94 protein-coding genes are annotated in these 109,126 nt (G+C 50.5%); 58 read left to right on the top strand and 36 right to left on the bottom strand.

Annotated elements, in window-relative coordinates; translation table 11 throughout:
• Nucleotides 1–203: 203 nt before the first annotated feature.
• The 3 genes from VFS25_RS24685 to VFS25_RS24675 form a co-directional block, all read right to left on the bottom strand.
• Nucleotides 204–668 (bottom strand): DUF4878 domain-containing protein, encoded by a 465-nt coding sequence (locus VFS25_RS24685; RefSeq protein WP_326464859.1) that lies wholly within the window; start codon nucleotides 666–668, stop codon nucleotides 204–206.
• A 225-nt stretch (nucleotides 669–893) separates the two neighbouring features.
• Nucleotides 894–1,853 carry a PhoH family protein gene (locus VFS25_RS24680; RefSeq protein ID WP_326464858.1) on the bottom strand — a complete coding sequence of 320 codons (960 nt, stop codon included), beginning with the start codon at nucleotides 1,851–1,853 and terminating at the stop codon, nucleotides 894–896.
• Between the two features lie 134 nt (nucleotides 1,854–1,987).
• Nucleotides 1,988–2,122, bottom strand: coding sequence for a hypothetical protein (locus tag VFS25_RS24675; protein ID WP_326464857.1), 135 nt, complete (start codon nucleotides 2,120–2,122; stop codon nucleotides 1,988–1,990).
• A 200-nt stretch (nucleotides 2,123–2,322) separates the two neighbouring features.
• On the opposite strand from VFS25_RS24675, the gene VFS25_RS24670 reads away from it, so the two are divergent.
• A complete protein-coding gene (locus tag VFS25_RS24670; protein ID WP_326464856.1) occupies nucleotides 2,323–2,718 on the top strand; it encodes a response regulator in 396 nt (131 codons plus the stop codon).
• A 36-nt stretch (nucleotides 2,719–2,754) separates the two neighbouring features.
• Here the strand turns inward: VFS25_RS24670 and rpe are convergent, their stop codons facing one another.
• From rpe to thrA, 5 genes are all read right to left on the bottom strand, one after another.
• Entirely contained in the window at nucleotides 2,755–3,420 is a 666-nt protein-coding gene (gene rpe, locus VFS25_RS24665) for a ribulose-phosphate 3-epimerase (RefSeq protein WP_326464855.1), read from the bottom strand.
• A gap of 395 nt (nucleotides 3,421–3,815) precedes the next feature.
• Complete coding sequence (locus tag VFS25_RS24660; RefSeq protein ID WP_326464854.1) at nucleotides 3,816–4,925, bottom strand: tetratricopeptide repeat protein; 1,110 nt, start codon at nucleotides 4,923–4,925, stop codon at nucleotides 3,816–3,818.
• Nucleotides 4,926–5,104: 179 nt separating this feature from the next.
• Nucleotides 5,105–6,412, bottom strand: a complete 1,308-nt coding sequence (thrC, locus tag VFS25_RS24655; protein ID WP_326464853.1) for a threonine synthase — start codon at nucleotides 6,410–6,412, stop codon at nucleotides 5,105–5,107.
• Between the two features lie 40 nt (nucleotides 6,413–6,452).
• A complete protein-coding gene (locus VFS25_RS24650) occupies nucleotides 6,453–7,379 on the bottom strand; it encodes a homoserine kinase (protein WP_326464852.1) in 927 nt (308 codons plus the stop codon).
• A gap of 225 nt (nucleotides 7,380–7,604) precedes the next feature.
• Nucleotides 7,605–10,055: a bifunctional aspartate kinase/homoserine dehydrogenase I gene (gene thrA, locus VFS25_RS24645; RefSeq protein WP_326464851.1), complete on the bottom strand. Its 2,451-nt coding sequence runs from the start codon at nucleotides 10,053–10,055 to the stop codon at nucleotides 7,605–7,607.
• 730 nt (nucleotides 10,056–10,785) lie between these two features.
• On the opposite strand from thrA, the gene VFS25_RS24640 reads away from it, so the two are divergent.
• A complete protein-coding gene (locus VFS25_RS24640) occupies nucleotides 10,786–11,943 on the top strand; it encodes a homogentisate 1,2-dioxygenase (protein WP_326464850.1) in 1,158 nt (385 codons plus the stop codon).
• A gap of 75 nt (nucleotides 11,944–12,018) precedes the next feature.
• Here the strand turns inward: VFS25_RS24640 and VFS25_RS24635 are convergent, their stop codons facing one another.
• Nucleotides 12,019–12,582 (bottom strand): HD domain-containing protein, encoded by a 564-nt coding sequence (locus VFS25_RS24635; protein ID WP_326464849.1) that lies wholly within the window; start codon nucleotides 12,580–12,582, stop codon nucleotides 12,019–12,021.
• A gap of 98 nt (nucleotides 12,583–12,680) precedes the next feature.
• On the opposite strand from VFS25_RS24635, the gene VFS25_RS24630 reads away from it, so the two are divergent.
• From VFS25_RS24630 to VFS25_RS24590, 9 genes are all read left to right on the top strand, one after another.
• Nucleotides 12,681–13,673 carry an aldo/keto reductase gene (locus tag VFS25_RS24630; protein WP_326464848.1) on the top strand — a complete coding sequence of 331 codons (993 nt, stop codon included), beginning with the start codon at nucleotides 12,681–12,683 and terminating at the stop codon, nucleotides 13,671–13,673.
• Between the two features lie 142 nt (nucleotides 13,674–13,815).
• Nucleotides 13,816–14,190, top strand: a complete 375-nt coding sequence (locus VFS25_RS24625) for an aspartyl protease family protein (RefSeq protein WP_326464847.1) — start codon at nucleotides 13,816–13,818, stop codon at nucleotides 14,188–14,190.
• A 248-nt stretch (nucleotides 14,191–14,438) separates the two neighbouring features.
• Nucleotides 14,439–15,566: a 4-hydroxyphenylpyruvate dioxygenase gene (gene hppD, locus VFS25_RS24620; protein WP_326464846.1), complete on the top strand. Its 1,128-nt coding sequence runs from the start codon at nucleotides 14,439–14,441 to the stop codon at nucleotides 15,564–15,566.
• Nucleotides 15,567–15,838: 272 nt separating this feature from the next.
• Entirely contained in the window at nucleotides 15,839–16,048 is a 210-nt protein-coding gene (locus VFS25_RS24615) for a hypothetical protein (protein ID WP_326464845.1), read from the top strand.
• Nucleotides 16,049–16,085: 37 nt separating this feature from the next.
• Nucleotides 16,086–16,835 carry a L,D-transpeptidase family protein gene (locus VFS25_RS24610; protein ID WP_326464844.1) on the top strand — a complete coding sequence of 250 codons (750 nt, stop codon included), beginning with the start codon at nucleotides 16,086–16,088 and terminating at the stop codon, nucleotides 16,833–16,835.
• Nucleotides 16,836–17,097: 262 nt separating this feature from the next.
• Complete coding sequence (locus VFS25_RS24605; RefSeq protein WP_326464843.1) at nucleotides 17,098–17,673, top strand: gluconate 2-dehydrogenase subunit 3 family protein; 576 nt, start codon at nucleotides 17,098–17,100, stop codon at nucleotides 17,671–17,673.
• A gap of 41 nt (nucleotides 17,674–17,714) precedes the next feature.
• Nucleotides 17,715–19,412, top strand: coding sequence for a GMC family oxidoreductase (locus VFS25_RS24600; protein WP_326464842.1), 1,698 nt, complete (start codon nucleotides 17,715–17,717; stop codon nucleotides 19,410–19,412).
• A 187-nt stretch (nucleotides 19,413–19,599) separates the two neighbouring features.
• The gene (locus tag VFS25_RS24595) at nucleotides 19,600–21,297 is read left to right on the top strand and encodes a GMC family oxidoreductase (protein WP_326464841.1); all 1,698 of its coding nucleotides are present in this window, start codon (nucleotides 19,600–19,602) and stop codon (nucleotides 21,295–21,297) included.
• 120 nt (nucleotides 21,298–21,417) lie between these two features.
• Nucleotides 21,418–23,226 (top strand): glycoside hydrolase family 35 protein, encoded by a 1,809-nt coding sequence (locus tag VFS25_RS24590; protein WP_326464840.1) that lies wholly within the window; start codon nucleotides 21,418–21,420, stop codon nucleotides 23,224–23,226.
• On the opposite strand, the gene VFS25_RS24585 is transcribed toward VFS25_RS24590, so the two are convergent.
• On the bottom strand, nucleotides 23,194–23,448 hold the full coding sequence (locus VFS25_RS24585; protein WP_326464839.1) for a hypothetical protein: 255 nt from the start codon (nucleotides 23,446–23,448) through the stop codon (nucleotides 23,194–23,196). The two genes, VFS25_RS24590 and VFS25_RS24585, sit on opposite strands and share 33 nt — an antisense overlap.
• A gap of 334 nt (nucleotides 23,449–23,782) precedes the next feature.
• Here VFS25_RS24585 and VFS25_RS24580 point away from each other — a divergent pair, with 334 nt between their 5' ends.
• The 14 genes from VFS25_RS24580 (at nucleotide 23,783) to VFS25_RS24515 (ending at nucleotide 39,725) form a co-directional block, all read left to right on the top strand.
• Entirely contained in the window at nucleotides 23,783–24,226 is a 444-nt protein-coding gene (locus VFS25_RS24580; RefSeq protein ID WP_326464838.1) for a CBS domain-containing protein, read from the top strand.
• 269 nt (nucleotides 24,227–24,495) lie between these two features.
• Nucleotides 24,496–24,966, top strand: a complete 471-nt coding sequence (locus VFS25_RS24575; RefSeq protein WP_326464837.1) for an NADH-quinone oxidoreductase subunit A — start codon at nucleotides 24,496–24,498, stop codon at nucleotides 24,964–24,966.
• Between the two features lie 394 nt (nucleotides 24,967–25,360).
• Complete coding sequence (locus tag VFS25_RS24570; RefSeq protein ID WP_326464836.1) at nucleotides 25,361–25,999, top strand: NADH-quinone oxidoreductase subunit B family protein; 639 nt, start codon at nucleotides 25,361–25,363, stop codon at nucleotides 25,997–25,999.
• Nucleotides 25,996–27,750: an NADH-quinone oxidoreductase subunit C/D gene (nuoC, locus tag VFS25_RS24565; RefSeq protein ID WP_326464835.1), complete on the top strand. Its 1,755-nt coding sequence runs from the start codon at nucleotides 25,996–25,998 to the stop codon at nucleotides 27,748–27,750. Before VFS25_RS24570 ends, nuoC begins: the two co-directional genes overlap by 4 nt.
• Nucleotides 27,751–27,832: 82 nt before the next feature.
• Entirely contained in the window at nucleotides 27,833–28,297 is a 465-nt protein-coding gene (nuoE, locus tag VFS25_RS24560) for an NADH-quinone oxidoreductase subunit NuoE (protein ID WP_326464834.1), read from the top strand.
• Nucleotides 28,298–28,330: 33 nt separating this feature from the next.
• Nucleotides 28,331–29,605 (top strand): NADH-quinone oxidoreductase subunit NuoF, encoded by a 1,275-nt coding sequence (gene nuoF / locus VFS25_RS24555; RefSeq protein ID WP_326464833.1) that lies wholly within the window; start codon nucleotides 28,331–28,333, stop codon nucleotides 29,603–29,605.
• On the top strand, nucleotides 29,586–32,276 hold the full coding sequence (gene nuoG / locus VFS25_RS24550) for an NADH-quinone oxidoreductase subunit NuoG (RefSeq protein ID WP_326464832.1): 2,691 nt from the start codon (nucleotides 29,586–29,588) through the stop codon (nucleotides 32,274–32,276). Before nuoF ends, nuoG begins: the two co-directional genes overlap by 20 nt.
• Entirely contained in the window at nucleotides 32,270–33,247 is a 978-nt protein-coding gene (gene nuoH / locus VFS25_RS24545; RefSeq protein ID WP_414647801.1) for an NADH-quinone oxidoreductase subunit NuoH, read from the top strand. Before nuoG ends, nuoH begins: the two co-directional genes overlap by 7 nt.
• Nucleotides 33,248–33,258: 11 nt before the next feature.
• Entirely contained in the window at nucleotides 33,259–33,774 is a 516-nt protein-coding gene (gene nuoI / locus VFS25_RS24540; protein WP_326464830.1) for an NADH-quinone oxidoreductase subunit NuoI, read from the top strand.
• Nucleotides 33,775–33,794: 20 nt separating this feature from the next.
• On the top strand, nucleotides 33,795–34,322 hold the full coding sequence (nuoJ, locus tag VFS25_RS24535; RefSeq protein ID WP_326464829.1) for an NADH-quinone oxidoreductase subunit J: 528 nt from the start codon (nucleotides 33,795–33,797) through the stop codon (nucleotides 34,320–34,322).
• Nucleotides 34,319–34,627: an NADH-quinone oxidoreductase subunit NuoK gene (nuoK, locus tag VFS25_RS24530; protein ID WP_326464828.1), complete on the top strand. Its 309-nt coding sequence runs from the start codon at nucleotides 34,319–34,321 to the stop codon at nucleotides 34,625–34,627. The genes nuoJ and nuoK overlap by 4 nt, the downstream gene beginning before the upstream one ends.
• 27 nt (nucleotides 34,628–34,654) lie before the next feature.
• On the top strand, nucleotides 34,655–36,544 hold the full coding sequence (gene nuoL, locus VFS25_RS24525; RefSeq protein WP_326464827.1) for an NADH-quinone oxidoreductase subunit L: 1,890 nt from the start codon (nucleotides 34,655–34,657) through the stop codon (nucleotides 36,542–36,544).
• A 28-nt stretch (nucleotides 36,545–36,572) separates the two neighbouring features.
• A complete protein-coding gene (locus VFS25_RS24520; protein ID WP_326464826.1) occupies nucleotides 36,573–38,111 on the top strand; it encodes an NADH-quinone oxidoreductase subunit M in 1,539 nt (512 codons plus the stop codon).
• Nucleotides 38,112–38,285: 174 nt separating this feature from the next.
• Nucleotides 38,286–39,725 (top strand): NADH-quinone oxidoreductase subunit N, encoded by a 1,440-nt coding sequence (locus VFS25_RS24515; protein ID WP_326464825.1) that lies wholly within the window; start codon nucleotides 38,286–38,288, stop codon nucleotides 39,723–39,725.
• A 152-nt stretch (nucleotides 39,726–39,877) separates the two neighbouring features.
• Here VFS25_RS24515 and VFS25_RS24510 read toward each other — a convergent pair whose 3' ends face one another.
• The 12 genes from VFS25_RS24510 to VFS25_RS24455 all read right to left on the bottom strand — a co-directional run bounded on the left by VFS25_RS24510 (nucleotide 39,878) and on the right by VFS25_RS24455 (nucleotide 56,577).
• Nucleotides 39,878–40,339 (bottom strand): hypothetical protein, encoded by a 462-nt coding sequence (locus VFS25_RS24510; RefSeq protein WP_326464824.1) that lies wholly within the window; start codon nucleotides 40,337–40,339, stop codon nucleotides 39,878–39,880.
• 246 nt (nucleotides 40,340–40,585) lie between these two features.
• Nucleotides 40,586–41,290, bottom strand: a complete 705-nt coding sequence (locus VFS25_RS24505) for a response regulator transcription factor (protein ID WP_326464823.1) — start codon at nucleotides 41,288–41,290, stop codon at nucleotides 40,586–40,588.
• Nucleotides 41,277–42,335, bottom strand: a complete 1,059-nt coding sequence (locus VFS25_RS24500; protein WP_326464822.1) for a sensor histidine kinase — start codon at nucleotides 42,333–42,335, stop codon at nucleotides 41,277–41,279. Before VFS25_RS24500 ends, VFS25_RS24505 begins: the two co-directional genes overlap by 14 nt.
• A 280-nt stretch (nucleotides 42,336–42,615) precedes the next feature.
• Entirely contained in the window at nucleotides 42,616–43,776 is a 1,161-nt protein-coding gene (locus VFS25_RS24495) for a glycoside hydrolase family 76 protein (RefSeq protein WP_326464821.1), read from the bottom strand.
• Between the two features lie 31 nt (nucleotides 43,777–43,807).
• Nucleotides 43,808–44,950: a SusE domain-containing protein gene (locus tag VFS25_RS24490; protein ID WP_326464820.1), complete on the bottom strand. Its 1,143-nt coding sequence runs from the start codon at nucleotides 44,948–44,950 to the stop codon at nucleotides 43,808–43,810.
• A gap of 29 nt (nucleotides 44,951–44,979) precedes the next feature.
• Nucleotides 44,980–46,602, bottom strand: a complete 1,623-nt coding sequence (locus VFS25_RS24485; RefSeq protein WP_326464819.1) for a RagB/SusD family nutrient uptake outer membrane protein — start codon at nucleotides 46,600–46,602, stop codon at nucleotides 44,980–44,982.
• A 23-nt stretch (nucleotides 46,603–46,625) separates the two neighbouring features.
• The gene (locus VFS25_RS24480; protein WP_326464818.1) at nucleotides 46,626–50,054 is read right to left on the bottom strand and encodes a TonB-dependent receptor; all 3,429 of its coding nucleotides are present in this window, start codon (nucleotides 50,052–50,054) and stop codon (nucleotides 46,626–46,628) included.
• Between the two features lie 120 nt (nucleotides 50,055–50,174).
• Nucleotides 50,175–51,224, bottom strand: a complete 1,050-nt coding sequence (locus tag VFS25_RS24475; RefSeq protein WP_326464817.1) for a FecR domain-containing protein — start codon at nucleotides 51,222–51,224, stop codon at nucleotides 50,175–50,177.
• A gap of 49 nt (nucleotides 51,225–51,273) precedes the next feature.
• Nucleotides 51,274–51,864, bottom strand: a complete 591-nt coding sequence (locus tag VFS25_RS24470; protein ID WP_326464816.1) for an RNA polymerase sigma-70 factor — start codon at nucleotides 51,862–51,864, stop codon at nucleotides 51,274–51,276.
• Between the two features lie 560 nt (nucleotides 51,865–52,424).
• Nucleotides 52,425–54,830, bottom strand: coding sequence for a TonB-dependent receptor (locus VFS25_RS24465; protein WP_326464815.1), 2,406 nt, complete (start codon nucleotides 54,828–54,830; stop codon nucleotides 52,425–52,427).
• 117 nt (nucleotides 54,831–54,947) lie between these two features.
• Nucleotides 54,948–55,139: a hypothetical protein gene (locus tag VFS25_RS24460; RefSeq protein WP_326464814.1), complete on the bottom strand. Its 192-nt coding sequence runs from the start codon at nucleotides 55,137–55,139 to the stop codon at nucleotides 54,948–54,950.
• A 172-nt stretch (nucleotides 55,140–55,311) separates the two neighbouring features.
• Nucleotides 55,312–56,577 carry an aspartate kinase gene (locus VFS25_RS24455; RefSeq protein WP_326464813.1) on the bottom strand — a complete coding sequence of 422 codons (1,266 nt, stop codon included), beginning with the start codon at nucleotides 56,575–56,577 and terminating at the stop codon, nucleotides 55,312–55,314.
• 149 nt (nucleotides 56,578–56,726) lie between these two features.
• Here VFS25_RS24455 and fbp point away from each other — a divergent pair, with 149 nt between their 5' ends.
• The 5 genes from fbp (at nucleotide 56,727) to VFS25_RS24430 (ending at nucleotide 60,665) form a co-directional block, all read left to right on the top strand.
• Nucleotides 56,727–57,758, top strand: a complete 1,032-nt coding sequence (gene fbp / locus VFS25_RS24450; RefSeq protein ID WP_326464812.1) for a class 1 fructose-bisphosphatase — start codon at nucleotides 56,727–56,729, stop codon at nucleotides 57,756–57,758.
• A gap of 97 nt (nucleotides 57,759–57,855) precedes the next feature.
• Nucleotides 57,856–58,347, top strand: a complete 492-nt coding sequence (locus VFS25_RS24445) for a CAP domain-containing protein (protein WP_326464811.1) — start codon at nucleotides 57,856–57,858, stop codon at nucleotides 58,345–58,347.
• 175 nt (nucleotides 58,348–58,522) lie between these two features.
• A complete protein-coding gene (locus VFS25_RS24440; protein WP_326464810.1) occupies nucleotides 58,523–59,287 on the top strand; it encodes an ABC transporter ATP-binding protein in 765 nt (254 codons plus the stop codon).
• Nucleotides 59,288–59,489: 202 nt separating this feature from the next.
• Nucleotides 59,490–60,026 carry a YfiT family bacillithiol transferase gene (locus tag VFS25_RS24435; protein WP_326464809.1) on the top strand — a complete coding sequence of 179 codons (537 nt, stop codon included), beginning with the start codon at nucleotides 59,490–59,492 and terminating at the stop codon, nucleotides 60,024–60,026.
• Nucleotides 60,027–60,104: 78 nt separating this feature from the next.
• A complete protein-coding gene (locus tag VFS25_RS24430) occupies nucleotides 60,105–60,665 on the top strand; it encodes an NUDIX hydrolase (protein WP_326464808.1) in 561 nt (186 codons plus the stop codon).
• Between the two features lie 3 nt (nucleotides 60,666–60,668).
• Here the strand turns inward: VFS25_RS24430 and VFS25_RS24425 are convergent, their stop codons facing one another.
• The 4 genes from VFS25_RS24425 to VFS25_RS24410 all read right to left on the bottom strand — a co-directional run bounded on the left by VFS25_RS24425 (nucleotide 60,669) and on the right by VFS25_RS24410 (nucleotide 65,301).
• Nucleotides 60,669–61,967 carry a folylpolyglutamate synthase/dihydrofolate synthase family protein gene (locus tag VFS25_RS24425; RefSeq protein WP_326464807.1) on the bottom strand — a complete coding sequence of 433 codons (1,299 nt, stop codon included), beginning with the start codon at nucleotides 61,965–61,967 and terminating at the stop codon, nucleotides 60,669–60,671.
• 74 nt (nucleotides 61,968–62,041) lie between these two features.
• Nucleotides 62,042–63,400 carry a DUF5723 family protein gene (locus tag VFS25_RS24420; protein ID WP_326464806.1) on the bottom strand — a complete coding sequence of 453 codons (1,359 nt, stop codon included), beginning with the start codon at nucleotides 63,398–63,400 and terminating at the stop codon, nucleotides 62,042–62,044.
• A 206-nt stretch (nucleotides 63,401–63,606) separates the two neighbouring features.
• Nucleotides 63,607–64,485: a hypothetical protein gene (locus VFS25_RS24415; RefSeq protein WP_326464805.1), complete on the bottom strand. Its 879-nt coding sequence runs from the start codon at nucleotides 64,483–64,485 to the stop codon at nucleotides 63,607–63,609.
• 51 nt (nucleotides 64,486–64,536) lie between these two features.
• Complete coding sequence (locus VFS25_RS24410; protein WP_326464804.1) at nucleotides 64,537–65,301, bottom strand: sulfite exporter TauE/SafE family protein; 765 nt, start codon at nucleotides 65,299–65,301, stop codon at nucleotides 64,537–64,539.
• Nucleotides 65,302–65,492: 191 nt separating this feature from the next.
• Here VFS25_RS24410 and VFS25_RS24405 point away from each other — a divergent pair, with 191 nt between their 5' ends.
• On the top strand, nucleotides 65,493–66,716 hold the full coding sequence (locus VFS25_RS24405) for an MFS transporter (RefSeq protein WP_326464803.1): 1,224 nt from the start codon (nucleotides 65,493–65,495) through the stop codon (nucleotides 66,714–66,716).
• On the opposite strand, the gene VFS25_RS24400 is transcribed toward VFS25_RS24405, so the two are convergent.
• From VFS25_RS24400 to VFS25_RS24390, 3 genes are all read right to left on the bottom strand, one after another.
• Nucleotides 66,682–67,977, bottom strand: coding sequence for a radical SAM protein (locus VFS25_RS24400; protein WP_326464802.1), 1,296 nt, complete (start codon nucleotides 67,975–67,977; stop codon nucleotides 66,682–66,684). The genes VFS25_RS24405 and VFS25_RS24400 overlap by 35 nt on opposite strands.
• A gap of 157 nt (nucleotides 67,978–68,134) precedes the next feature.
• On the bottom strand, nucleotides 68,135–68,722 hold the full coding sequence (locus tag VFS25_RS24395) for a hypothetical protein (protein WP_326464801.1): 588 nt from the start codon (nucleotides 68,720–68,722) through the stop codon (nucleotides 68,135–68,137).
• A gap of 110 nt (nucleotides 68,723–68,832) precedes the next feature.
• Entirely contained in the window at nucleotides 68,833–69,876 is a 1,044-nt protein-coding gene (locus VFS25_RS24390; protein ID WP_326464800.1) for an agmatinase family protein, read from the bottom strand.
• Between the two features lie 161 nt (nucleotides 69,877–70,037).
• Between VFS25_RS24390 and VFS25_RS24385 the strand changes: the two genes are divergently transcribed.
• The 5 genes from VFS25_RS24385 (at nucleotide 70,038) to VFS25_RS24365 (ending at nucleotide 75,368) form a co-directional block, all read left to right on the top strand.
• A complete protein-coding gene (locus VFS25_RS24385; protein ID WP_326464799.1) occupies nucleotides 70,038–70,436 on the top strand; it encodes a cytochrome c maturation protein CcmE in 399 nt (132 codons plus the stop codon).
• Nucleotides 70,437–70,481: 45 nt separating this feature from the next.
• A complete protein-coding gene (gene ccsA, locus VFS25_RS24380; protein WP_326464798.1) occupies nucleotides 70,482–73,016 on the top strand; it encodes a cytochrome c biogenesis protein CcsA in 2,535 nt (844 codons plus the stop codon).
• Nucleotides 73,017–73,056: 40 nt separating this feature from the next.
• The gene (locus tag VFS25_RS24375) at nucleotides 73,057–74,088 is read left to right on the top strand and encodes an alpha/beta hydrolase (protein ID WP_326464797.1); all 1,032 of its coding nucleotides are present in this window, start codon (nucleotides 73,057–73,059) and stop codon (nucleotides 74,086–74,088) included.
• 71 nt (nucleotides 74,089–74,159) lie between these two features.
• Nucleotides 74,160–74,783, top strand: a complete 624-nt coding sequence (locus VFS25_RS24370) for a DUF4294 domain-containing protein (protein ID WP_326464796.1) — start codon at nucleotides 74,160–74,162, stop codon at nucleotides 74,781–74,783.
• Nucleotides 74,784–74,873: 90 nt separating this feature from the next.
• Nucleotides 74,874–75,368: a hypothetical protein gene (locus VFS25_RS24365; RefSeq protein ID WP_326464795.1), complete on the top strand. Its 495-nt coding sequence runs from the start codon at nucleotides 74,874–74,876 to the stop codon at nucleotides 75,366–75,368.
• Nucleotides 75,369–75,407: 39 nt separating this feature from the next.
• On the opposite strand, the gene VFS25_RS24360 is transcribed toward VFS25_RS24365, so the two are convergent.
• Nucleotides 75,408–76,448 carry an endo-beta-N-acetylglucosaminidase H gene (locus VFS25_RS24360; protein ID WP_326464794.1) on the bottom strand — a complete coding sequence of 347 codons (1,041 nt, stop codon included), beginning with the start codon at nucleotides 76,446–76,448 and terminating at the stop codon, nucleotides 75,408–75,410.
• A 112-nt stretch (nucleotides 76,449–76,560) separates the two neighbouring features.
• Here VFS25_RS24360 and bshB1 point away from each other — a divergent pair, with 112 nt between their 5' ends.
• Together bshB1 and VFS25_RS24350 are read left to right on the top strand one after the other, a co-directional pair.
• The gene (gene bshB1, locus VFS25_RS24355) at nucleotides 76,561–77,289 is read left to right on the top strand and encodes a bacillithiol biosynthesis deacetylase BshB1 (RefSeq protein ID WP_326464793.1); all 729 of its coding nucleotides are present in this window, start codon (nucleotides 76,561–76,563) and stop codon (nucleotides 77,287–77,289) included.
• A gap of 15 nt (nucleotides 77,290–77,304) precedes the next feature.
• Nucleotides 77,305–78,051, top strand: a complete 747-nt coding sequence (locus VFS25_RS24350; RefSeq protein WP_326464792.1) for a sulfite exporter TauE/SafE family protein — start codon at nucleotides 77,305–77,307, stop codon at nucleotides 78,049–78,051.
• Here VFS25_RS24350 and VFS25_RS24345 read toward each other — a convergent pair.
• Nucleotides 78,026–78,499 (bottom strand): DoxX family protein, encoded by a 474-nt coding sequence (locus VFS25_RS24345; RefSeq protein ID WP_326464791.1) that lies wholly within the window; start codon nucleotides 78,497–78,499, stop codon nucleotides 78,026–78,028. The two genes, VFS25_RS24350 and VFS25_RS24345, sit on opposite strands and share 26 nt — an antisense overlap.
• Before the next feature lie 181 nt (nucleotides 78,500–78,680).
• On the opposite strand from VFS25_RS24345, the gene VFS25_RS24340 reads away from it, so the two are divergent.
• From VFS25_RS24340 to VFS25_RS24285, 12 genes are all read left to right on the top strand, one after another.
• Entirely contained in the window at nucleotides 78,681–79,589 is a 909-nt protein-coding gene (locus VFS25_RS24340) for a serine hydrolase (RefSeq protein ID WP_326464790.1), read from the top strand.
• Between the two features lie 471 nt (nucleotides 79,590–80,060).
• The gene (locus VFS25_RS24335; protein WP_326464789.1) at nucleotides 80,061–80,615 is read left to right on the top strand and encodes a peroxiredoxin; all 555 of its coding nucleotides are present in this window, start codon (nucleotides 80,061–80,063) and stop codon (nucleotides 80,613–80,615) included.
• A 118-nt stretch (nucleotides 80,616–80,733) separates the two neighbouring features.
• Nucleotides 80,734–81,321: a carboxymuconolactone decarboxylase family protein gene (locus VFS25_RS24330; protein WP_326464788.1), complete on the top strand. Its 588-nt coding sequence runs from the start codon at nucleotides 80,734–80,736 to the stop codon at nucleotides 81,319–81,321.
• Nucleotides 81,322–81,570: 249 nt separating this feature from the next.
• The gene (rpmB, locus tag VFS25_RS24325) at nucleotides 81,571–81,807 is read left to right on the top strand and encodes a 50S ribosomal protein L28 (protein ID WP_145715343.1); all 237 of its coding nucleotides are present in this window, start codon (nucleotides 81,571–81,573) and stop codon (nucleotides 81,805–81,807) included.
• Between the two features lie 27 nt (nucleotides 81,808–81,834).
• Nucleotides 81,835–82,017 (top strand): 50S ribosomal protein L33, encoded by a 183-nt coding sequence (gene rpmG, locus VFS25_RS24320; RefSeq protein WP_326464787.1) that lies wholly within the window; start codon nucleotides 81,835–81,837, stop codon nucleotides 82,015–82,017.
• 83 nt (nucleotides 82,018–82,100) lie between these two features.
• Nucleotides 82,101–82,271, top strand: a complete 171-nt coding sequence (locus tag VFS25_RS24315; RefSeq protein ID WP_326464786.1) for a DUF4295 family protein — start codon at nucleotides 82,101–82,103, stop codon at nucleotides 82,269–82,271.
• Between the two features lie 176 nt (nucleotides 82,272–82,447).
• Complete coding sequence (gene ftsY, locus VFS25_RS24310) at nucleotides 82,448–83,410, top strand: signal recognition particle-docking protein FtsY (RefSeq protein WP_326464785.1); 963 nt, start codon at nucleotides 82,448–82,450, stop codon at nucleotides 83,408–83,410.
• A gap of 236 nt (nucleotides 83,411–83,646) precedes the next feature.
• Nucleotides 83,647–84,528 carry a cupin-like domain-containing protein gene (locus VFS25_RS24305; RefSeq protein ID WP_326464784.1) on the top strand — a complete coding sequence of 294 codons (882 nt, stop codon included), beginning with the start codon at nucleotides 83,647–83,649 and terminating at the stop codon, nucleotides 84,526–84,528.
• A 203-nt stretch (nucleotides 84,529–84,731) separates the two neighbouring features.
• Nucleotides 84,732–86,048 carry a 30S ribosomal protein S12 methylthiotransferase RimO gene (gene rimO, locus VFS25_RS24300; protein WP_326464783.1) on the top strand — a complete coding sequence of 439 codons (1,317 nt, stop codon included), beginning with the start codon at nucleotides 84,732–84,734 and terminating at the stop codon, nucleotides 86,046–86,048.
• 255 nt (nucleotides 86,049–86,303) lie between these two features.
• Nucleotides 86,304–87,992, top strand: a complete 1,689-nt coding sequence (locus tag VFS25_RS24295) for a DEAD/DEAH box helicase (RefSeq protein ID WP_326464782.1) — start codon at nucleotides 86,304–86,306, stop codon at nucleotides 87,990–87,992.
• A 111-nt stretch (nucleotides 87,993–88,103) separates the two neighbouring features.
• Nucleotides 88,104–90,038, top strand: a complete 1,935-nt coding sequence (glgB, locus tag VFS25_RS24290; RefSeq protein WP_326464781.1) for a 1,4-alpha-glucan branching protein GlgB — start codon at nucleotides 88,104–88,106, stop codon at nucleotides 90,036–90,038.
• Between the two features lie 295 nt (nucleotides 90,039–90,333).
• Nucleotides 90,334–91,227, top strand: a complete 894-nt coding sequence (locus tag VFS25_RS24285) for a DUF4382 domain-containing protein (protein WP_326464780.1) — start codon at nucleotides 90,334–90,336, stop codon at nucleotides 91,225–91,227.
• Nucleotides 91,228–91,672: 445 nt separating this feature from the next.
• Here VFS25_RS24285 and VFS25_RS24280 read toward each other — a convergent pair whose 3' ends face one another.
• The 3 genes from VFS25_RS24280 to VFS25_RS24270 form a co-directional block, all read right to left on the bottom strand.
• Nucleotides 91,673–92,062 (bottom strand): KGG domain-containing protein, encoded by a 390-nt coding sequence (locus VFS25_RS24280; RefSeq protein ID WP_326464779.1) that lies wholly within the window; start codon nucleotides 92,060–92,062, stop codon nucleotides 91,673–91,675.
• A 585-nt stretch (nucleotides 92,063–92,647) separates the two neighbouring features.
• Nucleotides 92,648–95,041, bottom strand: a complete 2,394-nt coding sequence (locus tag VFS25_RS24275) for a glycoside hydrolase family 31 protein (RefSeq protein ID WP_326464778.1) — start codon at nucleotides 95,039–95,041, stop codon at nucleotides 92,648–92,650.
• Nucleotides 95,042–95,336: 295 nt separating this feature from the next.
• The gene (locus VFS25_RS24270; RefSeq protein WP_326464777.1) at nucleotides 95,337–96,365 is read right to left on the bottom strand and encodes a WD40/YVTN/BNR-like repeat-containing protein; all 1,029 of its coding nucleotides are present in this window, start codon (nucleotides 96,363–96,365) and stop codon (nucleotides 95,337–95,339) included.
• A 155-nt stretch (nucleotides 96,366–96,520) separates the two neighbouring features.
• On the opposite strand from VFS25_RS24270, the gene VFS25_RS24265 reads away from it, so the two are divergent.
• Together VFS25_RS24265 and VFS25_RS24260 are read left to right on the top strand one after the other, a co-directional pair.
• Entirely contained in the window at nucleotides 96,521–99,601 is a 3,081-nt protein-coding gene (locus VFS25_RS24265; protein WP_326464776.1) for a ligand-binding sensor domain-containing protein, read from the top strand.
• Nucleotides 99,602–99,692: 91 nt separating this feature from the next.
• A complete protein-coding gene (locus VFS25_RS24260) occupies nucleotides 99,693–100,325 on the top strand; it encodes a response regulator transcription factor (RefSeq protein WP_326464775.1) in 633 nt (210 codons plus the stop codon).
• Nucleotides 100,326–100,642: 317 nt separating this feature from the next.
• Here the strand turns inward: VFS25_RS24260 and VFS25_RS24255 are convergent, their stop codons facing one another.
• Nucleotides 100,643–100,798, bottom strand: coding sequence for a hypothetical protein (locus VFS25_RS24255; protein ID WP_326464774.1), 156 nt, complete (start codon nucleotides 100,796–100,798; stop codon nucleotides 100,643–100,645).
• A 241-nt stretch (nucleotides 100,799–101,039) separates the two neighbouring features.
• On the opposite strand from VFS25_RS24255, the gene VFS25_RS24250 reads away from it, so the two are divergent.
• The 6 genes from VFS25_RS24250 to VFS25_RS24225 all read left to right on the top strand — a co-directional run bounded on the left by VFS25_RS24250 (nucleotide 101,040) and on the right by VFS25_RS24225 (nucleotide 107,797).
• Complete coding sequence (locus VFS25_RS24250; RefSeq protein WP_414647797.1) at nucleotides 101,040–102,941, top strand: DNA topoisomerase IV subunit B; 1,902 nt, start codon at nucleotides 101,040–101,042, stop codon at nucleotides 102,939–102,941.
• Between the two features lie 59 nt (nucleotides 102,942–103,000).
• Nucleotides 103,001–103,396, top strand: a complete 396-nt coding sequence (locus VFS25_RS24245) for a four helix bundle protein (protein WP_326464772.1) — start codon at nucleotides 103,001–103,003, stop codon at nucleotides 103,394–103,396.
• Between the two features lie 17 nt (nucleotides 103,397–103,413).
• Complete coding sequence (locus tag VFS25_RS24240; protein ID WP_326464771.1) at nucleotides 103,414–104,292, top strand: DUF1835 domain-containing protein; 879 nt, start codon at nucleotides 103,414–103,416, stop codon at nucleotides 104,290–104,292.
• Between the two features lie 27 nt (nucleotides 104,293–104,319).
• Nucleotides 104,320–104,709 carry a hypothetical protein gene (locus VFS25_RS24235; RefSeq protein WP_326464770.1) on the top strand — a complete coding sequence of 130 codons (390 nt, stop codon included), beginning with the start codon at nucleotides 104,320–104,322 and terminating at the stop codon, nucleotides 104,707–104,709.
• A gap of 65 nt (nucleotides 104,710–104,774) precedes the next feature.
• Nucleotides 104,775–105,155: a four helix bundle protein gene (locus VFS25_RS24230; RefSeq protein ID WP_326464769.1), complete on the top strand. Its 381-nt coding sequence runs from the start codon at nucleotides 104,775–104,777 to the stop codon at nucleotides 105,153–105,155.
• A 98-nt stretch (nucleotides 105,156–105,253) separates the two neighbouring features.
• Nucleotides 105,254–107,797 (top strand): DNA gyrase/topoisomerase IV subunit A, encoded by a 2,544-nt coding sequence (locus VFS25_RS24225; protein WP_326464768.1) that lies wholly within the window; start codon nucleotides 105,254–105,256, stop codon nucleotides 107,795–107,797.
• A gap of 403 nt (nucleotides 107,798–108,200) precedes the next feature.
• On the opposite strand, the gene VFS25_RS24220 is transcribed toward VFS25_RS24225, so the two are convergent.
• A partial coding sequence (locus VFS25_RS24220; RefSeq protein ID WP_326464767.1) for a pyridine nucleotide-disulfide oxidoreductase occupies nucleotides 108,201–109,126 on the bottom strand: 926 nt, incomplete at its 5' end.

Here is a 109,126-nt window from a genome sequence, read left to right as displayed (position 1 = left end):
GTTACTCCAAAAATTGTTGTATGTGCAATGGCAACCCTGCATGCTGCTTTATTGCTTACGGCATAAAGGCGTATGCTCATTTTCACTGTTAACCGGCTCTGAAAGGTGAACGGTTGAATGGAAGGGCAGTGCCCTTAGGCTGCACGGTTTACGCGCCGCAAAAATAAAGCGCCGGATGTCATATTCCAAATTCCGGGGAAAGGTTATTTTACCGGTACAGGCGGCATTAAGGTATCGGGCTGCATCATGTTGCTGGAGTCAAAGCTGGCAGGTGGTATGTAGTTAGGGATAATACTCTCGAAGGTGAGGGATATTTTCCATTGGCCATGCTCTTTGATCAGCTGCAGCATTTCCTTTTGTTTAGAGGAGGAGTTGAGCACGGTAACCGTGGCTTTATCGCCGTTCTCCTGGCTGTCAACCACCTCTATATGGGCGTTTTTGATCTTTTCCCGTTCTGCTTCGTTACGGCGGGCATCAAAGAAAGAGTAGAGCTGAATTACCTGTTGCGACTCTTTGGTGGCGTAATCCCTGGCCTGTTCAAAGTTGGATTCCTGGATGGCATGCATAAACTCAAGCGCCACCTCCTGGGGTGAAGCCCGTTTTTTACAACCGCTCAGCAAGTATCCTGTTATGAACAGAAGGGTAAGAATTCGCAAAAATTTGGTCATGCAGTTGCTAAATTAAAAATATATCATTAACAAAAATAGGGGGAAAGTCTAAATCTACAAAGAAAGCAATACGTTCAAACGTATCAACTGCAAACCATACGCAAGCGTCCCCGTATTCAGGCGTTGAACTTACTATAAACGCTGTTAAGGAAGTGTTAATTGTGACCTTAGCCGGGAGGGGCTTTGGGCTGGCTGCCAAAGGCTAATTGCCGGTAAGTGATTACATTAATGTTCTTCCCGCTCCTTGGCGCCTTCATAAGCCCGGATAATGGCTTTTACCAGGCGGTGCCTTACCACATCTTCCTCATCCAGCTGCAGGTAGCCGATACCGTCTATATGCCGCAGTATACGGGTGGCTTTTTCCAGCCCCGATTTCTGGTTCTTGGGAAGGTCAATTTGCGTGAGATCGCCGGTAATAATGGCTTTGGCGGAGGCGCCGATACGGGTCAGGAACATTTTCAGCTGCAGGTCCGTAGCGTTTTGCGCCTCATCCAGGATAATGAAGGAGTTGTCCAGCGTACGGCCACGCATATACGCCAGTGGTGCTATTTCTATTACGCGGTTGGTCATAAAATAGCTCAGCTTGTCGGCCGGTATCATATCGTCCAGCGCATCGTACAGCGGGCGCAGGTAAGGATCTATTTTTTCCTTCAGGTCGCCGGGCAGGAAACCCAGGCTTTCGCCGGCTTCCACCGCGGGGCGGGTGAGAATGATCTTACGTACGGCCTTGTTCTTGAGGGCGCGTACGGCCAGGGCAACGGCGGTATAGGTTTTACCGGTACCTGCCGGCCCGATGGCGAATACAATGTCGTTCTTTTCCGCCAGTGACACCATTTTCTGCTGGTTGGCCGTGCGGGCCCTTACGGTACGGCCGTTGGGGCCAAACACCAGCACATCATTCGGATTCCGGTCTGTAAAGTTGTCTACCTTTTCCTCATCACCCAGTATCTGTTCAAAATATCCTTCTGAGAGGTTGCCGTTACGTTCCAGGTACTTCACAATCTGGCCTATCTTATCTTTTGCGGTGGCTACCTCTTCAGGCGCACCGGACAATTTAAGCTGCGTACCGCGGGAAAGTATTTTTAGCAGCGGGAATTTCTTTTTGAGCAGGTCCAGTTTTCCGTTATTAACGCCGAAAAACTCGATAGGGTTAATGCTATCTAAGTTGATAATTGATTCTGTCAAATCTAGTCTGATTTTAGCTGTTCAGCTGTAATATAAATGTTTTCAGTCAAACCGGCCTGGCAGAATTGTTAAGCAATTACTAAATCCGGTAACCGTTTTGCTTAAACGCTTCAGCCCGTTCAGCAACAGCCGGATCACCCGGCGCCGGTATGCGTGCTGCCAGTATAGCTGCGTTGCGGGCGCCTGCCTTGCCTGCCGCCAGGCGTTTGTACAGCCGCCATACCAGCCGCGGCAATGATCACGCCAAAGCCGTTCTTTTGCGCGTTCATAAATAGTTCCCGTAACTTGCCGGGGAGGCCGTAATAATCATTACTTTCATGCTTTCTACTTTTAGTCGCTCAAAGATATTCAACCTTTAATAAATGTTGAAATAGGAAAATCCACAATCGTGGAAAAGTGGCTGGTAATAAACAACGTATAACCATTCAAATAATTATTTCTTACATTTAAGCTTGAATATTCCCCTACTATGAACCGGCTCAATTTGATTTTCATTGTGGATGACGATCCTATTCATCAGCAGATTACACAGATTATGATAGACAGGCAGGGGATCAGCAATGCGATGCAGACGTTCTCCGACGCACAGGAAGTGCTGGATTACCTGCAGGGACACCAGGAGGATTACAATGCTTTGCCGGATGTGATATTACTGGACCTTAACATGCCTGTGATGGACGGGTGGGACTTCCTGGCTGCGTATTCCAGGCTGCACAACGCGCTTTGCAGGAACGTGCTGATCTATGTGCTGACTTCTTCCATTGATGAAAGCGACCGTGAAAGGGTAAGCAGCTATTCTTTTGTGAAAGGATACCTTACCAAGCCTTTATCCAGGGACACGATTTTACAGCTAGGACTGGATTGATAAGTTTTTACAGCACAGCGGCAGCCCTGTACTTATTTAGTTCCCCGATTGTTTCAGCTGCCTGATCACCGCTTCGGGGTCCGGGGCGGAAAATACGGTATTGCCTGCTACCAGCACATCTGCGCCGGCTGCTACTACTGAGGCGGCGTTGGCTACGGTAATGCCCCCATCTACCTCAATCAATGCCTGCGAGCCGTGCTGCTGTATCAACGCCTTCAACTGCCGCAGCTTGGGCAGTGTTTGGGGAATAAATGACTGCCCGCCAAAGCCCGGGTTTACGCTCATCACCAGCACCACGTCAATATCCGCGATTACATTTTCCAGTATCTGCACCGGCGTATGCGGGTTAAGCGCCACGCCGGCTTTCATGCCCAGCGATTTTATTTGCTGTATGTTGCGGTGCAGGTGCACACAGGCTTCGGCATGTACGGTAAGTATATCGGCGCCGGCCTTTTTAAAGGCTTCGGCATACTGTTCGGGATGTTCTATCATCAGGTGCACATCGCATACCTTTTGCGCCCGCTGCGTTACCTGTGCAATTACAGGAAGGCCAAAGCTGATGTTGGGTACAAACTGCCCGTCCATTACATCCAGGTGCAGCCAGTCGGCTTCGCTGCGGTTTACCATATCCACTTCTTTACCTATTTCCAGGAAATTAGCGGCCAGCAGGGAAGGAGCGACGAGCGGAAAGCGAGAATCCATGAGAATTATGAGTTAATTACGAATTGTCAATTACGAAATGCGAATAATTACGAATTGCACAAGTGCCGTTTTTAATTAGCGGTTACCTGGCATGCAATGCATTATACATGCTGCTGAAAATAACTGCACTTACAATTATAAGCACAAATTTATGAAAGCGCATAAATAATCTTAATCCTAATAAGGCAGCTTTAATTACTTTCCTGGTAAAAGCCGCGGTTACAACCGGTATGCTGCATTTGATCCTGTTATCTAATACCTAAGTTGCTCACTAAGGCAGCTGCTCCTGTCGCACATCCATCATTCGTAATTATTCGCATGCATGATAATTTTCAAAGGCACTTTCGGTAAGGAGGAACAGGCAATGCTCCCCTTCGCGGAGTCGTAATTGACCATTACTTCACTCTTTCCAGCGCAGCTTTTGCTTCGGGGTAGCTTTTACGGAAGGTAAGGGCTTTGCTGTAATCATCCCGGGCAGCCTTTTTATTGCCCAGCTGCTCATAGCAAAGGCCGCGGTAGTAGTAGGCTTCCGCATCAGTAGGCTTGGCCCTGGCTGCCAGGGTAAAATAATTAAGGGCGGGCTTCCACTGCTGCTGCTGCGCGTGCAGCCTGCCCAGCGCTATGTAGGCAGCGGCATACCCGGGGTCTGCTTCTATACATCGTTTATACGTAGCTGTTGCTTCCTTTATTTTTTGCTGTTCCTGGTAATACTGCGCCATGTCATACAGGGGATCGGCATTGGTGGGGTCCTGGGCAAACGCCATTTCATAATATTTCACGGCTGCCTGGTTATGGTGCGCCCGCAGCAGGTCGGCCAGCTCCATTACCGCTTCATACTCGCTTTGTTTGCCGGCTTTGGCTACAGCGGTTTCCAGGTGGCCGATGGCCTGGGCAGTGTCGCCATGATCCTCTGCCATGCGGGCTTTCAGGTAAAAGGCCTGTGCAAAGGCATCGGGTTTTTTTTGCATAACGGCGGCCAGGCTGTCGGCGCGCGGGTATTGCTTTGTTTCTATCCAGGCCATGGCCAGGCGGTATTGCAGGTAAGTATTTTCCGGGGCGGTTTGCAGGGCTTTTTCAAAATAGTCGCCCGCAGCTTTGTAATGTCCGGTTATAAGGGCGGCTTCGCCGGCGCCTGCCCAATGATCGGTAACCGTTGGCTGCAGTTGTGCGGCCTTTTCAAAGTCAGCCTGGGCCAGGGCGGGATCCGTATTAAACAGCAACAGCGCCCGGCGGAAGTATAGGTTGGCATTGCCGGGAAACCGCTGGATGGAGTCGGTAAGCGGGAGGATAAGCGGTGAGTAAAGCACGGAGTCTTTTGCGGCTTTTTTGACCGGTGTGGCGGTATTGTTACAGGCAAGGCAGCCGGCAAATAACAGGATCGGCAGATATTTCATGCTGCGAAAATAAGCATGCTGTGCATAAATAGCTATAGCAGCTGCAGCGAGCCTGCTGTAGCGGTTTTCAGCGCGGCCATACCGGCGGAAGCAGGGTAAAAGGGCAGTCATAGTAAAGTTTTTATGCAATTGTAACGCTAGGAACTACCAATAGATTGTGGACTTAATGTGGACTTGATACGGATATGACGCGGGGTAGATGTATAGAAGACGGCAAAAAAGTAGGAGCCGCGAAGGCTCCTTTCCTGAAAAATGATAGTGTTGGATATTGTACATTTAACGTATAGGCATTAGCGCTGCATCATCCATTCCTTTAGCGCGCCGTATTCTGCCGGCAGCAACACCGCCTGCTTTTGCAGCTTGTACAGCGTTTGTACGCGTTCCGGTATTGTGATGGCTGCTTGCAGGCCGGCCGGCGCGGTATCGGCAAACTTAACCGGGTGGGCGGTTTCCAGGAAAATACCGGTAGCCGGGCCGGGGTTGTTTTGCAGGTACTGCTGCAGGCCAAGATAACCCACAGCGCCGTGCGGGTCCAGCATATAGCCGTGCTGCTGCCATACCTGCTCCATAGCAGCCACGGTTTGCGCGTCTGTAAAGCTGTACGACGACATTTTCTGCTGCAGTGACGGCAGGTTGTTGGCAAATAACTGCAATATCCGTACGAAATTGCTGGGATCCGCCACATCCATGGCATTGGAAAGGGTGGGCATGGCCGGCTGCGGCGCATACCGGCCGTTTTGCATAAAGCGCGGCACTGTATCGTTTATATTGGTGCTGGCCACAAAATGTTTTACAGAAAGCCCCATGGCAGCGGCCATAATGCCTGCGCAAATGTTGCCGAAGTTGCCGCTGGGCACCGAAAATATAATACCAGGATCGGCCCCCATCATTTTCACCTGTTTGGCGGCCAGCAGGTAATAGAACATTTGCGGCAGCCAGCGGGCTACGTTAATGGAGTTGGCAGAGGTAAGCAGGGAGTGCTGCTGCAGCTCCTGGTCCAGGAAGGCGGTTTTTACCATGCGCTGGCAATCGTCGAAAGTGCCCTGTATTTCCAGGGCGGTAATGTTGCCGTTGAGCGTAGTGAGCTGCTTTTCCTGCAGCGTGCTTACCTTGCCGCTGGGGTACAGGATTACTACCTGCACGCCGGGCACATGATGGAAACCATAGGCCACGGCGCCGCCGGTATCGCCCGAAGTGGCCACCAGCACGGTTACCGGGCGGGCGTCGTTCCGGCGGAAGTAGCCCAGGCAGCCGGCCATAAAACGGGCGCCTACATCCTTAAACGCCAGGGTAGGGCCATGGAACAGCTCCAGCGCATATACATCCTTTTGCACAGGATGCAGTGGAAAAGGAAAGCTTAATGTGTCCTGTATGATCTGCTGTAATTTAAGGGAGGGGATCTCACTGCCTACAAACGGCTGAATGGCGCGGTAGGCAATATCAAAATCGTCGTAATTATCCAGGAAATCCACCAGGTCTTTTTCCAGCGCAGGAATATGCTCAGGGAAATAAAGCCCTTTATCCGGCGCCAGCCCCTGTACAACGGCTTGTTCAAAAGATACGTGGTGTTGTTTGTTCTGTAAGCTGAAATATTGCATCTCTGTTAAATTATGAAGTAAGCGGTTGGTCTTACTTCGTTCATCCTATTACTTTTACGCCTTCTTTATTAATGGGCGATACGTGTACTTTATAATCCACGCCCAGCGGCGCATACACGCTGTCCATGGTATCGGCCACCTGGCGGGCAACGGCTTCGCCTTTGCTCAGCATGAATACAGACGGGCCGGAGCCGGAAATGCCGCCGCCCAGGGCGCCGGTTTCCTTACACTTCAGCTTCAGCTCATAAAAGGCCGGAATGAGGATAGCGCGTACCGGCTCCACAATCACATCTTCCAGGGCGCGGCTGATAAGACCATAATTTTGCTGGTACAAACCGGCCACCAGCGCGCCAACATTGCCCCACTGGCGAATGGCGTCTGTCATCAATACTTTTTGTTTCAGTATTTCACGGGCATCGGAGGTTTTTACCTCTATCTGCGGATGTATAACGGTTACCCATAAGTCGTCCGGCGTATGCAGGCCGGTGATGTCCAGCGGCTTGTAGCTTCTTACCAGGGTAAAGCCGCCCATAATGGCAGGGGCCACATTATCCGCATGGGCAGCGCCGCTGGCCAGCCGCTCGCCTTCCATGGCAAAGCGCACCAGCTGCTTGGGCGTGAAGGGCTGTCCCAGCAAATGGTTGGCGCCTACCACTGCGCCGGCAGAGCTGGCGGCGCTGGAGCCTATACCGCTGCCGGGTTGTATGTTCTTGAATATCTCTACCTCAAAGCCTATATCCGGGTTGTCATATTTCTGCAACAGGGCCTGCAGGGCAACGCCGGCCACATTTTGCGCGGGGTCGGTAGACAAGCGGGCGCCATGCACTGCGCTGATCTGCACGCCCGGCTGCTCGCTTCTGCGGATGATCATCTCATCGCCCGGGGCATCCATTGCCAGCCCTACCACATCAAAGCCGCAGGCTACATTGGCTACGGTACCGGGTGCGAATACTTTTATTGAGTCCATGAGTTAATTAATTACGGATTATCAATTACTAATTACGAATTGGAATGCAGGTGTTCTTCCATCTGCCAACTCATTATCTGTAATTATCAATAGTATGTTGTGTTATGCTATGTTGTGATGAAAACTATCACCATATAATTATCAATTACACTTGCCAATTACAAATTAAGTCTTTGCTGTTACAGTTAACAACTTTCAGCCACCGCACAAAATTCGTAATTGCCTCTATCTCGCTGTTCTGATAATATCCGCGAAAATGCCGGATGCCGTTACATCTGCTCCTGCGCCGGCGCCTTTTACAATCAGCGGCTGCTGCGCATAGCGGTTGGTGGTGTACAGCACAATATTATCCTTGCCTTCCAGCTGGTAGAACGGGTGTTCCGGGCCTACTGCCTGCAATCCTACGGAAGCTTTGCCGTTGCGGTAGGTGGCCACAAATTTCAGGCGTTTGCCTGCTGCATCGGCATGCTGGCGCAGCTGCCGGAAATGGTTGGCATGCACATCCAGCTGCTCGTAGAAGTCTGGTACAGAGGGCGCTTCCAGCGCGGCTTCGGGCAGGAATGAGTTGTTTACAATATCTGTAAGCTCCATCACAGCGCCGCTTTCGCGGGCCAGTATCAGTATTTTGCGCATTACGTCGGTACCGCTCAGGTCTATACGCGGATCGGGCTCGGTGTAGCCTTCATCCTGCGCAGCCTTTACCACTTCCCGGAAAGAAACGTCGTTCACAAAGTGATTGAACACGTAGTTCAGGCTGCCGGAAAGCACGGCCTCTATGCTGTTCACCTTATCGCCGCTGCGTACCAGGTCGTTCAGGGTATTGATCACCGGCAGGCCTGCGCCTACATTGGTTTCAAACAGGAACAATGCATTATAGCGGCGGGCCAGCTCTTTCAGCTGTTTATAATAGGCGTAGTCGGATGCGCAGGCTATTTTGTTGCAGGTAACCACGGATATGCCGTGCTGCAGGAACTCGCCGTATACCGCCGCCACGTCGCCGCTGGCGGTGTTATCTACAAATACGCTGTTGCGCAGGTTCAGGGATTTTATTTTCTGTACAAAAGTCCAGATGTCGGTGTTTTCGCCTGCTGCCGCCAGCTGCGCTTTCCAATCGGTAATATTAATGGTTTCATGGCCAAACAGCATTTTTTTGCTGTTGGCAATACCGGCTACCCTTATCTGCAGGCCCAGCTCTTTTTCGAGATAGCTGTGCTGCTGCTGCAGCTGCTCCAGCAGCTTGCTGCCTACATTGCCTACGCCGGCAATAAATACGTTCACCTGTTTCAGCGGTGTTTCAAAAAAGGCTTCGTGAATAACGTTCAGGGCCTTTTTAATATCCGGGCGGTTAATTACCGCCGAAATATTTTTTTCCGTAGAGCCCTGCGCGATAGCGCGCACATTCACCCCGTTGCGGCCCAGGGCGCCAAACAGCTTGCCGCTGGTGCCGTGGTGGTTCTTCATTTTGTCGCCTACAACGGCTACAATGCAAAGGTCGCGCTCTACGATCAGCGGCTCTATCTGCTTTTCCTGTATTTCCTGTGCAAACTCGCTGTCAACGATTGTTTTTGCCTTCAGCATATCTGTTTCGTGTATGCCTACTGTTATGGAGTGCTCGGATGAGCTTTGGGTAATGAGTATAACGTTAATGCGCTCCTGCAAAAGGGCGTCGAACAGGCGGCGGGAAAACCCGGGAATGCCTATCATGCCGCTGCCTTCCAGCGTTAGCAGCGCAATGTGCTGTATGCCGGAAATGCCGGTTACCGGGTAGCTGCGGTTATGGCCGTCGTGCACATGAATAAGGGTGCCGTGGTCTTCCGGCGCAAAGGTATTTTTGATCCAGATGGGAATGCGTTTGGTCATTACCGGTTGTATGGTAGGCGGGTAAATCACCTTGGCGCCGAAGTGGGAAAGCTCCATGGCTTCCTCATAGCTGATGTGCGGAATGGGAATGGCCTGCGATACCAGGCGCGGGTCGGCGGTCATCATGCCGCTGACATCTGTCCAGATATCCAGCACTTCCGCATTTACGGCTGCGGCAACAATAGCGGCGGTATAGTCGGACCCGCCGCGGCCCAGGGTAGTGGTTTCCCCTTCGGCGGTGGCGGCTACGAAGCCGGGTAGCACCACGTAGTCGGCCTTCTCTTCCTGGAAGTACTCGGCTACCTGGTGGTTAGTGGCCAGGAAATTAACATGGGCGCTGCCAAAGTAGGCGTCGGTCACAATCAGCTCCCGGCTGTCTTTCCAGGCGGCGGGTGCGCCCAGCTGTTTCAGCTTTTCGGCCAGCATATAGGAAGATACCAGCTCCCCGAAGCTCATGATTTTATCCAGGGAGCGCTTGCTCAGCTCTTCCACCTGGAAAATGCCGTCGCACAGGGTTTCCAGGGTATTCAGCTTTTTCTTTACCTGGCTTATAATGCCGCTTTGGGCGGTAATCGGGAACAGGGTGCGGATGGTGTTGAGATGAAGGGTTTCAATTTCCTGTAATACGGTTTTATACTGGTCCTGGCCTTTGGCAGCAAGCTGTCCGCACCGGATCAGCTTATCTGTAACGCCGCTCATGGCAGAAGCCACAATAGCAAAGCGGCCCTGGGGTTTCAGGTGAAGGATGATATTGCAAACCTGTTCTATAGCCCTGGTACTGCCCATAGACGTACCGCCGAATTTTAATACCTGCATGGTGAAACTTTGAATTGATGGATGCGTAGAAAAAGTGTGTTCCCTTTGCGGGACCTGCCACCGGAGTGGTCGTGGGACGATATGTTTTCATTAACCCCTCACAGGGGTTGTAATGGTGGTTGTGGTAATAGTGCTGATGCCAGCCCCGGAGCCAGGGCCTGCTGTAATAATAAAGTATGTAGATATTGGTAGCACTATGGTAGAAAATTTACTTTCCGGTAACAAAAGTGGAAATTTTAAGTTTAAAAAGCAACTTAATTGTCAAATTTTTGAAATAATTAAAATTACATTGGATTATTAAGAAGAAATACGAAATATCAGGCGGTTGTGGATGGGTTTGTTAATGGGATGGCGGAAGCGGGAGAAGGAATGATTGGAGCTGTTGGGCGGATAATGGCGTAAGCATTGAAAGCAGCAGCGAGGATAATTTGCGTGGGTGAGTGAGGGAAAAGTTGGACGATATTACCGCAATAGGCTATTTTTGATATATAAAGGTGCTTTTATGCCTTACTTCAGGAATTTCACGTATTATATTGATAAACGGAAATGGAAATATTATTTCCTGCTGGCAACACTTGCCATGGACTCGTTTGTGTAAACGAAGCAAAAAGTAAAAGGGAAAAAGCAAAAAGAAAAATATTAGCGGTTGCACATCCGGGCGCTTTATTTCCATATCCTGCTTCTTAATTCAATCATCTTACTTCATTTATCTTACTTCAAAAACGGTCACATGCCTCAATACTATAAGCTGGGACAGATCCCGCATAAACGCCATACCCAGTTCCGTAAACCCAACGGCTCCCTGTATTCGGAGCAGCTTTTTTCTACAGAAGGGTTTTCATCGCATTACTCGCTGTTGTACCACTGCCATCCGCCCACGGAAATCATTAAGGTAGATGAACCTTATGCTGCCGCACCCCGCATAGCAGAAGAAAAAATGCTGAAGCACCGCAGCTTCCAGGGCTTTAATATTAAACCGGTGCCCGATTTCCTGGCCAGCCGCAAAGCCGTGCTGGTAAACAGCGATTGCCAAATTGTGCTGGCCGCGCCGCAGCATGGCATGCAGGACTATTTTTACAAAAATGCCGATGCCGATGAAATGATCTTTGTGCACGAAGGCTCCGGTGTGCTGCACACGCAGTACGGGCAGCTGCCTTTCGATTATGGTGATTACCTGGTAATACCCCGGGGCACCATTTACCAGGTTAGCTTTACAGGCACCAACAACCGCTTGTTCATTGTAGAGTCGTTTAGTCCTATCCGTTTTCCCAAGCGGTACTTAAGCCAGTACGGGCAACTGATGGAGCATGCGCCTTTTTGTGAAAGGGACATCCGGCAGCCGCAAAACCTGCAAACCATTGACGAAGCGGGGGATTTCCTGGTCCGTATAAAAAAGAAGGGCATGATGTACCCCATCCACTACGCGCATCACCCGTTTGATGTGGTGGGCTGGGATGGCTGCGAGTACCCGTTTGCCTTTTCTATTCACGATTTTGAGCCTATTACCGGCCGTGTGCACCAGCCGCCCCCGGTACACCAGACCTTTGAGGGCAAAAACTTTGTAGTGTGCTCTTTTTGTCCCCGCCTGTTCGACTATCATCCCCTTTCCATACCTGCGCCCTACAACCACAGTAATATTGACAGCGATGAGCTGCTGTATTATGTAGACGGGGATTTTATGAGCCGCAAGCACGTAACCCGTGGCATGATTACCTTGCACCCCGGCGGCATACCGCACGGGCCGCACCCAGGCGCTGTAGAAAAGAGCATTGGGGCAAAGGAAACAAAAGAGCTGGCCGTAATGGTAGACACTTTTCATCCGCTGCAGATTACGGAAGATGCGCTGGCAATTGAAGACAAAGGCTATGTAATGAGCTGGGCCGAGTAAGGCTTGGGCAATAACGGGCCGGTTATTGCGGTAACAGGCACATGCTTGCATTAAAACGGCCTCATGTACCGGCTGTTATGGCCGGTTTTGCAGCATTTCCCTGGCCCGTGTTACCGTATCTACCGCCTGCTGCCGCAGCTGCGGGTTGCCTGCGGTCATAACGCGCAGCAGCTGTTGTGCTTCGTGCAGGAACACTTTTGCAAAGGAGGGATCCTGCTGCGCTATTTCTGTTGAGTTGTCGATAATATCCGCGTACTTAATGGTTTGCGCTTCTGTCGGTGTATGAGCCAGCCGCTCTGCCTCCCTGGCTTTGCGGGCCCGCCGGTTCATATGCGGGTAGCTGGCTTTTACGTACACATCTGTGAGGGCCTCTACCAGCTCAATGGTTTTAACTGCATTGCCATCGCCCATGATCGGTAACAGGAAGTTGTAAATGGTTTCTTTGGTAACGGGGGTATCTTCCAGCACATCGTGCAGCAGCGCTGCGGAGAGCACGGTCACATCTGCTGTATAGCTCCGGCAAAGCGCCATTACCCGCACGGGGTGCACAATGTAGCGGTCCGGCGTGTATTTGCGGGTTTGTTCGCCATGGGCACGGTCTGCAAAATCTCTTACCTGTTCCAGTATTGTTTCCATCATGCGCAGCTATTCAAAAAGATATAAAGTAATAGCAAAAAAAATACCTGCTTTGCCTTTTATTTACTTTTATCTTTGGTACCTTCTAAATCAGTCATCATATGGAATACAGGCAACTAGGAGAGAGTAATTTAAAAGTATCGGCCATTACATTTGGCGCATGGGCCATTGGCGGTTGGATGTGGGGCGGCGCAGAGCGGAAAGACGCGGTGGAAGCCATTCATGCGGCTATTGAGCACGGCGTAACGTCTATTGACACCGCGCCTATTTACGGGCAGGGATTGAGTGAGGAGATCGTAGGGGAAGCCATTAAAGGGCAGCAGCGCGACAAGCTGCAGCTGCTCACCAAGTTCGGCATGCGGTGGGACCTGACCAAAGGTACCCTGGCCTTTAAAAGCAAAGACAACAGCGGCAAAGACATTGACATTTATAAGTATGCCGGCAAAGAAAGCATCATAGAAGAATGTGAGAACAGCCTTAAAAGGCTGGGCACAGATTATATTGACCTGCTGCAGATACACTGGCCGGATGTAACCACGCCCATAGAAGAAAGCTATGAGGCCGTACTGCGCCTGAAGGAGCAGGGCAAAATAAGGGAGGCCGGTGTTTGCAACTATAATGTGGAGCAAACGCAGGCAGCAAACAACGTGGTGAAGCTGGCCTCTAACCAGGTACCCTTTAGCATGGTGGAAAGAAGTATTGAAAAAGAGCTGGTGCCGTACTGTATAGAAAACAAGATAGGCATACTGGCTTACAGCCCGCTGCAAAGGGGCATTCTTACGGGCAAAATAAAGCCCGGCCACCAGTTTAATGAAGGCGATACCCGCGAAGGCAACCGCTTTTACCAGCCGGATAACATTAACCGCATTAATGCTTTCCTGGATGAGCTGCGGCCTATGGCGGAAAGTAAAAACGCTACGCTGGCGCAGCTGGTGATCCGCTGGACCATTGAGCGCCCGGGCATTACCGTAGCCCTGGTAGGCGCCCGCGATGCCAACCAGGCCATACAAAATGCCAAAGCCATTAATGTAAAGCTGAGCGCAGAGGAGATTGATTATATTAATGAGCGGCTGTATAAGCTGCAGCTGGCGTAAAGATGTTTATATACGATAGAAGACCCGGGAAGGTAAAGCGCTTTCCCGGGTTTTTTGTGTCAGATGATCAATGCTATAAATCCTTATATTTGTGATTATGGGTTTAGTTTACGCAGAAATAGAACTTATAAATGGCGGAGATTTGGAATTAGTCCGCCGTGGCTATATGGACCAGGATGAAGTAAAACGGATGTGGGTGAATGCGCTGGTAGATACCGGCTCCTATATGCTGGCTATCAATGAAAACATACAGGAACAGCTGCAGCTGCCTGTTGTTGAGAAAGGAAAAGCGCAGCTGGCCAACGGCCACATTGTTGAATGTGATGTGGTAGCGCCGGTGGAGCTGCGTTTCAAGAACCGCCAAACTACCTGCCGCGCCATGGTGTTGCCAGGTAATTCCGAGCCCTTACTGGGCGCCATTCCCCTGGAAGATATGGATGTGCTCATCCATCCGCTGCGGCAGGAGCTGATTGTCAACCCCGATCATCCTTATTTCGCCCAAATGAAAATGAAATAATCCCGCTCAATTCCCAAATACTTCGTATAATTGCGTTAGCAACCATTTCATGCATAACCTGCATTCATATTACTTCTTAATGGCTACTCTGGCCATGGATTCGTTAGCCGCCTGATGCCGGCTGTTACTGCTGACTATTACTCCAACGGTATTGTGTACAAGCCCGCAACGTGTGTTATACACGGTATTCCTCATTGAATGTATTCATAAACCAATCACATACACCAAAACTTTCTAAATCCATAAACATGCATACAGCTACCGCACCTGTAGCAAACACCAATGCACAGGACTTTTTACCGCTGAACGGTACCGATTATGTTGAATTTTATGTAGGCAATGCCAGGCAGGCCGCGCACTTTTATAAAACCGCCTTCGGCTTCCAGTCGGTAGCTTATGCCGGCCCTGAAACCGGCGTAAAGGACCGCGCCTCTTACGTGCTGGTACAAAACAAGCTGCGCTTTGTGCTTACCACGCCATTAAAGCCCGGCAACGACATCTCCCACCACATTGAAAAGCACGGGGATGGCGTAAAAGTGCTGGCGCTGTGGGTGGATGATGCCCGCGCGGCCTTTGAAGAAACCGTGAAAAGAGGCGCCCGCCCCTTTATGCAGCCGGTAGTGGAAAAAGACGAGCATGGCGAAGTGGTGCGCAGCGGCATACACACCTATGGCGATACCGTACACATTTTTGTTGAGCGCCGGAACTACAACGGCCTCTTCCTGCCGGGTTACAGGGAGTGGAAAACCGCCTATAACCCCACGGAAACCGGTTTACAATATGTTGACCATTGCGTGGGCAATGTAGGCTGGAACGAAATGAACACCTGGGTAAACTTTTACGCCGAAGCCATGGGCTTTCACAACCTCATTTCCTTTGACGACAAGGATATTTCCACGGAATACTCCGCTCTCATGAGCAAGGTAATGAGCAATGGCAACGGCCGCGTAAAATTTCCCATCAACGAGCCGGCAGAAGGCAAAAAGAAATCGCAGATCGAGGAGTACCTGGATTTTTACGGCGGCCCCGGCGTACAGCATGTAGCCATTGCCACCAACGACATTATCCATACTGTTAGCGAGCTGCAGCGCAGAGGCGTGGAGTTCCTCACAGTACCGGCCTCTTATTATGATGAGCTGCTGGAGCGGGTGGGCAAAATAGATGAAGACATTGCCCCGCTGCGGGAGCTGGGCATCCTGGTTGACCGCGATGAGGAAGGCTACCTGCTGCAGATATTCACCAAACCCATACAGGACCGTCCTACCGTATTTTTTGAGATCATACAACGCAAAGGCGCCAAATCCTTTGGGAAAGGCAATTTTAAAGCGCTGTTCGAGTCAATAGAAAGAGAGCAGGCGCGCAGGGGTAACCTCTGATCCCATCTGTGAAACAGGACCGGGCTGGGGCGGCCAGAAGGAATGTAAAATCATAAATGTAAAATCTAAAATGTAAAAGTAAAACTCACCTGATACATTACTGTACCTGGTTTTGGGGCATTTTACTTTTACATTTAGTATTTAAAATTTTACATTTATGATTTTACATTCCTTCTGGCCGCCCCGGCCCTTATTGTTTATGCCGCTGCTTGCACATGCGCCCGGCCTGCCGTAATTTTGACAATAATCCACAACTTTAGCACGTTTGTTTTATGAGTACACAAACAATATTCGGTATCTTGTTCCTGCTGGGGGGAATTTTTCAATCCATTACAGCCTACCTCATTTACCAGGGGCATGAGCATTATATAATGAGGTTAACCAACCGCAAAATTGGTATTGTTATATATATTATTTTTGCATTATTATTATTCCTGCTGGCGTATATTAACCTGTTCGGCAGGGGGCACCAGCCGGGATAACGGGACTTATGTGGTATAAAACTTTGTTAAAAAATATATGAAGCGGATCATTGCAGCGGTATTATTAGTGTGCAGCGTGTCAACAGCATGGGCGCAGCAATCATTCCTGGAGAACCAGAAGCTGTTTCCCAAGGTAGGCACCGCCTACCGGGACAAGGAGGAAGCGCTGAAAAAGGAATTTGAGAAAAAAGGGCTTACTTACCCGGCCAAATATATTTTTTTACGTTCCTTTAAGCTGGATAGTGAGCTGGAAGTATGGGTAAAGAACAGCGTGACCGATACCTTCCGCCTGTTCAAAACCTACCGGGTATGTACCCTTTCCGGCAAAATGGGCCCCAAACGTAAGGAAGGCGACCGCCAGGTGCCGGAAGGATTCTATTACATCAACGATTTTAATCCTAACAGCAACTACCACCTGTCACTGGGGTTAAATTATCCCAATTATTCCGATAAGATACTGAGCGACCCTAAAAAACCGGGCGGCGAGATCTATATACACGGCAGCTGCCTTACTGTTGGCTGCATTCCTTTAACCGACGAATACATTGAGGAAGTGTACATACTGGCCGTAAACGCTAAAAATGCCGGGCAGGATTTCATACCCGTGCATGTTTACCCGGTAAAATTCGGTAATACCCGCTCTATGGACTACCTGGGCGGCGTATCCCTTACGGATAACAGCTCCCAGCAGTTTTGGGTAGAGCTGAAAAGCGCCTACGACTATTTTGAAAAGCACCACCGCCTGCCGGTAGTGCTGGTAGATAATAAGGGTAAGTATATAATGTAACGGTACTACATTGTATATAGCGAAGCGGCTGTTCTTTCCCGGGGCAGCCGCTTTTTTATTGCCGCCATCCCTTTTCAGGCGCTGTTTATCTCCCCCCGGGACGTTATAATATTGTTAATCTGCAACCGTTTATGATCATAGCCGGCCGGTTACCGCGTTTTGTAGTACATAATTATCCACTTATTGATTATTTTAGGGACGGTGTTTGTTTTTTGCCATATTTTTCAAAACTTGAGCCGAAAGGTCAAATCAATTTACCATTATGAACAGAAGAGATGCTATTAAGAACGTTGCCCTGCTAATGGGCAGCGCCATTTCTGCTTCCACGTTAGCGGCCCTCGAAGGCTGTACAAGCTCCGCGCCTAAGAACTACGCCCTGAACGCGCCGGAAACCAAATCCGCGTTAGCCGAAATTACGGAAACCATTATCCCGGAAACCGATACGCCAGGTGCAAAGGCGGCCAAGGTTGACGAATTTATTGTGATGATGATGAACGACTGCTATGAGCAGAAAGACCAGCAGGTATTGCTGGACGGCCTGAAGAAGATAGATGAAGCCAGCAACAAGCAGTACAAAAAGCCTTTTGTTAAGCTCACCGCCGATCAAAAGACCGCCCTGCTCACTGAAATAGATAAAGAGCGCGTGGCCTACAATAAACGTGAGAACAAAAAGAAAGAAGACCCTGTGCATTATTTCCAGCTCATTAAAGAGCTTACGCTGTTAGGCTACTTTACCTCCGAACCCGGCGCCACCAAAGCCCTGCGCTATGTGGCCGTACCTGGTAAATATGAAGGCTGCACCCCGTACAAGAAGGGCGAGAAGGCCTGGGCTATGTAAAACCAACAGTAAATGTATTCACTACAAAACGTAAAAATTCCATGAATCTGAATATAAAGGCAAAGGAACAGAACACCTACGATGCAATTGTGATCGGTTCCGGCGTAAGCGGCGGATGGGCCGCTAAAGAGCTTACTGAAAAAGGTTTGAAAGTGCTGATGCTGGACCGTGGTAAAAAGCTGGAGCACGTAAAGGATTATGATACCGCCACCAAAGCGCCCTGGGAATTTCAGCACAGGGGCCGTATTACCAACGAGCAGCGCGAAACGCATCCCAAGCTGAAACGCGACTACCCTTACAGCGAGCATAACGAAAAATTCTGGATAAAAGACAGCGACAGCCCGTATAACGAAGTAAAAAGGTTTGACTGGTACCGCCCGGATATTGTAGGCGGTAAATCCATTATGTGGGGCCGCCAGTCGTACCGCTGGAGCGACCTTGATTTTGAAGCCAACCTGAAAGACGGCATTGCCGTAGACTGGCCTATCCGCTACAAGGATATAGCTCCCTGGTACGATTATGTGGAGCGCTTTGCCGGTATCAGCGGCCAGGCCGAAGGGCTGCCCCAGCTGCCGGACGGACAGTTTATGCCGCCGATGGACATGAACTGCGTGGAAAAGGAAGTGAAGAAAAGGATAGAAGAGAAGTTTAAAGGCCGTACTATGACCATAGGCCGTGTGGCCAACATTACCAAGCCCCTGCCGGGCCGTACCAACTGCCAGTTCCGTAACCTGTGCAGCCGCGGATGCCCGTTTGGCGCTTACTTCAGCACGCAGTCATCTACCCTGCCTGCAGCAATGGCCACCGGTAACCTTACCCTGCGCCCCGACTCTATTGTGAACTCCATCATTTATGATGAAAAGCAAAACAAAGCCACCGGCGTACGCGTAATAGACTCGCATACCAAGGAAATGACCGAGTATTACGCCAAGATCGTTTTTGTGAACGGCTCTACCCTGGGCTCTACTTTTGTGCTGATGAACTCTACGTCGAACCGCTTCCCCAATGGTTTGGGCAACGACAGCGGCGTACTGGGCAAATACCTGATGGACCACCACTTCCGCACCGGCGCATCCGGCACTGTGGAAGGTTTTGACGATCACTACTACTTTGGCCGCCGCGCCAACGGCATTTACATACCCCGCTACCGCAACATTGGCAGCGACAAGCGCGATTACCTGCGCGGCTTCGGCTACCAGGGCGGCGCCAGCCGCAGCGGATGGCAGCGCGGCATTGCCGAAATGGGTGTAGGCAAGGACTTTAAGGATGCCATCTCAGAACCCGGTACCTGGACCATGGGCCTGGGCGGTTTTGGCGAGTGCCTGCCCTACGAGGAAAACAAGGTAACGCTGGATAATTCCGTAAAAGACATCTGGGGACAGCCGGTGCTGAAGTTTGATGCAGAGTTCAAGGAAAATGAAATGAAGATGCGGAAAGATATGATGAACGATGCGGCGGAAATGCTGGAAGCAGCCGGCGCCAAGGATATACGCACCTTTGATAACGGTTCTTACCCCGGTATGGCTATTCATGAAATGGGCACCGCCCGTATGGGACGCGATCCTAAAACCTCCATCCTTAACAGCTGGAACCAGATGCACGCCGTAAAGAACGTGTTTGTAACAGACGGCGCCTGCATGGTATCTACCGCCTGCGTAAACCCGTCGCTTACCTACATGGCGCTTACTGCCCGTGCGGTAGATTACGCGGTAAAGGAAATGAAGAAAGGAAACATATAAGTCAATTACGAATTGGTCAATTACGAATTACGAATTAGCCGCGATGGTGAACAGCATAACATGGTTAACTGTAACGGCGAGGTTTGATTTGTAATTGACCATTTGTAATTTATAGGGATAATTTTTCACCACAACATTAATGTTACGGTTGGTTAATTCGTAATTAACCAATTCGTAATTGAAGCTTATGAATCTTAACATTAAGGCCGTAAAGGACAATACCTATGATGCAATTGTTGTAGGTTCAGGCATCAGCGGGGGATGGGCCGCCAAGGAGCTGTGCGAAAAAGGACTGAAAACACTGGTGCTGGAAAGGGGGAACGACGTACAGCATATTAAAGACTATACCACAGCCATGATGGCCCCCTGGGAGTTTAAGCACCGCCTGCAGCTTAGCAATGAGCTGAGAGAAAATTATCCCATACAAAGCCGCTGCTACGCTTTCGATGAGTCATCCAAACAATATTGGGTAAACGATAAGGAAAATCCTTACAATGAAATAAAGCCCTTTAACTGGCTGCGCGGGTACCATGTAGGCGGCCGGTCCCTTATGTGGGGCCGCCAGTGCTACCGCTGGAGCGACCTGGATTTTGAAGCCAATATGAAAGACGGGCACGGGGTTGACTGGCCCATACGCTATAAAGACATTGCTCCCTGGTACGATTACGTGGAAACCTTTGCCGGCATCAGCGGCCAGGCAGAAGGATTGCCACAGCTGCCGGACGGCAGGTTTTTACCGCCCATGGAAATGAACTGCCTGGAAAAACACGTAGCTGCCCGCATCAAAGAAAAGTATAACGACCGTATTATTACTATAGGCCGCGTAGCGCATGCCACCAAACCCATGCAGCATGGGCGCGCCTGCCAGTTCCGCAACCTGTGCCACAGGGGCTGCCCCTTTACCGGCTACTTCAGCAGCAACGGCGTTACGCTGCCTGCTGCCGCAGCTACCGGCAACATGACCCTGCGGCCGGATAGTATTGTAACGGAAGTAATTTATGATGAGCAAAAAGGCAAAGCCACCGGCGTACGTGTGCTGGATGCGCATACCCTGCAAACCGTGGAGTATTATGCCAATATCATTTTCCTGAACGCGTCTACACTGGGCACTGCCTTTGTGCTGCTGCATTCCACCTCCAACCGTTTTCCCAACGGCCTGGGTAACGACAGCGAACAGGTAGGCCATAACCTGATGGATCACCACTTTGGCGTAGGCGCCGATGGGGAGTTTGACGGTTTTGAAGACCAGTATTACAATGCCGGCCGCCGGCCCAACGGCATTTATATACCCCGGTTCCGTAACGTAAACGAAGCCACGAAAGTGAAAGATTATGTGCGTGGTTTTGGCTACCAGGGCGGCGCGGGGCGCGGCCGCGGCACCGGTGCAGAAGGAGTAGGCGCTGCCTTTAAAGCATCACAAACAGAGCCGGGCAAATGGTCAATGGGCATTGGCTCCTGGGGCGAGTGCCTGCCGTATTATGAGAATAAGGCCACGCTGAACAAAGACAAAAAAGATAAATACGGTTTGCCCACCCTGGATATTGATTGCGAGTTCCGTGAAAACGAGCTGGCCATGCGTAAAGATATGCAGGCAAGCGCCCGCGAAATGCTGGAAGCAGCGGGTTTAACCAACGTGCGGAGCTATGACGATATGCCGCCTCCGGGCCACTGCATTCACGAAATGGGCACCGCGCGTATGGGGCACGATCCCAAAACATCGGTGCTCAACCGCTGGAACCAGGTGCACGCTGTAAAGAACGTGTTTATAACAGACGGTTCGTGCATGGCGTCATCCGCCTGCCAGAACCCATCTGTCACTTATATGGCGCTTACCGCCCGCGCCTGTGATTATGCTGTAAAAGAATTAAAGAAGGGGAACGTTTAACGTTTCCCTTCTTTTCAACTATTTTCGCTCTTGTCTATACGTTTTTAACCATTACATGTTTTACCCTGCTATCCTTTTTTCAGAATGTTAACTTTGACCCTGACTTTTTTAACAAGAGCAATGAGAATACATTTACTGGCCCATTTGTTATTCATCGCCTGCTGCTTTACGCAAGGCGCTTACGCACAGGAAAAGCACACCTTTGCGCTTTCAAAAACAGATTTTTTACTGGATAGCCAACCCTTCCAGATCATCAGCGGAGAAATGCATCCTGCCCGCATTCCCCGGGAGTACTGGAAGCACCGCATACAAATGGCGAAGGCCATGGGCTGTAATACCATTGCCGCCTACGTGTTTTGGAACTACCATGAGCAGGAGCCCGGCGCCTTTGACTTCAGCAGCACCAATCATAATGTTGCCGAATTTATAAAAATGGTGCAGGCGGAAGGCATGTGGGTGCTGCTGCGCCCCGGCCCCTATGTATGCGCTGAATGGGAGTTTGGCGGGCTGCCGCCTTACCTGCTGCGCACACCGGATATTAAGGTGCGCTGCATGGACCCACGGTATATGGAGGCGGTAGAGCGGTATGTAAAAGCGTTGTCGGCACAGGTAAAACCGCTGCTGGTAACCAATGGCGGGCCTATACTGATGGTGCAGGTGGAAAATGAGTACGGCAGCTATGGCAACGACAAGGCATACCTGAACCGCCTGAAAGCATTGTGGGAAGAAAACGGCATTAACGTACCTTTTTATACGGCAGATGGCCCGGCGGTTCCTAACCTGGAAGCAGGCACCGTAGCCGGCGCCGCTATTGGCCTGGACTCCGGTGGTTCTGACGCCGACTTTAACCTGGCGGCCAGCCTGTACCCGGGTGTGCCCGTTTTCAGCAGCGAGTCGTACCCCGGCTGGCTTACCCACTGGGGCGAGCAATGGGCCCGGCCCAATAAGGAAGGCATATTACGCGAAGTAAAGTACCTGCTGGATAACGAGCGTTCCTTTAACCTGTATGTAATACATGGCGGCACCAACTTTGGCTTTACCGCCGGCGCCAACTCCGGCGGCAAAGGTTATGAGCCGGACCTTACCAGCTATGATTATGACGCCCCTATCAGCGAGCAGGGCGTAGCCACGGAAAAATATATGGAGCTGCGCAGGATCATCGGTAACCACCTGCATAAGGCGCTGCCCCGCATACCTGCGCCCATACCCACAGTAAGCTTTTCCGCGGTGCCGCTCATACCATTCACCAGCATATGGGAGCAGCTGCCCGAAGCCGTGCACTCCGCGCAGCCAAAGCCCTTTGAAGCTTACGGACAGGACTATGGCTTTATGCTGTACCGCACCCGGCTGGTAGGGCATAAAAGCGGCAAGCTGGTGATCACAGACCTGCATGATTATGCCACCATTTACCTGAACGGGCAATATATGGGTAAGCTGGACCGCCGCCTGGGCGAAAATACCTTTGAGCTGCCCAAAACCGATGTAAAGGAGCCGGTGCTGGAAATACTGGTAGAAGGAATGGGCCGCATTAACTTTGCCCAGCACATTATAGACCGCAAAGGCATTACCGACCGCGTTACGCTGAACGGCATGACGCTTATGAGCTGGGATGTGTTTGGCCTGCCCATGACGGAAAAGTACATACAGGGGCTGCATGCCACCAGCGGCACCACCGCCAAACCCGGGCAGTTCTTTAAAGCCACCTTTAAGCTGTCGCGTGTAGGCGATACCTATATTGATTTTACCCGGCTTAAAAAAGGCATCATTTGGGTGAACGGGCATAACCTGGGCCGCTACTGGGACATAGGCCCGCAAAACCGCCTGTATTGCCCTGCAGGCTGGCTTAAAAAAGGCAATAACGAAATTGTGGTGTTTGACCTTCACCAGGTAGGGCCATCATCCATCAGCGGGGCAAAAACACTGGAATAGGTTTTGTTGAGCCGCCGTGGTTTCCAGCTGCGGCAGGTCGGTGCGTAACGCGCCGGTAACAGGGAAAGGCACGCCTGTGCGATAGTCACGGGCTGTAGGGTTGTTGCTTTTTTCCCTTATCACCCGGTAAATGCGGTCTTTCCCCGGGTGAAAGTTATCAAAGCTTTGTTCAAACGCCAGCACCAGGAATATCAGCAGAAAGGCGCTGAACCCTATTGCCAAACCTGTAATGTTTACAAAGAAATGTGTCCTGTTGCGGAGCAGATTCCTGAAACCTGTTTTGTAATAGTGGCTGAACATGGCGCGCGGCTTATTTGTTAGGAAAGCGGAAAGGGTTCAGCTAACAAGGTGCCATAGTTGGGAGGCGGTGAAAATCAATGCGCTACCATACCGGTAAGCAGATGGAATGTGCGATTTTGCAACAGGGCTGTCCGCTTCCGGACAATAAAACCGGTTACAATATACCGCTGCCGTGGCTGCCTTGATTTTTCAGTATAAAAACCTTAACTTACAATAACTGGTTTTTCATATTTCTTCATTTTTAAAAGGCCTCGTTATGGGAACTGTACGTAATATCCTGCAGGCCAAGGGTCATGCAGTATACTCCATTAATCCCGACAGCAGCGTGTTTGAAGCGCTGAAAGTACTGGTAGACAGGAATGTGGGCGCTTTAATGGTCGTTGACGACCAGGGCAAATTCCTCGGCGTTTTCTCAGAACGTGACTATGCCCGCAGGGTGATCCTGAAAGGAAGGGCGTCCAAAGAAACCACTATCCGCGAGATCATGACGGAACGGCCCATCACCGTTTGCGAAAATGACTCTATTGAAGACTGTATGGTAAAGATGACGGATAAACGCATCCGCCACCTGCCTGTAACGGATGAGCAGCAACGTTTAATAGGATTGATCTCTATCGGTGATGTGGTGAAGTTTATAATCGATGAGCAGCGCTACATTATCAACAACCTGGAAAGCTACATCAGCGGTACACACACGTGATTTACCATGGCACAGATTTACGGTTGCAGGTGCTATGAACGCAGCTTAAAGGCGGTTATACATCTAAAATCGTAAATCTGGAATCAATTGATGTTTGGATTATATTTTTTTTGTAAATTCATATCACATATTCTTCACCGTAAGAGATCTTCGCCTGCCGGTTAGCAATTAATATATGAACAGGCGACAGGAATAGCGGAACGTAGCATGTAGTTTTTTTGACAGATTAACAGACTGACTTTTAAAGCTCGCTTGGAGGGCGTTGACACTTGAAAGCATCAGTTACTGAAACGGCTCCCGTTTGGCCCTTTGTTGTTTTTGGGGCTATTGTATTGGCACTGGTTATTGCCATACTGGGGCTGTCTTATGTACTGGGGCAGCGGCATAAAGACCGTGCTACCGGTGAGGCCTATGAATCCGGCATTCTCTCTACAGGCTCTGCACGCCTGCGTTTCCCTTCTCAATTTTACCTTATTGCCATGTTGTTTGTGATCTTTGATATTGAAACTGTTTTCATTATCTCATGGGTCATTGCGTTTGACGAGCTGGGATGGGCAGGTTATATAGGCGTAAGCGTATTTATTTTCATTTTACTGGTAGTGCTTATTTACGAATGGCGCAACGGCGCGCTGGATTTCGGGCCGGACGGCAAACGGATATTAAGGGCGTACAGGAAGCTGCGGCGCAGCAGCAAAACCACGGTGAGCATGCCATTGCCGCCGCCGCAACCGGCTCATTAACACCACAGGAAAGTATCGTTACAATTATATCGGACTATCTGAAAAAAAGAACGGTATTTATTCACTCCACGGATCTAACAGAAAGACTGGCGCAGTCAATTACGAATTATCAATTACGAATTACGAATGATGGAAATGTAGCTTTTCATCGGTGTGTAACAGCATGAAAGTTGTATTGATATTCGTAATTACAAATTTTCCTATTCACCATTTAATTGATTGCTGAATGCCGCCTGGCATGCAGTGTGGCGGCGCTTTGTCCAGCACATACTAATAACCGCTGCATTTTAATTATTCATATCGCAGTTAATTTTCAGAGGCATTTTCCGCAGAGCAGAACAGGCAATGCACCGCTCCGCATTCGTAATTGATAATCCGTAATTCGTAATTAAACATGGGTTGGTGGTTAACAAACACACAGGATCAGGCCGGCAAAGTAGCCGGTAACACATCACTGGAACAGGTGATGCAGCAAAGCATGGTGCTAAGCTCTGTAGACCGGCTGCTGGCCTGGGGCCGCAAAAACTCCATGTGGCCGTTTCATTTTGGGCTGTCGTGCTGTTTTGTGGAAATGGCCACTTCCATGACGCCTAAGTATGACCTGGCGCGTTTTGGCGCAGAAGTGATACGCGGCACGCCCCGCGAAGCAGATGTAATGATCATCGCCGGCACCGTATTCATTAAAATGGCGCCCATTATCAAACGCCTGTATGAGCAGATGATGGAGCCGCGCTGGGTAATTTCCATGGGCTCGTGCGCCAACTCCGGCGGCATGTACGACATCTACAGCGTAGTACAGGGCGTTGATAAATTTTTGCCTGTTGATGTATATGTACCGGGCTGCCCGCCCCGCCCGGATGCATTCATGCACGGCCTGGTAATGCTGCGCGATGCGGTGGGAACGGAAATACGGCCCCTTAGCTGGATGATAGGGGAGCAGGGCGTAATAAAACCCGAAAAACCGGCCATGAAAGACGTGCTCTACGAAAAACGCCAGCAGATGACACAATTTAAAACACCGGATGAAATATGACGGGCGCAACAGATGATATTAAAACCGCGCTGGACACCCGTTTTGGAGCGCAAACCTGCGAACCGCAGGTAACCTGCGACGGCATGCCCACCTTTTGGGTGCCGCAGGAAAAGCTGGTGGCCGTGCTGCAATACCTGAAATCAGACATTACACAGCCTTACCGCATGCTCTATGACCTTACGGCCATTGACGAGCGTGCGTTTAAAAGGTCGCAGAACGGCCATATTCCTTTTGACTTTACCGTGGTGTACCACGTGTTCTCCTTTGAACGCAATGCTTTCCTGCGCCTGAAAACAGGCCTGCGGGGCGAATATCCTTCCCTGCCTAGCATCACGCACGTTTGGCCCGCCGCCAACTGGTATGAACGGGAGGTGTATGATATGTTCGGCATCCGTTTTAACGGGCATCCTTTGCTGAAACGTATTTTAATGCCCCCCACCTGGCAGGGGCATCCCCTGCGCAAGGAGCATCCTGCCCGCGCCACCGAAATGGGGCCTTTTAAGCTGTTTGATGATAAAATGGATAAAGAGCAGGCCGCGCTGCAGTTTAACCCCGAAGAGTGGGGCCTGAAGCGGCACAGCGACGATGCTGATTTTATGTTCCTGAACATAGGCCCGCAGCACCCCGGTACGCACGGCGTGCTGCGCATTATTTTACAGCTGGACGGGGAAGATATTTTAGATGCCGTGCCGGACATCGGCTTTCACCACCGCGGCGCTGAAAAAATGGGCGAGCGGCAGTCGTGGCACACCTATATTCCCTATACCGACCGTATTGATTACCTGGGCGGCGTTATGAACAACCTGGGCTACCTGCTGGCCGTGGAAAAGCTGGCCGGTATTGAGGTGCCGCTGCGCGCGCAGGTGATACGCGTTATGCTGTGCGAGCTTTTTCGTATAGCCAGCCACCTGGTATGGTACGGCACCTTTGCGCAGGATGTGGGGCAGCTGTCGCCGGTGTTTTACATGTTCACCGACCGTGAGCGCGTATTCGAGATCATAGAAGCCATTTGCGGGGGCCGCATGCATCCTAACTGGTTCCGCATTGGCGGCGTGGCCCAGGACCTGCCCAATGGATGGGATAAGCTGGTGCGCGAATTTATCCGCTATTTTCCGCCCAAGCTGCGCGAGTATGATAATATGGTGATGAAAAATGCCCTGTTCAAAGCGCGTACCGTGGGCATTGGCATTTATACGCTGGAAGAAGCCATTGAATGGGGCGTTACCGGCCCCGGCCTGCGCGCCTGCGGCCTGGAGTGGGATATGCGTAAAATGCGCCCCTACAGCGGTTATGAGAATTTTGCATTTGAAGTACCTACAGCCGTTAACGGCGACTGTTACGACCGTGCCCGTGTGCGCGTGGAAGAAATGCGCCAGAGCCTGCGCATTGTAGAACAATGCCTGGAACATATGCCGGCAGGAGAATTTAAGTCGCACCACCCGCTGGCCACCCCGCCGGAGAAGCAGCATACCATGCATGATATTGAAACGCTCATCCACCACTTCCTGAATGTTAGCTGGGGACCGGTAATACCGGCTGGTGAAGCCATGAGCTGCATAGAAGCTACCAAGGGCTGGAACAGCTATTACCTTATCAGCGACGGCAACACATCGCCTTACCGGGTGCGCGTACGCACGCCATCGTTTGCGCATATGCAGATGGTGCCTTACATCAGCCGCAGCTATACAGTAGCCGACCTGCTGTCTATCCTGGGCGGTATGGACTATGTGCTGGCAGACATAGACCGGTAGATGTGCGGATATGCAGATGTGCAGATGTGCAGATGGATTGGAGCGTAGTAGTAAGCTAGTAAGCGAATACAATAGATAGCATATGCTTACAGAAACAGAAATAACGAAGATAACGCACGAAGCAGCGCTGGTGCCGGTAAAAAAGGCAGCAGTGATAGAGGCGTTAAAGATAGTGCAGGAGCAGCGCCGGTGGGTATCTGACGAAAACGTGGAAGACATTGCCGCCTTACTGGATATGAGCGCCGATGAAGTAGACAGCGTAGCTACTTTCTACAACCTCATATTCCGGCAGCCGGTAGGCAGGCATGTGATACTGGTGTGCGACAGCATCAGCTGTTGGGTAATGGGCTACGAACAAATAAAAGAAGAGCTGATGTCGCTGCTGCAGATCCGCTACGGGCAAACCACGCCCGACGGGCGTTTTACCCTGCTGCCCAATGCCTGCCTGGGCACCTGTGATCATGCGCCGGCATTGATGGTTGACCAGGATCTGTACCGGGATCTGCATACCGGCATGATACGGCAGATATTGGATAAGTATGAATAAATGCGGTAAAGAAGTATTTCAAAAATAAAAACTATGGAGGCTCCGCTTACATCGGATATTAAACCCGGCTTGTCGCTGGACCTCAGGGCTTATGAAGCCCTGGGGGGCTACCAGGCATTGCGCAAGGCATTTCAAATGGCGCCGCAGGATATAACGGCGCTGGTAAAAGAAGCCAACCTGCGGGGCAGGGGCGGCGCAGGTTTCAGCACAGGAATGAAGTGGAGCTTTGTACCCATGAATATAAAAGGCCCCAAATACCTGGTGGCCAATGCCGATGAAATGGAGCCAGGCACCTTTAAAGACCGCTGGCTGCTGGAAGGCAACCCGCACCAGCTCATAGAAGGCATGCTTATTTCAGCTTATGCCATACAGGCCACCACTGCGTTTGTATTCCTGCGCTGGGCATATAAGGAGGCCGCACAGGTAATGCGTAAGGCATTAAGTGAAGCTTATGCCGCCGGTTACCTGGGTAGTAATATACTCGGTAAGGATTTTTCCCTTGAAATGTACCTGCACACCGGCGTGGGCCGGTATATGTGCGGTGAAGAAACCGCCCTGCTAAACTCCCTGGAAGGCAGGCGCGCCGTGCCCCGCGCCAAGCCGCCCTTTCCGCAGGTAAGCGGTTTGTTTGGCCGCCCTACCATTGTGAATAATGTAGAAACCCTTTCATTCATTCCCCACATCGTTAGCAAGGGCGCTGCCTGGTTCCAGTCGCTGAGCCGTACCGGCGACGGGGGTACGAAAATATTCGGCGTCAGCGGGCGCGTTAACCGGCCCGGCGCGTGGGAGCTTCCTATGGGCGTTACCATGCGCGAGCTGCTGGATGATTACGCCGGCGGCATGCAAAACGGCTACCGCTTCCGGGGCGCCCTGCCGGGCGGCGCTTCCACCGATTTTTTAACAGCAGACCACCTGGACACGCCCATGGACTTTACCGCTATCGCTGCGGCAGGCAGCCGCCTGGGCACCGGCACCATGGTGGTGCTGGACGACCATACCTGCCCGGTGGGCTTTGTACATAACCTGGAGCATTTCTTTGCACAGGAGTCCTGCGGGTTTTGTACGCCCTGCCGGGAAGGGTTACCGTGGACAGAAAAAATATTATATGCCCTGGAGCAGGGCGAAGGTACGGAAGACGACCTGGAGCAGCTGGAGCTGCATACCCGGCTGCTGGGCCCCGGCAACACATTTTGCGCGCTGGCGCCCGGCGCTATGGAGCCCCTGCAAAGCGCGCTGAAATATTTCCGGGAAGATTTTGAACAGCATGTGCACGAAAAAAAATGTCCCTATGGCAATCATTCACATTGACGGTAAGTCATACGAAGTAAAAGAAGGCAAGAACCTGCTGGAAACCTGCCTGTCGCTGGGCCTGGACGTCCCCTATTTCTGCTGGCACCCGGCATTAGGCGCCGTGGGCGCGTGCCGGCAATGCGCCGTAAAATCGTTCAGGGACGAAAAAGATAACAAGGGCAAGCTCATTATGTCGTGCATGGAGCCGGTGAAAGACCAGCTGCGTATATCCGTAAGCGATCAGGAAGCCGCCCGTTTCAGGGAGCAGGTAATAGGCTGGCTGATGACCAACCACCCGCATGACTGCGCCGTGTGCGATGAAGGCGGCTCCTGCCACCTGCAGGATATGACGGTAATGACAGGCCACAGCTACCGCAATTACCACTTTAGTAAGCGCACTTACAAAAACCAGTACCTGGGCCCTTTCCTGAACCACGAAATGAACCGCTGCATACAGTGCTACCGCTGCGTGCGTTTTTATAAAGATTTTGCCGGTGGTAAAGACCTGGATGTTTTTGCCGCGCACAACCATGTGTATTTTGGCCGCCACCAGGATGGTACGCTGGAAAGCGTGTTCAGTGGCAACCTGGCGGAAGTATGCCCTACCGGCGTATTTACAGATAAAACATTAAAGCAGCACTATACCCGTAAGTGGGATATGACCTCTGCGCCTTCTGTTTGTCAGGGCTGCAGCCTGGGCTGCAACATTATTGCCAGTGAGCGTTACGGCTCGCTGCGGCAGATCAGCAACCGTTATAACGGCGCGGTGAACGGCTATTTCCTGTGCGACCGCGGCCGCTATGGGTATGAGTTTGTGAACAGTGACCACCGCATACGGCAGGTAGCTATCCGTGGCCTTACAGACCGCACCATTGACCATAATGCCGCATTGGAGTACCTGCGCGATAAGCTTACGCCCGGGCGCACCATTGGCATTGGCTCACCGCGCGCATCGCTGGAATCAAACTTTGCATTGCAGCAGCTGGTGGGGCCTGACTATTTTTACCTGGGCATGTCCGATACAGAGCAGGACCTGGCTACGCAGGCGCTGAAGATATTGCGTAACGGTCCTGTACGCACACCGTCCATGCAGGAAGCAGCTACGGCAGATGCGGTGCTCATACTGGGCGAAGACCTGCTGAACACCGCACCCATGATGGCGCTGTCGGTAAGGCAGGCCGTAGGCCGGCAGCCGGCGCAGGAAGCCATGAACACCGCGCATGTGCTGCCCTGGCAGGATGCGGCCGTGCGCGAGGCAATGCAGGACAAGCATGGGCCTTGCTATATACTGAATGTACAGCCTACGGGGCTGGATGAAATAGCGGCGCGGACCTGGCATACCGGGCCGGAAAACATTGCCCGTATAGGCTTTGCCGTAAGCCAGCTGCTGGGAGCGCCTGTTCCCGTAATTACCGGCTTAACAGCTGAGGAGCAGCAGCTGGCGCAGGAAATTGCCGCCGGCCTGCAGGGTTCAGCAAGGCCATTGATCATTGCCGGTTACGGCAGTGGAAGCGAAGGCGCCATGCGGCAGGCCGCCAACATCAGCTGGGCATTGCAGCAGCAGGGCAAGCACGCCATGCTGGTGCTTACCCTGCCGGAATGTAATACGCTGGGGCTGGAAATGCTGGGCGGGCACCGCCTGGAGTCCGCGGTGGACGCGGTGCTGCACGGGGAAGCCGATAACCTCATTATCCTGGAAAATGATCTGTACCGGCGCCTTGACCGGCAAACAGCCGAACAGCTGTTTGCACATTGTAAAGAGGTGGTGCTGCTGGATCATCTGTACAATGCCACAGCAGAAAAAGCTACGGTGCTGTTACCGGCCGGCACTTTTGCGGAGTCGGACGGTACAATGGTAAATAATGAAGGGCGCGCGCAGCGTTTCTTCCAGGTGTTTGCCGGCAGCAGCGCAGTACAGGAAAGCTGGCGCTGGCTGCTGCAGCTGGGCGCTGTTACCGGTAATGCGTGCTTAAAGCAGCTGACGGTGCTGGACGATGTAACACATGCCCTGGCCCGCACGCATGCCGTATTTGCAGGCATTGAGGAGCTGGCGCCGCCGGCGGATTTTCGTATAGCCGGGCAAAAAATACCGCGTGAGCCGCACCGCTACAGCGGGCGCACCGCCATGCTGGCGAATGTAAATGTAAGCGAGCCCAAGCCGCCGGAAGATGTAGATACGGCCCTTTCCTTTACCATGGAGGGCTACCGGGGGGAACCGCCATCTTCCATGATCCCGTTTTTCTGGTGGCCGGGCTGGAACTCGGTACAGTCGGTCAACAAATTCCAGGCAGAAGTGGGCGGCTCCCTGCATGACGGTGATCCCGGCCTGCGGCTGATAGCACCCTCTACTGGTGCAGCGCCTTACTTTACAGATGTGCCGGAACATTTTGTGCCGCTGTCCGGGCATTTATTGCTATTACCCTTATATCACATTTTCGGATCGGATGAATTAAGTGTGTATACGCCGGTCATAGCCGAACGTATGCCCGCCCCTTATATTTTACTGTGCCCCGAAGATGCGCAGCGCTACCAGGTAGCGGAGTCGCACCAGCTGCAGCTGGCGGTTAACGGGCATGCTTATACGTTTACAGTAAAGGTGCACCCGGCGGTGCAGCAGGGCATGGCCGGCTTGCCGGCAGGCCTGCCCGGCGTGGAGGTAGCAGGTATGCCGGTGCTGGGAAGATTATAAAGCTTCAAAACTTCTTTTTTATGAGCGCAGGACATTACTGGTTAGTTATTGGCGTGGTGCTGTTTGTACTGCTGAATACAGCTGCCGGCCTTATTTGGCTGGAACGCAGGGTGCTGGCACTCTGGCAGGACCGCTACGGTCCTAACCGCGCCGGGCCTTTCGGTGTACTGATTGTGCTGGCCGATACGATAAAGCTGTTCTTTAAGGAAGACTGGATCCCGCCGTTTGCAGACAAGGTAGTGTTTGTGTTTGCGCCGGCAGTGGTGGTGGCCAGTGTGCTCATGAGCTTTACCGTAATACCGTTTGGTCCTAACGCGGTGGTGGCGGATTTTAATGTAGGATTAATGTTCTTCCTGGCCATGTCGTCCATGGGTGTGTACAGCATTGTGCTGGGCGGCTGGGCATCCAATAACAAATATGCATTGCTGGGCGCTATGCGCGGCGCTTCGCAGATGATCAGCTATGAAGTATTTATGGGCCTGTCGTTAATGGGCGTGGTTATCCTGAGCGGCTCTTTTAACCTGGGCGAAATTGTGACGGCCCAAAAGAACGGCTGGTTTATACTGCCGCAATGTGTAGGCTTTTTTATTTTCCTGATTGCAGGCATTGCAGAAACGCACCGCCTGCCTTTTGATATACCGGAAGCGGAAAGCGAGCTGGTGGCAGGCTTTCACGCGGAATATTCCAGTATGAAGTTCGGTCTGTTCTTCATAGGCGAGTACCTGGGCATCACCCTTATATCGTCTATGGTGGTAACGCTGTACTTCGGCGGCTGGCTGGGGCCTGCTTTTCTGCCGCCAGTGATCTGGTTTGTACTGAAAACGTTCGCATTTATCCTGCTGTTCATATTGCTGCGGGCGTCCATGCCGCGCCCCAGGTATGATCAGCTAATGGAGTACGGCTGGAAGATATTGTTCCCGTTATCGCTGCTAAACCTGCTGATAACGGCGGCTATTAAATTACTGATCTAAAACTGCAAATTATGTTTAGCCTGTTGCGCAGCATGTGGCTGGTTTTTCTGCACATGTTCCATAAAAGGGAAACCTACCAGTACCCTGAAGAAAAGGCGCCGCTGCCTGCGCGGTGGCGCGGCCGCATAGCGCTTACCCGCGATCCTGACGGGGGAGAGCGGTGTGTGGGTTGTTACCTGTGCGCGGCCGCCTGCCCGGTGGACTGCATTTCTTTACAGGCTACTGAAGATGAGGACGGGCGGCGCTACCCGGAGTTTTTCCGCATTAACTTTTCGCGCTGCATCTTTTGCGGCTTTTGTGAGGAGGCCTGTCCTACCTACGCTATACAACTGTTACCCGATTTTGAAATGGCGGAATACAACCGGCAAAACCTGGTGTATGAGAAGGAACATTTGCTTATTAACAGCCAGGGCAAATACCCGGGCTATAACTATTACAAGGTAGCCGGCATGGCCATAGGCGGCAAAGCCAAGGGAGAGGCGGAACATGAGGAGCCGCCGGTAGACATTAAAAGCCTGTTGCCGTAAAGGCGCTAAAATCAATTACTATGGGCATTGCATTTTACATAGCGGCGGCTATTGCCGTTTTTTCCACCGTAATGGTAATTACGCGGTTTAATATTATGCACGCGCTGCTATACCTGATCGTATCGCTGCTGTCGGTGGCCGTGATCTTTTACCTGTACGGCGCGCCGTATATGGCCGCGCTGGAGGTTATCGTGTATGCAGGGGCCATTATGGTGCTCATCATCTTTTTTGTGATGATGCTGAACATGGGGCCGGAAAGCACGCGCCTCGAAAAACAGTGGCTAAAGCCCGGCATGTGGCTGGTGCCTGCCCTGTTTTGCTGCGTGCTGCTTATAGAGCTGGTGTACCTGATTGCGCAAAACCATACGCCGGTAAGCGGCATTGAGCAGGTAGAGCCGAAAGCAGTGGGCCGCAGTCTGTTTGGCCCTTATATACTGGCAGTGGAGCTGAGCGCCATGCTGCTCATGGCCGGCATTGTGGGCGCTTACCACTTAGGCAGGCAGAAACCTAAAATTGCGCACCGTTTTTTTGAAACCAAAGCATCATGAACATACATCCTACAACCGCGGGTATGACGCTGGCCGGCATCCTGTTCGTGCTTGGGCTCATCAGCATGCTCATACGCCGGAACATGATATTTATGCTGCTGTCTGTTGAAATTATGCTGAACGCGGCGGGGCTGGCCTTTATTGTGGCATCGTCCCACTGGTCGCAGCCGGACGGGCAGGTAATGTTCATGTTCATACTCGCCATGGCCGCCGCAGAAGTTTCTGTAGGGCTGGCGCTTATCCTGCAGCTGTATCACCAGCTGAAATCGCTGGACAGTGATGAGGCCAGCCGCATGAGAGGGTGAAGATTTTTAAAACACAAAACATCGTTTATGCTTTCTCTTATACCGGCATTACCGTTCTTTTCCGCGCTGGTGCTCATACTGGGCGGGCGCGCCTTCAGCAGGGGGGCGGTTTCCGCAATTGCATGCGGAAGTATAGGTATAGCGGCAGCCATTACCCTGCTGCTGGGCATCCCGTTCGTGCAGTCCGGTGAAAGCAGCATTGTGCAGCATTTATGGACCTGGATGCAGGCCGGTAATTTCAGCGCGGGTATTGACCTGCGGCTGGATGCCCTGTCGCTGGCTTTTGTATTTGTGATCACTTTTGTAGGTTTTCTTATTCATGTATATTCTACCGGTTACATGGCGGATGATGCGGACTACACCCGTTTTTTTGCCTGCATGAACCTTTTTGTTGGCGCCATGCTGCTGCTGGTGCTGGCCGATAACCTGGTGCTGCTGTATTTCGGATGGGAGGGGGTAGGCCTGTGCAGCTACCTGCTCATAGGTTTCTGGTATAAAGATCCTGCCAACGGCTATGCAGCACGTAAAGCATTTATTGTGACGCGTGTAGGCGACACCGCTATGGCCATTGCGCTGTTCATGCTGTTTCAGCACACCGGCACATTACAGATACCGCAAATACTGGCGCATGCGCCTGAAATATGGACCACCGGCAACGCTATTATTGTGCTTATTGCCTTTTTGCTGCTGGGCGGGGCGGTAGGTAAATCGGCCCAGCTGCCGCTGCAAACCTGGCTGCCCGACGCCATGGCCGGCCCTACGCCCGTTAGCGCGCTTATACATGCCGCCACCATGGTTACCGCAGGTGTTTACCTGGTTGCCCGTATGCATGTATTGTTTACGCTGGCCCCCGCCGCGCAAACAGGCGTAGCCGTTATAGGCGCCGTTACCCTGTTGCTGGCCGGCTGCAGCGCATTGGTGCAAACAGACATTAAGCGGGTGCTGGCCTATTCCACCATCAGCCAGATAGGATATATGTTCCTGGCATTGGGGGTGGGCGCTTGGTCGGCCGCTATCTTCCATTTTGTAACGCATGCCTTTTTTAAAGCCCTGTTGTTCATGGGAGCGGGCGCGGTAATAGTAGCCATGCACCATGAGCAGGATATGTTTAAAATGGGGGGCCTCCGTAAGCAGCTGCCCGCCGTGTTCTGGACATTCCTCATTGGCGCTGCGTCACTGTCGGCCATACCATTCGTAACCTCCGGTTTTTACAGCAAAGACCAGATTGTGTGGCTGGCCTGGTCGTCGGTACAGGGACATACATTTTACTGGATAGCAGCCATTGCCGGCGCTTTCCTTACAGCCATGTACACCTTCCGTATGGTGTTTCTTACCTTTTACGGCGCGCCTGCCACGCATCATACGGCGCATACGCCCGGCAACCGTATGATGATACCCCTGTACATACTGGCCGCATGCAGCACACTGGCCGGTTTTGTTGAGCTGCCGCATACGCTGGGGCATGTAACCCTGTTCAGCAGCTGGCTGCAGCAGGTGCTGCCCGCCGTACAGCTGCAGCAGGAGTCCGTTGCGTTGGAATGGACCTCACAGCTGCTGGCAGCGGGGCTTACCTTCACGGGTATTTACATTGCCTGGACGTGGGTAGTGCAAAAGCCCGACGGGATGGTGCGTTTTTCACAAATGCCTTTTATGCGCTGGCTGCGCCGCCTGTGGTTCAGCGGCTGGGCCTTTGACGGCTTTTACAATATGCTGGTGGTACGGCCGTTCGTACGCACTGCCCGCATGAACCGGCGCGATATGATAGATCGTATATACACTGCCGTAACGCGTATCACAGAGTGGTGCCATGATGTGCTTTCCCGTACCCAAAGCGGCATACTGCGCTGGTATATAATGGGGGTGGTGCTGGGCGCAGTGGTGATATTAAGCGTGCTTATATGGCGGGTATCTGTATAGAAAAAAATAGCACTAAACTCATACACCAATGGTCTTGTTATACATCATACTAATACCCATGTTGGGCGCTTTGCTTTCCTGGCTGCTGGCAGCCAGGAGCACAGCGCTCTGCCGCTGGATAGCGCTGGTAAGCCTGTTGGGCAGCCTGGCGCTGGTAGCCGGCATATGGGTAATCAGCGCCGCCGGTAATGTTCCCCCTGATCGCTGGCTGTATAACTGGCAGCAGCCCTGGATACCGCATTTCGGCATTAGCCTGCACCTGGCTGTTGACGGGTTAAGCCTGGTGATGCTGGCGCTTACCTTTTTACTGGGCGCTTTATCCGTGCTTATATCGTGGCGTGAAATAACCTTCCGGGTAGGGTTCTTCCATTTTAACCTGCTGTTTGTAATAGCCGGCATTGCCGGTGTTTTCCTTACCATGGACCTGTTCCTGTTCTACTTTTTCTGGGAGGTGATGTTAATACCCATGTACTTTCTGATAGGCATATGGGGGCATGAACGGCGCGAATATGCGGCCTATAAATTTTTCATTTTTACCCAGGCCGGCGGATTGCTGATGCTGCTGGCTATACTGGGCTTGTACTTTACCCATGCCGCTAACACCGGCGTATATACGTTCGATTATTTTTACCTGCTGAACACCCCTATGCAGCGCGCTACCGCGCAATGGCTGATGCTGGGTTTCCTGGCAGCCTTTATGGTAAAACTGCCGGCCATTCCTTTTCATACCTGGCTGCCGGATGCGCACACCGAAGCCCCCACGGCCGGCAGCGTAATACTGGCCGGGCTATTATTAAAAACGGGGGCATATGGCATCCTGCGTTTTGTGTTACCCCTTTTTCCGGCAGTGGCTCAGGGCTTTGCACCCTGGGCCATGCTGCTGGGCGTGGCCGGTATACTGTACGGCGGACAGCTGGCCTATTCGCAGCCCGATCTGAAACGGCTGATTGCCTATACCAGCGTAAGCCATATGGGCTTTGTGCTGCTGGGGGCTTTTGCTTTTAACGAGCTGGCCTACAAAGGCGTGGTAATGCAGATGATTGCGCACGGCATCAGCACCGGCGCATTGTTCATAATAGCGGGCTTGCTGTATGAACGCATGCACACCCGGGCACTGGCCCGCATGGGCGGCTTATGGACCGCCATGCCGGCTATGGGCACGGTAACCATGGTGTTTGTAATGGCGTCGCTGGGCTTACCCGGGCTGGGAAATTTTGTAGCGGAGTTTTTGATATTGCTGGGCAGCTGGCAGGCCAGCCAGGTGTTTACCATACTGGCCACCATTGGCCTGGTAATAGCCACCGTGTACTCACTGCGCATTATGCAAAAGGTATTCTTCGGGCAAACGGAAAGGCAGTATGCGCTGCCTGACCTGCGCCTGCGGGAATGGCTGATTGTTACGCCGCTGATAGCTGTGATACTTTTCCTGGGCGTTTACCCGCAGCCGGTGATAAAGACAATTACGAATTACGAATTGCGAATTACGGGGCCCGAAGCGACTACCAGCCCGGATGCGAATAATACGCGGGCAGCACCGGTAACGGATTCGTTATTTGTAATTAAATAATAAAAGTAAGCGCCGGCTATAAGAAACGGGACGCTGCCGAAGATAGTGCTCACCTGCACGAACGTTCGCAGCATTTAATTATTCACCATCCTATCTAAATTTCAAAGGCGTTCATGAACGCTTCGCGTTTCGTAATTCATAATTGACAAATTCGTAATTCCCAACTGTGTTATTATGACATTCAATGATCTCCTTGCTCTCGGTCCTTTATTCAATATCTGCGGTGCAGCCGTATTGTGTATGCTGTTGGTAGCCATCTGGCGCAATCACCGGCTGGTGTATTTTGTAACGCTGGCGGCTTACGCGCTGGCGCTGATGTCGGTAGTGCCTGTTGCCAGGCTGCTGCCGCATATCATAGCGCCCCTGGTGGTAATAGATATGTTTGCGCTGTTCAACAGCGGCGCCATTGTAGGCTCGGGGCTGATCATTGTGCTGTTATCCTACGACTATTTTGAAGAGCGGGAAGAAAGGAAGGAAGAATATTACCTGCTGCTGTTGCTGGCTACGGCCGGTGCGCTGGTGCTGGTGATCAGCCGGCATTTTATGTCGTTTTTCCTGGGGCTGGAAATGCTCAGCATCAGCCTGTACGGCCTTATTGCCTACCTGCGGGCGCGCCAGCGCTCGGACGAAGCGGGTATTAAATACCTGATACTGGCAGCGCTGTCCTCTGCCTTTTTATTGTTTGGAATGGCATTGGTGTACGGCTTTACCGGGCATATGGATTTTCCCGGCATAGGCGCCTACCTGCGCCAGGCCGGTACTTTTCCGCTGCCGGTGATAGCCGGTTTCGGGCTTATGCTTATAGGCATCGGGTTTAAGCTGGGCATAGTGCCTTTTCATATGTGGGCGCCGGATATTTATGAAGGCGCGCCGCTGCCGGTAGCTGCGTTTGTAGCTACTATTTCCAAAGGCGGCGTGCTGGTGGTGCTGATCCGCTTTTACCAGGATATTGGCGGGCGCGATTATAACATGCTGTGGTGGATCATGGCTATTATTGCCAGCGCCTCTATGTTTGTGGGTAACTGGCTGGCCCTTACCCAGCAGAACATCAAACGTATGCTGGCCTATTCATCCATTGCGCACCTGGGCTATTTGCTGGTGGCCTTCCTGAGCGGCGCGCAGTCGGGGCTGGAAGCCATTGCCTTTTACCTGGTTGCTTATTTCCCGACCAGCATTGGCGCTTTTGGCGTGCTCATAGTAATGAGCAGCAGCGTGCAGGACGCGGAAACAGTAGCCGATTACCGGGGCCTGTTCTGGCGCTATCCCTGGGTGGCGCTGGTGTTTACCGTAATGCTGCTATCCCTGGCCGGCATTCCGCTTACGGCCGGTTTTATAGGCAAGTTCTATATTGTAATGGCAGGGGCCGACGGCCATCATTGGCTGCTGTTGCTGATGCTGGTGATCAACAGCGTAATTGGCTTATATTATTACATGCGGGTAGTAACGGCCATGTTCCGCACCACTGAAACGGATAAACGTATATTCATTAAGCCTTCCCTGCCGCTGGCAGGCAACATTACCCTGGGGATGCTGGTGGTGCTGCTGCTGGGTTTGGGCGTATACCCCACCGCTATGATGCAGCTGATACAGCAAATGATGCAGCTGATAAAATAATGCAAATGTGCAGATATGGAGATGTGCAGATGAAAATGTGTGCGAATAGGAAGGTGTGCAAATGCAAATTCAGGTGTAAATGAATTGATGCATTGCGTTGTATAAAATGTGAATGTGCAAATGGGAATAATAGCAGATCATTCATCTGCACATCAGCGCCGCGCCCTGTATGCTACGGGCAAACCTATCATTACAATAATAATGGCCATGCCTGAAAGCGCAGGCGCCCAGCGCAGGGGCGCCTGCGGAAAATTGGAGAGGGGCAGCACGGCCAGGTTCATTACCAGCCATACCACTGTACCGAATAATACGCCGCTCAGCACCCATTGTTTATGTAAAAAGGGCAGGCGGGGGTACAACAGGTAATACACTGTTGTAACTATCAGCGCAATGGCATAATGGAAAACAAGGCCGGTGAGGGCCATGGCTATGCCGCCTGTAAAGGCCCGCATGCCAAATACGCCGCTGGCAACGCCCTGTAGCAGCCGCACCGGGGTAACTTTGCCCATAATAAATGCATACACGATAATAGCGGTAAGGATGTCTAAAGTACCGGCTATTAAACCGGTGCGTAAAACAGCATTTACGCGGGATGCTACAGAATACGCTGACATACAATTGTTCGTTTGTTTAAAACATGGTTCCCGTTTAACGATAGATATGTATAACTATTGTTGTAACCTTTTGTGGCGGAAGGAGCCGGGACATACGTTTTGGCTGAATTCACATCAAATGTAAACAGGAAGCGAAAAGGGCTGTTGTAAAATCAGCAGGGGAGGTTTCAGCGGCTATATACAGTATACAGCAACGGCAGAAAGGCATTGGTAGGTTGCAAACCGCCGGTGGTTGGTTGTAAACGGTTACTGCTCCAGCACCCGCATTACCAGCTCTTTATAGCTGCGGCCAATGGGAATGCACTTGCCATTGATCTCCACATCTGTTGCAGTAAAGGCGTCTATCTTTTCTTTAGATACAATAAAGGAACGGTGCACCCGCAGGAAGTTGTTCCTGGCCAGCAGCTCCTCTATCTGCCCCAGCTGGAATTTGGTAAGAATGGTTTTGTCCCGCGTAACAATGCGGATGTATTCTTTCAGGCTTTCGATGTACAGGATTTCATCCAGGTACACCTTTACCATTTTTTTGCTTACGTTAAAGAACAGGTATTGCCTTTCAGGCGCTGCTGCGCCGGCAGCCGGTGGAAAAGCATTTACGGGCTTCTTTACTTTATTTACCGCCATCAGGAAGCGGCTGAACTCAATAGGTTTCAGCAGGTAATCTACCACATTCAGCTCATAGCCCTGCAGGGCGTACTCCTGGTAAGCAGTGGTAATAATAATCTGCGGCGGCGCTGAAAGCGCTTTTACAAAATCCATTCCCTTGAGCTTGGGCAAATGAATATCCAGGAACACTACATCTATCTTTTCTTTTTGCAGTATTTCCATGGCATAAATAGCGTCGCTGCAAATGCCCTGCAGCTGCAGGAAAGGCACCTGCTGAATATAATCGCTCAGTACTTCGGCGGCCAGGGGCTCGTCTTCTACAATAAGACAGCTATATTTTTGCATGGCTATCCAGGTTTATGGTAAGGTGTACTTTAAAGCGGCTGTGCTGGTCGGCTACATCCAGCCGGTAATCTTTATACATCAGCTCCAGCTGGCGGCGCACATTCCCTAACCCTATGTTATCCGTTACCGGTTGTATGCTGCCGTTCTCCTTGGTATTTTCTATCAGGAAGGTAAGGCGGCTTTGCCGCAGGCTGATATGAATATAGATAAAAGAGTCAAAGCGCGACTCGCTAACGCCATGCTTAAATGCGTTCTCCACAAAAGGCAGCAGCAGCAAAGGCGCTATGGGGCAGGCGCCGTTATCAATATCCTTTTCAAAGGTAATGGTAAGCCGTTCGTCATAGCGGATCTTTTCCAGCTCCAGGTAATCATCCAGCATTTTTATTTCTTCGGCTACTGTTATAAAAGGCTTGCCGGTTTCATACAGCATAAAGCGCAGCAGCTTGGAAAGCTTCATTACAATTTCCGCCGTGAGGTCCGATTTCTTGCGGGCCAGCACATAAATATTATTTAACGTATTGAATAAAAAGTGCGGGTTGGTTTGGTTGCGCAGGAACTTAAGCTCCGTTTCCAGTTTTTCTTTTACCAGGTTCTTTTCCCGTTCTTTGCTGGTAAGCTGTTTGCGCAGCAGGTGCAGGGTAACGGCAGTGCCGCCCACAAATCCAAAATCCATAACAGCTACCAGCAGGCTGCTGGGATTGAACAGGGGCGAACGTGTTAACATGCCGCTGTACACATGCGGGTACACGAAATAATAAAAAGCGGCCCGGTACAGCACAATTACAACGGCCAGCAGCACCACTATCTTGATGGTTTCTACCCATATGCGGGCGCCTTCCAGTATTCTGTCTACAAATACGCCCAGCAGGAAATATACAAACACCATTTTGGGAATGCCTGCCGCAATGGCGGCCTGCAGCGCCATTACAAAACGTTTGTCTTCCGGCACCTGCGATATGGCAGGGCCTACCCACAGGAATTCCAGTAAAGAGTCCTGCAGCAGGTACACTACCCAGAATAAAATATGCAGTAACAACCGGCTCATGCGATTTCAAAAATCGTAAAAAAGGCGGTTATTACTGCATAAACGTATGAAAAACCATTACCGAAGGACGAAAACACTGAACGGATGTGCCAACAGACAAAAGTGTTGGAATGTGCAGATGTGCAGATATGCAAATGTGCAGATGAATGCCTGGCTATGAGCCATTGGCACACCTGCACATTTACACATTATTCAAATATGCACATCTGCATCTTATATGCACATTTCTGTATTCGCACACTTATCATCTGCACATCTGCACATTTGCATATCTGCACATTTAATCGATCAGCTCCATTTCCCTGAGCCTGGCGGCAGCTTCCAGCACCATGGTGCCGCTTAGCTGCGTGGTAAGGTCAGGATTGGTGAGTATGCTGGTCCAGTTGGTGCTGAACAGCACCTCCGGGCGGGCAGTACCCTGCAGCCACAGGGTTTCTGCATTCAGCTGCAGGAAGTTGGCAAACTTCGTTTTGTCTGTGCTGTTCAGGTCACCGTCGGTGATCAGCAGCATCAGGTAGCGTACCAGTATGCCTTTGAAAAGGCCACCGTCGCCCTGGCCTTCATCCTTCAGGATGTTGTTTTTGGTAAAGTCGCCGCCCAGGGAGTTGTTGGCTGTACGCAGCGCATCGTTTATATACGCCTGCTCGCCGGTTAGCTTATACAGCTCCACTGCTGCACCTATGAACACGCCCTGGTTATAGGTGAACTTCCAGTCTTTGTTTACCTGGCCGCTGCCATCCTGGTTAATGCCATCGTATACCAGGCCGGAGGCCGGATCGGTGAGCGTGGTTTTTTCCCACTGGTATATTTTTTTAGCCCAGTCAAGATCCGCAGGGTCCTGCGTTACGCCGTACATGCGGGCGGCAATAATGGCTGCGGGCGCATTGGCGGGCGTATTTTTGTAGTTCTTTGACTTGTCTTTATTCCAGTGAATGCCGCCGCCCCATACATCGTCCCAGCCGCCTTTAATATCACTCCACAGCTCCTGGGCCACGGTTTTGAAACGGTTGTCGCCGGTGGCTTCATAAGCGCGCAGGCAGGCAAGCGCCATCCACTCCATATCATCATAAAAATGATTGATGTAGGTGTTGCCGTTCTTGGCCTTTACGCCGTCCAGCAGGTCGGTCATACGGGTTTTAATGTCGGCGTTGTTCGTACGCAGGTAACCGTCTGTAAGCACATCCAGCGCGTGGGCCTGGGGCCAGTAGTTAAAGGTAAGGTCGCCGGCGTTGTTCTTATTGAAATACTTTTCATTGCTGTTATAGAAATTACCAACAAGCGATGCCTGCGCAGAGTCGGTAATAGCCGTCCAGTCGAACTTATAGGTGGCTTTGCCTGCACCGGGGCCGGGACCGTCATCCACAGGCTCCTTCAGGCAGGAAACCCAGGTAACGGACAACAGCAGCATGCAGGGCGCCAGCAAACGTTGTAATGAGATCATGAGCTTGTTTTAAATGTTTTTGAAACGCGCTTTACAGCACAATCACTTCATGCGTATAAGGCTTATCTGTATAGAAATACACTTTCACATCACAGGCATTGGTATCTACTTCCGTCATAAACTTATAGCAGTAGTTCCACTGGTCGTTATTGGCAATGGGATAAAGCTGCCAGAAACTGAGCGGTGTGGCGGCGGTAGGACGGGAGTTGTCGGCATTGGAGCTGCCCATCCATTCCTCACCGGTAGTGCCGTCTGCCGCCTTCACATTCATGCGGAACTTGTAGCGCTCATCGCGGCCCCATGACTCCTGTTTAAAAGTAATTACCTGGTTGCTGGCTACAAAGGTGCCGTTGCCTGCATAGGTAAGATCAAACAGTATTTTGTTATCCGGCGCAAACCACAGCCCCATACCGGTTATCTCCGTTACGGTAGCGGTAGTGTTGTTAAAGTCGAGCCGTATGCGGTACACCTTGGTGCCGGTTTGTGTGCTTTCCCCGCCTTCTTTCAGCACTGCGCCGTCTAAAGAATAGGTGGCGGGCGTGCCGCTGTTGTGGTCTACAAACTTGTAGGTACCGTCTTTCAGCGAAGTGTAAATTTCAAATACGCCGGCGGTGATGCTTTTCATGTGCAGGGCTTTGGAAAGATCGTCGCCGCCTTCGGTGGCGCTGCCGGTCAGGAATACATCCACGGGTATTTCCGCAAAGCCGTTGGGCCGTTCTACTTCCAGGGTACGGGTTTCCGCAGCCTTTTGTACGTTATAGCCTTTGGCGGCCAGCACGGTCCATTTAATTTTACCGGTTCCCAGTGCAGGTATGCCGGCATTGTTGGCAATGCTGTTCAGGTCTTTGTGGGAGAGGGTAAGCTTGTTTTGCACGCCGCCGCCATCGGAAGTGTATTTGGCAATGGGCTGTGAAAAATCGCCGTCTTCTTTGTCAAAGGCTACTTCATACAGCACCAGGGAGCCGTCTTCCGCGCGGGCCTGGTCCCACTCAAAGCTAACAGTGGCGCTGGTGGCGGGCTGCAGCTTCACAAATTTATTGTCGGCCGGTGCGCTCAGGTGCTCTACCGGTTTAATATTGGTGTTCAGTTTGTAATCGTCCTTTTTGCAGCTGCCCAGGAACAGGGAAGTTACGATGGGCAATGCGGCGGTTATAACAGCTAAACGTTTAAGCATATACGGGAATTTTAAGATCGTTAATAGTTTTACCATCCCTGGTTTTGTGACAGATTTTTGTTTTGATCGCGTTCAAATGTGGGCACCGGCCACAGGTAGTGCTTTGGATTTGTGAAGGTGCGGGTAGCCACAATGATATAGCCATTGGGATCCTTATTGAAAGCACCGGAGGTAACTTTTATGCCCCTTACCGGTTTGCTCAGCACCTGGTCGGCAATTTTCCAGCGGCGGATGTCGTACACACGCAGCCCTTCAAAGGCCAGCTCGGAACGCCGTTCGCGGCGTACAATTGTACGCAGCTGGTCCTGGGTCCAGGCGGCGTTAAATTCCGTGGCGCCGGCATCGGTAAAGCCGGCCCGTACGCGCAGCGCGCGGATGGTGTTGTTCCATACGCCGGCATCCAGCTGTCCCAGCTCGTTCTTGGCTTCTGCATACATCAGCAATACATCGGCGTAGCGGATGAGGATGAGGTTCAGGCCCGACTGGTAATTGGTGGCGGTACGGTCGTAGTATTTATAAAAATAGTAACCGGTAGGAGAGGCGCCCTGGTCGTCCACGGTATTGGTGGCCGGGTCAGAGCCGGGCTGTGTGAGAATGGTTTGCACCGCGCCGTTAAAGTCGGTTACCGTAGAGCCGTGATGCAGGATGGTGGCGTTAAAGCGGGGATCGCGGTTGCTGTACGGATCGCTCTCGCTGTAGCCCGAGCCGGTTTCTTTAATGCCTTTGCCATTCAGCATAATGTAATCATCTACCAGGTCCTGCGTGGGTACCAGCACGCTTCTGAGCAGGGCTACGGTTTGCGGCATAAAGCTGCGCAGCACATCGTAGGTGCGGCCGCCGCCGTACTGCAGGTCCAGTATCACTTCCTTGTTATACTCATTGCCTACGGTAAAAATGCCGGCGTAGTTGTCCATGAGGCCATAGGCGCCGTTGTCTGTTTTGTTGATCAGCTGCTCGCAGTCGTTCACAACATCCTGCCACTGCCCGTTGTACAAATGCACGCGGGCGCTCAGGGCAATAGCGGCGCCACGGGTAACGCGGCCTTTGTCCTTATCGGCATAGCCGCCGGTACCGGAATAGTTATTTACCGGCAGGTCGGCGCGGATCGCATTCAGCTCGCTGAGCACAAACTGCAGCACGGTATTTTTATCGGTGCGTGCAATTGTGCGGGAGTCGTCTATAGAGATCACATTGGTGAAAAAAGGCACATCGCCGTACCAGGTGGCCAGCTGAAAGTAGGCGTAGGCGCGGATAAAACGCGCTTCCGCTGTGATGCGATGCTTTACGGTGCTGTCCAGCGCCGGTACCTTGTCAATGTTTTCCGTTAAAGTATTACAACGGCGAATGGTGGTGTAATAATAGCTCCAGGTGTCGGTTACGCGCCCATTGGAGGGATCATACCCGCCGTTTGCAATGGCTGTTACGTTCTGGAAGCCGGTGCCGTTTACATAGGCATCGTCGCTCAGGCCATTATCGCCAAAGAAATAATCTGTTTTGGATAAATGCTCGTAGCAGGCAGAGAGGGCGTCCAGCGCATCCTGCTCATTACGCCAGTAGGCCGTTTCCGTAAAGTCGCGCGTAATAGGCTGGTCCAGCTTCCGGCAGGAAAACAGCCCAATTGCGCAAAGTGCTATGATGAGTGTTTTTTTCATTGATTTTTGTTTTTGTACCTACATCAGAATTTCACATCCACCCCAACCGCAAACGTAGCGGCATTGGGATAGTTACGTCCGGCAATCGGGTTGTAGTTTGAAAAATTCAGCTTGTCATCAAACTGTGTGAACTCAGGATCCATTCCCAGCTCGCGGAAACGTTTAGGCATAATAGTGATCAGGTTCTGGCCGGTAAAGTAAATACGGGCGCTCTCAATATTAACCGTTTGCGTTACTGCTTTTGGCAGGGTGTAGCCTAACTGCAGGTTTTTGAGGCGCAGGTATTTGGTGTCAAACATCCAGTAATCGGAGTAAGCGAAATTGTTGGCATCTGCGGTACCAATGGTCAGGCGCGGATAAGTGGCGTCCGGGTTGGTGGGCGTCCAGCGATCCAGGTGCTGCACAAAGGCGTGGTCTTCGTTATTATGGAAAGCTTCCACAATATCGCCGCGCAGGAACTGGGAGCGCTTGCCCACACCCTGCCAGAACATGTTCAGGTCAAACCCGTGCCAGGTAACGTTGTAGGTAAAGCCAAATGTATAACGTGGGAAAGGATTGCCAAAAACATAGCGGTCGTCTGCGTCTATTACGCCATCGCCGTTACGGTCTACATACCGGATGTCGCCGGGCATTACCTGCTGGTTGTAGGCAAACGGCACTTTAGGCGCGTTCTTGATATCGTCCAGGTTCTGGTAAAGGCCGTTAGACTTATAACCGTAATAAGAGGAGATGGGGAAGCCTTCCTTAATAATGTAAGAGAAGTCGGAGCCGCGGATCGACTCCTGGCCAAAGGCTACCACCTTATTCAGGTTATCCGCCAGGTTAAAGCCAAAGGCATGGTTAAACTTGCCGGTGGTGAGGCGGTAGGTTAATGCCAGCTCCCAGCCCTTGTTGTTTACCTTACCCACGTTTTCCAGCGGGGCCGCGGTACCGGCGGTGCCGGGCACGGTTTGGAACAGGTATATGCCGGAAGTATTTTTGTTAAAATAGTCAAAGGAGGCGGTAAGCGCACCTTTGAAGAAATCCGCATCTATACCGTAGTTGGTCATGGCCGAAATTTCCCACTGCAGCAGGTCGTTATAGGTGCTGAAGGTGGCGCCGGTTACCGGGCTGTTGTTAAAGGAATAATAACCCTGGTTCAGCGTTACCCGCGCCAGGTAGTTAAAGCCGCCGATGTTGGAGTTACCCACCTGTCCGTAAGAGAAGCGGAATTTCACATTGCCGATATTATCCTTTACATACTGCATAAAATCTTCTTCGGTGATACGCCAGCCCAGTGAGAAGGCCGGGAAGAACTGCCAGCGGTGGCCGGGGGCCAGCTTGGAAGAGCCGTCGTAACGCCAGGTGAACTCTGCCAGGTAACGGTCGTTATACGCGTAGTTCAAACGGCCGAACAGGGAGTTAAGCGCATACAGGTTGGGGTTCACAATATCATTGTAATCCCCTATGCTGCCATAGTCAAAAGTGCCGTCGGGCTTGGGGCGGTAGCCGCCGCCAATGGCCCAGTCGTTATCCAGGTTAGTGGTGCCGAAACGGTCGGCGCGCAGGCCGTACCCTTCGTTAATAGCATCGCTGCGGGCGCCTACCTGGGCTTTTACGTAATGCTTGTCAAAAGTGTTCTCATACTCGGCAGTGGCATACACGTTGGTGCTTAAGTCTTTGAAGTCCCGGCTGTGCAGCTCATCGTACTGCGGCGGTGCGGCCGTAGTGTAGTAAGGCGCGTAGGTGAATGTATTAATGCGGCTTATTTCGTTATTGATGTTGTACACGCCGGAGGCGTTAAAGTTCAGCTTGAAGTGGTTAATGGGCGTAATGGTTACATCAATACCGCCCATCAGGTTATCCTGCTCGTTCATTTTATAGCCGCCTTCCGCCAGCTGCGCAAATATGCTGTTGCTGGTAAGGGAAGGCACCACCCAGTTGCCCAGGGAGTCTTTTACGGGATAAATGCGGGGAACGCGCATGGCGTCGCGCATCATAATGCCCATATCAAACGGGTGGGTGCGGGTGTATGATTTGGTGTAGGCCAGGTTGGCGGCCACCTTTACATACTTGCTAACGTCTATGCCTATATTGGCGCGCGCATTATAGCGTTTGTAATAGAACTTCTGGTCGCTTGGCAGCCAGGAGTTCTGCAGCATATTGCCCTGGTTAACATAGCCCAGGGAAATCAGGTAGCTGCTGCTTTTGCCGCCGCCGGTCACGCTCAGGCTGTGGTTCTGCTGCGGCGTGGTGTTGCGTATCAGCTCATGCAGCATGGCCGGGTACGAGCCGCGGTTATGCCAGTACTGTATTTCGTCGGAGGAGAACTGCGGCGTTTTACCGGAGTTTACCAGCGCCTCATTTTTCATGGTCATGTACTGCCAGGCTTCTACCTGCCGGGGCAGGGTAGTAGGCGTTTGCAGGCCGTACATACCGTTGTACTGTACGCTGGGCTTCTCATCTTTCTTACCTCTTTTGGTAGTGATGTATATCACGCCATTGGCGGCCTGTGAGCCGTAGATGGCGGAAGATGCGGCATCCTTCAGCACGGAAATGCTTTCCACATCGTACGGGTTCAGGTTCTGCAAGCCAGTGCTGCCTGCCTGTACACCATCTATAATAACCAGCGGCGCATTGCCGGTTAAGCTGCCCACCCCACGGATATTCAGGTTGAGCGCAGCGCCGGGTTCCGCGGTGTTCTGCTGTATGGTAAGGTTAGGCGCCAGCCCCTGTAATGCCTGGAACATGTTGGCAGCCGGGCGGCTGGTAATGTCTTTGGTAGCCACAGTGCTGATGGCGGCTGTTACCTGCGCTTTCTTTTGCGTAGTGTAAGCTGTTACCACAATCTCGCCCAGGTCTTTTGACTCGGCGTCCAGTATTACGTTAATGCTGGTACGGCTGTTGATCCCCACTTCCTTTGTAACGAAGCCAATGGACGAGCATACCAAGGTACCATTGGCTTGCCCACTGGGGATCTTTAGCGTAAAAAAACCGTCTTCCCTCGTAGTGGTACCGGTGCTGGTATTTTTCAGGCGAACGTTTACGCCGGGAATGCCGTCGCCTTTTTCATCCAGCACATAGCCGCTGATGGTAACGGTTTCCTGCTGCCGGAATTCGGCGGCCGGCTCGGTGCCCTGGCGCAGTATGATCTTATTGCTGATAAGCTCATAGCTTACGTTCAACGGCGAAAGCAGCATGGGCAGCACTTCCGACAGCTGCTTATCCTTTACATCCAGGCTTACGCGCTGCGCGGTTTTAATAATGTCGTTTGAGTACACAAATACATAGGAGGTCTGCTGCTCAATTTTTTCGAGCACCTGATCCAGGTTTTCATTTTTCACCTGCAGGCTAATGCGGCTGCTCAGCGGATTACTGCCTGTAGTTTTTACCTGCTGCATGCCACCCGGAGGCGGCATGCCATATGCAAGCGCAACCTGTGCTTTAAGGTCCAGCATGCTCAGTAAAGCCATGCAAATGACAATTGGAAAGCACCATGAACGGAAAGCGGACAAAAGGGAACCTTGTAGAGGTCTTTCTTTCATAGCGTGGATCTTTGGTTTAAATAATGAACAATTGTTTTCTTTGGTTTATTACTCACTGATTAAAAGTGTGCTGTCGGTAATCTCATAATGGAAGGCCCTTGACCTGGCCAGGTAATACATGATATCCTGCAATGAGTTGTGCTGGAAAGAGCCGGTAAGGCGGTATTGGCGCGGCGCATCGGAGAGAAATGCTACTTTCTTTCCAAAGGTGCGTTCCAGCTCTGCGCCAATAGCTTCGAGCGTGGCATTCTTGAAAACCAGGCGCCCTTCTGTCCAGGCCCTGTCGTCGGCGCTGGTGGTGGCTTCTTTTACTACCTTGCCGGTGTTTTGCGCATAGGTGACTTTTACATCCGGCGTAATCAAAAAGGTATCGGGCCTGCGCTGGTTGTTTTCATACAAGGGAATGAACGCCACCTTTCCGGTAGTTACGGATGTTTGCACCGGCTCATTCTCATACGCGCGTATGTTAAAAGAGGTGCCCAGCACCTGTATGGTGCCTTTACGCAGGTGAATGATGAAAGGCCGGCGGGTATCATTGGCTACGTCAAAAAATGCTTCGCCTTCGAGATACACTTCGCGGGAGGTGTTGGCAAATACTTCGGGATAGTTAAGTCGGCTGTCGGCATTCAGCCATATTTTACTGCCGTCCGTCAGCTCTATCACTGCTTTGGTGGCTTTGCCGTTCTGCCGTTTCATCCACTGGGCGGTATCTGGCAGCACGGCGGCTATTTGCTTCACCGGCCGCGCGCGTTGCCGTGTACCGGTTATGTAAAGCACCAGTACTACGGCGGCGGCTGCGGCCGATCCGATGAGCAGGGTACGCAGCAATGCCCTGCGCCTGCGCCGCGCGGCAACGGGCGCCTGTACGGCAACAGGTTGTTCCGGGAGCTGCAGCTTTTGCAGTGTGCGTTGCAGGGCCTGTTCCGTATTGGAGGATGAATAATAATGCGATTCCGTAAAATGTTTTTGCAGGATGGCAGCACGCTCCCGTAACGCTGCATGTGCCTGCAACAGGGCTTCCAGTTCCTGCAGTTCCTGCGCCGTGGCTTCGCCTGCCAGTTTCCTGGAGATGAGTAAAACAAATAATTCGTCGTTCATAAGTTGGAGCTGTTGTAATGGAGAGGACAGGTTGAAAAAGGTGAATTACTTACAAGGGAAAAATTTTTTTTCCGCCTTCCCTGTTATTGGGCAGGTAAGGGCCTATTGCTTCATTCAGGCGGCGCATGGCGCGCACCAGCTGTGTTTCCACGGTGCGTGGCGATATGTTCAGGATCTCCGCCACCTCCTTATACTTGAAGCCTTCTTCCTTTATGAGCTTAAAAACTTTGCGGCACTGGTCAGGCAGGCGGTCTACCTCCTGGTCCATTTTAAACAGCAGCTCTTTCCACTCCATTTCCCGTTCGGGATCTACAGGGCTGGTAAGCTGCGATAAGCCGTTATCTGTAAGTGGTGTAACACGTAAGTTGGAGTATTGCTGTAAATAGTTCAGCGAGTGGTTTTTGATAGCCACAAAAAGATACACTTCCAGGTTGTGAACGCCCTCCAGGGCTTCCCGGCGGTTCCAAACCTTTACAAATACGTCGGACACGATTTCTTCGGCGGCTTCGCGGGCCTGTACATATTGCAGGCAAAACCGCAGCAGCCGGTCATAAAAATGCCGGAACAGCTCCGCGAAAGCCTGCTCATTTCCGTAACGTGCAATCTGATGCTGCCACTCTGTAATATTCACATTGTTCATAGCGCGCGCGGGATGATAGAAACGTAGATTTTCCCCCTTTTACCATATAGGACAGAGATTTCCGGAAAAATACGTACAAAGAGGGAGAAAATAATTACGAATTATCAATTAGGAATTACGAATTGAATGCAGCGAAGGAGGGGGAGTGGCAGGAAGGGCAGGCAGTTACCAATTACGAATTACGAATTGAGTGCAGCGGAAAAGGGCCTTCTGTACTGGAATATCTGTTGAAACAAGAATTGGCAGGGTGATAAAAGGCAATAAAAAAGTCCTGCATTCAAAATGCAGGACTTTGGTTGAAATGAACCCACGAATGGCGGTAAGTGCATTCATATTAAACGAGCGATTTATTACGGGCTGAGAACGGCGGTAAGCAGCCTGTAATATATTATCCCACTTATTGCCGGCAACCACCGGCTGATTAAGAACCTATAATGCTATAAACCGGGTAATCTCTCTGTTAACATTCACTTCACTATCCTTCAAATGCACTTCCCGCTACTAAGAACAGACCCGCTCTACGGCCACACCCCATTCGTAATTCGTAATTCGTAATTGACTCAGTTTCCCGCGCGCTGCAGCTCGTTTGTATTGCCGGTTTGGCGTTCCCGGGCAGCTTTAATATTGCTGTTGCCAAAACGGTAGCTGATGGAAACCGTGTACACCGGCGAGTTCCAGGTATTGTGGATGCGCGTGTCTACATTCTGGTACTGCGCATATCCCAGGAACTCGTTGCCGCGGCGTATCAGGTTGGCGGCGTTGAGCTTCACCGTAAGGTTTTTACGCATCAGCTGCTTTTGCAGGCCCAGGTTTATATCGTACTGCGCTTTGCCCCTGAATATGCCTTCTATAAAGGGAGAAGAGTAGTAGCCGCCTACCTCGGCCTTCATATCATAGGGCAGGGTAAAGGTGTTGGTGGTGTTAAAATAGCAGGCCAGCTTGTTGGTTTGCACATTCAGGCCATAGGTTTGCAGGTCGTACGAGATGTAATACATATTCAGCGTATTGCTGGTATTCCACCATTTGGTAACGTCAAAGGGCAGCGTAAGCGTCAGGTTGTAATTCTTCCGGTTGTTGTAGTTCACGTTGGTGCTCAGGGTAATCTTGGTGCTGTCGTTCTGGGTCAGTATTTCATCAATTACATCCCGGGTATAGGAATAGCCCAGGGTGAGAATATACTTTTGCTTAAAGGTGTACGACAGCTCTGTATTGTCCGTGTACTCGGGCCTCAGGTAGGGGTTACCCTGGGCATAGGTATACTTATCCAGGAAAAACAGGAAGGGGTTTAACCCGTTGTAACCCGGGCGGTCAATACGGCGGGAATAGGACAGACCGATTTTGTGATCTTCACTTAATTTATAGTCGGTGGCCAGGCTGGGGAAGAAGTCGAGATAGCTGCGCTTTATCTTGCTGCCCAGGCTTATGGAGTGGCCTTCAGAAATGGTTTTTTCCAGGCGCAGGCCGGCCTGCACATCCCACTTGCGCCATTGCAGCTTGTAGGTGCTGTAGGCGGCCAGTATATTCTCTTTATAAATAAAGCGGTCGCTCTGGGAGGGGGCATACACATATTCCTTGCCTTTCAGCGAGTCGTAGCGAAGCCCATTATCCGTTTCCACAAAGCTGGCTTTTACGCCGGCCTCTATTTTGGATTGTTTGTTCAGGGGCAGCACCAGGTCGGCCTTAATGCTTTTAATGGTTACGGTGGTATTGCCCTGGTTGCGGATGGCGTGCGGGTCGCGCACCGTTTCCTGGTGCCGGTCGTACAGGCTGTCGTACAGGTTCAGGCGGCGGTTGTTCTTAAACCGGGCATAATCCGCATCCATGCTGATCTCTGTACCGCTGGTATCAAGCTGCCCTTTATAGTTCAGGTTCACGGCCACATTATTGAAATGATTATTGTTGGTGGTAAGGGTGTTCAGCACAGAGTCTACCTCTCCGGTTTGTTTGCCTATATCGGTAGCGCTGTAAATGCTGTTGCGGAAAGCGTTGTTATACCCGTTTACCAGCACGCCTATGGTGTGCTGCTTGCTGATGAAGTAGTCCACACCGGCTTTATAGGTGCTGTTCGTAAACTGGTTGCGCTGGAAAATATCCTGGAAAAACAGCATGGGATCATCGGGCGTATTAATATTACGCCATAGCTGCCGCAGGGTAAAAAAGCGGCGGTTGCCATTGTTGTAATTGCCAAACAGGTTGAATTTGGTGGTGCGCCAGTTAATATTGCCGCCTCCATTGAAATTAGGATAAAAGCCCTGGCCCATGCTGGCATTAAGGGTGCCGTTAACGCCGGTGAGCTGTCCTTTTTTGGTTTTAATGTTAATGATGCCGCTGTTGCCGGCCGCGTCGTACTTGGCGCCCGGGGTGGTGATGATCTCTATCTGCGAAATGGTTTCGGCAGGCGTGCTTTTCAGCAGGTTAGCCAGCTGGTCGCCGGAAAGGTAAGTGAGCTTGCCGTCTATCATTACCGTTACGCCCTGGTTGCCTTTTATTACAACGTTGTCATCTTTATCTACGGTAACACCGGGCGCTTTGCGCAGCAGGTCCAGCGCGTTCTGCCCTGCGGAAGATACGCTGCTTTCCACGTTCAGCGTGGTTTTGCCGGCGCTGTGCTCAATAAAGGGTTTTTGTGCGGTTACATTAATGGCCTGCAGCTCCCTGGTTTGTTTTGTAAGTATAATAGCGGGTAAGGAAAGGGCCGGGTGATTAGCATCAATGGTGAAGGCCTTGCTGGTGGTGGGGGCGTAGCCCATGAGCGTACACTGTATATAGTAATGACCGTAAGGTATATTGTTAATGGTGCAGTTGCCCTGTTCATCACTCAGCTCGCCTTTTACCAGTATGCTGTCCTTTACGTTGCGTACAAGCACGTTGGCAAAACCCATGGGCTGGCGGTTGGGGTCTGTGATGCGGGTTGTTATTTTCCCTTGTTTAACGGTTTGGGCCCATGCGCTCAGTGTAAAGAGCATAAAAAGCCCTGTAATACTAATCCTGTTCATATTACCAGATTGGCCCGCTGCTGCGACGGAACAGCGGCGGCATGAAATATTTAATATTTATTGACGGTTTTAGAAAATGCCTACAGTTCAGCTATTGCGGCATGCATTATTGCGGCATGCGCTGTTGTTTTGTTTTGGGTGTATGAAAAACTGCTGTATGCCGGAGGTAACCAGGTAAAAAGGCACCATGTCGGGGCGCAGCTCTACTTTATCCACATCAGATGACTTTGCAAGGCGGTTTCCCCAGCTGCATAATGCCAGCACGATCACACAGAACATTAGGAGGAGGATGACCTTTTTCATTTTTTATTACTGCTTTATTCTAAAGACGAGCAAGATAAAGAAAGGTTGCACGCGGAAATATAAAATGTGACGTAATGCACAATTTACGGGACGCACGCACTCATTTACAATAAGTTACAGCCAGGGGGTGTGGGTGAGCGGCAGTGTTTTACTTTAAAATTCTTTGTACGGTCGTATGTGAGCGCTGCTCCAGTAAAATGGTTTTGCCATTGCACAGCTCATCCAGCAGCCCATCCTGGTAATAGCGCATGGTAAGCAATTGCAGTGATTCGTTGTACGATAGCTTAAAATCCTGGTGCATGGCCTTTATGAGCAGCTCTATCTTTTCCGGGTTATTATCAATACAGCAGGAAAAGCTGATGGCTGCATTCTGCATAAGATTGATTTTTATTTTAAGGCCGTGGAATATGTCATATATATCACTGATCTTATCTTCCGTGATAAAAGCATAGTCGCGGGAAGTAACCGTAATAAGCACCTGGTTCTGCTTCAGCACAATAATAGGCGGCAGCTGCGTATGGTCTGCTTCTTCCTTTATAACAGTGCCGGGAAGGTCTTTGTTCAGGAACGATTTTACATATAGCGGTATCTGCTTGTTTTGCAGGGGCTTTATGGTTTTGGGGTGAATAACCTGCGCCCCGTAGTAGGCCATTTCAATTACTTCGCTGTAGCTGATCTCGGGTATGTTAATGGTGTTGGGAAACAGCTTGGGATCGGCATTTTTGAGCCCTTCCACATCTTTCCAGATGGTTTGGCTTTCGGCGTCGAGCATGTTGGCAAAAACAGCAGCGGAGTAGTCGCTGCCTTCGCGGCCCAGCGTTACGCTTTCATTCTGGTCTGTGCTGCCGATAAAGCCCTGGGCTATTACTATGTTGGTGGTATTGAACAGGGGCAGCACCTTTTCGGTAACATTGCGCTGTGTAGCTGCCCAGTCGATATTGGCATCGCGGAAATTATCATCGGTGCGGAAAACATCGCGTACATCTATCCAGGTGTTCTGGATGCCGGATTGGTTAAACCAGGCGCTTACAATGGCGGTGCTCAGCAGCTCGCCCAGGCCCACCAGCTGGTCGTAATAGTAATCAAAGGTGCGCAGGGGCTTTTCGCCCAACGTCCATTCCGCCTCTGTAAAAAACTGCTGCAGCTGCTGAAATACGGGATGCTCGCGGTTGCCCAGCAGGGCAGCGGCAGTTTCCATATGGGCCTGCTCTATATTATATAAAAGCTGTGCGGCTATTTCCCTTTTCCGCAAAAAGAAGTTCTGGGCCACCTTCTCCAGCTCGTTGGTTGTTTTGCCCATGGCAGATATAACAATCAGCAGCTTGTCATCCGGGAACGACTGCACAATGGCGCCTACTTTATGTATACGTTCAATACTTTCTAAACTTGCTCCGCCAAACTTGAAAACCTTCATAAGGTAAAATGTCTTCTGTTAAAAAAAGTTCCGGCAAATTACGGCAACTTTGAAATTGTTTTAAAATATGTTTGGCAGGAAATGACAGTTCCGTTAAAATAGAACTATTTTAGTTTATATTCGTTAATACCCAAAAAATCAATAACCATATGAACAGCAAGCAAAAGGTGATGACCTTAGATGAATTTACCATCCAGGAGCTCAGGAATTACCCCGGCGCTACGGGCCAGCTATCGGGGTTATTACGCGATATAGGCCTGGCCGCCAAACGGGTGAATGTAGAAGTGAACAAGGCCGGTATTGCCGATATACTGGGCGAAGTAGGAAAAACCAACGTACAGGGCGAGTCTGTAAAAAAGCTGGATGAATTTGCCAACGACCAGTTCATCAACTCCCTTCAAACCAGCATTTACTGCTGCGGCATGGCATCTGAGGAAAATGAAACCTTTATTGCGTTTGACGATGAGCATTCCAGGAACTCAAAATATGTTGTTTTGCTGGATCCCCTGGACGGCTCCAGTAATATAGATGTAAACGTTTCCATAGGCACCATCTTTTCCGTGTACCGGCGTTTAAGCCCGCTGGGCAGCCGTTGCGAGCTGGAAGATTTTCTGCAGCCGGGCACCCAGCAGATAGCGGCCGGGTATATTATTTACGGCTCGTCCACCATGCTGGTGTACGCCACGCGCCGCAGCGTGCAGGGCTTTACGCTGGACCCCTCCATAGGAGAGTTCTGCCTGTCGCACCCCAACCTCAAATGCCCCGCTGAAAGCGATATTTTTTCGGTGAACATCGGGTACTACTATATGTATGAAAACAGCATCCGCGCGGCCATTGACCACTTCCTGGCCCGTAACGAGCGCGATAAGCTGTACCGCCACCGCTTTGTGGGCTGCATGGTAGCGGAAATACACCGTACGCTTATACAGGGCGGCATTTTCATGTACCCGGCTTTCGGCAAGTATTCCTCCGGCCGTTTACGGCTGTGCTATGAGTGCAACCCCATGTCGTTCATCATGGAAAAAGCCGGCGGCGTATCTATGGCAAACGGGCGGCAACGCCTGCTGGAGCTGAAGCCCGCGCAGCTGCACCAGCGCGTGCCCATTTTCATAGGCTCTAAATCCATGATGGAAACCTGGCAGAAAATTGTAACCAACTATCGCCCCCAGGCGCATCATTAAATTGTATTATAAATTAAAAATAGGTACAATACTTGCTAAACCTGTGTCGTTTTAAATGGTCTAAGGTTAGTTCCTTTATTCAATTATTACTAAACATATGGTTATCAGCAAACGACACAAGATTGTACTATTATTTTTCTCTTTTTTCCTGAGTATGCAGGCGTGGGCCTGCCACCGCAGCGCTATTGGGGCCGACAGCACCGTGGCGGAAAAGCGCATGGACGAGCAGATCCTGTATTACACCAATAAGTTCCGCAAATCGCAGGGCAAACCGCCCCTGCAGCTGGTAGACATCATCAGCCGGGAAGCCCTGGACCATAGCCAGGATATGGCTAAAGGCCGCACCGGCTTCGGGCACGAAGGCTTTGAGGAAAGGGTAGATCATGTTGGCAAAAAAATAGGCCGTGTGGCTGCCGCCGCTGAAAATGTGGCCTATGGTAACCTGGATGCTGAAGGCGTGGTGAACGGCTGGATCAAAAGCCCGGGCCACCGCCGCAATATGCTGGGCGACTATAACCTTATTGGTATTGGCGCTGCCCGCGGAAAGGGCAACATCATCTTTTTCACCCAGGTGTTTATTAAGCATTAGCCGGTAGCGTTACCGCTATCTGATTATAGCCGCAGGTTGTAAACGTTGTACAGCCTGCGGCTTTTGTTTGGCGTAAGGCATTCCGCGCAAAGCCCTAAAACGCCCTTTCACCGGCCAGGCGCCCCTGTTCGCCGCTATTTTTTAATTTTTGCCGTTTGCCTGTTACCTTTGATGCATGGAAAAGAGAACGATCATTACCGTAAAGGACCTGGTAAAGCAGTACGGCGATTTTACTGCGGTTAAAGGCATCAGCTTTGAAGTATATGAAAACGAGATATTCGGCCTGCTGGGGCCTAACGGCGCCGGCAAGTCCTCTACGCTGGAGATCATAGAAACCCTGCGGGATAAAACATCGGGCCAGGTAACGGTAGACGGTATGGACCTGGACGCTAACCCCGAAGGCATTAAAAAGATCATAGGCGTACAGCTGCAAAGTTCTGGCTATTACCCTAACCTGAACCTTACAGAGCTGGTAGCCTTGTTCAGCGGCCTGTATAACCAGCCGGTAGATGCCAGAGAGCTGCTGCGGCGCTTTAACCTGGAAGACAAAGCCGCCGCCAAATACAAGGAGCTTTCCGGCGGACAGAAACAGCGCTTTTCCATAGCCACCACGCTTATCAATAAACCCAAGATCATTTTCCTGGACGAGCCCACCACCGGCCTGGACCCCCAGGCCCGCCGGAACCTGTGGGAGCTGATACAGCAGGTGCGCGCCCAGGGCACCACGGTAGTGATCACCACCCATTATATGGATGAAGCCGAGTTCCTGTGCGACCGCTGCGCCATTGTAGACCGCGGCCAGATCATTGCCCTCGACTCTCCCGATGCTTTAATAGACAACCTGGTAGCCAGCGGCTTTGAACGTAAAAAGGAAGTGAAGCAGGCTAACCTGGAAGATGTGTTCCTGCATTTAACGGGAAGGGCGCTACGGGAAGAGTAGGAGTCAATTACGAATTGAGAGGCGGTGGGCACGCAAATAATGTTGGCTATGAAAGGCATTGTTATAATAGTTAGCTGTGAGTGAGTTTTGGCCTGTACAGATCCTTAATTATCCGCATTCATAATAATTTTCAAAGGCACTTTCCAAAAGCGGAACAAACAATGCTCCGCTTTGCGGAGTCGTAATTCAAAAATTCATCATTATGCTCGAACAGCTCCAATATCCCATCGGCCGGTTTGAAGCGCCTATGCTTATTAAGTCCGATGACCTGAAAATTTATATCAACGACATCCGTTATTTCCCCTCCCTTATTGAGCTGGCCGTACAGGACCTGGACGCCTGGCAGCTGAACACCCCATACCGCCCCGGCGGCTGGACGGTGATGCAGGTGGTGCACCATGTGGCCGATAGCCATATGAACGCCCTCATCCGCTTTAAGTTGGCCCTTACAGAAGACAACCCTGTTATAAAACCCTACGACGAAGGCGCCTGGGCCAGGCTGGGCGATGTGGAACGTACGCCCATAAATGTATCTATTACCCTTTTGCACGCCTTACATACCCGTTGGGTGAACCTCATGGAGAGTATGACGCCCGAAGACTGGGAGCGCACTTTTGTACATCCCGAACATAATAAAACCTTTAACCTTAAAACCATTGCGGCGCACTATGCCTGGCATGGCAAACACCACCTGGCGCACATTGAAAGGCTGAAAGAGCGCAATTTTGATGCGGAATAACAGTTCCGGGCTGCCCATACCGGCGGCCACTGTGCTGAGGCTGCGGTGCTTTATTAGTAAACTTCAAATTATCTGGTTATGGCTTCGTTAGACTGGAAACTGCTGCATTCCGAGTACTTATACCGGGATGAATGGCTGACTGCGCGTAAAGACCGCTGCATCACTCCTGCGGGTAAAATAGTAGACCCTTATTATGTACTGGAATATCCCGGCTGGGTAAATGCCCTGGCTATCGGGGAAGACGGGCGCGCGATCATGGTAAGGCAGTATCGCCAGGGTTTTGGGCAAACTTTGCTGGAAATACCCGGCGGCGCCATGGACCCTGAAGATGCATCACCGGAAGTGGCCGTACGCCGCGAGCTGCTCGAAGAAACCGGGCATACTTTTGACAACGTGGTTTACCTGGGCGAAACATGTCCCAATGCGGCCTCCAGCAATAATGTAATGCATATGTTCCTGGCTAGCGGCGGTAAACTGGTGCAGGAGCAGCAGCTGGACCAGAATGAGGAAATAGAGATCGTGTACCTTACGCTGGAAGAGGTGAAGCAGCTTATACTGAACAACGGTATTAAGCAAAGCCTGCACGTTACCTGTGTTATGTATGCGCTGCTGCATATGCAGCAGATGAAAATGCTGTAATGCTTACATGGCTTCTGATACGATGAAGAAGCTGCCGCATACCAGTATCATATCGTCTTTATGGGCGTGTTGTTTGGCTGCCTGCAGGGCTTCCTGCACAGTGGCATAGGCGCGCCCTTTAAGACCGTGTGCAGCCGCCATTTCGGCCAGGGTTTGCTCATCCAGCGCGCGCGGCAGCTGCGCTTTACAAAAGTAATAGGTGGCTGCGGGTGGAAACAGGGCCAGCACCGCATCTACCGCCTTATCTTTTACAAAGCCGGTTACTATATGCAGCTGCTGGTACTTTGTATGCCGCAGCTGCTGTATAATTTCTGTAATACCCGCTTCGTTATGCCCTACATCCATTACCAGCAGCGGGTTTTCGCCCATTACTTCCCAGCGGCCCCGCAGCCCCGTGAGCTTTTTTACGTGTAACAGGCCCTCGTGCAGGGCTGTTTCCGGGATGCTCCATCCCTGGTGCTGCAATACTTTTATGGCGCTGAGCACCGTCATAATATTCTTTTCCTGGTATTGCCCGCTGAGGCCCAGGGTAATATGCTTTACCTGCTGCTGTTGATGGTGCAGCAGCTGCATTTGCAGGCCGGCGCCGGGGTGCGCGGGGTTCAGCCTGCTCTCCTGCACCAGCCACTCCTGGTCGGCAAAGTGAATGGGCGCCTGCATTTCAGCCGCTTTTTGGATAAATACGGATTGTACGGCGGGTTGTGTTTCACCTATTACTACCGGCACGCCATGTTTGATAATGCCGGCTTTTTCTGCGGCTATTTCAGGCAGGGTGTTGCCCAGTATGTGCATATGGTCATAGCTGATGTTGGTAATGATGCTCAGCTCTGGGGTAATAACATTCGTACTGTCCAGCCGCCCGCCCAGGCCCACTTCTATTACGGCCACATTTACCTGCTCCAGGGCAAAGTAATGGAACGCCATGGCTACTGTAACTTCAAAAAAAGATGGCTCAATGGTGGTAATGGCGCCCTGGATTTGCTGTACAAATTCCACCACAAAATTCTCCGGCACCATTTGCCCGTTTACCCGTATACGTTCCCTGAAGTCCTGCAGGTGCGGCGATGTATACAGGCCGGTTTTGTAACCTGCCTGCTGCAGCACAGCGGCCAGCATATGGCTCGTAGAGCCTTTGCCGTTAGTACCGGCTATGTGTATGGATTTGAATTTATGCTGCGGGTTATCCAGCAGGTTACACAGCGCCATAGTGTTGTGCAGGTCGTTTTTCAGGGCGGCTGCGCCTAGCCGTGTAAACATGGGCAGGTGCCGGTAAAGATAGTCAACGGTTTGCTGGTAGTTCATAAAAGCTTGTATTACGGAAATGCCATTCTGTAATGCAAACTTCGATAAAAAAACGGAATGAAGATATTTTATCCTCAGTTGGGCGGGCAGGATACCTGTTTCAGCTGGTTGCCGTAACGGCCGCCGCGGCTTTCACCGCCTTTCAGGCGGATCAGTGGTACGCGCAGGGCTATAAACCCGTCGGCGCGGTTAATGGTAGAGCGAAACAGGTTGGTAATAATACTGGCAGAGCCTATTACCAGCGGGCCGGCGCGCAGGCCTATGCCGGCGTTTGCCTGCCCGAAGCGGTTTATCACCAAAGGCAGGTAAGCGCCGAAGTTGCGTATATCAAAGTGCGGGGTTACCTGCAGCTGTGTTACCACGTAATTCTTGCTGTCGTCTTTTGTGCCGGTTAAAAGCCCTACTACTGCATTGGCGCTGATGAAAAAGCGTCCGTCGATATTATAATCGCCGGAGAGGTGCACGGCAGCAGGGGTAGCCATAAAAAATCCGTCGTAAGTAGGAACCGGGGTAAAGTAGTCGCGTACGCGGCGGTAATAACGCTGCCAGCCTTCGTTCTTTTTGTATTTAAGCGAGTCGGGGCTGATATGGTCGATAGTGAGGTCCACGTCTGAACTGGCCGGCGCCTTCTTGTAAAAGATACCGCCAATATCAGTAACGGAGGCTCCTATACGTAATTTATAAGTGCTGGCGTCGGGGTTCCAGGCATCAGCATCGTAGTCGGCAAAACCATCGCCGCCGTCGGGCCGCCATTCGTATATAACGCCCAGGTCCAGCCCTACGCCGGGGTTTCCAAACAGCTTAAAGTTTTTGTAATCCGGTTTTTCCCAGTTGTCTACCGCTTCACTATAGCCCACTCTCAGCGTACCGCGGCTAATAGTGGCATCCCGCCGGGTGTTCATAACAAAAGTGGCATCGTCTACCGCGCCGTAACCGGCGGCAATGCCGCTCAGGTATTTAATGGTAACGCCGGCTTTCCACCGGTTTTCGCCGTCGTCTTTAATAACGCGGGCATAGCTGAAGCCAAACTCGTTCCACGATTGGCCGGCAACGCTTGCATAATCAATGTTATAGTTACGGCCTGTGTAGCGCGGGTTGGGAAAATCAATACCAAAAAAGTTGGCCACCGGTGTTTCCACATTGCCGGCATTACCTACGCCGCGTATGCGCCAGGTAAAGGCAACCGACTGCCTTTCGTCAATGGAATATAATACGGAAGGCATCATTATTTCACCAATGCCCCAGCCATATTGTTTACGGGAGGCGCTGGTGTCCAGGAAGTAATCACGGTTGCGTACATACGATTCGGGCTGGTGCAGTAAAGCCGATTTGGTGAAGCTGGCGTAGGTATTTCCCGCTCTCACATCTGCCCCAATAATATTTACATCCCATTTATAACGGGTGCCTGCGGCAGCTGCTGGGTTCGTGGACACCCCATAAATGCCGGCGTAATTACTTGTATGAAAGCCTGCAAACGACTGGGCTTCTGCTAATTGGCATAGCAATAGCAACCCTGAAGCGGCAATAACGATTTTTCGCATAAAATCATTGATAGAGCTGATAACGCATGTTTCACCCTATGGATTATGGATGTGCTTACTTTCTTAGCATTTATTATGCCAGTGTTGTCCGCTGTGTATTACTGTACTCTGAAATAAAAACGGATGGTGCCAAACTGTACTTCGGGCGCATCCGGGCTGGCATTGTACTTAATTTGCCGCGCTGCCCTTTTTGCAATCTCTATCAACCGCGCATTGTTAAGGGTAGAGCCTCTGAGGCTGTGGGAAGCTTCAATTACATTCCCCTGCCTGTCTACTTTTATATTAATGGCAATATAGCCGGTTTCATCTCCGTCATAAGTAGGCTGGGGGCGGCTTACCAGCGATCTGCCGTGCAGGCGGAAATCGCTTCTGCCTCCGCCTAACCCGCCGCCCGTATAACCGCTGGCGTTAGGGTCGCCGTTAATTTGCCCACGGTCGCCGGGCCTGCCGGTATTTCCCTCACCGGTAGCGTTGTTGCTGCCGTTGGCATTATTGCCGCTGTTGGCGCTGTTGGCGGTGCCGCCGGTGTATACCGCCTTGGGCTTGGGTGCGGGCGGCACTGGCGCCGGCGGGTTCTCGGATCTTTTTTTAGTTGTTTTGGCGGGCTTGGGCTCCAGGTTCTTTGGAATTTCTTTAGGTTTTTCCACCGGTTTTTCCGGTTTGGTGATCTCCGGCGCATCTTCTTCATCCTGGGTAGCAATATCCTGCGCTGTAGCATTGTCCTGCGTAGGCGTGGGCTGGTTTTGCGGCGCAGAGGCATTGGGAGCGGCGCTGCTGGGCGGGTTGGGATTAAGCGGTTGCTCATTACCCATACCTTCGTCGGAAGTGCCTAGGTTCACCTCCATGCCCAGGTCCTGGTCGGGCAGGGGCGGGGGCGCAGAAAAGCCGGCAAACATCAGCGCTACTAACAGTAACGCGTGCACGCCAATGGTTACGCCTAATGCTTTAATACTTTTCTGATTATCCTGCTCCTGCATAATAGTTTCAAATGTAATGAATTTTTTTAGTAGGTATTCCTTACCTGCTGCTTACTTCCACAACTCATATGCAAAACGCAGTATAGTGCCGCACACCACCAGTAAAAAGAACCTGCGTACCAGGCTGTTACCTTTTAAAATGGCCAGGCGGGCGCCAAAAAAAGAGCCGGTCAGGTTGCTCACTGCCATTAAAATAGTTACCGGCCATAGTATGTGCCCGTGCGTGGCAAAATACAGGATAGAGGCCATGTTGGTAGCCAGGTTCACCACCTTGGCATGGGCGCTGGCATGCAGGAAATCGAACCCGGTAAGGCTAATAAAAGCCAGTATCAGGAAGCTGCCGGCGCCGGGGCCAAAAAAGCCGTCGTAAAAGCCTAATACTATTCCAATAACGACGCCCCATACCCGGGTATTGCGCACATGCCCCGCAGGATTATGCGCCTGTTGCCCGAAATCTTTTTTCAGGTAGGTGTAAATGGCCACTGCTATGAGCAGCACCAGCATTACCGGCTTTAAAAAATAATTGGGCAGGTAGCTCACCAGGGACGAGCCTGCCATGGCGGCTGCAAATGCCGTGGCAGCGGTAATCAGCAGCAGGGGCTTATCAAAATCTACCCGCTGCGCATATTGCCAGGCAGCCATGCTGGTGCCGGAAAAAGAAGGAATTTTGGTAGTGCCCAGCAGCGTGGCTACCGGGTATTGCGGAAAGGTGAACAGGATGGCGGGTGTTTGAATTAAGCCGCCACCGCCTACGATTGCATCTATAAAGCCGGCGCACAGGGAAAAGCCGCACAGCAGGGCCAGGTCGGTTGTCATTGCGGGTGCAAAGGTATAAGCAAAAGCTAAAAGCAAAAAGCAGAAAGCAGAAAGCAGAAAGCAAAAGGCAAGAAGCGGGAAGCACAGGGTTGAAAACAAAATATAGCAGGCAAAACTGAATGGTGAAGGAGGAAAGCGAACAGCTAACTCATAACTATTCTTTACATTTGCGCTCCCAAACCCGGTTTTCCTTGTTTTCATTATACAAAAAGGCCTTTTCGGGACTAAGCCCGTCTACCTGGCTGTTGTCGCTGGTATTGCTTATTAACCGCAGCGGTAACATGGTGCTGCCTTTTCTTACCATTTACCTTACGCAGCGTATGCACCTGAGCATAGCGCAGGCAGGGGTGGTGGTGGCTTTCTTTGGCGTGGGCTCCGTATTTGGGGCGCTGGCCGGCGGCCGCCTGTCCGACAGGATAGGCTTTTACCCCATACAGTTCTGGAGCCTGTTCCTGAACGGGGTGCTGCTGATTGTGCTGGGGCAAATGCAAACCATGGCGCAGATCTGCGCCTGCACTTTTGTAACCGCCCTGGTAGGCGATGCATTCCGTCCTGCCAACGCCGCGGCTACTGCCTGGTACAGCCAACCTGAAAACCGGGTGCGTTCCTACTCGCTGAACCGCCTGGCCGTAAACCTGGGCTTTTCCATTGGCCCGGCAGCCGGCGGTATGCTGGCAGCCATCAGCTATGATTTTTTATTCTGGGCAGATGGCTTAACCTGTATACTGGCCGCCCTGCTGATGCGCGTATTTCTGCCGCCTGTGAAAATCGTAAAGGGCGCGGCGGACGATAAAACGGCGCCTGCCACGCCACAGGGGCCATCGGCCTACAAAGATGTGCTGTACATGCTGTTTTCCCTGCTGGTAACGTTTTTTGCCATGAGCTTTTTCCAGATAACGTCCATCATACCCATCTACTTTAAATCCGTGCTGCGCCTGAGCGAATTTTATATCGGGCTGCTGCTGGCCGCCAACGGGTTAACAATAGCGTTGTTGGAAATGGTGCTGGTGTACAAGCTGGAAGGTAGTAAACCCAGCCTGGTGCTGATTGCCAGGGGCCTGCTGCTCGGCAGCCTGGCCTACCTGAGCTTAAACCTGCTGCCGGCCCTGGGCCTTGCCGCAGTGGTATACATGGTGTTCTTTACTTTCAGTGAAATGCTTAGCATGCCTTTTATGAATGCCTTCTGGATCAGCCGCAGCCAGGAGCATAACCGCGGGCAGTATGCTGCAATGTATACTATTTCCTATTCGGTGGCGCAGATAGTGTCGCCGCCATTAAGCGCTTACCTGGCCGAGCGGCTGGGCTTCCGGGAGTGGTGGTATGTGGTAACGGTTTGGTGCCTGGTAACCTCCGCCGGCTTTATGCTGCTGCAACGCCGCCTTAGTGCGCAAAGTCGCGCGCATAGTCCCCTTTGATCCTTTCCATTGGCGGGTTAAAGTACCCGAATTTCAGGTGCGGAAATTCTTCATGAATCAGCTCCAGCAGCTGCGCCATACCCAGGCAGTCGCCGGTATCGGTAATGCCCAGCTTACCCAGGTACCAGTCCGGATCAATGTTAAAGTTGCGCCACTGTATCATGCACAAGTCTGTTTCCTTGATCAGCCTGCGCAGGGCTTCGTATTCAGACTCGCTGTCCGTCATGCCCGGAAACACAAAGTAGTTGATGGAGGTCCACCCGCCAAACGAACGCACCACTTTCAGGCTTTCCACAATATCCTCAAATCGGTAGTTATTGGGGCGGTAGTAGGGGGTGTACCATCTTTCCTGGGCTGAGTTGGTGCTTACCCGTATGCTGTTCAGCCCTGCTTCGCACAGGGCGCGCACCGCATCGGGCTTGCTGCCGTTGGTATTAATATTAATGCTGCCTTTGGGCGTATGTTTCCGTATTTCCAGTATCGATGCGCGGATGGTTTCCCACATGAGCAGCGGCTCACCTTCGCAGCCCTGCCCAAAGCTTACAATGGGAAAGGGCGCTGTTTCCAGGTGCGGTACGGTATATTCCACAATTTCTTCGGCGCTGGGCTTAAACTGCAGGCGTTCCTGGGTTGATACAATGCTTTCCTCCGCCGGCTGAAAAGAAATACATCCTACGCAGTTGGCATTACAGGCGGGAGAGGATGGAATGGGGCATTCCCAGCGGCCCATAAAATAGTTACGGGCGGCAGGGCAGTGGTAGGTAAGGGCGCAGTTGTTAGCCAGGTGCTGTACCAGGCGGTTATGCGGGTAAGCCTGCAGCAGCTGTTTTACGCCCTGCTTCACCTTTTTGTCGTCAAAGCCGGCGCATTCCTGGCGAATGTCCTGCTCAATGCGGGTGGCCGGTACATAAAATTTGCCGTTCAGCCAGCCTACTGCCGTGTAGCAGAACAGGGGCAGGGTGGGGGCATCGGGCAGGGTTTCATATGCAGCCAGGTAAAAGCCGGTATGCGCAGGCGGTATAAATGCGGCTACGGCCCATCCTTTATCGCACAGGGCCATTTCTTCCGTAGCAGCGCTGATGCCTATGCCGCGGCGGCCGGGCAGCTCATACAGCTGGCCTCCTTCGGGCAGCTCAATCCACTCTTCAACCGGTATGGGCAATGCATCCCAGGCGCTTCGCCCGGTAACATACAGGCTGGTATCTTCAAAAATATTTCCTTTCCCGTCGGAATAAAGGATGTATGGGCTTTGTGTTATCATTTACAAGTGTTTAGAATTACGAATTATCAATTACGAATTACGAATTGAAAAAGATACAATGCGCTCTTTTTTCGTGTGGCTCGGAGTATAAGCATAATTCAATCATCCGCTTCAACCCTCCGCTTCAATCATTCGTAATTCGTAATTGACAATTGACTCAGGTAATTCGTGATTGGCAAAATGCATTGATTTCCGCTGCTTTAAAATCCGGTATGTTATCCAGCACTTCCAGCTGCAGCAGCTTGTTGTTCTTGAAATCAATGGTAAGCAGGTCGTTCCGCAAAACTACGTTATTCAGCTGGTTCCAGCTTATCACCTTCCTGGAAAAGGTTTTGGGCAGGGTAACGCCCGGGATGTCGAGCATTATATATGCTGGCTGCAGCATGTTGTACTCCGTCCACCCGATGTAAGCCAGGCCTATGCCAACCAGCACGTGCAGGCCGCCGATTACCGGCTGCAGGTGGGAAAGAAAATACAGGCAGGCGCTAAAGCACACAAATACCTGCAGCATGCGCATCAGGCTGTTGGCGCCGGAGAAGTTGCGGAACCGCCGCATTACAAAAGGAAATACAATGCTCGACAGTCCCATCAGCAGGAATAGTACCGTCATAAATCCATTTGGCTGCGGGCTTCTGTAAATGCCAATAGCATTAAAAAAGAACAGCAGGCCGGCCATGCCGTGCATAACCGGTTGTAAGCGCAGGCGGGTAATGGTGTTGGGATGTAGTATCCTGATCTTAAACATCAGATAAATTAATAATTAAGAATGAATAATTAATAATAATGAATAATGAGCAATAAACCTTGTAACAACCACCGCCCTGACAGCACACTGCATTCATTATTAATTCTTAATTATTCATTATTCATTACTAAAAGGTTGCACAGTTTAAAGAGCACGCGGGCGCCTACATTGGCGTCCCATTCATCATGGGAGGTGCTTACTTCGTTCAGGTCAAACCCAATAAGCTGGCGGCCGCTGGCGAGCACGCGTTTAAACAGGTAAAAGATTTGCGCTACCTCAAAGCCGCCGGGTACCGGGGTGCCGGTATGGGGGCACAGCTTGGGGTCCAGCCCGTCTATATCAAAGCTGATGTACACCTGCTGCGGCAGGGCAGCTATGATACGGTCGCAGATGCTTTTCCATTGCTCGCCCTCAAACTGGGCCTCCTTAATATCTTTATCAAAGAAGGTGGTTACCCGCTCGGGGTTGTCCTTTATAAAATCCAGCTCCTCTTCGCAATAATCGCGTATGCCCACCTGTACCAGCCTGGTAAGCTGCGGCACTTCTTTCAGCGCGTTATACATAATGGAGGCATGGGAGTACTGGAAGCCTTCATAGCTTTCGCGCAGGTCGCAGTGGGCATCTACCTGTAAAATGCCAAAATCCCCCCTTTTTTCACCAATAGCCTTGTAATAACCCAGCGGGGTGCTGTGATCGCCGCCTACCAGGCCTACCAGCTTGCCCTTGTTCAGCAGGGCCAGGGTTTGGTTGTACACCCATTCATTCATCACCCTGGTACCGGTATTTACATCTACCAGGGTCTTTTTCAGGAACTGGTTATCGCCTATATCGCCGCCTTCTACCAGGAATTTGATATACAGCTCGGCTTCCTTACGCAGGTAATCGCTGCGCAGCAGCAGGTGTTTATCCGGCTCCCGCATAAAAAACCCCTTTTTCCACCCGTCCTTTACGTCCGGGTCGTACAGGTCTACCTGGAAAGAGGCTTTGAATATCTGTTCCGGGCCACGGGCCGTACCATTGGCATAGGATACGGTTACCTCCCAGGGAACAGGCAACAGTACCAGTTTTGCATCCTCTTCGCTAAACGGCAGGCCAAATATGTTGTTGGACAAAATGCCTACCGAGTTGGGATCAAATTGTGATAGATCGGCCATGATATTGAAAGTTCGTTTTCTTATTTCGGCGCAAAGATAGTGATCTGTTACCTAGTCTATAGCAACATAGATACCTTTTATATAAAAATTAGACCAACAAACAGGCTTTTTGCGTTAATTTTGCGCAGGAAAAAAAGGAAGCTTGCCCGAAAAAATAAGTTATGAAGAAAACAAATATCGTTTTACTGGTGGTGATTGCCGTGGCCATTGGCATTATTGTGACCATGGTAGGGGACTTCAGTACCTATGAAACATTTGCCACAGCCCGGGAAAAGGAAGGAAAGGAATACCATATTATAGGCACGCTGGACAAATCCAAAGGGCTTTCATACGATCCGTTAAAGGATGCGAACTATTTTACTTTTTATATGAAAGATAAAGTAGGCGAAACCCGTAAAGTTATTTTTCTGGGCACCAAGCCTACGGATTTTGAAAAGGCCGAGCAGCTGGTGCTGACCGGTAAAATAGAAAAAGGGGAGTTTCACTGCAACAAGATCCTGATGAAATGCCCTTCCAAATACAAGGACGACCAGGTAGCTATGGGTACCAAACAGATGTAAGGGTTACCGCGTAGCGCGTTTTGTTCATTTTAATCATGCAACATTTTGGAAATTAAATACATAGGGGAACATCTGCTGCCCGGCCAGTTTGGACACTTTTTTGCCGTACTGTCATTTATGGCGTCGCTGGTAGCCACTGTGGCTTATTTTAACGCCGTAAGGGCAAAGGAAGTAACCCTGCACGAGTCATGGAAAAAGCTGGCCCGTATTGCCTTCCTGGTAGAAGTAGCGGCTGTTTTTGCCGTGTTCGGCATTCTATATTACATACTGTATAATCACTTTTTTGAATATAAATACGTTTGGCGCAACTCCTCCCGCAACCTGGAGGTAAAGTACCTGCTGTCCAGCTTCTGGGCCGACCAGGAGGGCAGCTTCCTGCTGTGGAGCATCTGGCACTGCGTGCTGGGTGTTATACTGCTGTTCCGCGCTAAAAAGTGGGAGGCGCCGGTAATGACCGTGCTGTCTTTTGCGCAGCTGTGCCTGGCCAGCATGTTGCTGGGCATTTACATACTGGGCTACCGGGTAGGCAGCAATCCCTTTCTGCTGCTGCGCCATGCGGAGGAAAACCTGGGCCTGCCCTGGACATCTTCTCCCAACTACCTGAGCATGATCACCGATGGTAACGGCCTTAACCCGCTGCTGCAGAACTACTGGATGGTAATACACCCGCCGGTGCTGTTCCTGGGCTTTGCCTCCATGATCATTCCTTTTGCCTACGCATTAAGCGCCCTGTGGACCCGCGAGTACACGGCATGGATAAAACCGGTGCTGCCCTGGGCGCTGTTTGCCGGCATGATACTGGGCACCGGCGTAATGATGGGCGCCGCCTGGGCTTATGAATCCCTTACATTCGGCGGCTACTGGGCCTGGGACCCGGTAGAGAACGGCTCCCTGGTGCCCTGGCTTACGTTGATAGCGGGCATTCACACCCTGCTGGCCTATAAGCACAGCGGGCACGCCTTAAAATCAACCTTCTTTTTCTTCTTTATATCCTTTGTGCTTATCCTGTACGCTACCTTCCTTACCCGTAGCGGCATTTTGGGCGAAACTTCCGTACACTCCTTTACCGACCTGGGTATGAGCGGCCAGCTGCTGGTGTATATGGGCGTATTTACCATCCCGGCTTTTGTACTGCTGATAGCACGGCGGAAAGAAATACCCGGTGTAAAGAAGGAGGAAAGCTCCTACTCCCGCGAGTTCTGGCTGTTTATAGGCGCGCTGGTGCTGCTGATTGCCGCCATACAGATATCCTTTACCACTTCTATACCTGTGTGGAACAAGCTGCTGGACCTTACCGGCCTGCGCTCCCTGTTTAAGATAAAGCAGCTGGCCCCCCCGCTGGAGCCGGTATTCCACTATAACAAAATACAGATATGGGTAGCCATTGTCATTGGCCTGCTTACGGCCATTGTACAATACCTGAAGTATAAAGATACGCCGCGTAAACAGCTTACCGCAAAGCTGCTGTGGCCTACAGCCGCATCGCTGGTAGCTACTGTGCTTATTGGATGGCTGGGGCATATTGATTTTGATACCTATGGCGCCGGTTTCCTGGTGGCTATTTATATTATGCTGTTTGCCAGCGTATATGCCGTAATCGGCAACGCTGCTTACATTTTCGTGGGCTTACATGGTAAAATGAAATCAGCCGGCGCATCTGTGGCGCATATTGGCTTTGGCCTGGTGCTGTTAGGCGTGCTGATCTCCTCTTCCAAAAAAGAGGTGATTTCCATTGACCGGATGAAGATGCTGGAAGGCGGTTTCTTTGGTAAAGACAGTAAGGAAGATCCCCGCGAGAACCTGATGCTGCCGCGCAACTTCCCCATGCAGATGGGCGCTTACCACGTAACCTATGCCGGCGACTCTACTGCTGCCGGCGATCCTAAAACCTACTTTGTGGTGCGGTACGAGAAAAAAGATCCGCAGAACGGCGCCCTGCTGGAAAGCTTTACCCTGTACCCCGATGCATTTGTAAATACAAGAGGGCAGGAGGGATTAACCTCCAACCCATCATCGCGCCACTACCTTACCCGCGATATTTTTACCTATGTAACAGCCGTGCCGCGTAAGGATGAGGCCAATGATACCGCACAATACAGCCCGCACATGGTAAAAGAGGGCGACTCTGTTTTCTTTTCCTCCGGGTACATTATATTCAAAGGACTGCAGCCGCAGCCGCAGCACCGCAACTACAGCCCGCAGCCCGGCGACCTGGCCGTGGGCGCTAACCTGGAGGTGCATACGAAAAACAATGAGGCGTTTAACATGCAGCCGGTGTATTTCATACGCGATAATACTTACCAGTACAGCATACCGGACACTTTATCCCCGCTGTCGCTGTACGTGCGGTTCAGTAAGATATTGCCTAAGGAAAACAAGATAGAGCTGCAGGTAAAGGAAGCCGGTACCTTTGATGATTACATTGTGCTGAAGGCGCTGATCTTTCCCTTCATTAACGTGTTGTGGATAGGTGTGCTGGTAATGATCGCCGGCTTTTTGATGAGCATGTACCAGCGGCTGAAGGGCAATAAGCCCGCCCCCGCGCGCGAGGTACGGCCTGCTGCCATGCAGGAAGCATAGCAGCGCGCTGTAGCCGCCCGTTCAGAAAAATCCTTGTTCCATGAAACGCAAATGGCTGCGTATAGCGCTGGTGGCGCTGGTGGTATTGGCGGCGGTATATTGGCTGGGTCCCAGTCCTGCCGCCCCGGTATATGATCCCGGGCTGCCTGCTGTGCCAACCGATGCTGCTGCATTAACGCAATACATTACCCTGCGGGAAAGCAGGCATCACCTGAAGCCGGATAATGACGCCCGTATTGTGTGGTATGACTCCCTGCACCGCAAAACGCCTTACAGCATTGTATACCTGCATGGCTTTTCCGCCAGCCGTAAAGAAGGCGATCCTGTAATACCCGACTTCGCCCGCCGCTACGGCTGCAATCTGTACCTTTCCCGCCTGGACGGGCATGGCATTGATACTTCCGAACCTTTACTGCACATGACGGCCGAAGGCCTGTGGCGCGACGCCAAAGAAGCCCTGGCCATTGGCATGGCCATAGGCGATACGGTTATTGTGGCAGGCACCTCTACCGGCGGCACGCTGGCGTTAATGCTGGCTGCGCAGTACCCGCGGCAGGTGCATGCGGTCATGAACCTTTCTCCCAACATTGCCATTAACGACCCCATGGCTTTCCTGGCCAATAATCCCTGGGGGCTGCAGGTGGCCCGCTGGATAAAAAGGGGTAATTATAACCATACTTCCGGCGAAGGAGATACTACCATTTCGCGCTACTGGAATACCAGGTACCGGCTGGAGGCGGTGGTACAGCTGCAAAACCTGCTGGAGAGCAGCATGACGGCCGCTACCTTTGAAAAAATACACCAGCCGGTGCAGAACCTGTACTATTATAAAGATGAGCATCACCAGGATCCTACGGTGCGCATAGCTGCTATACTGGCTATGGAAAAAGAGCTGGGCACCCCGCCCGGCAGCAAGCAGGCGGTAGCCATACCCGGCGCCGGCGCGCATGTGCTGGGCAGCTCCCTTACATCGCACGACATACCGGCTGTAGAGCAGGCCATGAACGGCTTTGCAGAGCATGTGCTAAGGCTGAAACCATTAGAGAACCAGGGCGCCTACACAATAAAATGAGGGCGCATAAAACAAAAAATCTACAATCTTTTTATTGTAACTTTAGTACATAAAATCCCGTTTCACCGGAAATGCGCCGTGTTAAAACACTTACTTTTATAGTTACACTCGCTATATGCTGCATCCTATGCCGGCAAAAAGCCGCCGCCCAGTCTGCCGGTGAAAGCAGGGGCGTATCGGTACCGGTGGTGGTGATTGGTACAGATACGCTGCCTTCCATTACCCTGCAGGTATTTGAGGTAACAGACAAGCTGCCCCGCAAGCTGCGTAAGCAGCGGGAGCGGTGGACCCGCCTGCGCAATGCGGTGTATGTAACCTATCCGTACGCCAATTCAGCTGCCCGCATCCTGCGCGATGTGAATGGCCGCCTGGCTACCCTGTCCAATAAAAAAGACCGCAAGGCTTACCTGAATGCCAAGGAAAAAGAGCTGAAAGCTGAATTTGGCGATAAGCTGGAAAACCTGTCCATTTACCAGGGCCGGGTGCTAATGAAGCTGATTGACCGCCAGAGCGGCCAAAACTGCTATGCCATCATCAAAGAGCTGAAAGGCGGTTTTAATGCCCGCATGTGGCAAACCGTAGCCTTTTTCTTCGGCGGCAACCTCAAAAGCGAATACGATAAGGAAGAAGACAGGGATATAGAACAAATTGTACAGGAAATAGAAATGTACCGCTACTTCCGCGCCTACAATTAATCCGCACGGTAACACTCCTTTAACTATTTAAGGCATCCGGGTTGCACTGCAAAAGCAGTAAAGCCATTTTATTTACGCTAATTTTATATCATGAAGTTATTAGCAGGTATTTGCTGCTTATTGCTGGCTGCAGCAGCTGTAAAGGCCCAGGACACTGCGGCAGATGCGATACAGGTGTTCGTGGTGGACAGCGTGGAGGTAGACCGGTCTATGGTGAGGAATATCACCCCTGACCAGATTGCCATGATCACGGTTGCGCGCGGCCGCAAAACAGTGGAGCAATACGGCGACCGTGCCGTTAACGGCGTATTTTATATAGAAACAATACCGTTTGCCCATCAACGTTATAACCGCCTGTTCAGTAGCCTGTCGCCCGGTTACGCCGCTGCGTTGCAGCAATATGGGAGCGACAGCAGCTTCCGGTACATTATGGCCGATAGTGTGCTAACCCGTAACGTAGTATCACAGCTGGCTGCACTGGAACCGCGGGATGTGACGGCAGTGCAGATGCTTACAACCAAAGCGGATAAAAAGCAGTATGGGCTGAAGGAGCAGGAAATAGGAGTGGTTGTAAAAACGAAGTAAGAGGCGGGGTTATAAAAACTCCCGCCCCATTTGGATATGCTATAATGCCTTCAGGCAATTGGGTGTAAGACGTACACTGTCTTTCTGTGAAACCAGGCCCAATGTATTAAAATAGCTTTGGTTATTGGTTTGGTTCAGGTCATAATACAGCACCACGCCGTAACCGTCGTTCATGGTTCTTGTAACCAGCGATTTGGCGGTAGATAAGCCGGTATGATTGATCCAGATGGCGGCTGGCCCCAGCTGGCTTTTGGCCATACCGGCAAAGGAAGGCGCGGAGTAAGTGCCGTAGTAAGGGTTCCAGGCATAGTTTACAAAGTCGCCCGTTTTTTTACCGCCATAGCTGGGCCTCGCAGCGGCAGGCCCTATGTTGTACAGGGTAATCAGCTTCGTGGGCATCAACTTGCGCAGCTCATCCAGCAGCATTACAAACGAGCTGTCGTTAGGTTGCGGCAGGCCGTTTTTGCCATACTCGGCATACTCATCGTCAAAGTCAATTCCATCCAGCCCGTAAGTGGTTACAGCATTGCTTAGCTGTTGCGCAAAATCTTTGGCAGCCGCCCGGCTGGTAAAGTTGGCAAAGCCCGCGCCCTGGTGGTTGCCGAGCACGGACAGCAGCACTTTAATGCCTTTGTCCTGCAGGGGCTTAATAAATGTGTTCCTGTTGCTCAGCACATTTGTAACATTGGGATTGTTGTACAACACTGCTTTCTTTGCCTGCGTATCATAGTTGATGTTGGCTGCAAAAATAATAGCCATGTCAAAGAAAGGCAGCCCGTTGCTTTTCATGGTATAACAACCGGCATTGGCCATATGGTTGTTATTAACTTCAATGTACACCACGTTCTTAGGTCCTGTTTTGGCGGCGGCGTTGGCAGTAGTGTCGGCATTTTCATTGGGCTGCTGCGGCGGCAGCTTGTCCAGGTCATTTTTTTCCCGGCTGCAGGCCGCAGCCGCTATGCATAGCGCAAGCGCGTACAATGCAGGCCGGTAGTTGAATGGCTTTTTTACACGTTTGTCAGATGCTGCCAGGTTTGTTTTGTTGTTGCTTGGGTAAACAAGGGTTTTCAATAGTTGCATAACGGGGGATTTTATATACCGAATATACAAAATAACCCTGCGCTATGACATGTATTGGTCATACTTTACAGCCCCTTAAAAAAACTTCGGATTTTTGCTTTCCTTTGCACCCATGAAATTGGATATACTGGCTATAGCAGCCCATCCGGATGATGTGGAGCTATCCTGTGCCGGCACTTTAATGGTACATGCTGCGCAGGGAATGAAAGTAGGTGTGGTAGACCTTACCAGGGGAGAATTAGGCACCCGGGGCACCCCCGAAACAAGAGCAGCGGAAGCACAGGTTGCCGCCGCCGTAATGGGCCTGGAAGTACGCGATAATCTTGGCCTGGCCGACGGATTTTTCCAGAATGTAAAAGAAGACCAGCTGGAAGTAATAAAGGCTATACGAAAGTACCGGCCGGATATTGTGCTGGCGAATGCCATGGACGACCGCCACCCGGATCACGGCAGGGCAGGGCGTTTAATTGCCGACAGCTGTTTTTTGGCCGGCCTGCGTAAAATAACAACCACCGATAACGGGCAGCCGCAGGAAGCCTGGCGCCCGAAGCAGGTGTTTCACTTTATACAGGACCGCTATTATAAGCCGGACCTGGTGATAGATATTACGCCTGTAATGAATCGCAAGCTGGAAGCCATCCGCAGCTTTAAAACCCAGTTCCTGGCCCCTGAGAACGACCAGGTGCAAACCTACATTTCATCCCAGGGCTTTTTTGACAGCGTTGTATACCGCGCCCGCATGCTGGGTAAAATGGTAGGCGTAGAGTACGCCGAAGGCTATACGAGCGCAAAAACCATTGGCATCCGCAATTTTGCCGATCTCATTAACGAAGTAACCTGACGCGCCGGTTTTACCATGCCTGCAGCAACTATCTTCATTATAGCCATTAGCTTTTTAGCCACCCTGGTGCGTTCTATGTTCGGCTTTGGCGAATCGCTGATAGCCGTGCCGCTTTTTGTGCTTTTTATACCGCTGGATGTAGCAGTGCCTTTATCGGTGCTGATGTCCGTACTGGTAGCGCTGGTGGTGGTGGTGCAGGACCGGAGCAAGGTACACATCAGCAGCGCCAAATGGCTTATATTATGCGCTTTGCCTGGCATTCCGCTGGGATTGCTGATACTGGCCTATGGCAACGAGTACTGGGTAAAGATCATATTAGGCTTGTTGATTGTGGGCTACAGCACCTATGCCATGCAGGCAAAGAATGCGCTGCACCTGCAGCACGACAGCCGTTTCTGGCTTTTTGTGTGCGGCTTTTTATCAGGGGTGCTGGGCGGCGCATACGGCCTCAATGGTCCGCCGCTTGTGGTATACGGCAATATGAGAAAGTGGAGCGCGCAGCATTTCAGGGCCACCCTGCAGGCCTACTTTCTGCCGGCCAGTTTCATAGGGCTGGTGGGCTATGCTTTCCGTGGCCTGCTGGGATGGACCGTAATAAAATATTTCCTGTTATGTTTGCCCGCTATGATACCTGCCATTTTCATTGGCAGGTACCTGAATCATAAATTACAAGGCCGTTCCTTTTTCAGGTATGTTTACTTTGGATTAATCCTTATTGGTGTATTGCTGATCTGTTTCACCCTGTTGGGTGTAAAGAGCTAACCTGTTTTCCGGCCCGCTGTTTCCGCCAGCTGTCTATTGATAACTTACCCGCCCCCATTATTATCAATGAAACAAGGCAGGCAATATAAAGCAGGTTTACTTCATAGCCCGGAGGCCCGAACACAGGCCCGTCAGGCGTTAACCCGGTTGTTTTAATGGAGCTGAAACCGTACCGGATATGTATGGTAAACATAGCTACCAGCATAGTAACAACGAGGGGTATGGAGATAATAACCACAAAAGCGCCCAGGAGCAGCAGCAGGCCGCCAAAAAATTCTAAAAGCGCGGTAGCCCAGGCCATAAAATGAGGCAAAGGAACACCAATCTGGGCGAGCAGCTTTTCAAAGCCGGCCGGTCCCCGGCTCAATTTGGCAAATCCATGTACCATAAACCCGGTTCCTGTAACTAAACGTAAAAGCAAAGGCGCCCAGTGTTGCTGATTTTTCATCGTAATTCTTTATTGTTTTAATAAAATCGTCCACCATGCCCGCCACTGGCAATGCCGATGGATAGCTCATGCTCTATAACAGACGGCGTATTGATGCATTACTGACAGGTTATTGAAAATAAATTCCGGCCGGGCATACCTTCCCTGTTTATAATGCCGGCAGAAACCGTATTTTGTTGGTATGAAACAGCGCATCCTCCTCATCCTGCTGCTGGTGCTGGGCAGCCATGCCTTTGCCCAGCGGGAAGACAAGCACCTGGTCGCCCTGCTGCGCCCTTACCTCGAAAAGCACCACGGCGTAGCCGGTATATATGTGCATCACCTGAAAAAAAACACGTATGCAGCTATTAATGCAGATACGTTGTTCCCCACTGCCAGCACCATTAAGATGACCATTATGGCGGGTATATTTGACAAGATTGCCCGGGGAGAGCTGCAATACAACCAGCTGCTTACGTATAAAGACTCGCTGCTGTACGAGGGGGAAGATATACTGGGTTCTTTTAAAGACGGGGAGCAGATAATGCTCAGCAAAGTAATGATGCTGATGCTTACTATGAGCGATAATACCGCCAGCCTGTGGCTGCAATCCCTGGCAGGCGGGGGGCAGCAGATCAATACCTGGCTGGAGGCACATGGTTTTGTTAACACGCGGGTAAACAGCCGCACCCCTGGGCGGGAGGCTAACCGCGCCCAGCTGGGATGGGGGCAAACCACCCCCCGGGAAATGGCCCGTTTAATGGAAATGATCTATAAAGGAGAGGTGGTAAGCCCCGCAGCCAGCGAGCGGATGTACCGTAACCTTACACGCAATTTCTGGGATGGAGAGGGATTGCTGGAAATACCTAAAAACATACGTACGGCTTCTAAAAACGGGGCGGTGGATGAGTCGCGTTCAGAAGTAATAATGGTGAATGCGCCGCATGGGGATTATGTCTACAGCATTTATACAAAAAATAACAAAGACGAGAGCTGGGATAAGGATAAGAATGAGGCCTGGCAGCTTATGCGGCAGGTAGCCCGCATCATCTGGCACTATTATGAAAAAAGGGACAAAACAACACCCGACCCCGGTGTGGGGCAGTTTTGAAAACGGTAACAGGTATGGTACCTACCGGGCAAAATCAGATGAATAGGTCTTGAGTAGCATCAAATTCATCCTGTCTGTTGATGGCGTTTTTAATGAACGGGATCAAGGCCAAGCCCACTGTAATAATTACCAGGAGTACATGCTTTAGTTTCACACTTGCCATTTGTATTGATTTTTTCAGCTTCTCTATGTATAACTAAATAACGTGCCAATTTGTTACCGCTTCCGGTGCCGGGCCAGGCAGCGGTACAGGCCCGCCCCGCCATATCCGCGCCGGACCGCAGCCTGCGATAAATATATAGGGTTTGTTTATGGAAGAGTTGGTAAAGTATAGATAATATCAATACTGCATTTTAAAAATCGATTTGATTTTTTATACGTTGTCAAGCAACTTTGCACCGTTTTTAAATGCGTAGGAGATACGCAAAGAAAGGCCAAAGAAACACTAAATCAAAAAAAAGCGTAATACACATGAAAAATGTTGTCCTGTCCGTAGGTTCACAGTTCCCGGAGTTCAAGAAAACGGCTGTAGTATCCATTGAGAAAGGTAAAGAATTTTATGACATTTCCTCCGAAGAGATCCGGAATTCCGGCAAGTGGATGGTAATGTTCTGGTGGCCCAAGGATTTCACCTTTGTGTGCCCCACTGAGATCGCGGAATTTAACAAGCACAACCAGGATTTCACTGACCGTGATGCTATCCTGATCGGCGCTTCTACCGACAGCGAGTTTGTACATGCTGCCTGGAGAAGGGATCATGAAGACCTGCGCGGCCTGCACTTCCCGATGCTGGCAGATACTTCCAAATCCCTGGCAGAGGAGCTGGGCATCCTGGAAGCTAATGAAAAAGTGGCTTACCGTGCTACTTTCATCGTAGATCCCCAGGGCATTGTGCGTTGGGTATCACTGTACGACCTGAATGTAGGCCGTAACGTAAAAGAAGTGCTGCGCGTGCTGGACGCCCTGCAAACAGACGAGCTGTGCCCCTGCAACTGGCAGAAAGGTGAAGCTACGCTGACCGCCTAATACTTTTCATTTTTTTATAAAAGTCCATGGTCGATAGTCCATCGCTTGTACCGCAACCTGGTTGCGCAGCACGCATTCACTATCATCCATGGACTTTAAATTTATAATTGTTAAAAACATGTTCGCAACTACAAATCAAGATACGGCTATACAACTGTTGCAGGCAGTAGGCTTAACAGATGCTGCCCTGTCAACCCGCCTGCTGGCGCTGGTAAATACCGACGCCCGTTACCTGAAAGACCTGAAGATTAACGTAACCAATTCGCTGGATGCTGCTACGCTGAGCAAAAAAGAAGCTTACCTGGTAGGGGTGGCCGTAGCGGTAAATGAAAAGCAGCCGGCCCTGCAGGCCGCTTTTGAAAAGCTGGCGCAGGACCAGGGGGCTACTGAAAAGGAAATTGCAGAGGTGATCAGCTGCGCCTCCCTCATGAATGCCAACAACGTGTTTTACCGTTTCCGGCATTTTGTGAACAAGGAGTTTTATACCAGCACACCGGCCGGCATACGCATGAGTATTATGGCCAACCCGGTAGTAGGTAAGGAGTTTTTTGAGCTGTTAAGCCTGGTGGTATCTGCCCTGAACGGCTGTGAAATGTGCGTAACCTCCCATGAAGAGGCCCTGCTGAAGCATGGCACCGGGCAGCAGCGCATACTGGATGCCGTAAGGTTGGGCGCTGTATTACGGAGCCTGGCGGTGCTGTTATAATGTACAGATGTACAGATGAATGAATAATTAAGAATGAATAATGAAGGGATTATGGAGGAACGGGAAAATGTGGATATTTAATATTTAGTATTTGCTAATTAATTCATTATCAATTTATTTATACATCTGCCTGTCTGCACATTTGCACATTGTTTTTCACATTTCCGCCTTTTGTTAATAAATTTGAGCAACAATATTTGCGAAATCAATAAAAAAAGTGGACTTTTGCAGTCCAAAATTTTTTCGATCATGGCAAGAGTATGTCAGGTGACAGGAAAGAAGCCGATAACAGGTCACCATGTTTCCTTCTCTAATATCAAAACAAAGAGAAGATTTCTGCCTAACCTGCAGAAAAAGCGTTTTTTCCTTGCGGAAGAAGACCGCTGGATTTCCTTGAAGGTGTCTGCCGACGGCTTGAGGACCATTAACAAAAGAGGTTTGTATGCAGTAGTGAAGGAATTGCGTGCAGCCGGACAGGAAATTTAATTGTGCAATCCACTAATTGTATATACAATGGCAAAGAAAGGTAACAGGGTGCAGGTAATACTGGAATGTACCGAGCATAAAGCTTCTGGTCAGCCGGGTACTTCCCGTTATATCACCAACAAGAACAAAAAGAACACTCCGGAGCGTCTGGAGCTGAAAAAGTACAATCCTATTCTGCGGAAAGTGACTGTACACAAAGAAATTAAATAATTTGTTGAATGATTTGCGTGGCTGAATGGTTGTGTACAACTGTTCGCAACCATGCAGCAGGCTAACATTAAAAACAATAACCAATGGCAAAACAAGCAAAGACCGCGATCAAGAAAGATGCGAAGGCTGCTGCCGAAGCTAAGGTGTGGACCAAAGTGATCAAAGCGGTACGTTCTCCGAAAAGCGGCGCCTATACTTTTAAGGAGTCAATTGTACACAAGGACAAAGTTCAGGAGTACATTAACCAAAAGTAATTCGGCTTTACTAATCATACTGCATAGAAGCTGTCCCGTTTTGTACGGACAGCTTTTTGCGTTTGTTATCCATGCTACCCCGCCCCATGCAATAATGTTGTAAATTGCACCGCCTTGGCTTAAATTCATGAACGAAAAAAGCAGGCCGCTGCAGGTAGCAGACTAAAACAACTACTATGAGCTTTTTCAATAAACTATTTTCCCGGGAAAAGAAAGAAAGCCTGGATCAGGGATTACAGCAAACAAAAACCAGCTTCCTCTCAAAAATCGGCCGGGCCATTGCCGGTAAATCAACCGTAGATACAGAGGTGCTGGATAACCTGGAAGAAGCCCTGGTATCTGCAGACGTAGGGGTAGATACAACAGTGCAGATCATTAGCCGGATAGAGCAGCGTGTAGCAAAAGACAAATACCTGGGTACCAGTGAATTGAACAGGATATTGCAAGAAGAAATTGCAGCATTGCTGGTGGAAGCGCCCGACAGCGGCTTCCGGGATTTTGATGTGCCCGAAGGCAAAAAGCCCTACGTAATCATGGTAGTAGGGGTGAACGGCGTAGGCAAAACCACCACCATCGGCAAGCTGTCATACAACTTTAAGAAAGCCGGCAAATCAGTACTGTTAGGCGCTGCAGATACTTTCAGGGCCGCGGCGGTAGACCAGCTCACGATCTGGAGCGACCGCGTGGGCGTGCCCATTGTAAAACAGCAAATGGGATCTGACCCTGCTGCTGTTGCCTTTGATACTGTACAAAGCGGCGCTGCCCGCAATGTGGATGTAATTATTGTAGATACAGCCGGCCGCCTGCATAACAAAGCCCATTTAATGGAGGAGCTGAGCAAGATAAAGCGGGTAATGAAAAAAGTGATCCCCGACGCGCCGCATGAGGTATTGCTGGTGCTCGACGGCTCAACCGGGCAAAATGCTCTGGAACAGGCCCGCCAGTTTACTGCAGCCACCGAAGTTACCGCCCTGGCCATCACCAAGCTGGATGGTACTGCCAAGGGCGGTGTGGTGCTGGCTATTGCCAACCAGTTTAAAATTCCCGTTAAATACATTGGCATAGGTGAAAAAATGGAAGACCTGCAGGTGTTTGACAAAACGGAGTTTGTAGACTCTCTTTTTAGTGTAAATGGCTGATAATTATTGTTTTACAATATCTGTTTTAAAAATTGCAGGAAGCAATATTTTTACAGGTGCCATACTGTAAAGGCGCATATCCCCGTTAAAATAAAAAGTAAAAAAGCAAAGCCTGCGCAACCATTATAGCAAAAGGCAGTATTGAATGGAGATGTAGCAACTTTCAGCTTTTTACTTTTTACCTTTTGTTTTTTCCACCCCTGTACCTGTTTAAAAGTCATGATAATTCATTGTATATGAATATAACGGCTATAGACAGCGTTGAAAACATGGCCCCCGAAACATTCAGAAAGCAGTATTACGAGCCAAGGAAACCACTTATTATTAAAGGACTGAGCCGGCAGTGGCCAGCGAGGGAAAAATGGACCTGGGATTATTTTAAATCCATTGCAGGCCACCAAACCGTAGGCGTTTATAACAACGAACGGGCAGGCGCCGGTACGCTGGTGAACGGGGCAGATGATTACATCCGTTTTGGCGACTACCTGGATATGATACAGCAGGGCCCCGTAACGCTGCGTATTTTCCTTTTCAACATTTTCCAGCATGCCCCCGGTATTGTGGATGACTTTACCTGGCCCGACCACCTGGCGAAAGGTTTCCTGAAAAAATATCCCATGCTGTTCGTGGGCGGCGCAGGATCTGTAGCGCACATGCATTACGATATTGACCTGTCGCACATTTTCCATACCCAGTTCATAGGGCGTAAGCGGGTGCTGCTGCTTGAAAACAGGCAGTCGCCCTACATTTACCGCATGCCGTTTACAGTAGAAAGCGCGGCCAGTTTTGTAAACTGGCACCAGGAGCTGGACACCGAGCAGTTTCCGGCCCTGCGGTATGCCAGGGGCTACACCGCCATCCTGGAGCACGGCGATACCCTGTTTATGCCCGGGGGCTACTGGCACCATATGGAGTATATTGACAGCGGTTTTGCCATGAGCCTGCGGGCCCTGGACCAAACCCTTACCGGCAAGCTCAATGGCCTGTACCATATTGTAGGCCTGCGGGGCATGAACAACCTGCTTATTAAGCTGGCGCCGCAGTGGTGGTACCACTATAAACGCAAAATGGCCCATGAAAAAGCCCGCCGCGCCCTGGAGGCAATTAATAATGAATAATTAACAATTAATATATAGCCGCGCTGTGGCTCGCTTACAGCCGGATTTGCCGGTTATTAATGGCAGGGGTATAAATTGTGCATTCTTTTCACTACCTTTGCAACTTCCAATATACACCCCCACTAAGGCAAGTCACATAACAGTAAGTCTGCTGTTTTTTCTTATTCGTGTCTGAATGTCTTCGTGGCGGTAATAAACCGGCAATGAAGACTAGAACATTAAAGAAAAACAAGGTTAATATTATCACATTAGGATGTTCAAAGAACATGGTGGATTCTGAAGTGCTCAGCGGGCAATTGCAGGCCAATGCAATTGACGTGGTGCACGAAAACGCCAAAAAAGACCACAATATTGTGGTAGTGAACACCTGCGGATTTATTGATAAAGCCAAGGAAGAATCTATTAACACCATACTGGAACAGGTAGAGTTGAAGCAGCGGGGACGGCTGGATAAGGTATATGTTACCGGCTGCCTGAGCGAGCGTTACCGCGGCGACCTGGAAGCAGAGATCCCCGGGGTAGACGCCTGGTTTGGCACTATGGAGCTGCCGCTGATACTGAAACAGTTTGATGCGGATTATAAAGCGGAGCTGCTGGGCGAACGCCTGCTAAGCACCCCTTCGCATTACGCCTACCTGAAAATAGCAGAAGGTTGTAACCGTACCTGCTCTTTCTGCGCCATACCGCTTATGCGGGGCGCGCATGTATCAAAACCAATTGAAGCCATTGTAGCCGAAGCCGAAAAGCTGGTGCGCAGCGGCGTTAAAGAAGTGATGCTGATAGCGCAGGAGCTTACCTACTACGGGTTAGACCTGTACAGGCAGCGTCGCCTGGCCGACCTTTTAAGGGCGCTGGCCGCAGTACCCGGACTACAATGGATAAGGCTGCATTATGCCTACCCGCATAAGTTTCCCATGGATGTGCTGGATGTAATGAACGAGTTTCCCAACATCTGCAACTACCTGGATATGCCTTTACAGCACGCGGCAGACAATATGCTGCAGGCCATGAAAAGGCAGATTACCCGTGCGGAGATGGAAGACCTGGTAAAAGCCATCCGCGAAAAAGTACCGGGCATTTGCCTGCGTACCACGCTGATCACGGGCTTCCCGGGTGAAACCCTGGAAGACGTGGAGGAAATGAAACGTTTCCTGGAAGCCATGCGTTTTGACCGCGTAGGTATTTTTACCTACAGCCATGAAGAAGGCACCAGCGCCTATGCCCTGGAAGACAATATTCCCGCCGAAGAAAAGGAGCGGAGGGCACAGGAGATCATGGAGCTGCAGCAGGAAATATCTTACGAGAAAAACCAGGAAAAAATAGGCCAGGTATTTAAAGTAATAGTGGATAAAAAAGAATCCGGCCGTTACCTGGCACGCACCGAGTTCGACTCCGTGGAAGTAGACAATGAAGTGATTATTAACACCAGCAAGCGCCTGAAGCCAGGCGACTTTGTACAGGTGAAAATCACAAAGGCGTTCGACTACGACCTGGAAGGAGAACTGGTAGAAGGCGCATAAAGCAAAAGGCAAAAGGCAGAAAGCCCCCGCTGATGTTACCTGCAGCCATCCATCCCGGCCAAGCTTTGGGCTTTATGCTTTAAGCTTTCACCTATAAAAGAAGTTTAGAATTATATCATCAGCAGTACTATGCAGGCAGTGTCCGCATTCAGCGTTCTGCAGGCAGCATGCTGCACATTAAATGATGCTCCCGACGGAGCTTGTTAAAGCAAATCAATGACAACATTTGAATCACTGGGCTTACAAGAGCCCATTTTGAAAGGAATTCAGGACCTGGGATTTGTTGCACCTACCCCCATACAGGAAAAAGCTATTCCTGTGTTACTGTCCGGCGACCGTGACTTTGTAGGGCTGGCGCAAACCGGTACAGGAAAAACGGCAGCATTTGGCCTGCCTTTGTTACAACAGCTGGATATTAAACGCCGGCAGCCCCAGGGCCTGATATTATGCCCTACCCGTGAGCTGTGCCTGCAGATCACCAACGACCTGAAAAACTTCAGCAAACACCTGGGCGACGTAAGCGTAGTAGCGGTGTATGGTGGCGCCAGCATTGTACAGCAGCTGCGCGAGCTGAAAAGGGGCGCGCACGTGGTAATAGCTACTCCCGGCCGCCTGCTGGATATTATTGACCGCGGCGCCGTTAATTTTGAGAATGTAAAATACGCCGTGCTGGATGAAGCAGACGAGATGCTGAACATGGGTTTCCAGGAAGACATTAACAACATTCTTTCCAAAACCCCTCAAACCAAAACCACCTGGCTGTTCTCTGCCACCATGCCGCAGGAAGTGCGCCGTATAGCACAAAACTATATGAGCGATCCCTTTGAGCTGACCGTAGGCAATAAGAACAGCGGTAATGCCAATATCGAGCATGAATATTATGTGGTGCGCCCGCGCGATAAATACGCAGCGCTGAAACGCATTGTAGATTATAATCCAGAGATATTCGGGATCATTTTTACCCGTACCAAAATAGAATCGCAGGAAATAGCGGAATCCCTGATACGCGACGGCTATAACGCCGATGCGCTGCATGGCGATTTGACCCAGCAGCAACGCGATAAGGTGATGAAACGCTTCCGCGAGAAATCATTACAGGTGCTGGTGGCCACCGATGTGGCTGCCCGTGGTATTGACGTGGATAATGTAACCCACGTAATCAACTACGAGCTGCCCGATGATGTGGAGAACTACACCCACCGCAGCGGCCGTACCGCCCGTGCCGGCAAATCAGGCATATCAATTGCTATTATTACTGGTCGTGATATTGGTAAGATCCGCCAGATAGAAAGGGTAATAGGTAAGAAGTTCATTAAGGCGGAAGTGCCGGACGGCTTTGCAGTTTGTGAAAAGCAGCTGTTTGCGCTGGTGCACAAGGTGCATAACGTAACCATTAATGAAGAGGAGATAGAGCCCTACCTGGAGCGTATATACGAAGAATTTGAAAGCATGAGCAAAGAAGAGCTGATAAAGCGCTTTGCTTCGCTGGAGTTCAACGAGTTCCTGGAATACTACCAGGATGCGCCCGACCTGAACGTGAAGGAGGAAAGAAGGGTGTACGGGGAAAGCGGCGGCTCCTCAGGTATGAGCTTCCGCGGTACCGGCAAGTTTACCCGCCTGTTTATTAACCTGGGCTCTGTTGACGACTTTTCCCGCGGTGATATGCTGCGCTACCTGTGCGACACCAGCGGAGTAAGAGGCAACAAAATAGGCCGTATAGACCTGAAGGGCGTGTACTCTTTCTTTGAGGTGGAAAACGACGTGGTGGATAAGTTTGTACAAGGATTTAAAAAAGCAGAATACAATGGCCGCAGTGTACGGATTGAAATGTCGCAGGATGGGGATAAGCGCCGCAACGGCAGCGCGCGCCCATACCACCGCCGCGATGGTGAGGAAAGCAGAAGGCCGGGAGCTCCCCGTCCGGGCTTTAAACGCCGTTACTAAACTATTTTACAAATAAAAATAAAAGTCCTTCTCCGGAAACGGAGGAGGACTTTTTTTATTACTTTACGGGAAGCAATTCCCGCAAACAGAGAACTGAAATACAAGCAGCAGATGTCAAAAGAAATCAACACCCCTTTACCCGCAGTAGTCCCTTTCTCGCTTTTCTCCGCAAAAGATGTGGAGCTGTTCCAGGCCGGCCTGCATGAACGCCTGTACGAAAAATTCGGCGCCCATGCCCTGGAGTATGAGGGGGAGGCAGGTACTTACTTTGCAGTATGGGCGCCCCATGCGGCTTATGTTTCAGTAACCGGGGAATTTAATAACTGGGACCGCTATACGCATACGCTTTTCCCCCGTTGGGATCATTCCGGCATTTGGGAAGGGTTTATTCCCAATATTAAAAAAGGAACGCTGTACAAATACTTCATCCGCTCGCGCAGCGGGGAAGAGCTGTTCAAAGGCGATCCCTACGCTTTTCACTGGGAGCTGCGCCCCAATACCGCTTCCATTACGTGGAACCTGGACTATGCGTGGAAAGACCGGAAGTGGATGGCGGGCCGCGCAAAGCATAACAGCCTCCAAAGCCCCTTTACCGTGTATGAAGTGCACCTGGGCTCTTGGCGCCGGCCGGACCCGCATAACCATGAAGTGTTTTATTCCTATAAAGAGATTGCGGACCGGCTGGTGCCCTATGTAAAGGATATGGGCTTTACCCATGTAGAGCTGATGCCGGTAGGGGAGCACCCTTTTGACGGTTCCTGGGGCTACCAGCAAACCGGCTACTATGCCCCTACTTCGCGCTACGGTACCCCGCAGGATTTTATGGCGCTGGTAGAGGCTTTCCATAACAACGGCATAGGCGTGATACTGGACTGGGTGCCTTCCCATTTCCCGTATGATGCGCATGGCCTGTACCGGTTTGACGGTTCAAATGTGTACGAGTATGCAGATACGCGTAAGGGTTTTCATCCCGACTGGAACAGCTATATTTTCAACTACCGCCGTAATGAGGTAAAGAGCTTTTTGCTGAGCAACGCCCTGTACTGGCTGGATAAATATCATATTGACGGGTTGCGGGTAGATGCCGTGGCCTCTATGATACACCTGGACTATTCCCGCAGCCATGGCGCCTGGGCGCCCAATGAAGAAGGGGGCCGCGAAAACCTGGAGGCCATTGCCTTCCTGAAGCACCTGAATGAAAGGGTATACCAGCTGCACCCCGATACGCAAACCATCGCAGAGGAATCCACCTCCTTTTACGGCGTATCACGCCCCACGTTTATGGGGGGCCTGGGCTTTGGTATGAAGTGGATGATGGGCTGGATGAATGATACGCTGGATTATTTCAAGCGCGATCCCCTGCACCGCAAATGGCACCAGGACCAGTTCACCTTTAGTATTGCCTATGCCTTTAGCGAGAACTTTATGCTGCCCCTGAGCCATGATGAGGTAGTGCACGGCAAATCCCCTATGATCTATAAAATGCCGGGCGATGACTGGCAGAAGTTTGCCAACCTGCGCCTGCTGTATGGCTACATGTTTACCCACCCCGGCACCAAGCTGCTGTTCATGGGCGATGAGTTTGGCCAAACGCAGGAATGGAACTACCGTTCGGAGCTGAACTGGTATTTGCTGGAGCACCCCACCCATAAAGGGCTGCAGCAGTTTGTAAGAGATGTGAACCACCTGTATACCACGCAGCCTGCGCTGTATAAAAACCAGTTTGCCTATGAAAGCTTTGAATGGGTAAATGTATCGGACTACGACAATAGTGTGCTGGCTTATCTGCGTAAAAGCGATAACCCTGCAGATACCCTGCTGGTAGTGCTGAACATGACGCCCATGGTGCATGAGGACTATATGATAGGCCTGCCGCTGGAGGGCACCTGGAAAGAGATATTGAACAGCGACGACCCGCGCTATTACGGCAGCGGGGTATTAAATACCGCCCCCATAAAAGCAGCAGCACAGCCTTATAACGGAAAGGATTATACGTTCAGGCTGCGCGTACCGCCTTTGGCGGCGGCTGTTTTTAAACAGGTATAAACCGTATTGATATATGGTTGAAAGCGCATCGTTCTTTTATAACATACGCTGCGTGTAACCGCTTGCCGTCCACGCACGGTCAAATAATTATTAATCATTAATTATTAATTATCAATTGCTGCCGCCAGCGGTAAAATTTTTTTTCCTCCCTTTAAACTTTCCTTAACACTTTCCATCTAAAAAACACGTTTATAACATACCGCGCGTTAAAAAAAGGCCAACAACATAAAACAAAGCACGCTATAAGCTTTCGTCAAAACAAAACAAGTCAACAATCACTTAAAACCATTCATTTATGAAAAATCTCCGCAACCTGCGGTGGCCGTTGGTATTACTGGCCGTGGTAGCTGTGGCGGCGTATGCCTGCCGGAAAGATGCTTCTACAGAACCTGGTCCCGGCCCGAATGAGCAAAAGTTAAGCATTTACATGTCTGACGATCCGGGTTTCTTTGACAATGTGTACCTGGACATCCGCAAAGTAGAAGTGTTGGTTGATACCTGTGCAGATGACAGCAATGACGACGACCGTAACTGGGACTGGCGTGACCGTTGCTGGTGGGATGAAGACCGCCATGACGATAAGGGCAAATGTGAAATGTGGGATTCACTGGATATTAAACCGGGCGTGTACGACATTCTTTCTTTAAGAAATGGCGCCGATACGCTGCTGGCCGGCGGTATTGTGGCCAAAGGCACGGTAAAGAAGATCCGTATTACATTGGGCAAAAACAACTCCCTGGTAAAAGACAGCATTACTTATCCGCTGACTTCTGTGGCCGGCCAGGTAAAGATTATTATAAAACTGCGCAGCGACGACTGGGATGAAATAGCATCGGGCAGCTTCCGCCTGTGGCTTGACTTTGACCTGAACCGCTCTATTGTTAAAGTATGGAACGGTAAGTTTATACTGAAACCGGTGATAACCGTGTACACGCTGAAAGCAACCGGCAGCCTTGGCGGCCAGGTAACACCGCATGCGGCATGGCCGGTGGTAACCGTGTATAACAGTACCGATACTGCTTTTGCGCTGCCGTGGATCACCGGTGATTTCCTGGTGCGCGGCCTTAAACCCGGCGAGTACAACGTGTTTGTAAATGCATCCAACGGTTACAGGGATACTACCATTACCGGTATTACCGTGGAACGCAACAAGTTTTCCGCTACCGGTAAAATTGTGCTGACGAAATAGGTGGGGTAAGCCGTTTTTTCATCGCTTCAATAAATAGGTGTGAGGTATGTAGCAGCAGCGCTGTTATATGCCTCATATCTTTTTTTAAAGCCGGGTTACCGGCAGCTATTGCCGGTTATATTTTTAGTTTGTATATTTATCACCTGAAATATGTTAACACCCTTATTTATTTAACCCGGACATAGTAACCCGTAAACTGCTTTTTATGCAACCAGTAAGAAAACCCGTAAGTGAAGAACGTTTTTATACCGATGTATTATACCGTTTCCTGTTCACCTTTTTCATTTTCTGCGCCCTGCTTTCAATATGCTATTTAATGTTATACGCATATTGAGGTAAAGCAGCGGTTTTTAAAAACAAAAAAACCGGAGGGTCATGCATGCAGGTAATGAATTACCTTTTTACATGACCATCCGGTCAATAAGTTTTTTAGCCTTGTTATACGCTATTGGTGCTGCGCCTGTGATTCCTGCTGGCGTTGACGCCGGCGTCCGTGTGCAGCTTCGCCGCCTTTTTTGCCGATGGCTGCCATGTGTTCGCGGTTTTGGCTCACTGCTTCACCGCCTTTACGGCCGGCAGCGCGGGCTTCTTCAGATGAGAATTCGTGTGCAACGCCCTGCTGGTGTGCAGCACGACCACCCATACTGGCAATGGCTCTTTGCTTTTCTATATCCATCGCTGCAAATCCGCGCAGGGCTTTACCAGATTTACGTGGTTTGGAGTCTTCCTTATGCATTTCATTGTCCACTGGAGAGTTGTCTTCCATTTGAGGGTTTTCACGGTTAACAACATTCTGCCAGTTCTCTTCCTGGGAGTGGCTGCTTTGCATTGTCATAACATCAGATTTAAGTGGTTTGAAATAGGTTTCCGTTTTCTCTCGAAGCTATTATAAGCGCGCGCTTACTGCGTTACGGGAAACAAGGACTGTGCCACGGCTGGCTATGGTTCTGACCTGCCTTGAAACAGAATGATTTATTGGGTCGTTACGGGTAACTGGTTCTACAGTATAAGGAAAATATCCACACTTGGCGGCTCCGGTACGATTTGATATTGAATTAATTTAAGTAATTAAAAAAAATATTATGTGTTTGATGTGAAAACGGGGCAGGCGCGCGCCACGCCTGCCTGCGCGGGATTGCTATAACGTGCAGGTATGTACGTTGTATTGTAAGGTGGGATTAATGGTACGATACTATAACCGGTTAATTATACAGCTTAATATGGTATTTACCGGTACTGTTTGCACTGCTAATGTTCACTCCGTTCACGCTGTTCATTTTATTCATTGTGGTGGTTGAACCGCTGAAAACTTTGCCTGTAGGGCTAATCAGCGTATTTTTGAATAAACTCTAAAGTTGGCATAGGTTATGAAAAGGCACTAAGATATCCATCTATTAGTGCCCTTTTTTTATCTCTTTAATTATCGTATTACCAGCTCTTCAAACTTTCTTTCCAGCACCACCTTTACTACACCTACCGCAAAATTGCGGGTACTCAGCTTATACACCTTTCCATCTACCACGTACTCCGTGGGGGTAAAGGGCAGGCCATGCACCAGCACCCGGTGGTTTTTATAGGCCGCCTGGTACTGTCCGAAGAATTTCTTTTTCAGGCGGAACTGCTGCTTATCAGACACCTGCTTAAAATTAATGGTGTTATACTGCCCGTTCTTATACCCGTAATGGTCGCCGGCATCTTCATACAGCACGCTGCGCGTAGCCTGGTCGCTGTAGTACACATTCAGTATCATTTGATCAATCTGCTTTTCATCCACATACTGAATTTTTGGATAGTTGGGTACTACGGCGCCTGCTTTTACAAACAGCGGCATTTCTTCCAGCGGGGTAGGAATGGTAACGCTTTGGCCGCCTTCGTATAAAGTATCATTAAAGAAGTAATACCATTGGCCTGCAGGCAGGTAAATGCTTTTTTCCTTCATACCCGGCGCATCTACATGGCTGATCAGCAGCGCATCGCCCAGCATAAACTCGTGGGAGCGGTTATAGGTTTGCGCATCGTTCTGCGCCACAAAGGCCAGGGGGCGCAGCATAGGCGTACCATAATGGCTGTACTGCCAGAAAGTGGTGTACAGGTAAGGCAGCAAACGGTAGCGCAGCTGAATAAATCGTTTTACTATAAACTCGTACTTGCCGCCAAAGCTCCAGGGTTCCTGGTTAAAGCCGGTTTCATTGCTGGCCGAGTGGGTGCGCATAAGCGGGTGAAAAGTGGCCAGCTGGATCCAGCGGGTGTACAGCTCTCCGTCCGGCTCGCCTATAAAGCCGCCAATATCGCTGCCGGCAAAGGAAATACCAGACACGGAAAGGCGCTGGCATTGCACACTGGCCAGCCATACATGTTCCCATTCGGAAACATTGTCGCCCGTCCATACAGAAGCCCAGCGCTGTGCGCCGGCGTAGCAGGAGCGGGTTATCACAAAGGGCCGGTTGGGCATCAGGTATTTTTTCAGGCCGGCCGCGGTGGACTTGCTCATCAGGTGCCCATATACATTATGGGCCTTGCGGTGGCTTACATCTTCACCATCATAGTCGTGCCGCACATCTTCAGGGAAGGTGCCTATTTCAAATACGGCAGGTTCGTTCATATCGTTCCACACGCCGCGCACCCCGCTTTCCAGCAGGTCTTTAAACAGGCCGCTCCACCATTCGCGCACCTGGGGATCGGTATAGTCGGGGAACACGCATTTGCCGGGCCACACATCGCCTTCCATAAAGGCGCCATCTGCACGTTTACAGAAATAATCCTTTTCCATCCCTTGTTTGTAAATATCATATTCCGGGTCGGCCTTAATGCCGGGGTCAATGATCACTACTACCTTAAAACCCTGTTCACCCAGCTCTTTTATCATGGCGGCAGGGTCGGGGAAGTGCTCCTTGTTCCAGGTAAAGCAGCGGAAGCCGTCCATATAATCTATATCCAGGTGAATTACATCACAGGGTATCTGGCGTTTGCGGAACTCTGCGGCTATTTCGCGCACCCGTTTTTCGGGGAAATAGCTCCAGCGGCATTGCTGGTAGCCCAGGGCCCACAGGGGCGGCAGCTCGGCAGTGCCGGTAATGCGGGTATAGGCTTCGGCCACCTGCAGCAGCCCGGGGCCATAAATAAAATAGTAGTTCATTTCGCCACCGCGCGCCCAAAAGCTGCACACCTCTTCCCGCTCATGCCCGAAGTCGAACAGGGTGCGGAAGGTATTATCGAAGAAAATACCATAGCCAATGCCGTGATGCAGGCCGTAATAAAAAGGTATGTTGCGGTACAGCGGGTCGGTATCTTTCTGGAAACCGTAGGCATCCGTACCATAGTTTTCCAGGCGCTTGCCCCGGAGGTTCAGGTCGGTGGGTTTATCGCCCAGGCCAAAAAAACATTCACCATCCTGTATCTGCTTGCTGCAGTACACAATTTTGCCGCCTTTGAGCAGGTAATGCTGCCAGTGGAATCCCATTTCATCCTGGTTAATAATGCGGCCTTCGGTATCAGTAATGGTAAGGCGCAGGTTATCGCGCGCTATCCAGATGCGGATAGCATTGGTATATATTTCAAATACCTCCTCAAACTCGCGCATGCCGAAATCTACCGGCGATTCTTCCAGCCTTTCGCTGGTAGCATAAGAGAAATCACGTTGAAACTTACCATCTGCCGCGTAGCGGAACCGTACAATTTTGTCTGATATAATCCTTACTTCCAGTATGGTTTCCGATGTATAAAAGTAGAAGTAGTTGCCTTCTTTTTGCCATTTCCTGATGCCATCAGGATAGTGTTTTACAGAATACTTACTCGACGAGCTTGTTACTTGCATAGTTTGCGTTTAAAAATCCAATCGTTCCCCTTCAGCCCCTAAATTAAAAAAAATCAGTGAAGATGGTTTTTTCAGCGTTTGGCAAGCTTTATTCATCATTCACCTGTTAAAATGGCGTATTGGCTAAATCGGTACTGAAAAATATTAAATAACTGGTAATTTTAATTTATTGAACGTACTTTTTTGCTTTAACCTATTTGTCCTTCAAAGTGCACTTTTTACAGGTGCACTTTTTTAATTTAAACTTAGTGAGGAAACGGAAACTATATATGCTACTTGTGTGGGATTGTTAGGGTTATGGCATTGATATTTGTGCTATACGTCCGTTGCTGCCTGCCAGGAACACGGCTTTTCCCTTTTGGGCCGCCTGCACAACATGAAATCCTTCGTTGCTGAGGGGCTGCCAGTGCCGGCCGCCGTCTGTTGAAATATCGGTGCCGGAGGTGCCGGTGGCAAATACCGTATTATTATTGATCCATGCTACGCTGCTGCGGTAGCCCCGTGGCGGTACGGCCGGCTGCTGCCAGGTGCTGCCGCCGTTTGTTGTAAGCAGGCAGTTGCGCTGCCGCAGGGTATCGGCCTGGTAATCGCCGCCCACCACAATTGCCTGCATGGGGTTGCGTACCGCCATGGAAAAGGCGCCGCGGCTGGGCGCGCCCTGTGTAACGGGCAAGGCGCTGGCTTCCCAGCGGCCCTGCCGGTAACGGATAGAGCGGGCAGTATCGCCGCCGGTGATAAACCAGGCATCGCCGTTCGGCAGCAGGTGCAGGTTACTGGCGCTGGCGGCAAAAATAGCTTCGCCTTTTAAAGCAGGGGGGCGTTGCTGCAGGGGCGCCGTGTCCCATTGCCGGCCGCCGTTTTGTGTATGCAGCAGCATAAAATGCTCCTGCAGCGGATCGCCAATAGCCCAGCCTTCCTGGCTGGTGCGGAAATCCATATCATCAAAGAAAATACCTTTTGTATCATTATAATACACCTGCTGCCAGGTGGCGCCGCCGTCCTGCGTGCGGAAAATATGCGCCGGCTCCCCCGCATTTACCACTACGGCTTCCTGCGCATTAAAAGCATTAATGGCCCGCCAGTCGCAGCTATCGCAGCCCGGCACCTGCATCCATTGCCATTGCCGGCCGCCGTTGGTGCTTTTGCCAACCATGCCGCCGGTGCCGGATGCCCACAGCAAACTATCGGTAAGCACACACAGGCCGCGTATGCTTTTCAGCGGCCCGCGGGTTAACAACTGCAGGGTACGCTTGTGCTGACCGTGTACCGGTAAAAAAAGGATAAGGCAATAACACAGGCAGCAGCAGCAAAGGTTCTTTAACATTTATATACAGTATCTTAGTGAGCAAGAAAATTACAAAATCATTCAAAAGTGTGATGCAGATTTATATATTTGCACACAACTAACCTGCATCAGTGCGCTATTTACCATCCCAGATAAAGAAGAAACTGCAGCTACTTTGCTTATTGGTGTTCGCTATGAAAACGCTGTTCGCACAGGAGGGAAGCTATATCTTTGATGCCTACAGTGTGAACGAAGGACTTTCGCAGAGTTTCGTAAGCGACATCATACAGGATAACCAGGGCTTTATGTGGATCGCCAACCGCGATGGGGTTAACCGCTTTGACGGCTACGTGTTTAATGAGTACCGTTATAAAACCAGCGAGCAGAACAAGGCAGGAGAGGGTAAAGGCAACCTGGTATCTAACACTTCCAGCGGGGTGCGCGCCGTAATTAACCGTTTTGACCTGAAGGGATATAAAGGCTACAGCTTTTTTAAAAACAGCCGCGGCCAGCTGCTGCTGTCACATAATAATGGTATCAGCCTGTATGACCCCTACCGTAACACCTTCCAGATGGTAATGGAAGATACGGCTTACCTGAATGAGCAGGAGCGCGACCAAAGCATAAAGTTCAAGGTAATAGGAGAGGACACCGCTAACCATCAGCTATGGGTATGGCGCCCGCTGAAAGGCCTGTATGCGCTGGATAACCGCACCTATGCCATTAAACGCATTATCCTGTACCCGCCCCAGTTCTCTAAAAAAGGAATGATCCCCAATGATATACTGATGGATGGCAAGCTGGTTTGGATGAACTTTGAACCGGACGAGCTGCTGGCGCTGAACACCACGAACCTGCGCCTTTCCACCTACTGTTTGCCGGGCATCGGGAAGAACCCCGTGATGCGTAACCTGAATGCCGACTCTATGATCATTACCAGTCCAGGGCATATTATCATGTTCAACAAAAAGCAGCGTAAGTACACGGATCTGCTGATCAACGAGTATGACGACAAGGGAGAGATATTTGAGCCTGTGGTAATGGAAGTGGACCATAACGGGAATGTGTGGATAGGAGGTACAGACGGGGTGCTGATATACAGCATACACCGTAATGAGGTAATACAGCACATTGTAACATTTAATACGTTTGAAACCCGCTCCCTCAACAGCGTGCGCTACCTGTACCGAGATGCGGCGGATAACATGTGGGTAGGCATGAACGGCGACGGCATCAAGAAATACTCTCCGCATAAAAAAGTGTTTAACCTGTACCGCTCTCCCTTTATATCGCACAACATGGTACGGTGCATTTACAAGCACGACGACGGTAAGCTGTACATTGGACTGTGGCGCGACGGGCTTGATATTTACGAGGAGGGCGGCCGTTTTATAGAACGCATTTCCAACACGGCAGGGCACATGGTATTTCCCGGTAACACGGTGAACGCCATTTGCCGGGAAAACTACAAGTACCTGTGGCTGCATTTTGAGGGCCAGCACCTGGGGCTGCTGAACGTACAAAATAAAAAGTTTGAAGACCTGACCGCCGTGGTAGACTCCCTGGGCCTGCCCCCGCAGCGGGATAATTATACGCCCTTCCTGTTCCGCCGGGTGAATGGAGAAGTGTATTTTAATTATGGAGAGTACCTGGTATCTATCAGGGCCGACGAGCAGCGCACCAATAAATACAGGGCAGCGCTGGTGCACCAGTTCCCGAATGAAAGCCTGAACTGTTATTATGAAGACTACATGGGCAACCAGTACGTGGGCACACAGGCCAACCTGTATGCAAAGGATGTAGGCAATACGCGCTGGCGTATTATACCGCTGCCCACCGGCACCATTGTAAAAGGTATTAATAAAAATGCGCACAAACAGCTGCTGGTAGCCACCAGCCGGGGCCTGTTTATAATGGACGCCAATTATAACCTGGTGCAGCATTATAACAGTTACGATTTTCCGGCGCTGGTGAACGATTACTTTTACGGCGTGCTGCTGGATGATAAGGACCGCATATGGGTAAGCCATAACAAAGGGCTGTCGCAGATAAACCCGGTAACCAACGAGATCACCACCTTTAACCATGAGGACGGGCTGCAGTCGAACGAGTTTAACACCGGCGCCTATTTCAAATCAGTTGACGGTGAGCTTTTCTTTGGGGGGATAAGAGGGGTGAACGGGTTTTACCCGCGCAACTTCCGTAACAATCCATTTGTACCCAAGGTAGTTATAAAGCGCATGGAGGTGCTGGACAGGCCTTATGAATCGGACACAGCCATTTCGCTGCTGCATCATATAGAGCTGCCTTATAACCAAAACACCATTGCCATAGAGTTTGTACCGCTGGAATATACCAACCCGTTGAAGAACAAGGTGCAGTATAAGCTGGACGGGGCAGATGAGGACTGGGTATCGGCGGGTACGCTGCGCATGGCGCGCTATACCAACCTGCGCCCGGGCACCTATACTTTTAATGTAAGGGCGTCTAACAATGATGATATATGGAATACCACGCCTACCACGCTGGAAATAGTGATACGCATACCTTTCTGGCAATCATTGTGGTTCAGGTTTTTATTGTTATTACTATTGTTAGGCATTGCATATTACTTTTCTACGTTGTATCTTGATTATAAAATACGTCATGAAAAACTGAAGCTGGAAAAAGAGCAGGCGGTAGACCAGGAGCGTGCGCGTATTTCAAGCGACATGCATGATGACCTGGGTTCCGGCCTGTCAACCATACGCCTGTTGAGTGAAATAGCAAAGCGGAAGATACACGATCCTTCCCAAACCCGCGAAATTGAGCGCATTTCAGAGGCGGCAGGAGAGCTGGTGGACAAGATGAGCGAGATCATCTGGGCCATGAACTCTTCCAACGACTCCCTTGAAAACCTGATAGCCTACATGCGCAGTTTTGCAGCCGACTTCCTGGAGCACGCACATATTACGCACCAGTTTTACATACCGGAAAGCATACCTAACATTAAGCTCAGCGGAGGTACGCGCCGTAATATTTACCTGGCGGTAAAGGAGTCGTTACATAACGTGGTAAAACATGCACAGGCAACAGAGGTGATGATAGAAATTCAGATGCAGCAGCACATGACCATACTGATAAAGGATAATGGCAAAGGATTTGATCAGGAAAAGGTACGGTTGTTCGGCAACGGGTTAAAGAATATCCAGAAACGTATGCAGGCAGTAGGCGGCCATGCCGATATTACCTCCCATAACGGGACCATAGTTTTTCTAGATATACCGTTAATTTGATCTACCTTTGCTATCACATTTTCGTGTTAAGTAATTTCGCTAAGTAAAACATATAATGACTGTGTACTCAAAAAAGAAATCCCAGGACAGTATGGACATCATTTCGGTAGCCATTGTGGAAGACAACCATGATATTCGTACTGCAATGGAATTACTGATTAACGGGTCGGAGGGGTATGCCTGCGTAGGTACTTTTAATAATGCAGAAACTGCCCAGGAGCAGATACCCCATTTACTTCCCAATGTGGTGTTGATGGATTTTAACCTGCCCGGCGGTATGAACGGAATTGAGTGCATTGCCCGTTTGAAAGCGGAATTTCCGGATATGCAGTTTATGATGCTTACGGTGTATGAAGATGATGATAAAATATTCCAGGCCCTGGAAGCAGGCGCCAGTGGCTACATCCTCAAAAAAACCTCTCCCGGCGAGCTGCTGGAAGCCATCCGCGACGTGCACGAAGGCGGTTCTCCCATGAGCTCACAAATTGCCCGCCGCGTAGTGGCCTATTTCCAGAAGCAGGCCAAGCCCAACCCCGCCCTGGAGGCGTTAACTTCCCGTGAAAAAGAGATACTGGACCAGCTTTCCAAAGGTTTCCTGTACAAGGAAATAGCCAGCAATCTTTACATCAGTATTGAAACAGTAAGACGGCACGTGCATAATATTTATGAAAAGCTGCACGTAAGAAGCCGTACGGATGCAGTGAACAAATATTACAACCGGTAATACCGTATTTCCGTAACACAAAGAAGGGATTGAAAAACAGGCATTTAATGCTCCTGCTATAAAAGTATTGCAGGAAGCCAACAGTGTGTATAACTGCACTACCGGCTTCCTGCTTTACCTGTTTTAGATTGGATAGCTTGAACGCTGCCCGCTACTTTCTTTTCACACGAATGCGTTCCATTCTCTGCAATTTTTCTGTTGCCAGGTGGGCCAGTAACACCATGGAAGCAATAAGCAAACACGCCAATTTGAATAGTAGACCGGTTTTCATAGGTATAGGTTTTTAAAGATGGTTATGAACAGTTGTTACATTTCGCTTATCTCATCATCTGCCAGGAATCAAATTTCCTGAGCAGCTTTGTAAAGGTATTCCCCAAACGGTTCATTGAACGTTGTTCCCGGTTTACCAGGAATGTTACCAGCAGCGCAATGGACAGCACTACCATTAACAGCATCAGGCATAGCGTTTTCATAGTTAGGACCTTGTTTATTGTACTTGTGAGCAGTGATTGTAAATATAGTTTAATTTTTCATATAAAGTATCTTTTGCATAAAAAAAAATTTAGGTCCCAAAAGAAATCCACGGTGCATAACTTTATTGTTGGGATGATAACCTGAATCCTTTATTTTTGCCCGTAGCGGGATTTTGCTAAAAGATTTAGTAACTATACCAGCCACCATTACACAGAAAACGTTTTATTAATATATATGGCAATGTCAGACAAGACGGAAAAGGACAATAAAGACCTCTTTACGGCCTATACGGAAGATTCCATCCGGTCGCTGGACTGGCGGGAGCACATACGCCTGCGCCCCGGTATGTACATCGGCAAACTGGGGGATGGCACCAGTATGGATGATGGTATTTACATCCTGATCAAAGAGGTGGTGGACAACTGTATTGACGAACATACCATGGGTTTTGGCAAACAGGTGGATATTAAAGTATCGGAGCACAGCGTAACCGTGCGTGACTACGGGCGCGGTATTCCCCTGGGCAAAGTGGTGGACGTGGTAAGCAAGATTAACACCGGCGCCAAATACGACAGCAAGGCTTTCCAGAAGTCGGTGGGGTTGAACGGGGTGGGTACCAAAGCGGTTAACGCCCTCTCCAACTACTTCAAAGTACAATCTGTGCGCGAAGGGCGTATGAAAGTAGCGGAGTTCCAGCGCGGCGTGCTTATAAAAGAACACAAGGAAACCGCTACCAGTGAAAGCAACGGTACGCTGGTAACCTTTACGCCGGATGATACGGTTTTTAAGAACTATCATTATATACCGGAGTTCCTGGAAAACCAGATATGGAACTACTGTTTCCTGAACGCAGGACTAACCATCAACTTCAACGGGCAGAAATATGTGTCCAAAAACGGTTTGCTGGACCTGCTGCAGCGCAAAACCAACGCCGAAGAGCTGCGCTATCCCATTATTCACCTGAAAGGGGAGGATATAGAAATAGCCGTTACCCATGAAAATCAATATGGCGAGGAGTATTACTCCTTCGTAAACGGGCAGCACACCACCCAGGGCGGTACGCACCTGGCGGCTTTCCGCGAAGCTTTTGTAAAAACCGTGCGCGACTTTTATAAGAAGGATTATGATGCAACGGATATACGCGCCTCTATTTGCGCCGCTATTTCCGTACGCGTGCAGGAACCGGTATTTGAGTCGCAAACCAAAACCAAACTGGGCTCCCTTACGGTGTACGAAGGCGGCCCGTCTATGAAGGCGTTTGTGCTGGATTTCCTGGGCAAGCACCTGGATGATTACCTGCACCGCAATCCAACCGTGGCGGAAGCCATGAAAAAACGGATTGAGCAAAGCGAACGGGAACGCAAGGAGCTGGCCGGCATTAAAAAGCTGGCCAACGAGCGGGCTAAAAAAGCCAACCTGCATAACCGCAAGCTGCGCGACTGCCGTTTTCACCTGAGCGATGAGCTGACCGGTAAGGACAAAATAGAGCAGGAAGCCAAGCGGCTGGACACGATCATATTTATTACAGAAGGCGACTCTGCCAGCGGCTCCATCACCAAATCGCGCAACGTGGAAACGCAGGCGGTGTTTAGTCTGCGTGGTAAGCCCCTGAACTGTTTTGGCCTCACCAAAAAGATCGTGTACGAGAATGAGGAGTTTAACCTGCTGCAGCATGCGCTGAACATAGAAGAAGGACTGGACGGGCTGCGCTATAATAAAATAGTGATAGCCACTGATGCCGACGTGGATGGTATGCACATCCGCCTGCTGCTGCTCACCTTCTTTTTACAGTTTTTCCCCGACCTGGTAAAGAACGGGCACGTGTATATACTGGAAACGCCATTGTTCCGTGTGCGTAACAAGCAGGAAACCATTTACTGCTACAGTGAGGAAGAAAAGCAGGCCGCGGTGAAAAAGCTGGGCGGCAAGCCGGAGATCACGCGCTTTAAAGGGTTAGGTGAAATATCGCCGGACGAGTTTGGCCGTTTTATTGGAGAAGATATGCGGGTAGATCCCATTATTCTTTCCAAAGACGTCCATATCCAGAAGCTGCTGGAATATTACATGGGTAAGAACACGCAAACGCGGCAGGAGTTTATTATCAGCAACCTGCGGTATGAGAAGGATTTGGTTGCAGAATAATTAATAATGAAGAATGAATAATTAATAAATGGAGGTGTGTTACCCTAAATATGTGTTAAATGAAAAGCAATAATGTTGTGCAGGAAAAGGCCTTTAGATTTGGAGTTAGGATCGTGAAGCTGTACCGGTACTTATATAAAGGGCCGAACTTATTGCCTTTGCTGAATCAAATATTGGGGTGTGGAACGGCTATCGGGGCGAATATTGAGGAAGCGATTGGAGGGGTATCGAAAAAAGAATTTATTGTAAAAATGCAAATTGCTTATAAGGAGGCAAGAGAAACCAGGTATAGACTACGATTATTAATAGAGGCTGGAGAAATAGAGTTGAAATTGGGAAATTCAGTGGTACATGATTGTGAGGAATTGTTGAAAATCATGACAAGCATTTTAAACACTTCCCGGCAACATCCCTCACTGCAATACCAGCAGAACGCCTTTATTATTAATCATTAATTTTTAATTATTAATTAATGCCATTACATATCGTATTCGGACAGCCTTCAAAGCCTGCACTAGCGGGCGCGTTTGAGCTGGATGAGAAACTAAGCGGGGATATACTTTGTTTTGAGGACGATCTTTCTGTAGGTCCTTTATTTATACTAGATACAAAAGACGGCCAGGCAAACCGCCGGCAATGGTGGCAGCAGCTGTCCGGCGTACAGCCGCAGCCAGCGCCTGTTGCGGCAGAAGGCGCCGCACCGCCCCCGGAAGAAGAGCCCTGGGCAGATGCGGAGCTGGCCAAACAGCTGAAAGCCCGCTTAAAAGCAGCGCCGGAACCGGAAGTATGGATATGGGCCGGGCAAAATGCACGCGACGTATGCGGCTATTACTGGCTGGTAAGCCAGTTGTATGATTTTGCAGGCCGCATACATATCATATACCTGAATAACCTGCCTTTCCTGAATGAGAAAAATGCAGTGTTCTATCCCACCCACCTGCACCAGATACTACCCAAGGAATTCCTGAAAGCCAAAAAGCTGGCCCGCCCGGTATCGCTGGCCGAATTTGAGCTGGATGGCGATGAGTGGCACCGCCTGATGAATGAGAATGCCGGCATACGCCTGCTGGAAGGCGGTAAAAAAATAAAGGGCGAACCGGCGGCATACTATGACAAGGAGTTGTTGCAGCAAAGCAGCAGGGAGTTCCAGAAGGCAGCCAAGGTAGTAGGGCAGGTAACGGGCAAATTAAAATATCCCGTGCTGGACCAATACCTGGCCTGGCGCCTGAAAGAGCTGGTAAAAGAAGGGCAGCTGGAGAGCCGGGGAGAGCTGAAAACCATCAAAGATTTTGAAGTAAAATTACCTGGCGGCGGCGAAGAAACGCCTGCAGCGCCACCGGCAGCCGAATAATAATACGCCGGCAAATAATTAGCAGCTATGGTAACAGTAACACCTTTGGACCTGTTAGGGCAGGATGAGCGGGGCGCCAACTACATCTGGAGCAGCGACCGCACCGGCGAATTTATGATGTGCTTCCGCAAGGCCGGCAGCAGCAGCGGGCAGCATTACCATGAGGGAAAACGTGCATACAAGAACCCGGAAATACTGTTCCTGGTAAGCGGGCAGGCAGCGCTGCACTGGTGCCCGCTGGGTGAAAAGGAAATACGTGTAACGCATATTTCAGCGCCGGCAAAAGTAACAGTGCCGGTTAATATCTGGCACCAGCTGGTAGCCGTTACCGACTGCGCGCTGATAGAAATGAACTCCGTGGAAGATGTGCAGCAGGACTCCGTGAGGATATGGCGGGAGGAGTTTGAGAAAATGTAAAATGTAAAATTTCAAATGTAGAATGTAAAAGTAGAAAGCAGTGTTTCATCTGAAATTATTGACCAATGAATGAAAATCGCAGGTATGACCTGGAGCAAAGGTTGATTGATTTTGCAGTAAGTGTTTTGAAATTAGTGGAGTTTTTACCGGATGATAGGGGAGGGACGCACCTTGCTAATCAATTGGTTAGAAGCGGTACAGCACCCGCATTACTTTACGGGGAAGCGCAGGCGGCAGCGTCGCGGAATGATTTTATTCATAAAATGAAACTGGGATTAAAGGAGCTGCGTGAATCGCAAATAAATATGAGGATAATTGAGAAAAGAGAAATGTTAAACAATGCTGTTGTACCATCCAGTATTTTGACTGAATGTACACAGTTGGTAGCTATTTTCAGCGCCAGCATTGAAACAGCAAAAAGAAACAATATCAAAGCCAAAGTGTAAAATGCCGACGTAAAAGTACGTTAAGTTCACAACCAGCCACAGACTTTAACTTTTACATTTAATATTTTACATTTTACATTTAGTATTTTATACGGACTATGGACGATCAAAATAATAATCTGCCGAACGACGAATCGTTGCACAACATTACCCACGTAGGGGGAATGTATGAGAACTGGTTCCTGGACTACGCTTCCTACGTAATACTGGAGCGTGCCGTGCCCAGCGTGGAAGACGGGTTAAAACCCGTGCAGCGCCGCATACTGCACGCCATGAAGGAAATGGATGACGGCCGTTTTAATAAGGTGGCCAATGTAATAGGCCAAACCATGCAGTACCACCCGCACGGCGATGCTTCTATCAGCGATGCCATTGTGAACCTGGGCCAGAAAGAGCTGCTGATTGAAACACAGGGTAACTGGGGCGATGTGCGCACCGGTGATGATGCGGCAGCAGCGCGTTATATTGAAGCGCGCCTTTCCAAATTTGCGCTGGAGATTGCCTTTAACGCTAAAACCACCACCTGGCAGCTGAGCTACGACGGCCGTAAGAACGAGCCGCTTACGCTGCCCATGAAATTTCCGCTGCTGCTGGCACAGGGCGCGGAAGGTATTGCCGTAGGCCTCTCTACCAAAATATTACCGCATAACTTCTGCGAGCTGATAGATGCTTCTATCAAATACCTGCGTGGTAAAAAGTTTGACCTTTACCCCGACTTTATGACCGGGGGGATGATAGACGTAGCCAACTACAATGATGGCAGACGCGGTGGCAAGGTTCGCGTACGTGCGCACATAGAAGAAAAGGATAAGAAAACGCTGCTGATAAAAGATGTGCCTTACGGCGTTACCACTACGCAGCTCATGGAGTCTATTGTAAAGGCGAATGACAATGGTAAAATAAAGGTGAAGAAGGTGGTGGACAACACCGCCAAGGAGGTGGAGATAGAAGTGCAGCTGGCGCCCGGTATTTCGCCGGACATTACCATTGATGCGCTGTACGCCTTTACAGATTGTGAAATATCTATTTCACCCAACGCCTGCGTAATTGTGGAGGATAAGCCGCATTTCATGGGCGTGTCTGACCTGCTGAAGCACTCCGCCAACTTTACCCGCGAGCTGCTGAAAAAAGAGCTGGAAATAAAGCTGGCGGAGCTGGAAGACAAGTGGCACTATACGTCGCTGGAAAAGATCTTCTTTGAAAAAGGCATTTATAAGGAGCTGGAGCAAAAGCATAAAGACTGGGAAACTGTGCTGGCAGCTATTGACAAAGGCTTTAACCCGTACAAGAAGCAGCTGAAACGGGCCATTACCCGTGAAGATATTGTGAAGCTAACGGAAAAGCCCGTACGCCGCATTTACCGTCTTGATATTAATGAGCTGAACGAACAGATAAAAGCCATTGACGCGGATATTAAACAGGTGAACTATGACCTGGACCACCTGGTGGACTATACCGTGGCCTACTACGAGAACCTGCTGAAAAAATACGGCAAAGGCCGGGAAAGGCTTACAGAGATAAAGACGTTTGACACCATCCAGGTACAGCAGGTAGCAATAGCCAATACCAAGCTGTATGTGAACCGTGCCGACGGCTTTATAGGCACCTCCCTGAAGAAAGATGAATTTGTAGCAGATTGTTCCGACCTGGATAATATTATCGTTTTCCGCAAGGATGGCAGGATGCTGGTAACGAAAGTATCTGACAAAACCTTCGTAGGGAAGGATATTATTCATGTAGATGTGTTCCGTAAGAACGATGAGCGTACTACCTACAACATGATCTATGTGGATGGTAAAACCGGTATCAGCTATGCCAAGCGCTTTAATGTAACCGGTGTTACCCGCGATAAGGAATACGACCTTACCATTAAAGGAGAGAAAAACTCCAAGGTGCACTACTTTTCCGCCAACCCCAACGGGGAGGCAGAGGTGGTAAGCGTAAAGCTGAGCCCCAACTGCCCGGCGCGCAACAAGGAGTTTGACCTGTACTTTGAAACCATTGCCATAAAGGGCCGCAACTCCCAGGGCAACCAGGTTACCAAATACCCCATTCGTACGGTGAAGTTCAAGGAAAAAGGCGTATCTACCTTATCGGGCCAAAAGATCTGGTACGATGATGCCGTAGGCCGCCTGAATACCGATGAACGCGGCGTGTACATTGGCAGCTTTGAGGGAGAGGACAAGATATTTGTGGTGTACAAGAACGGTACTTACGAGCTTACCAATTACGAGCTTACCAACCGCTATGAGCCGGATGACGTGATCTACATCGAAAAATTCAACCCGGAGAAAATAGTAACGGCCATTTACTTTGACGCAGATAAGAAACAGTTCAATGCAAAGCGCTTTAAAATTGAAACGCAAACGCTGAACAACAAGTTTTCTTTTATTAAAGAAGGGGCCAACAATTACCTGGAGCTGGCAACCACGCATTCAGATCCCATTGTGCTGCTGAAAACAGGTAAGAAACGCAACCCGGAAGAAGAAGAGGTGAACCTGGCGGAGTTTGTGGAGGTGACCGGCTGGAAAACAGTAGGCACGCGCATTGCAGGGGACGACCTGGTAAGCGTGGAGCTGCTGTCGGAAGATGAGGACCCCGACCCGGAGGATGAAGGAAATGTGCAGGGCGAGCTGTTTTAATTACGAATTGTCAATTACGAATTACCAATTAAGAATGCAGCGGATGGTTAGATATTAAGGAGAGAGAAACAACAAATTAATGAATTTATGCCGGATGAGCGTATAGCTGGTCCGGCATTTTCTTTTGTAAATGGAATATTGTTTAACTAAGAATGCCTGCAATTTCAGGCAGGATAAGCATTTTATTGGTATTACCTATTCATGGTTAGTTTATAATTTTTGCATTTGTAATCCGTAATTGAATTCAAAGGCGTCTTCTGTTTTGAAAAGACAAACTGCCCCTGCTTTAACAACCGCAATAAATCGTAAATTATTCACATTCATGATATTTTTTAAAGGCACTTTCCGCAGGGCGGAACAGGCAATGCACCGCTTTGCAGGGTCGTAATTGAACAATTCGTAGTTAAAACGGCTTTCCGTGTGTGGACCGGATGATTTGCCGGGCCAGCAGGGGCATGTAGCGCATAAGGCCTACCAGGAAAGTGGCGCGGCTTTCAGTACCCAAAAAGCTTTGCAGCACGCGGCCCATGAACAGGCGGGTGGTAAAGTGTTTACGCCAATGCTGGCGGTAGCAGCGCTCCATTTCGCTGCGGGTAACTTTTTGCTGCAGCAGGTCGTGTATCTGCTCAAAAGCCAGCTTGGCGCCGTGCAGGGCCATGCTCATGCCATTGCCGCATAAAGGGGTGATCATGCCGGCGGCATCGCCTGCCATTAGCATATGATTTTCTACCGCGGCCTTTTTGGAAAAGCTGATCTGTGAAATAGCCAGGGGCTGCTCGTACAGGAAAGCAGCGGTTGTAAATATTTTTTTCAGATAGGGGTTACGGTATAAGATTTCCCGCTCCATCTGCTGAATGCTGTTATTGTGTTTTTGCAGGTTAGCGGCTGTGGTAAGGTAGCACAGGCAGCATTTGCCATCCTCAATGCGGGAAATGCCGCAATAGCCGTCTTCAAAATTATGCAGGGCAACGGTATCTTCCGGATGGTTATACCGGATGTGATATTTAATGCCAATATAGTTATTCAGCTTGCCCGGCGGCTGCTGTACAAAAGGGCGCTTCCATTTTACATCCAGGTTGCTGCGTTTACCAAAGGCGCCGGCGGCAATAAAGGCGGTAATGCGCCGCCCGGGATCCGCATGAACAACAAAACGGTTGTTCCTGAACTGTACGTCCTGCACCTTGGTTTGGGTAAGCACGTGCACGCCTTTTTTAAGGGCCAGCTCGTACAGGGCGTTGTCAAGCATATAACGGCTGATGCCAAGGCCGCCCTGGGGCAGCAATGCCGTATAGGCCTGGCCGTGAGGGTCGGACAGCAGGAGCCGGTTAA

The organism is Chitinophaga sp., from assembly GCF_035761305.1.
In the GTDB taxonomy this organism is placed as follows: domain Bacteria; phylum Bacteroidota; class Bacteroidia; order Chitinophagales; family Chitinophagaceae; genus Chitinophaga.
The sequence above is the reverse complement of the archived record's forward strand: the minus strand, read 5'-3'. Positions and strand labels throughout refer to the sequence as shown.

Excerpts from the sequence above, each read along its gene's own strand:
- VFS25_RS24385 (WP_326464799.1), top strand. The coding sequence starts at position 70,038 with ATGAAGAAAACAAATATCGTTTTACTGGTGGTGATTGCCGTGGCCATT.
- VFS25_RS24315 (WP_326464786.1), top strand. The coding sequence starts at position 82,101 with ATGGCAAAACAAGCAAAGACCGCGATCAAGAAAGATGCGAAGGCTGCT.
- VFS25_RS24235 (WP_326464770.1), top strand. The coding sequence starts at position 104,320 with ATGGTAACAGTAACACCTTTGGACCTGTTAGGGCAGGATGAGCGGGGC.
- VFS25_RS24340 (WP_326464790.1), top strand. The coding sequence starts at position 78,681 with ATGAAACAGCGCATCCTCCTCATCCTGCTGCTGGTGCTGGGCAGCCAT.
- VFS25_RS24605 (WP_326464843.1), top strand. The coding sequence starts at position 17,098 with ATGAACAGAAGAGATGCTATTAAGAACGTTGCCCTGCTAATGGGCAGC.
- VFS25_RS24615 (WP_326464845.1), top strand. The coding sequence starts at position 15,839 with ATGAGTACACAAACAATATTCGGTATCTTGTTCCTGCTGGGGGGAATT.
- rpmB (WP_145715343.1), top strand. The coding sequence starts at position 81,571 with ATGGCAAGAGTATGTCAGGTGACAGGAAAGAAGCCGATAACAGGTCAC.
- VFS25_RS24675 (WP_326464857.1), bottom strand. The coding sequence starts at position 2,122 with ATGAACGCGCAAAAGAACGGCTTTGGCGTGATCATTGCCGCGGCTGGT.
- bshB1 (WP_326464793.1), top strand. The coding sequence starts at position 76,561 with ATGAAATTGGATATACTGGCTATAGCAGCCCATCCGGATGATGTGGAG.
- VFS25_RS24350 (WP_326464792.1), top strand. The coding sequence starts at position 77,305 with ATGCCTGCAGCAACTATCTTCATTATAGCCATTAGCTTTTTAGCCACC.
- hppD (WP_326464846.1), top strand. The coding sequence starts at position 14,439 with ATGCATACAGCTACCGCACCTGTAGCAAACACCAATGCACAGGACTTT.
- VFS25_RS24510 (WP_326464824.1), bottom strand. The coding sequence starts at position 40,339 with ATGTCAGCGTATTCTGTAGCATCCCGCGTAAATGCTGTTTTACGCACC.
- VFS25_RS24260 (WP_326464775.1), top strand. The coding sequence starts at position 99,693 with ATGGACATCATTTCGGTAGCCATTGTGGAAGACAACCATGATATTCGT.
- nuoK (WP_326464828.1), top strand. The coding sequence starts at position 34,319 with ATGAACATACATCCTACAACCGCGGGTATGACGCTGGCCGGCATCCTG.
- VFS25_RS24415 (WP_326464805.1), bottom strand. The coding sequence starts at position 64,485 with ATGCAGGAGCAGGATAATCAGAAAAGTATTAAAGCATTAGGCGTAACC.
- VFS25_RS24255 (WP_326464774.1), bottom strand. The coding sequence starts at position 100,798 with ATGAAAACGCTATGCCTGATGCTGTTAATGGTAGTGCTGTCCATTGCG.
- nuoJ (WP_326464829.1), top strand. The coding sequence starts at position 33,795 with ATGGGCATTGCATTTTACATAGCGGCGGCTATTGCCGTTTTTTCCACC.
- nuoL (WP_326464827.1), top strand. The coding sequence starts at position 34,655 with ATGCTTTCTCTTATACCGGCATTACCGTTCTTTTCCGCGCTGGTGCTC.
- VFS25_RS24470 (WP_326464816.1), bottom strand. The coding sequence starts at position 51,864 with ATGAACAATGTGAATATTACAGAGTGGCAGCATCAGATTGCACGTTAC.
- VFS25_RS24520 (WP_326464826.1), top strand. The coding sequence starts at position 36,573 with ATGGTCTTGTTATACATCATACTAATACCCATGTTGGGCGCTTTGCTT.
- VFS25_RS24460 (WP_326464814.1), bottom strand. The coding sequence starts at position 55,139 with ATGTTCTGTGTGATCGTGCTGGCATTATGCAGCTGGGGAAACCGCCTT.
- nuoF (WP_326464833.1), top strand. The coding sequence starts at position 28,331 with ATGGAGGCTCCGCTTACATCGGATATTAAACCCGGCTTGTCGCTGGAC.
- nuoC (WP_326464835.1), top strand. The coding sequence starts at position 25,996 with ATGACGGGCGCAACAGATGATATTAAAACCGCGCTGGACACCCGTTTT.
- VFS25_RS24345 (WP_326464791.1), bottom strand. The coding sequence starts at position 78,499 with ATGAAAAATCAGCAACACTGGGCGCCTTTGCTTTTACGTTTAGTTACA.
- rpe (WP_326464855.1), bottom strand. The coding sequence starts at position 3,420 with ATGGATTCTCGCTTTCCGCTCGTCGCTCCTTCCCTGCTGGCCGCTAAT.
- VFS25_RS24280 (WP_326464779.1), bottom strand. The coding sequence starts at position 92,062 with ATGACAATGCAAAGCAGCCACTCCCAGGAAGAGAACTGGCAGAATGTT.
- VFS25_RS24635 (WP_326464849.1), bottom strand. The coding sequence starts at position 12,582 with ATGATGGAAACAATACTGGAACAGGTAAGAGATTTTGCAGACCGTGCC.
- VFS25_RS24600 (WP_326464842.1), top strand. The coding sequence starts at position 17,715 with ATGAATCTGAATATAAAGGCAAAGGAACAGAACACCTACGATGCAATT.
- VFS25_RS24685 (WP_326464859.1), bottom strand. The coding sequence starts at position 668 with ATGACCAAATTTTTGCGAATTCTTACCCTTCTGTTCATAACAGGATAC.
- VFS25_RS24335 (WP_326464789.1), top strand. The coding sequence starts at position 80,061 with ATGAAAAATGTTGTCCTGTCCGTAGGTTCACAGTTCCCGGAGTTCAAG.
- VFS25_RS24570 (WP_326464836.1), top strand. The coding sequence starts at position 25,361 with ATGGGTTGGTGGTTAACAAACACACAGGATCAGGCCGGCAAAGTAGCC.
- thrC (WP_326464853.1), bottom strand. The coding sequence starts at position 6,412 with ATGCAATATTTCAGCTTACAGAACAAACAACACCACGTATCTTTTGAA.
- ftsY (WP_326464785.1), top strand. The coding sequence starts at position 82,448 with ATGAGCTTTTTCAATAAACTATTTTCCCGGGAAAAGAAAGAAAGCCTG.
- VFS25_RS24365 (WP_326464795.1), top strand. The coding sequence starts at position 74,874 with ATGAAGTTATTAGCAGGTATTTGCTGCTTATTGCTGGCTGCAGCAGCT.
- VFS25_RS24505 (WP_326464823.1), bottom strand. The coding sequence starts at position 41,290 with ATGCAAAAATATAGCTGTCTTATTGTAGAAGACGAGCCCCTGGCCGCC.
- VFS25_RS24240 (WP_326464771.1), top strand. The coding sequence starts at position 103,414 with ATGCCATTACATATCGTATTCGGACAGCCTTCAAAGCCTGCACTAGCG.
- VFS25_RS24660 (WP_326464854.1), bottom strand. The coding sequence starts at position 4,925 with ATGACTGCCCTTTTACCCTGCTTCCGCCGGTATGGCCGCGCTGAAAAC.
- VFS25_RS24440 (WP_326464810.1), top strand. The coding sequence starts at position 58,523 with ATGGAAAAGAGAACGATCATTACCGTAAAGGACCTGGTAAAGCAGTAC.
- VFS25_RS24395 (WP_326464801.1), bottom strand. The coding sequence starts at position 68,722 with ATGTTTAAGATCAGGATACTACATCCCAACACCATTACCCGCCTGCGC.
- VFS25_RS24425 (WP_326464807.1), bottom strand. The coding sequence starts at position 61,967 with ATGAACTACCAGCAAACCGTTGACTATCTTTACCGGCACCTGCCCATG.
- VFS25_RS24225 (WP_326464768.1), top strand. The coding sequence starts at position 105,254 with ATGGACGATCAAAATAATAATCTGCCGAACGACGAATCGTTGCACAAC.
- VFS25_RS24630 (WP_326464848.1), top strand. The coding sequence starts at position 12,681 with ATGGAATACAGGCAACTAGGAGAGAGTAATTTAAAAGTATCGGCCATT.
- VFS25_RS24485 (WP_326464819.1), bottom strand. The coding sequence starts at position 46,602 with ATGAAAAAAACACTCATCATAGCACTTTGCGCAATTGGGCTGTTTTCC.
- VFS25_RS24500 (WP_326464822.1), bottom strand. The coding sequence starts at position 42,335 with ATGAGCCGGTTGTTACTGCATATTTTATTCTGGGTAGTGTACCTGCTG.
- rpmG (WP_326464787.1), top strand. The coding sequence starts at position 81,835 with ATGGCAAAGAAAGGTAACAGGGTGCAGGTAATACTGGAATGTACCGAG.
- fbp (WP_326464812.1), top strand. The coding sequence starts at position 56,727 with ATGAACAGCAAGCAAAAGGTGATGACCTTAGATGAATTTACCATCCAG.
- VFS25_RS24465 (WP_326464815.1), bottom strand. The coding sequence starts at position 54,830 with ATGCTCTTTACACTGAGCGCATGGGCCCAAACCGTTAAACAAGGGAAA.
- VFS25_RS24670 (WP_326464856.1), top strand. The coding sequence starts at position 2,323 with ATGAACCGGCTCAATTTGATTTTCATTGTGGATGACGATCCTATTCAT.
- VFS25_RS24640 (WP_326464850.1), top strand. The coding sequence starts at position 10,786 with ATGCCTCAATACTATAAGCTGGGACAGATCCCGCATAAACGCCATACC.
- VFS25_RS24495 (WP_326464821.1), bottom strand. The coding sequence starts at position 43,776 with ATGATCTCATTACAACGTTTGCTGGCGCCCTGCATGCTGCTGTTGTCC.
- VFS25_RS24265 (WP_326464776.1), top strand. The coding sequence starts at position 96,521 with ATGAAAACGCTGTTCGCACAGGAGGGAAGCTATATCTTTGATGCCTAC.
- thrA (WP_326464851.1), bottom strand. The coding sequence starts at position 10,055 with ATGCAGGTATTAAAATTCGGCGGTACGTCTATGGGCAGTACCAGGGCT.
- VFS25_RS24410 (WP_326464804.1), bottom strand. The coding sequence starts at position 65,301 with ATGACAACCGACCTGGCCCTGCTGTGCGGCTTTTCCCTGTGCGCCGGC.
- VFS25_RS24590 (WP_326464840.1), top strand. The coding sequence starts at position 21,418 with ATGAGAATACATTTACTGGCCCATTTGTTATTCATCGCCTGCTGCTTT.
- VFS25_RS24285 (WP_326464780.1), top strand. The coding sequence starts at position 90,334 with ATGAAAAATCTCCGCAACCTGCGGTGGCCGTTGGTATTACTGGCCGTG.
- VFS25_RS24250 (WP_414647797.1), top strand. The coding sequence starts at position 101,040 with ATGTCAGACAAGACGGAAAAGGACAATAAAGACCTCTTTACGGCCTAT.
- nuoE (WP_326464834.1), top strand. The coding sequence starts at position 27,833 with ATGCTTACAGAAACAGAAATAACGAAGATAACGCACGAAGCAGCGCTG.
- VFS25_RS24490 (WP_326464820.1), bottom strand. The coding sequence starts at position 44,950 with ATGCTTAAACGTTTAGCTGTTATAACCGCCGCATTGCCCATCGTAACT.
- nuoI (WP_326464830.1), top strand. The coding sequence starts at position 33,259 with ATGTTTAGCCTGTTGCGCAGCATGTGGCTGGTTTTTCTGCACATGTTC.
- VFS25_RS24610 (WP_326464844.1), top strand. The coding sequence starts at position 16,086 with ATGAAGCGGATCATTGCAGCGGTATTATTAGTGTGCAGCGTGTCAACA.
- VFS25_RS24435 (WP_326464809.1), top strand. The coding sequence starts at position 59,490 with ATGCTCGAACAGCTCCAATATCCCATCGGCCGGTTTGAAGCGCCTATG.
- VFS25_RS24245 (WP_326464772.1), top strand. The coding sequence starts at position 103,001 with ATGAAAAGCAATAATGTTGTGCAGGAAAAGGCCTTTAGATTTGGAGTT.
- rimO (WP_326464783.1), top strand. The coding sequence starts at position 84,732 with ATGAAGACTAGAACATTAAAGAAAAACAAGGTTAATATTATCACATTA.
- VFS25_RS24360 (WP_326464794.1), bottom strand. The coding sequence starts at position 76,448 with ATGCAACTATTGAAAACCCTTGTTTACCCAAGCAACAACAAAACAAAC.
- VFS25_RS24230 (WP_326464769.1), top strand. The coding sequence starts at position 104,775 with ATGAATGAAAATCGCAGGTATGACCTGGAGCAAAGGTTGATTGATTTT.
- VFS25_RS24270 (WP_326464777.1), bottom strand. The coding sequence starts at position 96,365 with ATGTTAAAGAACCTTTGCTGCTGCTGCCTGTGTTATTGCCTTATCCTT.
- VFS25_RS24650 (WP_326464852.1), bottom strand. The coding sequence starts at position 7,379 with ATGGACTCAATAAAAGTATTCGCACCCGGTACCGTAGCCAATGTAGCC.
- VFS25_RS24305 (WP_326464784.1), top strand. The coding sequence starts at position 83,647 with ATGAATATAACGGCTATAGACAGCGTTGAAAACATGGCCCCCGAAACA.
- VFS25_RS24400 (WP_326464802.1), bottom strand. The coding sequence starts at position 67,977 with ATGATAACACAAAGCCCATACATCCTTTATTCCGACGGGAAAGGAAAT.
- VFS25_RS24375 (WP_326464797.1), top strand. The coding sequence starts at position 73,057 with ATGAAACGCAAATGGCTGCGTATAGCGCTGGTGGCGCTGGTGGTATTG.
- nuoG (WP_326464832.1), top strand. The coding sequence starts at position 29,586 with ATGGCAATCATTCACATTGACGGTAAGTCATACGAAGTAAAAGAAGGC.
- VFS25_RS24445 (WP_326464811.1), top strand. The coding sequence starts at position 57,856 with ATGGTTATCAGCAAACGACACAAGATTGTACTATTATTTTTCTCTTTT.
- VFS25_RS24475 (WP_326464817.1), bottom strand. The coding sequence starts at position 51,224 with ATGAACGACGAATTATTTGTTTTACTCATCTCCAGGAAACTGGCAGGC.
- VFS25_RS24455 (WP_326464813.1), bottom strand. The coding sequence starts at position 56,577 with ATGAAGGTTTTCAAGTTTGGCGGAGCAAGTTTAGAAAGTATTGAACGT.
- VFS25_RS24370 (WP_326464796.1), top strand. The coding sequence starts at position 74,160 with ATGCGCCGTGTTAAAACACTTACTTTTATAGTTACACTCGCTATATGC.
- VFS25_RS24430 (WP_326464808.1), top strand. The coding sequence starts at position 60,105 with ATGGCTTCGTTAGACTGGAAACTGCTGCATTCCGAGTACTTATACCGG.
- VFS25_RS24390 (WP_326464800.1), bottom strand. The coding sequence starts at position 69,876 with ATGGCCGATCTATCACAATTTGATCCCAACTCGGTAGGCATTTTGTCC.
- VFS25_RS24515 (WP_326464825.1), top strand. The coding sequence starts at position 38,286 with ATGACATTCAATGATCTCCTTGCTCTCGGTCCTTTATTCAATATCTGC.
- VFS25_RS24275 (WP_326464778.1), bottom strand. The coding sequence starts at position 95,041 with ATGCAAGTAACAAGCTCGTCGAGTAAGTATTCTGTAAAACACTATCCT.
- VFS25_RS24480 (WP_326464818.1), bottom strand. The coding sequence starts at position 50,054 with ATGGCTTTACTGAGCATGCTGGACCTTAAAGCACAGGTTGCGCTTGCA.
- VFS25_RS24330 (WP_326464788.1), top strand. The coding sequence starts at position 80,734 with ATGTTCGCAACTACAAATCAAGATACGGCTATACAACTGTTGCAGGCA.
- VFS25_RS24580 (WP_326464838.1), top strand. The coding sequence starts at position 23,783 with ATGGGAACTGTACGTAATATCCTGCAGGCCAAGGGTCATGCAGTATAC.
- glgB (WP_326464781.1), top strand. The coding sequence starts at position 88,104 with ATGTCAAAAGAAATCAACACCCCTTTACCCGCAGTAGTCCCTTTCTCG.
- VFS25_RS24595 (WP_326464841.1), top strand. The coding sequence starts at position 19,600 with ATGAATCTTAACATTAAGGCCGTAAAGGACAATACCTATGATGCAATT.